This is a genomic window from Paracoccus sulfuroxidans (assembly GCF_007830335.1).
Lineage (GTDB): Bacteria > Pseudomonadota > Alphaproteobacteria > Rhodobacterales > Rhodobacteraceae > Paracoccus > Paracoccus sulfuroxidans.
The window spans coordinates 1-112,060 of sequence record NZ_VLKU01000002.1 but is presented as its reverse complement, the minus strand read 5'-3'; the positions used below and the strand labels follow the sequence as shown (position 1 = coordinate 112,060).

Annotated in this window: 105 protein-coding genes, 1 other RNA gene, 1 pseudogene and 1 other annotated feature (1 of these 108 cut by a window edge); of the genes and pseudogenes, 64 read left to right on the top strand and 43 right to left on the bottom strand. The window is 64.8% G+C overall.

Features of this window, described 5'->3' with window-relative positions:
* A protein-coding gene (gene rpmE / locus IQ24_RS03030) for a 50S ribosomal protein L31 (RefSeq protein ID WP_145396268.1) crosses the window boundary here: on the top strand, positions 1-102 show its final stretch. The gene continues 120 nt to the left of window position 1, outside the view; only the last 102 of its 222 coding nucleotides appear in the window; the start codon falls outside the window, past its left edge; the stop codon is at positions 100-102.
* A gap of 100 nt (positions 103-202) precedes the next feature.
* Here rpmE and IQ24_RS03025 read toward each other — a convergent pair whose 3' ends face one another.
* Both IQ24_RS03025 and IQ24_RS03020 read right to left on the bottom strand, forming a co-directional pair.
* The gene (locus tag IQ24_RS03025; protein ID WP_145396267.1) at positions 203-406 is read right to left on the bottom strand and encodes a hypothetical protein; all 204 of its coding nucleotides are present in this window, start codon (positions 404-406) and stop codon (positions 203-205) included.
* Positions 403-651, bottom strand: a complete 249-nt coding sequence (locus tag IQ24_RS03020; RefSeq protein WP_242007894.1) for a hypothetical protein — start codon at positions 649-651, stop codon at positions 403-405. Before IQ24_RS03020 ends, IQ24_RS03025 begins: the two co-directional genes overlap by 4 nt.
* 253 nt (positions 652-904) lie before the next feature.
* Here IQ24_RS03020 and IQ24_RS03015 point away from each other — a divergent pair, with 253 nt between their 5' ends.
* The 3 genes from IQ24_RS03015 to IQ24_RS03005 all read left to right on the top strand — a co-directional run bounded on the left by IQ24_RS03015 (position 905) and on the right by IQ24_RS03005 (position 6,058).
* Positions 905-1,684 carry a division plane positioning ATPase MipZ gene (locus IQ24_RS03015; protein WP_145396266.1) on the top strand — a complete coding sequence of 260 codons (780 nt, stop codon included), beginning with the start codon at positions 905-907 and terminating at the stop codon, positions 1,682-1,684.
* Positions 1,685-1,751: 67 nt separating this feature from the next.
* Entirely contained in the window at positions 1,752-3,014 is a 1,263-nt protein-coding gene (locus tag IQ24_RS03010; protein ID WP_145396265.1) for an efflux RND transporter periplasmic adaptor subunit, read from the top strand.
* The gene (locus IQ24_RS03005; protein WP_145396264.1) at positions 3,011-6,058 is read left to right on the top strand and encodes an efflux RND transporter permease subunit; all 3,048 of its coding nucleotides are present in this window, start codon (positions 3,011-3,013) and stop codon (positions 6,056-6,058) included. The genes IQ24_RS03010 and IQ24_RS03005 overlap by 4 nt, the downstream gene beginning before the upstream one ends.
* A gap of 135 nt (positions 6,059-6,193) precedes the next feature.
* On the opposite strand, the gene IQ24_RS03000 is transcribed toward IQ24_RS03005, so the two are convergent.
* From IQ24_RS03000 to IQ24_RS02975, 6 genes are all read right to left on the bottom strand, one after another.
* Complete coding sequence (locus tag IQ24_RS03000; RefSeq protein ID WP_145396263.1) at positions 6,194-7,510, bottom strand: pyruvate dehydrogenase complex dihydrolipoamide acetyltransferase; 1,317 nt, start codon at positions 7,508-7,510, stop codon at positions 6,194-6,196.
* A gap of 13 nt (positions 7,511-7,523) precedes the next feature.
* A complete protein-coding gene (locus IQ24_RS02995) occupies positions 7,524-8,897 on the bottom strand; it encodes a pyruvate dehydrogenase complex E1 component subunit beta (protein WP_145396262.1) in 1,374 nt (457 codons plus the stop codon).
* Between the two features lie 11 nt (positions 8,898-8,908).
* Positions 8,909-9,922, bottom strand: a complete 1,014-nt coding sequence (gene pdhA / locus IQ24_RS02990; RefSeq protein WP_145396261.1) for a pyruvate dehydrogenase (acetyl-transferring) E1 component subunit alpha — start codon at positions 9,920-9,922, stop codon at positions 8,909-8,911.
* 173 nt (positions 9,923-10,095) lie between these two features.
* Entirely contained in the window at positions 10,096-10,389 is a 294-nt protein-coding gene (locus IQ24_RS02985) for an FtsB family cell division protein (RefSeq protein ID WP_145396260.1), read from the bottom strand.
* An 85-nt stretch (positions 10,390-10,474) separates the two neighbouring features.
* A complete protein-coding gene (locus tag IQ24_RS02980) occupies positions 10,475-10,936 on the bottom strand; it encodes an SRPBCC family protein (RefSeq protein ID WP_145396259.1) in 462 nt (153 codons plus the stop codon).
* Positions 10,937-10,954: 18 nt separating this feature from the next.
* Positions 10,955-12,250, bottom strand: a complete 1,296-nt coding sequence (locus IQ24_RS02975; RefSeq protein ID WP_145396258.1) for an acetylornithine deacetylase/succinyl-diaminopimelate desuccinylase family protein — start codon at positions 12,248-12,250, stop codon at positions 10,955-10,957.
* A gap of 121 nt (positions 12,251-12,371) precedes the next feature.
* Here IQ24_RS02975 and IQ24_RS02970 point away from each other — a divergent pair, with 121 nt between their 5' ends.
* Genes IQ24_RS02970 through IQ24_RS02925 form a run of 10 tightly spaced genes read left to right on the top strand, consistent with a single transcriptional unit; the run spans position 12,372 to position 23,560 of the window.
* Positions 12,372-13,445, top strand: coding sequence for a hypothetical protein (locus IQ24_RS02970; protein ID WP_145396257.1), 1,074 nt, complete (start codon positions 12,372-12,374; stop codon positions 13,443-13,445).
* Positions 13,446-13,468: 23 nt separating this feature from the next.
* Entirely contained in the window at positions 13,469-14,608 is a 1,140-nt protein-coding gene (locus tag IQ24_RS02965; protein ID WP_145396256.1) for a hypothetical protein, read from the top strand.
* Complete coding sequence (locus IQ24_RS02960; RefSeq protein WP_145396255.1) at positions 14,608-15,165, top strand: putative glycolipid-binding domain-containing protein; 558 nt, start codon at positions 14,608-14,610, stop codon at positions 15,163-15,165. The genes IQ24_RS02965 and IQ24_RS02960 overlap by 1 nt, the downstream gene beginning before the upstream one ends.
* Complete coding sequence (locus tag IQ24_RS02955) at positions 15,165-17,087, top strand: AAA family ATPase (RefSeq protein ID WP_242007892.1); 1,923 nt, start codon at positions 15,165-15,167, stop codon at positions 17,085-17,087. Before IQ24_RS02960 ends, IQ24_RS02955 begins: the two co-directional genes overlap by 1 nt.
* Positions 17,084-17,878 carry a hypothetical protein gene (locus tag IQ24_RS02950; protein ID WP_145396254.1) on the top strand — a complete coding sequence of 265 codons (795 nt, stop codon included), beginning with the start codon at positions 17,084-17,086 and terminating at the stop codon, positions 17,876-17,878. Before IQ24_RS02955 ends, IQ24_RS02950 begins: the two co-directional genes overlap by 4 nt.
* Positions 17,875-19,260, top strand: a complete 1,386-nt coding sequence (locus IQ24_RS02945) for a DUF6638 family protein (protein WP_145396253.1) — start codon at positions 17,875-17,877, stop codon at positions 19,258-19,260. The genes IQ24_RS02950 and IQ24_RS02945 overlap by 4 nt, the downstream gene beginning before the upstream one ends.
* The gene (locus tag IQ24_RS02940) at positions 19,257-19,538 is read left to right on the top strand and encodes a hypothetical protein (RefSeq protein ID WP_145396252.1); all 282 of its coding nucleotides are present in this window, start codon (positions 19,257-19,259) and stop codon (positions 19,536-19,538) included. Before IQ24_RS02945 ends, IQ24_RS02940 begins: the two co-directional genes overlap by 4 nt.
* Positions 19,539-19,547: 9 nt before the next feature.
* Entirely contained in the window at positions 19,548-20,237 is a 690-nt protein-coding gene (locus IQ24_RS02935; RefSeq protein ID WP_145396251.1) for a DUF1523 family protein, read from the top strand.
* Positions 20,238-20,258: 21 nt separating this feature from the next.
* Positions 20,259-21,209, top strand: a complete 951-nt coding sequence (gene deoC, locus IQ24_RS02930; protein WP_145396668.1) for a deoxyribose-phosphate aldolase — start codon at positions 20,259-20,261, stop codon at positions 21,207-21,209.
* An 8-nt stretch (positions 21,210-21,217) separates the two neighbouring features.
* On the top strand, positions 21,218-23,560 hold the full coding sequence (locus IQ24_RS02925) for an aldehyde dehydrogenase family protein (protein ID WP_145396250.1): 2,343 nt from the start codon (positions 21,218-21,220) through the stop codon (positions 23,558-23,560).
* Positions 23,561-23,575: 15 nt separating this feature from the next.
* On the opposite strand, the gene IQ24_RS02920 is transcribed toward IQ24_RS02925, so the two are convergent.
* Positions 23,576-24,346 (bottom strand): hydroxypyruvate isomerase family protein, encoded by a 771-nt coding sequence (locus IQ24_RS02920; RefSeq protein WP_145396249.1) that lies wholly within the window; start codon positions 24,344-24,346, stop codon positions 23,576-23,578.
* Complete coding sequence (locus IQ24_RS02915) at positions 24,322-24,897, bottom strand: DUF1285 domain-containing protein (protein WP_145396248.1); 576 nt, start codon at positions 24,895-24,897, stop codon at positions 24,322-24,324. Before IQ24_RS02915 ends, IQ24_RS02920 begins: the two co-directional genes overlap by 25 nt.
* 62 nt (positions 24,898-24,959) lie before the next feature.
* Between IQ24_RS02915 and IQ24_RS02910 the strand changes: the two genes are divergently transcribed.
* The 9 genes from IQ24_RS02910 (at position 24,960) to lpxB (ending at position 35,074) form a co-directional block, all read left to right on the top strand.
* Positions 24,960-25,961, top strand: coding sequence for an AAA family ATPase (locus tag IQ24_RS02910; RefSeq protein WP_145396247.1), 1,002 nt, complete (start codon positions 24,960-24,962; stop codon positions 25,959-25,961).
* Complete coding sequence (locus IQ24_RS02905) at positions 25,958-26,827, top strand: DUF58 domain-containing protein (RefSeq protein WP_145396245.1); 870 nt, start codon at positions 25,958-25,960, stop codon at positions 26,825-26,827. Before IQ24_RS02910 ends, IQ24_RS02905 begins: the two co-directional genes overlap by 4 nt.
* Positions 26,827-28,755, top strand: coding sequence for a BatA domain-containing protein (locus IQ24_RS02900; RefSeq protein ID WP_338419451.1), 1,929 nt, complete (start codon positions 26,827-26,829; stop codon positions 28,753-28,755). The genes IQ24_RS02905 and IQ24_RS02900 overlap by 1 nt, the downstream gene beginning before the upstream one ends.
* Positions 28,752-29,603: a DUF4159 domain-containing protein gene (locus tag IQ24_RS20550; protein ID WP_338419450.1), complete on the top strand. Its 852-nt coding sequence runs from the start codon at positions 28,752-28,754 to the stop codon at positions 29,601-29,603. Before IQ24_RS02900 ends, IQ24_RS20550 begins: the two co-directional genes overlap by 4 nt.
* A complete protein-coding gene (locus IQ24_RS02895) occupies positions 29,600-31,726 on the top strand; it encodes a hypothetical protein (protein ID WP_145396243.1) in 2,127 nt (708 codons plus the stop codon). The genes IQ24_RS20550 and IQ24_RS02895 overlap by 4 nt, the downstream gene beginning before the upstream one ends.
* A 60-nt stretch (positions 31,727-31,786) precedes the next feature.
* Positions 31,787-32,266: a 3-hydroxyacyl-ACP dehydratase FabZ gene (gene fabZ, locus IQ24_RS02890; protein ID WP_145396241.1), complete on the top strand. Its 480-nt coding sequence runs from the start codon at positions 31,787-31,789 to the stop codon at positions 32,264-32,266.
* Positions 32,263-33,048 carry an acyl-ACP--UDP-N-acetylglucosamine O-acyltransferase gene (gene lpxA / locus IQ24_RS02885; protein ID WP_145396238.1) on the top strand — a complete coding sequence of 262 codons (786 nt, stop codon included), beginning with the start codon at positions 32,263-32,265 and terminating at the stop codon, positions 33,046-33,048. The genes fabZ and lpxA overlap by 4 nt, the downstream gene beginning before the upstream one ends.
* The gene (locus tag IQ24_RS02880) at positions 33,045-33,842 is read left to right on the top strand and encodes an LpxI family protein (RefSeq protein WP_145396236.1); all 798 of its coding nucleotides are present in this window, start codon (positions 33,045-33,047) and stop codon (positions 33,840-33,842) included. Before lpxA ends, IQ24_RS02880 begins: the two co-directional genes overlap by 4 nt.
* Before the next feature lie 77 nt (positions 33,843-33,919).
* A complete protein-coding gene (gene lpxB, locus IQ24_RS02875) occupies positions 33,920-35,074 on the top strand; it encodes a lipid-A-disaccharide synthase (protein WP_145396234.1) in 1,155 nt (384 codons plus the stop codon).
* Here the strand turns inward: lpxB and IQ24_RS02870 are convergent.
* On the bottom strand, positions 35,058-35,405 hold the full coding sequence (locus tag IQ24_RS02870) for a RidA family protein (protein ID WP_145396232.1): 348 nt from the start codon (positions 35,403-35,405) through the stop codon (positions 35,058-35,060). The two genes, lpxB and IQ24_RS02870, sit on opposite strands and share 17 nt — an antisense overlap.
* Positions 35,406-35,935: 530 nt before the next feature.
* On the opposite strand from IQ24_RS02870, the gene IQ24_RS02865 reads away from it, so the two are divergent.
* Entirely contained in the window at positions 35,936-37,495 is a 1,560-nt protein-coding gene (locus IQ24_RS02865) for a TerC family protein (protein WP_145396230.1), read from the top strand.
* A gap of 43 nt (positions 37,496-37,538) precedes the next feature.
* On the opposite strand, the gene IQ24_RS02860 is transcribed toward IQ24_RS02865, so the two are convergent.
* Positions 37,539-37,736 (bottom strand): hypothetical protein, encoded by a 198-nt coding sequence (locus tag IQ24_RS02860; RefSeq protein ID WP_145396228.1) that lies wholly within the window; start codon positions 37,734-37,736, stop codon positions 37,539-37,541.
* Between the two features lie 126 nt (positions 37,737-37,862).
* Between IQ24_RS02860 and IQ24_RS02855 the strand changes: the two genes are divergently transcribed.
* Both IQ24_RS02855 and IQ24_RS02850 read left to right on the top strand, forming a co-directional pair.
* A complete protein-coding gene (locus IQ24_RS02855; protein ID WP_145396226.1) occupies positions 37,863-38,471 on the top strand; it encodes a TetR/AcrR family transcriptional regulator in 609 nt (202 codons plus the stop codon).
* 107 nt (positions 38,472-38,578) lie between these two features.
* The gene (locus IQ24_RS02850; protein WP_145396224.1) at positions 38,579-39,577 is read left to right on the top strand and encodes a glycine betaine ABC transporter substrate-binding protein; all 999 of its coding nucleotides are present in this window, start codon (positions 38,579-38,581) and stop codon (positions 39,575-39,577) included.
* A 93-nt stretch (positions 39,578-39,670) separates the two neighbouring features.
* On the opposite strand, the gene ilvC is transcribed toward IQ24_RS02850, so the two are convergent.
* Positions 39,671-40,693 (bottom strand): ketol-acid reductoisomerase, encoded by a 1,023-nt coding sequence (gene ilvC, locus IQ24_RS02845; protein WP_145396222.1) that lies wholly within the window; start codon positions 40,691-40,693, stop codon positions 39,671-39,673.
* Between the two features lie 128 nt (positions 40,694-40,821).
* Between ilvC and IQ24_RS02840 the strand changes: the two genes are divergently transcribed.
* The 6 genes from IQ24_RS02840 to IQ24_RS02815 all read left to right on the top strand — a co-directional run bounded on the left by IQ24_RS02840 (position 40,822) and on the right by IQ24_RS02815 (position 44,912).
* Positions 40,822-41,277, top strand: a complete 456-nt coding sequence (locus IQ24_RS02840) for an Lrp/AsnC family transcriptional regulator (RefSeq protein ID WP_145396220.1) — start codon at positions 40,822-40,824, stop codon at positions 41,275-41,277.
* Positions 41,274-41,741: an Lrp/AsnC family transcriptional regulator gene (locus IQ24_RS02835; RefSeq protein WP_145396218.1), complete on the top strand. Its 468-nt coding sequence runs from the start codon at positions 41,274-41,276 to the stop codon at positions 41,739-41,741. Before IQ24_RS02840 ends, IQ24_RS02835 begins: the two co-directional genes overlap by 4 nt.
* 12 nt (positions 41,742-41,753) lie before the next feature.
* Positions 41,754-42,350, top strand: a complete 597-nt coding sequence (locus tag IQ24_RS02830) for a hypothetical protein (protein WP_145396217.1) — start codon at positions 41,754-41,756, stop codon at positions 42,348-42,350.
* An 82-nt stretch (positions 42,351-42,432) separates the two neighbouring features.
* The gene (locus IQ24_RS02825) at positions 42,433-43,734 is read left to right on the top strand and encodes a lipoprotein-releasing ABC transporter permease subunit (protein ID WP_145396215.1); all 1,302 of its coding nucleotides are present in this window, start codon (positions 42,433-42,435) and stop codon (positions 43,732-43,734) included.
* Positions 43,727-44,395, top strand: a complete 669-nt coding sequence (locus tag IQ24_RS02820; protein ID WP_145396214.1) for an ABC transporter ATP-binding protein — start codon at positions 43,727-43,729, stop codon at positions 44,393-44,395. Before IQ24_RS02825 ends, IQ24_RS02820 begins: the two co-directional genes overlap by 8 nt.
* A gap of 19 nt (positions 44,396-44,414) precedes the next feature.
* Complete coding sequence (locus IQ24_RS02815; RefSeq protein ID WP_145396212.1) at positions 44,415-44,912, top strand: phosphatase PAP2 family protein; 498 nt, start codon at positions 44,415-44,417, stop codon at positions 44,910-44,912.
* Here the strand turns inward: IQ24_RS02815 and IQ24_RS02810 are convergent.
* From IQ24_RS02810 to IQ24_RS02765, 10 genes are all read right to left on the bottom strand, one after another.
* Positions 44,909-45,724 carry a hypothetical protein gene (locus IQ24_RS02810; protein ID WP_145396211.1) on the bottom strand — a complete coding sequence of 272 codons (816 nt, stop codon included), beginning with the start codon at positions 45,722-45,724 and terminating at the stop codon, positions 44,909-44,911. The two genes, IQ24_RS02815 and IQ24_RS02810, sit on opposite strands and share 4 nt — an antisense overlap.
* 42 nt (positions 45,725-45,766) lie before the next feature.
* Positions 45,767-46,099, bottom strand: a complete 333-nt coding sequence (locus tag IQ24_RS02805; protein ID WP_145396209.1) for a YnfA family protein — start codon at positions 46,097-46,099, stop codon at positions 45,767-45,769.
* A gap of 4 nt (positions 46,100-46,103) precedes the next feature.
* Positions 46,104-46,808 (bottom strand): gamma-glutamylcyclotransferase, encoded by a 705-nt coding sequence (locus tag IQ24_RS02800; protein ID WP_158637472.1) that lies wholly within the window; start codon positions 46,806-46,808, stop codon positions 46,104-46,106.
* Complete coding sequence (gene parE, locus IQ24_RS02795; protein ID WP_145396205.1) at positions 46,801-48,771, bottom strand: DNA topoisomerase IV subunit B; 1,971 nt, start codon at positions 48,769-48,771, stop codon at positions 46,801-46,803. The genes IQ24_RS02800 and parE overlap by 8 nt, the downstream gene beginning before the upstream one ends.
* Before the next feature lie 105 nt (positions 48,772-48,876).
* A complete protein-coding gene (locus tag IQ24_RS02790) occupies positions 48,877-49,536 on the bottom strand; it encodes a glutathione S-transferase family protein (protein ID WP_145396204.1) in 660 nt (219 codons plus the stop codon).
* Positions 49,537-49,587: 51 nt separating this feature from the next.
* A complete protein-coding gene (locus IQ24_RS02785) occupies positions 49,588-50,760 on the bottom strand; it encodes a dipeptidase (RefSeq protein ID WP_422386255.1) in 1,173 nt (390 codons plus the stop codon).
* A gap of 59 nt (positions 50,761-50,819) precedes the next feature.
* Complete coding sequence (locus IQ24_RS02780) at positions 50,820-51,293, bottom strand: GNAT family N-acetyltransferase (RefSeq protein WP_145396203.1); 474 nt, start codon at positions 51,291-51,293, stop codon at positions 50,820-50,822.
* Positions 51,290-53,131, bottom strand: a complete 1,842-nt coding sequence (locus IQ24_RS02775) for a M3 family oligoendopeptidase (RefSeq protein WP_145396202.1) — start codon at positions 53,129-53,131, stop codon at positions 51,290-51,292. The genes IQ24_RS02780 and IQ24_RS02775 overlap by 4 nt, the downstream gene beginning before the upstream one ends.
* 48 nt (positions 53,132-53,179) lie before the next feature.
* On the bottom strand, positions 53,180-54,130 hold the full coding sequence (locus IQ24_RS02770) for an alpha/beta fold hydrolase (protein WP_145396201.1): 951 nt from the start codon (positions 54,128-54,130) through the stop codon (positions 53,180-53,182).
* A 7-nt stretch (positions 54,131-54,137) separates the two neighbouring features.
* Entirely contained in the window at positions 54,138-54,422 is a 285-nt protein-coding gene (locus tag IQ24_RS02765) for an SCP2 sterol-binding domain-containing protein (protein ID WP_145396199.1), read from the bottom strand.
* 106 nt (positions 54,423-54,528) lie between these two features.
* On the opposite strand from IQ24_RS02765, the gene IQ24_RS20355 reads away from it, so the two are divergent.
* From IQ24_RS20355 to IQ24_RS02740, 5 genes are all read left to right on the top strand, one after another.
* Entirely contained in the window at positions 54,529-55,230 is a 702-nt protein-coding gene (locus tag IQ24_RS20355; RefSeq protein WP_338419449.1) for a tetratricopeptide repeat protein, read from the top strand.
* On the top strand, positions 55,231-58,161 hold the full coding sequence (locus tag IQ24_RS02755) for a helicase-related protein (RefSeq protein ID WP_145396198.1): 2,931 nt from the start codon (positions 55,231-55,233) through the stop codon (positions 58,159-58,161). It begins immediately after the preceding gene.
* Positions 58,158-58,436, top strand: a complete 279-nt coding sequence (locus IQ24_RS02750) for an RNA-binding S4 domain-containing protein (RefSeq protein ID WP_145396197.1) — start codon at positions 58,158-58,160, stop codon at positions 58,434-58,436. The genes IQ24_RS02755 and IQ24_RS02750 overlap by 4 nt, the downstream gene beginning before the upstream one ends.
* Before the next feature lie 150 nt (positions 58,437-58,586).
* Entirely contained in the window at positions 58,587-58,925 is a 339-nt protein-coding gene (gene fdxA, locus IQ24_RS02745; RefSeq protein WP_145396196.1) for a ferredoxin FdxA, read from the top strand.
* A gap of 410 nt (positions 58,926-59,335) precedes the next feature.
* Entirely contained in the window at positions 59,336-59,845 is a 510-nt protein-coding gene (locus IQ24_RS02740; RefSeq protein ID WP_145396195.1) for a CarD family transcriptional regulator, read from the top strand.
* Positions 59,846-59,907: 62 nt separating this feature from the next.
* Here the strand turns inward: IQ24_RS02740 and IQ24_RS02735 are convergent, their stop codons facing one another.
* Positions 59,908-61,284: a dipeptidase gene (locus IQ24_RS02735; RefSeq protein ID WP_145396194.1), complete on the bottom strand. Its 1,377-nt coding sequence runs from the start codon at positions 61,282-61,284 to the stop codon at positions 59,908-59,910.
* 174 nt (positions 61,285-61,458) lie between these two features.
* On the opposite strand from IQ24_RS02735, the gene hemA reads away from it, so the two are divergent.
* The 3 genes from hemA (at position 61,459) to ispG (ending at position 65,348) form a co-directional block, all read left to right on the top strand.
* On the top strand, positions 61,459-62,688 hold the full coding sequence (gene hemA / locus IQ24_RS02730; RefSeq protein ID WP_145396193.1) for a 5-aminolevulinate synthase: 1,230 nt from the start codon (positions 61,459-61,461) through the stop codon (positions 62,686-62,688).
* Between the two features lie 105 nt (positions 62,689-62,793).
* Positions 62,794-64,104, top strand: coding sequence for a helix-turn-helix domain-containing protein (locus IQ24_RS02725; protein WP_145396192.1), 1,311 nt, complete (start codon positions 62,794-62,796; stop codon positions 64,102-64,104).
* Positions 64,105-64,220: 116 nt separating this feature from the next.
* Entirely contained in the window at positions 64,221-65,348 is a 1,128-nt protein-coding gene (gene ispG, locus IQ24_RS02720) for a flavodoxin-dependent (E)-4-hydroxy-3-methylbut-2-enyl-diphosphate synthase (RefSeq protein WP_145396191.1), read from the top strand.
* A gap of 69 nt (positions 65,349-65,417) precedes the next feature.
* Here the strand turns inward: ispG and IQ24_RS02715 are convergent, their stop codons facing one another.
* The gene (locus IQ24_RS02715; protein ID WP_145396190.1) at positions 65,418-66,170 is read right to left on the bottom strand and encodes a DsbA family protein; all 753 of its coding nucleotides are present in this window, start codon (positions 66,168-66,170) and stop codon (positions 65,418-65,420) included.
* A gap of 143 nt (positions 66,171-66,313) precedes the next feature.
* On the opposite strand from IQ24_RS02715, the gene IQ24_RS02710 reads away from it, so the two are divergent.
* The 5 genes from IQ24_RS02710 (at position 66,314) to IQ24_RS02690 (ending at position 73,712) form a co-directional block, all read left to right on the top strand.
* Entirely contained in the window at positions 66,314-67,450 is a 1,137-nt protein-coding gene (locus IQ24_RS02710; RefSeq protein WP_145396189.1) for a pyridoxal phosphate-dependent aminotransferase, read from the top strand.
* Positions 67,447-68,664 carry an N-acetylmuramoyl-L-alanine amidase gene (locus IQ24_RS02705; protein ID WP_145396188.1) on the top strand — a complete coding sequence of 406 codons (1,218 nt, stop codon included), beginning with the start codon at positions 67,447-67,449 and terminating at the stop codon, positions 68,662-68,664. The genes IQ24_RS02710 and IQ24_RS02705 overlap by 4 nt, the downstream gene beginning before the upstream one ends.
* 72 nt (positions 68,665-68,736) lie before the next feature.
* Complete coding sequence (locus IQ24_RS02700) at positions 68,737-71,280, top strand: penicillin-binding protein 1A (RefSeq protein ID WP_145396187.1); 2,544 nt, start codon at positions 68,737-68,739, stop codon at positions 71,278-71,280.
* A 75-nt stretch (positions 71,281-71,355) separates the two neighbouring features.
* Positions 71,356-72,483, top strand: coding sequence for a peptide chain release factor 2 (gene prfB / locus IQ24_RS02695; RefSeq protein ID WP_145396186.1), 1,128 nt, complete (start codon positions 71,356-71,358; stop codon positions 72,481-72,483).
* A gap of 176 nt (positions 72,484-72,659) precedes the next feature.
* The gene (locus tag IQ24_RS02690) at positions 72,660-73,712 is read left to right on the top strand and encodes a patatin-like phospholipase family protein (RefSeq protein WP_199756466.1); all 1,053 of its coding nucleotides are present in this window, start codon (positions 72,660-72,662) and stop codon (positions 73,710-73,712) included.
* Here the strand turns inward: IQ24_RS02690 and IQ24_RS02685 are convergent.
* The 4 genes from IQ24_RS02685 to IQ24_RS02670 form a co-directional block, all read right to left on the bottom strand.
* Positions 73,709-74,632: a pseudouridine-5'-phosphate glycosidase gene (locus IQ24_RS02685; RefSeq protein WP_145396184.1), complete on the bottom strand. Its 924-nt coding sequence runs from the start codon at positions 74,630-74,632 to the stop codon at positions 73,709-73,711. The genes IQ24_RS02690 and IQ24_RS02685 overlap by 4 nt on opposite strands.
* Complete coding sequence (locus IQ24_RS02680) at positions 74,629-75,525, bottom strand: PfkB family carbohydrate kinase (RefSeq protein WP_145396183.1); 897 nt, start codon at positions 75,523-75,525, stop codon at positions 74,629-74,631. The genes IQ24_RS02685 and IQ24_RS02680 overlap by 4 nt, the downstream gene beginning before the upstream one ends.
* 133 nt (positions 75,526-75,658) lie before the next feature.
* Positions 75,659-75,756: signal recognition particle sRNA small type (gene ffs, locus IQ24_RS02675), an RNA gene on the bottom strand.
* 41 nt (positions 75,757-75,797) lie between these two features.
* Positions 75,798-77,609, bottom strand: a complete 1,812-nt coding sequence (locus tag IQ24_RS02670) for a bifunctional 2',3'-cyclic-nucleotide 2'-phosphodiesterase/3'-nucleotidase (RefSeq protein ID WP_145396182.1) — start codon at positions 77,607-77,609, stop codon at positions 75,798-75,800.
* A 186-nt stretch (positions 77,610-77,795) separates the two neighbouring features.
* Here IQ24_RS02670 and IQ24_RS02665 point away from each other — a divergent pair, with 186 nt between their 5' ends.
* The gene (locus tag IQ24_RS02665) at positions 77,796-78,260 is read left to right on the top strand and encodes an SRPBCC family protein (RefSeq protein WP_145396181.1); all 465 of its coding nucleotides are present in this window, start codon (positions 77,796-77,798) and stop codon (positions 78,258-78,260) included.
* Between the two features lie 28 nt (positions 78,261-78,288).
* Here the strand turns inward: IQ24_RS02665 and IQ24_RS02660 are convergent, their stop codons facing one another.
* Positions 78,289-79,161 carry a prephenate dehydratase gene (locus IQ24_RS02660; protein WP_145396180.1) on the bottom strand — a complete coding sequence of 291 codons (873 nt, stop codon included), beginning with the start codon at positions 79,159-79,161 and terminating at the stop codon, positions 78,289-78,291.
* A 162-nt stretch (positions 79,162-79,323) separates the two neighbouring features.
* Between IQ24_RS02660 and IQ24_RS02655 the strand changes: the two genes are divergently transcribed.
* From IQ24_RS02655 to IQ24_RS02630, 6 genes are all read left to right on the top strand, one after another.
* Positions 79,324-79,857, top strand: coding sequence for a c-type cytochrome (locus IQ24_RS02655; RefSeq protein ID WP_145396179.1), 534 nt, complete (start codon positions 79,324-79,326; stop codon positions 79,855-79,857).
* 216 nt (positions 79,858-80,073) lie between these two features.
* Positions 80,074-81,933 carry an extracellular solute-binding protein gene (locus IQ24_RS02650; protein WP_145396178.1) on the top strand — a complete coding sequence of 620 codons (1,860 nt, stop codon included), beginning with the start codon at positions 80,074-80,076 and terminating at the stop codon, positions 81,931-81,933.
* Between the two features lie 37 nt (positions 81,934-81,970).
* Positions 81,971-83,116 carry a microcin C ABC transporter permease YejB gene (locus tag IQ24_RS02645; RefSeq protein WP_145396177.1) on the top strand — a complete coding sequence of 382 codons (1,146 nt, stop codon included), beginning with the start codon at positions 81,971-81,973 and terminating at the stop codon, positions 83,114-83,116.
* A complete protein-coding gene (locus IQ24_RS02640) occupies positions 83,116-84,222 on the top strand; it encodes an ABC transporter permease (RefSeq protein WP_145396176.1) in 1,107 nt (368 codons plus the stop codon). Before IQ24_RS02645 ends, IQ24_RS02640 begins: the two co-directional genes overlap by 1 nt.
* Positions 84,219-85,823 (top strand): ABC transporter ATP-binding protein, encoded by a 1,605-nt coding sequence (locus IQ24_RS02635; RefSeq protein ID WP_145396175.1) that lies wholly within the window; start codon positions 84,219-84,221, stop codon positions 85,821-85,823. Before IQ24_RS02640 ends, IQ24_RS02635 begins: the two co-directional genes overlap by 4 nt.
* The gene (locus IQ24_RS02630) at positions 85,820-87,049 is read left to right on the top strand and encodes a glycosyltransferase (RefSeq protein WP_145396174.1); all 1,230 of its coding nucleotides are present in this window, start codon (positions 85,820-85,822) and stop codon (positions 87,047-87,049) included. Before IQ24_RS02635 ends, IQ24_RS02630 begins: the two co-directional genes overlap by 4 nt.
* Here IQ24_RS02630 and IQ24_RS02625 read toward each other — a convergent pair.
* From IQ24_RS02625 to IQ24_RS02600, 6 genes are all read right to left on the bottom strand, one after another.
* A complete protein-coding gene (locus IQ24_RS02625; RefSeq protein ID WP_145396173.1) occupies positions 87,046-87,549 on the bottom strand; it encodes a hypothetical protein in 504 nt (167 codons plus the stop codon). The two genes, IQ24_RS02630 and IQ24_RS02625, sit on opposite strands and share 4 nt — an antisense overlap.
* Positions 87,550-87,607: 58 nt before the next feature.
* Positions 87,608-88,336, bottom strand: a complete 729-nt coding sequence (locus tag IQ24_RS02620) for a molecular chaperone DjiA (protein WP_145396172.1) — start codon at positions 88,334-88,336, stop codon at positions 87,608-87,610.
* A 75-nt stretch (positions 88,337-88,411) separates the two neighbouring features.
* Entirely contained in the window at positions 88,412-89,242 is an 831-nt protein-coding gene (gene cysW / locus IQ24_RS02615) for a sulfate ABC transporter permease subunit CysW (protein WP_145396171.1), read from the bottom strand.
* Positions 89,239-90,084: a sulfate ABC transporter permease subunit CysT gene (gene cysT / locus IQ24_RS02610; RefSeq protein WP_145396170.1), complete on the bottom strand. Its 846-nt coding sequence runs from the start codon at positions 90,082-90,084 to the stop codon at positions 89,239-89,241. Before cysT ends, cysW begins: the two co-directional genes overlap by 4 nt.
* The gene (locus IQ24_RS02605; RefSeq protein WP_145396169.1) at positions 90,081-91,079 is read right to left on the bottom strand and encodes a sulfate ABC transporter substrate-binding protein; all 999 of its coding nucleotides are present in this window, start codon (positions 91,077-91,079) and stop codon (positions 90,081-90,083) included. The genes cysT and IQ24_RS02605 overlap by 4 nt, the downstream gene beginning before the upstream one ends.
* A complete protein-coding gene (locus IQ24_RS02600; RefSeq protein WP_145396168.1) occupies positions 91,076-92,182 on the bottom strand; it encodes a sulfate/molybdate ABC transporter ATP-binding protein in 1,107 nt (368 codons plus the stop codon). The genes IQ24_RS02605 and IQ24_RS02600 overlap by 4 nt, the downstream gene beginning before the upstream one ends.
* A 310-nt stretch (positions 92,183-92,492) precedes the next feature.
* On the opposite strand from IQ24_RS02600, the gene IQ24_RS02595 reads away from it, so the two are divergent.
* Positions 92,493-93,437, top strand: a complete 945-nt coding sequence (locus IQ24_RS02595; protein WP_145396167.1) for a ring-cleaving dioxygenase — start codon at positions 92,493-92,495, stop codon at positions 93,435-93,437.
* A gap of 73 nt (positions 93,438-93,510) precedes the next feature.
* Here the strand turns inward: IQ24_RS02595 and IQ24_RS02590 are convergent, their stop codons facing one another.
* From IQ24_RS02590 to IQ24_RS02575, 4 genes are all read right to left on the bottom strand, one after another.
* A complete protein-coding gene (locus tag IQ24_RS02590) occupies positions 93,511-95,040 on the bottom strand; it encodes a VOC family protein (protein WP_145396166.1) in 1,530 nt (509 codons plus the stop codon).
* 9 nt (positions 95,041-95,049) lie between these two features.
* Positions 95,050-95,667, bottom strand: a complete 618-nt coding sequence (locus IQ24_RS02585) for a glutathione S-transferase family protein (protein WP_145396165.1) — start codon at positions 95,665-95,667, stop codon at positions 95,050-95,052.
* A gap of 177 nt (positions 95,668-95,844) precedes the next feature.
* The gene (trpA, locus tag IQ24_RS02580) at positions 95,845-96,651 is read right to left on the bottom strand and encodes a tryptophan synthase subunit alpha (RefSeq protein ID WP_145396164.1); all 807 of its coding nucleotides are present in this window, start codon (positions 96,649-96,651) and stop codon (positions 95,845-95,847) included.
* 90 nt (positions 96,652-96,741) lie between these two features.
* The gene (locus tag IQ24_RS02575; protein ID WP_145396163.1) at positions 96,742-97,152 is read right to left on the bottom strand and encodes a VOC family protein; all 411 of its coding nucleotides are present in this window, start codon (positions 97,150-97,152) and stop codon (positions 96,742-96,744) included.
* Positions 97,153-97,267: 115 nt separating this feature from the next.
* On the opposite strand from IQ24_RS02575, the gene ychF reads away from it, so the two are divergent.
* The 6 genes from ychF to IQ24_RS02545 all read left to right on the top strand — a co-directional run bounded on the left by ychF (position 97,268) and on the right by IQ24_RS02545 (position 103,964).
* Complete coding sequence (gene ychF, locus IQ24_RS02570; protein ID WP_145396162.1) at positions 97,268-98,365, top strand: redox-regulated ATPase YchF; 1,098 nt, start codon at positions 97,268-97,270, stop codon at positions 98,363-98,365.
* A 163-nt stretch (positions 98,366-98,528) separates the two neighbouring features.
* The gene (locus tag IQ24_RS02565) at positions 98,529-99,878 is read left to right on the top strand and encodes an esterase-like activity of phytase family protein (protein ID WP_145396161.1); all 1,350 of its coding nucleotides are present in this window, start codon (positions 98,529-98,531) and stop codon (positions 99,876-99,878) included.
* A 160-nt stretch (positions 99,879-100,038) separates the two neighbouring features.
* Positions 100,039-101,541, top strand: a complete 1,503-nt coding sequence (locus IQ24_RS02560; RefSeq protein WP_145396160.1) for an alkaline phosphatase — start codon at positions 100,039-100,041, stop codon at positions 101,539-101,541.
* 67 nt (positions 101,542-101,608) lie between these two features.
* Positions 101,609-102,031 carry a hypothetical protein gene (locus IQ24_RS02555; protein WP_199756465.1) on the top strand — a complete coding sequence of 141 codons (423 nt, stop codon included), beginning with the start codon at positions 101,609-101,611 and terminating at the stop codon, positions 102,029-102,031.
* Positions 102,031-102,705: an ABC transporter ATP-binding protein gene (locus tag IQ24_RS02550; protein WP_145396158.1), complete on the top strand. Its 675-nt coding sequence runs from the start codon at positions 102,031-102,033 to the stop codon at positions 102,703-102,705. The genes IQ24_RS02555 and IQ24_RS02550 overlap by 1 nt, the downstream gene beginning before the upstream one ends.
* Positions 102,702-103,964: an ABC transporter permease gene (locus IQ24_RS02545; protein ID WP_145396157.1), complete on the top strand. Its 1,263-nt coding sequence runs from the start codon at positions 102,702-102,704 to the stop codon at positions 103,962-103,964. The genes IQ24_RS02550 and IQ24_RS02545 overlap by 4 nt, the downstream gene beginning before the upstream one ends.
* 18 nt (positions 103,965-103,982) lie before the next feature.
* Here the strand turns inward: IQ24_RS02545 and IQ24_RS02540 are convergent, their stop codons facing one another.
* Positions 103,983-105,032 (bottom strand): dipeptidase, encoded by a 1,050-nt coding sequence (locus IQ24_RS02540; RefSeq protein ID WP_145396156.1) that lies wholly within the window; start codon positions 105,030-105,032, stop codon positions 103,983-103,985.
* A gap of 114 nt (positions 105,033-105,146) precedes the next feature.
* Between IQ24_RS02540 and IQ24_RS02535 the strand changes: the two genes are divergently transcribed.
* The 3 genes from IQ24_RS02535 (at position 105,147) to IQ24_RS02525 (ending at position 106,577) form a co-directional block, all read left to right on the top strand.
* On the top strand, positions 105,147-105,470 hold the full coding sequence (locus tag IQ24_RS02535) for an antibiotic biosynthesis monooxygenase family protein (RefSeq protein WP_145396155.1): 324 nt from the start codon (positions 105,147-105,149) through the stop codon (positions 105,468-105,470).
* A 77-nt stretch (positions 105,471-105,547) separates the two neighbouring features.
* Positions 105,548-106,180 carry a ParA family partition ATPase gene (gene parA / locus IQ24_RS02530; protein WP_145396154.1) on the top strand — a complete coding sequence of 211 codons (633 nt, stop codon included), beginning with the start codon at positions 105,548-105,550 and terminating at the stop codon, positions 106,178-106,180.
* Positions 106,181-106,283: 103 nt separating this feature from the next.
* Positions 106,284-106,577, top strand: a complete 294-nt coding sequence (locus tag IQ24_RS02525) for an I78 family peptidase inhibitor (protein ID WP_145396153.1) — start codon at positions 106,284-106,286, stop codon at positions 106,575-106,577.
* Positions 106,578-106,634: 57 nt separating this feature from the next.
* On the opposite strand, the gene uvrB is transcribed toward IQ24_RS02525, so the two are convergent.
* Positions 106,635-108,821: an excinuclease ABC subunit UvrB gene (gene uvrB / locus IQ24_RS02520; RefSeq protein WP_145396152.1), complete on the bottom strand. Its 2,187-nt coding sequence runs from the start codon at positions 108,819-108,821 to the stop codon at positions 106,635-106,637.
* A 231-nt stretch (positions 108,822-109,052) separates the two neighbouring features.
* On the opposite strand from uvrB, the gene IQ24_RS02515 reads away from it, so the two are divergent.
* Together IQ24_RS02515 and IQ24_RS02510 are read left to right on the top strand one after the other, a co-directional pair.
* Positions 109,053-109,364, top strand: a complete 312-nt coding sequence (locus tag IQ24_RS02515) for an ETC complex I subunit (RefSeq protein WP_145396151.1) — start codon at positions 109,053-109,055, stop codon at positions 109,362-109,364.
* Between the two features lie 160 nt (positions 109,365-109,524).
* Positions 109,525-110,454, top strand: a complete 930-nt coding sequence (locus IQ24_RS02510; protein ID WP_145396665.1) for an MYG1 family protein — start codon at positions 109,525-109,527, stop codon at positions 110,452-110,454.
* A gap of 212 nt (positions 110,455-110,666) precedes the next feature.
* Here IQ24_RS02510 and IQ24_RS02505 read toward each other — a convergent pair.
* Positions 110,667-112,007, bottom strand: a pseudogene (locus IQ24_RS02505) (IS3 family transposase).
* Positions 111,572-111,688 (bottom strand) — a sequence feature (AL1L pseudoknot). Its footprint overlaps the pseudogene before it by 117 nt.
* Positions 112,008-112,060: the final 53 nt, after the last annotated feature.

The following is a 112,060-nucleotide window of genomic DNA, read 5'->3' as shown; positions in this document are numbered from 1 at the left end:
CCGACCTCGCACCCGGCATGGACCGGCGGCTCGTCGCGTCTGATGGACACCGGCGGTCGCGTCTCGAAGTTCAAGAATAAATACGCCGGTCTGGGCTTCTGAGCCTGACGACCCGTCAAGATGCAAACGCCGCCCCGAAGGGCGGCGTTTTCATTTCCATGGTCGACTTCGTCCCGCGTGACCACGGAAAACCGGGGCAGGGTCAGAACCCCGCAAACAACGGCAGCCAGGCGCGCGGCGTGGGCGCGGGTTCGTTCAGCGGCAGGCCCGTCAGGCGGCCATTGCCGGTGTCGATCACCACGCGGCCGTCGCGCAGCTTGCGCAGAACCGGGCCCTGCGCGCTTTGATATTTGGACAGCGCGATGGTGGCATATCCGCTGGTGGCAATGCGTTCGATGAAGCTCATTGGATACGTCCTTTCCGATCACGTTTCTCGACAATGACCCCCCAGAGGGACGGGTCACGGTTGCGCAGCAGGTCTTCCGAAGCGGCCTCCGGATCAGAAGTCATCAGCGTCAAGGGAATTCCCGAAATGTGATGCGGCTTGCCCTTGCGGCGATCGATCAGCGTGACCGCAAACCGCGCGCCGGTGTCGGGCGTGACCTTCATCGCACAATCGGCAAAGGTCGACAGATGGTTAAACATGGTCATCTCTGGCTCCTTTCCCTGAAGTGACCCGTTCTGGATACACCTATATTACGACACTGTTTGTCGTGTATTGCAAGAAGAAAAATCGACTCGTAATGTCGTGATTAAATTTCTGAAAAAATACCGTGTATTGCACGCGCCGGGCAGGGGGTGCCCAAGCTGCCGCACCCAGAGCCTCTTGGGGGATTGGCGGCTTTTCTTTGCGACCTTCGCGGCATAAGGTCCGCCCGCCTTAGGCTGAGGATCAGGGGGATTCGTGGCGCATATCATCGTCGTCGGGAACGAAAAGGGTGGCTCGGGCAAATCGACCACCTCGATGCATGTGGCAACGGCGCTGGCGCGCATGGGCCATCGCGTCGGCGCGCTTGATCTTGACGTGCGCCAGCGCAGCTTTGCGCGCTATCTGGAAAACCGCATGGCCTTCATGAAGCGCGAGGGGTTGGACCTGCCAACACCGCAGCTGATGACGCTCGAGGCCGAGCAGGACGGTATCGACCCGCTTTCGGCGGCGGTCGCGCAGCTGGACCAAAACTGCGAGTTCATCCTGCTGGACTGCCCCGGCTCGCACACGCGGCTGTCGCAGATGGCGCATTCGCTGGCCGATACGCTGGTGACGCCGATGAACGACAGCTTCATCGACTTCGACCTGCTGGCGCGCATGTCGCCCGAAGGGAAGGTGCTGGGCCCCTCGATCTATGCCGAGATGGTCTGGTCCGCCCGTCAGATGCGGGGCGAGGCGGGCGCGGGCCCCATCGACTGGCTGGTGCTGCGCAACCGTCTGGGCACGCAGCAGATGCACAACAAGCGCAAGGTCGGCGGCGCGCTGGCGACGCTGTCGAAGCGCATCGGTTTCCGCGTCGCGCCGGGTTTCTCGGAACGCGTGATCTTCCGCGAGCTTTTCCCGCGCGGCCTGACGCTGCTGGATCTCAAGGACATCGGGACCGAGCAGCTGAGCATGTCGAACATCGCGGCCCGGCAAGAGCTGCGCGACCTGATCAATGAGCTGCACCTACCCAACGTAAGCGTGAACTTCTGACTTCGGATCGGCGTTGCCGCCGTGAGGTGCCGCGAATAGCCTGTGCCCGACCCGACCGGAGGAAATGATGACGTCTGCGCGCGCAATGGCCAAGCTAGTCCTGATGGGCGCGCTATCGATCTCGACTGTCGCAGGGATGGCACAGGCCGCCCCTGCCAATGCCACCGAGGAGGGCGCGGCGGCGGCCCAGAAGACTGGCGCCGAACTGCCCGCAATCACCATTGCCACCGCGCATCGCCAAAAGGTCGAGGCGCGGGTTTCGGTCACCGGCTCGATGGTGGCGCGCAAAGAGGTGATGGTGAACGCCAATGTCTCGGGCTACGAGATCACCGCCATTGAGGTCGAGGTCGGCGACAGCGTGAAGGCGGGCGATGTGCTGGCGCGGCTGTCCTCGGCGACGCTGACGGCGCTGTTGGCGCAGGCTGAGGCCGAATTCCAGCGGGCGGAAGCGGGCGTTAGCCAGTCCGAAAGCCAGCTTGCGAGTTCGCAGGCGAGCCTCACCCAGGCGGTCCAGACGCTGGAGCGCACACAAAGCCTGCGTCGTAGCGGGAACGCCCCGCAGGCCACGCTGGATCAGGCGATTGCGGCGGAGGCCTCGGCCCGGGCGGCGGTTGCTTCAGCCAATGACGGGATTGGCGTCGCGCGTGCCGCACTTGCGCAGGCTACCGCCGCGCGCGAGGTCGCCCGGCTGAACCTGGGCTATGCGACGATTGCCGCGCCGGTCGACGGCGTGGTCGTGCAGCGCAGCGCCGAGCTGGGCGCGATCTCGGGCGCAGGCACGCAGGCGCTGTTCACCCTGATCGCCAATAGCGAAGTGGAATTTGCGGGCGAGGTGGTCGAGACGGCATTGAGCCAGCTCGAACCCGGCCAGCCGGTCGAGCTGACCGTTGCGGGCATCGGGCAGATCGAGGGGGCGCTGCGGCTGGTGCCCGCCTCGGTCGATATGGCAACGCGGCTGGGCGCGGTGCGCGTCTCGCTGGAGGCGGACCCGCGGCTGCGCACGGGGCTTTTCGCCAGCGGCTGGATCGTCACCGCGAAGCGCGACAGCGTGACCGCGCCCGTGACCGCCGTGCTGGCCGATGACAGCGGTGAGCGGGTGCAGATCGTCAAGGGCGATGAAATCGAGGCCCGCCCGGTGAAGGCCGGGCTGATCTGGCAGGGCCAGCGCGAAATTCTGGAAGGCGTGGCCGAGGGTGAGGATGTCGTCGCCCGCGCAGGTGCCTTCTTCCGCACCGGCGACCGCATCCGGCCTGTCCGGGCGGAGGCGAAAGCGACCCCGGCGGCCGAGGCCAAGACGGAGACCGAGGCCAAGGCGGGGACCGGCGAATGAACCTGTCGGCCTGGTCCATCCGCCACCCGGTTCCGCCGATTGCCGTCTTCCTGGTCCTGCTGATCACCGGGCTTTACAGCTTCAACCGGCTGCCCGTCACGGCCATGCCGAATATCGACCTGCCGCTGGTCAGCGTCAGCGTGGCGCAGCCCGGCGCGGCGCCCTCGGAACTGACGCGGCAGGTCATCCAGCCCATCGAGGATTCCATCGCCAGCATCACCGGCGTGCGGCATATCACCTCGACCGCCTCGGACAGCGCGGCCAGCATCATGGTCGAGTTCGAGCTGGAGACGAACACCGACCGCGCCGTCAACGACGTCAAGGATGCGGTCGCCAATGTCCGCGCTGACTTGCCGGAATCGGTGGTCGAGCCGGTGGTCAAGCGCATCGACATCAGCGGCATGGCGATCCTGACCTATGCCGTCAGCGACCCGGGCATGAGCATCGAACAGCTGTCGAAATTCGTCGATGACGTGATCTCGCGCGAGCTCTCGAACGTGCCGGGCGTGGCCAGTACCTCACGCATCGGCGGCGCGGATCGGCAGATCAATGTCGAGCTGGATCTGGACCGGGTCGAGGCCTTCGGGCTGACCGCGGACGGGGTTTCGCAGCAGCTTCGGGCGCGCAACATCGACATGGGTGGCGGTCGGGGCAATCTGTCGGGGACCGAATTTTCCATCCGCGCGCTTGGGGCTGCGGGCACGGTCGAGCGGCTGGCGGCCACGCCAATCTCGATTTCCGGCGACCGTTCGGTGCGGCTCGATCAACTGGGCACGGTGACCGACGGCGCCAGTGATGAGCGCAAGTTCGCGCTGCTGGACGGCAATCCCGTGGTGGCTTTCGGGGTCTTCCGGGGAACGGGCGAGTCCGACCTGCTGGCGGGCGACGGCACCAAGGCGCGGCTGGCCCAGCTTTCGACGCAATACCCCGACATGAAGATCACGCTCATCGATGATGCCACGACCTATACGCTGAACAGCTATCACTCGGCGATGGACACGCTCTATGAGGGCGCGGCGCTGGCCGTCATCGTGGTCTTTCTGTTCCTGCGCAACTGGCGCGCGACGCTGATCGCTGCCGTCGCCTTGCCACTGTCGATCATCCCGACCTTCTTCGTCATGCACTGGCTGGGGTTCACGCTGAACGGCATCAGCCTGCTGGCGATCACTCTGGTCACCGGGATTTTGGTCGATGACGCCATCGTCGAGATCGAGAATATCGTGCGCCATATCAGCATGGGCACGCCCCCCTATGAGGCCAGCGTCGAGGCCGCGAACGAGATCGGCCTGACCGTCATTGCGATCAGCTTCTCAATTGTCGCGGTCTTTGCGCCGGTCAGCTTCATGGGCGGCATCGCGGGGCAGTATTTCAAGCAATTCGGCCTGACGGTCGCGGTCTCGGTGCTGTTTTCGCTGCTGGTCGCGCGGATCATCACGCCGATGATGGCGGCCTATCTGATCCGGGGTGCGCGGCATGAGGAGGTGCAGGATGGCAGGCTGATGCGCGGGCTGATGGCGGTGCTGCGCTGGACGCTGCGCCATCGCTGGCTGACGCTGCTTCTGGGGGCGCTGGTCTTTGCGGGCTCGATCTTTTCCTCGACCCTGCTGCCGACAGAGTTCGTTCCGGCCTCGGATGTCGGGCGCAGCCAGATCAAGCTGGAGCTGCCGCCCGGCTCGACCCTGACGGATACCGAAGATGCCTCGCGCCTCTTCACCGACAGGATCCGACAGATGCCCGAGGTGCAATCGGTCTTCGTGAACGGCGGCGACGGCGATGTGACCGATGCGCGCCTTCTGGTGAACTATGGCCCCAAGGAAGATCGCACGCGGACCAGTTTCGAGATCGAAGAGGCGCTGAAGCAGGATCTGGCCTCGATCCCAGATATCCGGGTGAATTTCCAGAACGAGGCCGGGCAGAACGATTTCAACATCTCGGTTCTGGCCAATTCCGAGGAGGCCGCCGCAGAGGCCGCCGAGCGGCTGATGGTGGCGATGAAGACGCTGCCGACGCTGGAGGGCGTGACCTCATCGGCGAGCCTCCAGCGCCCCGAGATCCAGATCACCCCCAAGCCCGAGGTGGCCGCACAACTGGGCGTCTCGGCCAGTTCGCTGGCCACCACGCTGCGCGTCGCCACGCTGGGCGACAGCGAGTCCAATCTGGCGAAGTTCAACACCGGCGAAGAGCAGATCCCGATCCTCGTGCGGCTGGACCGCACGGCGCGCGAGGATATGCAGCGGCTGCAGAACATGCGTGTGCCGGGCGTCACCTCGCAGGTGCCGCTGGCGGCGGTCGCGGATGTGACCCTGTCGGCGGGGGCCACCCAGATCAGCCGCTATGACCGGCGTTACAACACCTCGGTCTCGGCCAATCTGGCGGATGGGGCGCTGCTGGGGCCGGTGAATGCGCAGGTGCAGGCGCTGCAGACGACCGTCGCTCTGCCCGAGGGGGCCGAGATCAAGGCGGCGGGCGACGCCGAAATCATGGCCGAGGTTTTCGGGGCTTTTGGCATCGCCATGGGGTCAGGCGCGCTTCTGGTCTATGTCGTTCTGGTCCTGCTGTTTCACAACTTCGTCACGCCGATCTCGATCCTGCTGTCGCTGCCGCTGGCCATCGGCGGCGCGATCTTTGCGCTTTTCGTGACCGGGAATTCGATCTCGATGGCGGTGGTCATCGGCTTCCTGATGCTGATGGGAATTGTCACCAAGAACGCGATCATGCTGGTCGAATTCGCCCTGACAGGCATTGATGCGGGCATCCCGAAGCGCGAGGCGATCCTGGATGCCGTGCACAAGCGGGCGCGGCCGATCATCATGACGACCATTGCCATGACGGCGGGCATGGTGCCCTCGGCTATCTCGCGCGGGGAGGGCAGCGAGTTCAGCTCTCCGATGGCGGTGGCGGTGATTGGCGGGCTGCTGCTGTCGACGCTGCTGTCGCTGCTGTTCGTGCCCTCGCTGTTTTCGCTGATCCATGGCGGGCAGCAACGGGTCATGGGCTGGGTCGGGCGTCGGGTTGGCGTCAATCGGCCGCAGGAGGGGGGCTGAATTTCACCCAGGGTTTTGGTGGCGCGGGTGTGATTTGGGTATTTGGGCAACGGAGAAATTGCAGGCGGTGGCCTGATGTGGGAAGCGCCGCCCTTTTTGGGGCGGCGCTTTGGGTTTTCTGTCGTTTGGGATGACTCAGGCGAGCATGCCCATCGGGTTTTCGAGGTGCTTGACGATCGCATCCAGAAGCTGCGCGCCCAGGGCCCCGTCAATCACCCGGTGATCGACCGAGAGCGTCATCGACATGACGTTGCGGATGACCACCTCGCCATTTTCGACGACCGGGGTCTGGATGCCCGCGCCGACGGCAAGGATCGCGCCATGCGGTGGGTTGATGACCGCGTCGAAGTTCTCGATCCCGAACATGCCGAGGTTCGAGATGGCGAAGCTGCCGCCCTGATATTCATGGGGCGCGAGCTTCTTCGTCTTGGCGCGGCTGGCCAGGTCCTTCATCTCGATCGAGAGGGTCGACAGCGTTTTCTGCTGCGCGTCCTTCAGGACCGGGGTGAAGAGGCCGCCTTCGATGGCGACGGCAACCGCCACATCCGAGGGCTTGAGCTTCAGGATCCGGTCGCCTGCCCAGACGGCATTGGCATCCGGCACCTCTTGCAGGGCCAGCGCGCTGGCCTTGATGATGAAGTCATTGACCGACAGCTTCACGCCGCGTGCTTCCAGCTGCTTGTTCAGCATGGCGCGGAACTTCATCAGCTCATCGAGCTTGGCCGATTTGCGCAGATAGAAATGCGGGATCGTCTGCTTGGCCTCGGAGAGACGCGCGGCAATGGTGCGGCGCATGCCGTCGAGCGCGACCTCAGTGGTCTCGCGGTCGGCATACATCTTGAGGATGGTCTCGGTCGAGGGACCGGTGGCGACGGCGGGAGCCGCAGCCGGAGCGGCGGCCTTGGGCGCTTCCGCAGCCGCGGCGGCGCGCGGGGCGGCTGCGCCGGGTTTTGCACCCTCGACGTCGGCCTTGACGATGCGACCGTAAGGGCCGGAGCCCGTCACGGCGGCAAGATCGATGCCTTTTTCCGCAGCGATCCGGCGCGCGAGCGGCGAGGCGAAGACGCGGTTGCCCTTGTCGTCACGACCCGCCGACGGGGCGGCAGCGGGTGCTGCCGGAGCCGCAGGGGCGGGGGCTGCTGCTGCGGCCGGAGCCGGAGCGGCGGCCTCGGCCTTGGGGGCCGGAGCTTTCACGTCTGCCGCGCTTTCGCCCTCTTCGAGCAGGACCGCGATGGCCGTATTGACCTTCACGCCCGCCGTGCCTTCGGCGATCAGCAGTTTTGCGATCACGCCTTCGTCCACGGCCTCGAACTCCATCGTAGCCTTGTCGGTCTCGATCTCGGCGAGGATGTCGCCGGATTTGACGGTATCACCCTCTTTCACCAGCCATTTGGCCAGGGTGCCCTCTTCCATCGTCGGGGAAAGGGCGGGCATCAGGATTTCTGTCGACATGCTTCGTCCTTCCTCAGCGATAAGTGACTTTCTTGACCGCCGCGACAACCTCATCCGAGGTGATCAGCGCCAGCTTTTCGAGGTTGGCCGCATAAGGCATGGGCACGTCCTTGCCGGTGCAGTTGATCACCGGGGCATCGAGATAATCGAAGGCGTTTTCCATGATATAGGCCGACAGGTGGTTGCCGATCGACGCGACCGGGAAGCCTTCCTCGACGGTGACGCAGCGGTTCGTGCGCTTCACCGATTCCAGCACGGTGCCGTAATCGAGCGGGCGCAGGGTGCGCAGGTCGATGACCTCGGCCTCGATGCCTTCGGCGGCCAGCTTGTCGGCGGCCTCGAGTGCATGGACCATGCCGATGCCGAAGCTGACGATTGTCACGTCCTTGCCGGCGCGCGCAATGCGGGCCTTGCCGAAGGGGATGGTGAAGTCCGGCACATCCGGCACCTCGAACGAGCGACCATAGAGGATCTCGTTTTCAAGGAAAACAACGGGGTTGTTGTCGCGGATCGCGGTTTTCAGCAGGCCTTTGGCGTCAGCGGCCGTATAGGGCATGACGACTTTCAGGCCGGGGATCTGCGCATACCATGCCGCATAGTCCTGGCTGTGCTGGGCGCCCACGCGGGCGGCGGCACCGTTCGGACCACGGAACACGATGGGCGAGCCCATCTGACCGCCCGACATGTAAAGCGTCTTCGCGGCCGAGTTGATGATCTGGTCAATCGCCTGCATGGCGAAGTTGAAGGTCATGAACTCGACAATCGGACGCAGACCGCCCCAGGAGGCGCCGACGCCGATCCCGGCGAAGCCCATCTCGGTGATCGGGGTGTCGACCACGCGGCGCGGGCCGAACTTGTCCAAGAGGCCCTGGCTGATCTTGTAGGCACCCTGGTATTCGCCGACCTCTTCGCCCATCAGGAAGACCGTTTCGTCGCGCGTCATTTCCTCGGACATCGCCTCACGCAGCGCTTCGCGCACGGTGATGGTCTTCATCGGCGTGCCTTCGGGCCAGTCGGGCGAGGCATTGGCGGCCGGGGTCTGCGGCGCGCTTTCAGCGGCGCGTGCCGGAGCCGATGCTGCGGCTTCGGCCGGGGCGGCTTCGGCAGCGGCGGCTTTGGGGGCAGGGGCGGCATCCGCCGACTCGCCTTCCTCGACCAGCACGGCGATCGGGGTGTTCACCTTCACGCCTTGGGTGCCTTCGGCGACCAGAAGCTTGCCGACGATGCCTTCGTCGACCGCTTCGAATTCCATCGTCGCCTTGTCGGTTTCGATTTCGGCCAGAATGTCACCGGCCTTGACGGTGTCGCCTTCTTTCACCAGCCATTTGGCCAGCACGCCTTCCTCCATGGTCGGCGACAGGGCGGGCATCAGGATTTCAGTAGCCATGGTTCCCTCCCTCAGGCTTTCACGTCGTCTTCGGCATAGATGTCGGTCCACAGCTCGCTCAGCTGAGGCTCGGGGCTTTCCTTCGCGAACTCGGCGGAATCGTTGACGATTTCCTTGATTTCGCGGTCGATGGCCTTCAGGTCATCTTCGGTCGCGTGCTGGCCCTGCAGCAGCAGTTCGCGCACATGTTCGATGGCGTCGCGTTCGTCGCGCATTTTCTGCACTTCCTCGCGCGTGCGGTACTTGGCCGGGTCCGACATCGAGTGGCCGCGATAGCGGTAGGTCATCACTTCGAGGATGTAGGGGCCCTTGCCCGAGCGGCAATGCGCGATGGCCTTTTCGCCTGCGGCCTTGACCGCCAGCACGTCCATGCCGTCCACCTGCTCGCCGGGGATGCCGAAGGCCTCGCCACGACCGAAGAGCGTCGTCGACTTGGTCGAGCGCTTCATCGAGGTGCCCATGGCGTACTGGTTGTTCTCGATGACGAAAATCACCGGAAGTTCCCACAATTCGGCCATGTTGTAGGTCTCATAGACCTGACCCTGGTTCGAGGCGCCGTCACCGAAATAGGTGAAGGTCACGCGACCATTGCCTAGATATTTGTCGGCGAAGGCCAGACCGGCCCCCAGCGGCACCTGCGCGCCGACGATGCCGTGGCCGCCGTAGAAATGCTTCTCGCGCGAGAACATGTGCATCGAGCCGCCCTTGCCGCGCGAATAGCCGCCTTCGCGGCCGGTCAGTTCAGCCATGACGCCGCGGGCATCCATGCCGCAGGCCAGCATATGGCCGTGGTCGCGGTAGCTGGTGACGCGCTTGTCGCCTTCCTCGGCTGCGGCCTCAAGGCCGACAACCACGGCTTCCTGACCGATGTAGAGGTGGCAGAAACCGCCGATCAGGCCCATGCCATAAAGCTGGCCTGCCTTTTCTTCGAATCGCCGGATCAACAGCATGTCACGATAGTATTTTAGCAGCTCGTCCTTAGACACGTTTGCCGTGCTTTGCTTGGCTGCGGGCTTTCTGACCATACGGGGCCTCCTCCGGGCGCAGGAATAGTTCAGCGTTAAACTAATTCTATTGTAAGGTTGCGGGGGAAGTAAACCGGCCTTCGCGTCAAAGCCAGCGGAAACATTCCGATGCGCAAAAAAATGCACTCGGGCGGGTCTGGGGCAGCGCGCGGGGTGGCGCGAACGGGGGCAGGTCAGCGAATGATGATCTCGTCCGCGCGCACCAGACCCAGCACGTCGCGGGCGCGTTCGTCCAGCAGGTCAAGGTCCAGATAGTCGTCCGACAGCCGCCGTGTCAGGTTGCGGGTCTCATCGACCTCGGCCTGCAGCGCGTCGCGCTGTTCGCGCAATTCGGCGGTCTCGGCCTCGATCTGGACGCGGCGCAGGATGCCCGAGGGGCCCTGCACGGCAGCGTAGGCGAAATAGATCCCCAGCAGAAGCATCAGGACGAAAAAGACGACGGTGCTGATCGAAAAGCGTTGGGGCATGGGATGCTTCGTTGGTGTCGTTTGCTGGTTTCGCCCGCATTCTGGCATGAAATCCGGGGTTGAGAAAGCGGCAGTCTGGGCCCGATCAGGCTGTGGCAAGCCTTTGCCAGTTTTCATTGGCGTATTTATGGGCGTGGATGAACCCCAGCCGCATGATCTGGCGGCCCGGCCAGCGCAGCAGGCCCTTCGCGTCAAAGCTGGTGCGGCGGATGACGCGGGTGCGATCACTTGCCAATGGCCGCAACTCGATGTCATCGGCGACATGGCCGATGAAGGGCTGGCCCCAGTAATCGCTGTCGATCAGCCGATAGGCGAAATGCTGGTCGGGCTGAGAGAATTCGATGACCTGGTCCATATAGCCGCGCGTCGTGATGCAGCGCCGGATGCTGCCGACCCCGCCGTCGCCCTGGATGATCGAGCAGGAGACCGCCTTCGGCAGTCCGAAGCGGAAGGCCATGGGCAGGCGGTCATCCATCCTTGCATGCAGGAACAGCGGAAAGATGCGGTCAGGCGGGGCGTCGATGTCGATCTGCGAGGTCAGTTCCATGTGCGGCCCTTTCACGGTCTAGGCTGGCGGGCGCGTCAGGGAGGGGTCCTGACCCATCAGGATGTCGTCCAGCACCAGCGCCATGACGCGGGCCGAATCCAGCATGTCCTGCACGCCCACCCATTCATCGGGCTGATGCGCCAGATCAAGGATGCCCGGCCCATAGGCAATGCAGTTCTGCAGCTTGCCGATGCGGTCGATGTGCTTCTGGTCATAGGTGCCGGGCGAGACGACATAGGCGGCCTCGATCCCCAGGACGCGCTCGATGGCGGCGGCGGTCGAGCGGACGACGGGTGCCGATTTCTCGGTCATCGAGGGGATGACTTCGAAAAGATCCCGGATTTCATAGGAAAAGCCGGGGCGGGCGGCGCGCACGCGCTCCAACAGGGTGGTGATTTCGGCCTTCACCTCGGAGAGTTCCTCTTCCATCAGGAAGCGGCGGTCGATCACGATGCGGCAACGGTCGGCGACGCAGGGCGCGGGCAGGCCGGTGAAATCGGCAGGCTGTTCGGGCTGGCCGCCGTGGATCGAGTTGATATTGAGCGTCGAATTGCGCGCACCTTCCGGGATCACCGGGGCGGCGGTCCGGCGCGCCATCAGCGCGGGGTAGAGCCGGGTCTCGATCTCTTCCAGCACCGCGCCCATGTGGCGGATCGCGCTGTCGCCCAGAAAGGGCATCGAGCCATGGGCGATGCGGCCATGTGTCTCGATCTCGGCCCACCAGACGCCGCGATGGCCAAGGCAGATGCGGTCCTTGTGCAGGGGCTCGGGGATGATGACATGGCCCACATGCGCGAATGCGCCCTGCTGGGCCAGATAGGCGACGCCGCCATAGCCACCCGATTCCTCATCGGCGGTGGCGCTGATCTCGATGCTGCCGGCGTAATCGGGGCGGGTCGCGATGAAGGCTTCGGCCGCGATGATGCTGGCGGCCAGCCCGCCTTTCATGTCGCAGGTGCCGCGCCCATAGATGCGCCCCTCGTCCAGCTCACCGCCGAATGGGTCGCGGGTCCAGCCATGCCCGACCTCGACCACGTCATGGTGGCTGTTGAAATGCACGCATTCGCCCGGGCGTGGGCCCTTGTGCCGCGCGACAAGGTTCCAGCGCGGATAGGTGTCGCTGTCGCCGGGCGCGCCATGCGCACGCACGAATTCGCAGGCCCAGCCGCGCGGCGCCAGTCGCCCCTCAAGATAGTCGCAGATCTCGCGGTAATTCAGGCCCGGAGGGTTCAGGGTGGGGATGCGGACCAGCTCCTGCGTCAGTCGGATCAGGTCGTCACGGCGGGATTCAACGGCATGTCTGAGAGCGTCCATGAGGGGCAGGCTAGGGCCGCCGGTGACGCAATGCAACAAAGCGCAGATACGTTCTTGTATTGAATGATCCGAAGCGCGCCCTAATGTCTTTTCCAACAACAAGTTCTATGGGGAGTACGTGATGGCATCGCTGGATCAGCAGATCAAGGACAGCCAGAAACAGATCGTTCTGACGCAGGAAAAGATCGCCGACATGACGTCGCGGCTGGACCGGGTCGCGGCGAAGGCAGGGGTCGAACAGCCCACCATCGACATCGCCAATGCGACGCTGCAGGACGTGCATGCCCATACCGAGGCGATGAACGCCAATATCGCCGAACTGATCATGGGTCTGGACGATGTGACCGCCGGATTCTCGCGCGATTTCGAACAGATGCGCTCAAAAACCGGGTGGGAGAAATTCGTCGGCGTCTTCGCCTCGCACAAGTCTGAGTCGATGCGGCAGGAACGCCTGCGCACGGCCTCGATCGATGACAAGCTGCAGGATCTGATCGGCAAGTCGGACGTGATCACCCGGCTGCTGGAAGGCCAGCTGACGATGCTGAATGAGCAGAAGGATAAGGTCGAACAGAACCTGACCGACACGCTGGCCGACCGCGAAACCGTGGTCGACACGCTGGAAAACCTGCGCGCGCGGATTCAAGCGCTGGACCCGAAGCTGATCGAGCTGGAAAACAAGGTCGCGGCGACCACCGATGCCTCGGACCGCACCCGGATCGAGACGGAACTGGCCGTCGCCAGCAAGCAGCACAATGCCCTGGTGCAGGACGAACAGGTGGCGCTGGCCAAGTCGCAGACGCTTGAGCGCTATATCGAGGCTGGCAAGACCTGGGTTGACAGCCTGCAAAACCAGGCCGCGACGCAGATGGTGCTGATCAACAAGCTGCAGACTGACACCCGCCAGCGCGTGGTGCTGTATGATGCGCTGACCAAATCGCTGAAGACCGCGCAGCAGCAGGACGTTGCCCACCGCATCAACGAGATCGGCGTCAAGACCGATCAGGAGGCGCAGGCCGCCATGGCCGCCATCGGCACCGCCACCAATTCGCGGATGATGGACATGCTGGAAGCTCATGGCGATCACATGGTCTTTGCGCGCAAGGTGCTTGAGGAAAAGGCCAAGGCCGATGAACGCTTTGCCCGCCGTTTTTCCGAGATCGTCGAAAAGCACGACAAGAACCTCTATGGCGGCTGACGCCTCCGGGATGAGTGGCCAGAATGTCTGAGGACAAGACCAAGGGGCTGGCGGCCGATCACCGCAGCCTTGACGATGACCTGATCGCGCGCGCCTATTTCGGCCAAAGCCAGCGTATCATGGCCGTGCTGATCCCGGCGCTGGCCGAGATGGTGCGCGACCGCATCTTCACGGCCACCGAATCCGAGGTGATCGAAGGCTATCTGCGCGCGCTGCTGAACTCGTCAAAGGCGCTTTCGATGAAATACCTCGTCTCGGGGCGCATCGAGGGGCCGCTCAAGCGCTTCATGACCATCGACACGCATGAATCGGGCTTTCCGGTCTGGTCCGAGGTGGCGCAGATGGCCAGTGATGCGGCGCAGGCGGTCGAGGAACTGGCCCGCACGCCCTCGGCCGAGGCGATCAAGGATGACATGGTCCGCGAGATCACCGGCAGCCTGACCATCCCGACGCGGCTGCAATATGCGCTGTCGCAGCGCTATTATTATGAACAGCTGGCGCAGGGCGGGCTCTTCTGGCCGCAGATGCATCCGCAGGCCTATTGGCTGTCGGATTCGGGCGCAGGTCGGCGACGCTGGCTGATACATTGGGCGGTCTATGACAGCCAGCTGAACGTGCCGGTCCTTTACCTGATGGATTGCGACGACACCGGGCGTCGCCCGCTGGCCGATGACGTCAAGCGCTGGCCCGAGGTGCGGGCGCATCTTCTGGCGCAATCGGTCTCGACCCTGCAGCTGCTGACGATTGCGCAGGGCTTTGACCGCGACTTCGACCGGCTGCATCCGCATCGGCTGCGCCGCATCACCCTTGGCCCGGTCTATTCCCGCGAATTCACCGTGCAGGAGGGTCCCGTGCGGCAGGTGCTGGAGGACGCGCGGGCCGAGGCGGGCGAGGATTGGGCCATGGCCATGACGCTGGAGGATCTGCAGGCCGAACGGGCCGAGATGCAAAGCTCGGGCCTCTTCTCGGTCACCGAGCGGCAGATCTTCAAACTGGACCCGCTGAATGTCGCGGGGGCCGGGCAGGGGGTCACCTCGGCGCAGCGCTTCCTGATCCTGCCGCAGCGGCCGTTTCAGGCGCTGTCGGCGCTGGACCCGCCCGGCTTTCGCAACATCCGCAAATATGTGCCCGCGCCGAACGGGCAGGTCACGGGATATCGCTGATGGGGGTGGTGGCCGACATCCTGTGGCGGGCGCTGCATGTGCCGGGCCATGACGCCTGCAGCCTGTCGCGCAATTTCGGCGGGTGGGAGCTTCAGGGCACCGCCGTCTGGCGCCACCCTGAGGGGCCTGCCGCACTCAGCTATCTAGTCCAATGCGACACCGGCTGGATCACCCGCCAGGCCGAGGTGCGGGGCAGGGTGGGCGAACGCGCCCTTGACCTTCTGCTGACGCGTGATGAGGCGGGCGGCTGGACGGTGAACGACCAGCCCGTGCCCGAAGTCGCGGGCGCGCAGGACATCGATCTGGGCTTCACGCCCGCGACCAACACCTTGCCCCTGCGCCGCCTGATGGCCCTTGGGCAGGACCGGGCCGATGTGACCGCCGCCTGGCTGGATGCGCGCGACTGGCGGCTGAAACCCCTGAACCAAACCTATCTGCGCGAAGGGGAGGGCCACTGGCGCTATCTCTCGCCCGAGCATGATTTTACCGCCCTGCTGGCCGTCGATGGTCAGGGCTTTGTGACCGATTACGAAGGTGGTTGGAGGAAAGAGGACTGATGGAAGCCCGCAACGAAATGGAACTGCGCGAACAGGACATCCGCGCGCATTACCCGCAGGCGCTGGGCCTGCTCTCGGGCTTTGATCACGCGCCCCGGCTGGGCAAGGCGGTCGCGCCCGCGCCTGCCGAGGCCGAGCGTTCGCCGGGCATCCCCCGCACCACCCGCTTTCGCCCGACGACGCCGGGGTTGATGGGCCGCTCGACCGCGCGCCCCGATGGCGTCCGCCTGATCGATCAGGTCGAGGCCGTGGGCGGCGACGATTTGCCCTCACCGGCCGCCGCGACCGTCGTGCGGGCTCTGCGCCGCGCGCTGGCGATTGCGCTGACCGTCGCCGATGAGGTCGCGGCCCGCTCGGGCGCGGCGGAACTCAAGCGCGCGAACCTTGAGGGGCGGCTGCCCTCTGAACGCCGCTCGGAATTTGCCGAGCTGCTGGCGGTCGAGGCGCTGACCGCGCTTTCGGTGCTGGCCAATGCGCTGCCCTTCCTGCTGGCCGAGCATGCGGGGCCGGAACAGGCCGAGGGCGTCACCGTCGACGAAATCCTGACCGACAATGCGCATACCGCGCTGCAGGGCGCGCTGTGGGAGCTGGGCCAGAACCTGACCCGCGCGCAGGACGACAAAACCCTGATAGCGACCGTCATCGGCTGGGCCGAGGCTCTGGGCACCGCAGTCGCCGCGCGGGGCGAGACCGCGCCCCGCATCGCGGCCTTCACCGGCGCTAGCTGGCGCGTTGCGGCCGATGATCTGCCGATTGCAGGCTTCACCCCCGCCGCCAAGGCACGCGGCACCACGTTGAGCATGAGCTTCAAGCGCCCCGATGAGGTGATCGGCAACCACATCGCCAAGCATCAGGCCATGCGGCTGGCGCGGATGATGGTCGCCTATGATTTCGACCGGCGGATGAACCCCTTTGTCGAGCTGGGCGGCTTCATCTTCACCTTTCTGGGCGATGGCCGCCCCGGCACCGGCAAGACCACGCTGATCCAGATGATGGCGGGGATGCTGAACGATTATTGCACGGTCGGCGGCTATCCCTTCCGCTATCAGAACCTGTCGGTCGACAATATCGACAGCTATCAGGGCAAGTCGGGCCAGAACGCGCGCGCCTTCATCAACACCGTGATCGATCCCGCCGTGATCGGCTTTGGCACCATCGACGACATCGACCAGATCGCGGGCAAGCGCGGCGACCGGCAGTCAAGCTCGGGCCAGCAAGAGATCACCGCCGTGCTGATGGAGGCCTTCGCGGGCGCCTCGAACGTGGTGCGGGGCAACTGCACCTTCGGCATGTTCTCGAACCATGCCGAGGCGATTGACGATGCGCTGCGCCAGCGGGCGGGCGCGCGCTTCCTGATCGACGGGCCGCAAACGCGTGAGGATTACATCGACATCTTCTCGCTGCTTCTGGGCAAGCGCCATGACATTCCGGTGGGTGAGCATGACCTGATGAAGGCGCAGGCGATCCGCACCGCTGTCGCCGAAAGCTATGAGGCGCATCAGCGCCCGCAAGAGGCCGGGCTGGCCGGAGTCTTCGATCAGGTGAGCGCGCAATACGGGACGCTCGATACGCTGGCGGATCTGGGCAGCTACCTGCACGCGATCTCGGTCGCCGAGCCGCGCTTTACCGGCCGTGCGGTCAAGAACATTACCGATGCGATCAAGCTGCGGGCGATGGATTTCGACATGCCCGATGAATGGTTCGCCACGCCCGAGCCCTTCCTGCACCAGCCCTATGACCGCAAGCTTGAGATGATTTCGGCGCTGCGCAAGCCCATCACGCTGGATATGGTCGTGCAGGAAATCAACCGCTACGCCGACAGCGAATGGCGCTATGCCGAGGGCGCGGATGAGGCCGCCATCGCGGAAACCGTGCGCGGGATGGAGCGCATGGCCGAGGCACGCCGCAGGTTCGAGGGATGAAGAAGCCGGACCCCGTGCCCAGGCCCCGCGCTCCAAAACGCAGGAAGGTGTCGTCGGAGCCCCTTTGGGTCGGCGGAGGGCTAACGCTTGCGGTATTTCTGATCGCGGTCTGGGCTGGGTTCGGCGAGGTCTGTCAGGACGGGGTCTGCACGCCGAAATGGAAGGTCTTCCTGAACTCGACCCCCGCCGAGATCGGCGACGCGCTGTCAGGTGTGGGTAGCGTTCTGGCCTTCATCTGGGTGATCGTTACCGTCTGGATGCAATCGATCGAATTGCGCCTGCAGCGCGCGGAAATGCGCGAACAGCAGGCCGAGACCGCGAAGATGGCCGAGGCGATGGCGCAGCAGTCTCGCATCTTCGAGCAGGAGCAGATCGAGCGCGCAGAGGATCGGGCCGACAAGGAACTGGATGCGTTGATTGATCGGTTTTTGACGGCGGTGGGGTATATAAAACATTGGGTCGTTGAACGGGGAAGGCTCGTTAGGTTCGGTCCTCAGCAGAATGAAGCCGAGCGCTTCGACCACGCAATGACGTTAATCTCTTCGGCGCGAGAGGAGTTGGACGATCTACAAAACCCTACTCTTAAGCCTATGCAGCGAGCCGTCGATCCCGACGACGCCATTCTTGCGGCGAAGTATCTCCGACAGATCAACGAAATCCGTCCACGTCTTAGCCCAGCCAGTCAGATCTGGCTGACGAAATTCGAGATTGAAAAAACGTTGCAGTCCCTTGACTACCTGCTTGCACAAAAGCAGTTGTGGACCAAACCCGTAGAAGGAGGCACCCCATGAAGCTTCTGATCGAACGCGGGCTGATGTTCGGGAACCTGATCCGGGTGAACTCCCCGGCATGGATCGGCTTTTACAATCGCGCGCTGGAAAAGCTGACCGGGCGGCGCACCGAACTGACCGAGTTTCACATCGATCTGGCCGGATTCTCGCCCGAGATCGGGGATGAACTGGGCGATCTGGACTATCTGAACCCGAAAAGCGGCAACCGGCAGTTCATTCTGCTGACGACCGAGCAGAAGACGGCGCCGCTGCTCAACGCGAATTTCTCGGTCCTGCGCAACATCCTGCGCCGCTTCATCGTGCAGAACGAAAGCCAGCTTTTCAGCCTGACCGCCCGCGATGCGGTGGTGGGAGAGATTGACAGTCTGGTCTGGCGGATCACCTCGCCCGCCGATCTTCTCAGCATCAAGCAGATCCAGATCACCGCCGACACCACGGGCAATCATGTGGCCGAATCCGATCAGCTGACCGCGCTGATCGACCGCTTTCGGTCCGAGCCCGACGCCTGGTGGGATGACGTGCTGATCGCCCGGATGATCGAGCAGGCCCGCAAGACCGGCGACGTCGTCCGCAACCCCGTGCATCTTCAGCACACGCGGTTCGACGTGCCCGATTACCGCACCTCGGAATTCGGCGGCGTCTATGTGTTCCGCAGCCCGACCATCAAGGCGATGGTCTTCGTGGACCCGGCGCAGAAGGTCAGCATCCCCGGCGTGGTCACCATGTCGCTGGATCAGGTCAATGAGATCGCCGCCTGGATGGCGCGGGCGGTTCTGACCGAGGCGATCATCTCGGACCGCAGCGGCAATGCCGCCTCGATCCTGCGCCAGAAGATCGACTTCATCCTGATCGACGCGGCGGTGCGTCTGGGCATCGATACCGGCGGGGCGACCCGCGCGGAACTGCGCCGCGCCGCCGGACGCATGGGCGAGGCGCTGCCGCCCGAGATCCGGGGGCTCAGCGCGCTTCTGCGCTATGCCGAACAGGGCGGCGACTGGCCGGTCGTCGACAGCTCGGACCCCGCGTATTTCTATGCCCTGCGCGCACGTCCGGGGCCGGCGCGGGATCTGTTGAACATGCTGCTGACCGAGCTTGCGCCCCATGACGTGCGTGCGCTGTTCATCATGAACAAGGCGCTCTTCTATCGGCTCTATCAGGGCTGGGACCCGAAAAAGCAGGAATATGTCGCCGATCATCTGGCGCGGGAATATCAGGTCGACAAGCAGGGCACGCGCGATGCCCTGTTCGGACCAGAGCCCTCGATGGATGAGCCCGAGGCCGACGACCCGCCGCAGCGCCCGGGCCCATGGGGCGTTCCGCGCGTGCAGCTGGATGAGCGCCGGACACCCGTTCCTGCATCGCCATGGGGGCCCGCCCGATGATGGCATTGATCCGCCTTGTCGCCATCATCATCGCCATCGAGGCGCTGTTCTATGTGCTTCTGTCGATCTACATTCGCAGCCTTCGCCGCGAAGCCCTTGAAAAGGAATGGGATCACCGCCACCCCGAGAAATCGGGCGCCTCGCCGGAACGACGCGAGTTCGTGCGGCGTTCGATGGTGGGATTTGAAAAGACCCTGCGTGCCCGACTGATCGGCTGGGTCATGGTCTTGCCAGTCGTCGCGATCGTGACGATCATCTTTTTCGTCAATTACTATTAGGAGTCACCCATGCGCTATTTCTGGACCGTTCTGGGTGTGATCTTCGGAATATCGGTATTCCTGTTCATGGATTACACGCTGCCGTCCAAGCAGACGGTGCGCATCACCAACACCTACAACCGCATGACCGACATCGGCGCGAACCAGATCTTCTATTCCTCGCCCGACACTGGCACGGTGCAGAACGCTGCAGGCCAGCGCGACATCCGTTTCATCGACACGGTGCGCCCGAATGGCCGCGTCTATGTCTATCGCAACGAGGACACCGGCTGGATCTGGCCGCCCTATTTCAAATACGACAGCACCAACCTGCAATCCGAGGCGACGAACCTTGTCTCGAACGCGGCCAATCCGGAATGGGTCAGCGTGACCTCTTATGGCTGGCGGATCTCGTGGCTGTCGATCTATCCGAATGCGGTCTCGGTGCATCCGGTGGCGGGGCCTGACGCGCGGCCCTTCAACTGGGCGGCGCAGATCGTCCTGCTGGTGCTGGGCTTTTTGCTGTTCCTTCTGTGGCGCATGTGGAACCAGTTCCGCGAGCGCACCATCGACCCCGCCCGGCAATCGGTGGATGAGGCATGGGACCGGCTGGATGCCCGCGCCGATGCCGCCCGCGACGAGATCTCGGAGCGTGCCAGCAAGGCTCGCGGAGGCTTCACGCGCTGGCTGGACAGCTGGCGGGGCAAGCCCAGGCGCTGACGCAGGAGAGCGGGCATGGACATGGCGACCACCCAACGCAATCCGGGCACGGATCTGACGCCCGAGTGGTTCGACCGCATCGCGGTCAACACCCCCGCCGCCGAGCGGCGCGCGTCCAGCCTGACGGCGCGCCGCAGTCTCAAGAAGGAATGGCAGGCGGCATGGCTCTTGAATGCCGTGCGCTGCATCGACCTGACGACGCTGTCGGGCGATGACACGCCCGACCGGGTGGCGCGGCTTTGCGCCAAGGCCCTGCAGCCGATCGCGCCCGAGCAACTGGCGGCCATGGGTGTCAAATCGCTGACCACCGGCGCCGTCTGCGTCTATCCCACCATGGTCGAGGCCGCGCGCCGCGCACTGGCGGGCAGCGCCGTTCCCGTGGCCTCGGTCGCGACCGGCTTTCCGGCCGGGCTGATGCCCCTGGACCTGCGTCTGGCCGAAATCCGCTATGCCCGTGACGAGGGCGCAGATGAGATCGACATCGTCATCAGCCGCGCCCTTGTCCTGTGCGGCGACTGGAGCGCGCTTTATGACGAGCTTTGCGCCATGCGTGAGGCCTGCGGCCCGGCGCTGATGAAGGCGATCCTTGCGACCGGAGAGTTGAAGACCCTGACCAATGTGGCCCGCGCCAGCCATGTCGCGATGCAGGCGGGGGCCGATTTCATCAAGACCTCGACCGGGAAAGAGCCGGTGAACGCCACGCTGCCCGTCAGTCTGGTGATGCTGCGCGCGATCCGCGACTATCACGACCGCACCGGTTTCCGCGTGGGGTTCAAGCCCGCGGGCGGCCTCAAGACCGCCAAGGATGCGCTGAACTGGCAGGTGCTGATGGCCGAGGAACTGGGGCGTGACTGGCTGCGCCCCTCTCTGTTCCGGATCGGGGCCTCGTCGCTTCTGGGCGATATCGAACGGCAGATCAGCCATTACGTGACGGGCCGCTATGCGGCCAGCAGCCGCCTGACGATGGGCTGAGAGGACACATGACCAGCGTGAGCGAGATCATGGAAAGCATGGAATACGGCCCCTCGGTCGAGGATGCCTCGGCGGTGCGCGAATGGCTGAAGGCGCGCGGCCCCTTCGGGCATTTCATCGGCGGCAGTTTCACCAAACCGGCCGAGAGTTTCGACAGCATCGACCCGGCGCGGTCCGAGGTTCTGGCGCAGGTGTCGCAAGGCTCGGCCAAGGATGTGGCGCGGGCCGTGCGGGCGGCCCGCAAGGCGCAGCCCGGCTGGGCCGCGCTTGGCGGGCATGAGCGCGCGCGCTTTCTTTACGCCATCGCCCGCACCATCCAGAAGCGCGAACGCTTCCTTTCGGTGCTGGAGACGCTCGACAACGGCAAGCCTTTGCGCGAAAGCCGCGACATCGACGTGCCGCTGGTGGTGCGCCATTTCTATCATCACGCCGGTTGGGCGGAGCTGCGCGACAGCGAGTTTCCGGGCCATGCCCCCTTGGGCGTTTGCGGCCAGATCATCCCCTGGAACTTCCCGCTTCTGATGCTGGCATGGAAGGTTGCGCCCGCGCTGGCGGCGGGGAATACGGTGGTGCTGAAGCCTGCCGAATACACCTCGCTGACCGCGCTGGCCTTCGCCGAGATCTGCCAGCAGGTCGGGCTGCCTGCGGGCGTCGTCAATATCGTGACCGGGGACGGGGCGACCGGTGCTGCGCTGGTCGCGGCCGAGGTCGACAAGATCGCCTTCACCGGCTCGACCGAGGTCGGGCGGCAGATCGCCCGTACCCTCGCCGGAACCTCGCAGCGGCTGACGCTGGAGCTGGGCGGCAAATCCCCCTTCGTGGTCATGGACGACGCCGATCTGGACGCGGCCGTCGAAGGCGTGGTCGACTCCATCTGGTTCAATCAGGGGCAGGTCTGCTGCGCGGGTTCGCGCATTCTGGTCGCTGAGGCCGTGGCCGACCGGTTCGAGCATCTCTTGCAGATGCGCATGGCCAAGCTGCGGGTTGGCCCGCCGCTGGACAAATCGACCGATGTCGGCGCCATCGTCCATCCCGTCCAGAAACAGCGGATTGCGCAGATCTGCGCCGCCGCCGTTGCTGCCGGGGCTGAGCTTGTGGGCGGGGCCGAGGGGCAGGGCTGCTTCATCGCCCCCGGCTATCTGCGCAACATCGCCCCCGGCAACCCCGGCATGACCGAGGAAATCTTCGGTCCCATCGCCACGCTCTCGACCTTCCGCACGCCCGACGAGGCGGCGGATCTGGCCAATAGCACACATTACGGGCTGGCGGCCTCGGTCTGGTCGGAAAGTGCGACCGTTGCGACCGATATGGCGGCGCGGATCAAGGCGGGCGTCGTCTGGGTGAACTCGGCCAATCTGTTCGACGCGGCTGCGCCCTTTGGCGGCGTGCGCGACAGCGGCTATGGCCGCGAAGGCGGGCATGAGGGGATGCTGGACTATCTGCGCGCGCCCGCGATGAAACCCGGGCGCGACAGCACGCCCGCCGCCGTCTCGGCGGTGCCAGACAGCGGATCGTCGGGCGATCCTGCGCAGATTGACCGGACGGCCAAGCTTTACATCGGCGGCGCGCAGAAACGCCCCGATGCGGGGGCAAGCTACGCGGCGCAGGGCCAGCTTGTGCCGCTGGGCGGGCGCAAGGACATCCGCAACGCCGTTGAGGCCGCCCATGCCGGACGCGGGAAATGGGCCGGGCTTGGCGCGCATGGCCGCGCGCAGGTCCTGTATTTCCTGGCCGAGAACCTCAGCCAGAGGCGTGAGGAACTGGCCGCCTTCGCTCCTGCTTCCGAGATCGACTGTGCCATTCGCCGCTGTTTCTTCTATGCGGGCTTTGCCGACAAGTTCGACGGGCGCACGGTCGCGGCCAAGCCCGGCCATCTGGTCACCGTCCTGCATGAGCCGCATGGCGTGATGGGCGTCGTCTGCCCCAATGATGCGCCGCTGGCGGGCTTCGTCTCGCTGGTCCTGCCGGCGATTGCCATGGGCAACGCGGTCGTCGCGGTGCCGTCGCAGGATCGGCCCATGGCGGCGCTGACGCTGGCGCAGGTGCTGGATTGCTCGGACGTGTCTGCCGGGGTCGTGAACATGATCACCGGTCCGCGCGAGGAACTGGCGCTGGCTCTGGCACGCCATGACGATGTGCAGGCGCTTTGGGCCGTGGGCCCGGCCGAACTGCTGCGCCCGGTCGAAGAGGCCGCCGCGCAGGTGCTGACGCCGGTCTGTGCCCCCTCGGCGAAGGACTGGACCGCAGCCGAGGTTGAGGGGCGCGAATTCCTGCGCGCCGCCACGCGGACCAAGACGATCTGGCTTCCCTACGGGGCCTTGCCCGCAGGCACCGGCAGCGCCGCCTATTAGGGCGGCGCTGGTTGTTCAGTGGCCCAGCATGGGCCGCTGATGCATCCAGTTCAGCCCCTCGGAGGTGATCGCTGTCGAGGGTTTGTACTCGGCCCCGACCCAGCCCCGATAGCCCGAGGCCTCGACCGCGCGAATGAATTCGGCGGTGCAGATGCTGTCGTGGAAGGGCTCATCATCATGCGATCCGGCAATCTGGATATGGCGGACCAGATGGCCGTGCCGTTCCCAGACGGCCATGATGTCGCCATGTATCCGATGCGCCTGATAGGTGTCGAATTGCAGGCCCAGATTGGGGGCGGCCACTTCGGCAATGATCCCGGCGGCCTGATCAAAGCAGGTCAGGAACGCCTCGGGGTCGTCGGCGGCGCAAACCGGCTCGATCGTCAGGCTGGCATGCGGCGCGCGGGCGGTGGCCCAGCGCAGGTTCTCGACCAGCGTCTGATGCGCGCGGGCGCCTTGGGCCTTGCCCGCCATGACATGGATGTGCCGCGCATGCAGCCCCTGGGCAAACATCAGCGCGCGGTCGAAATCCTTGCGAAAGCGCGCCTCATTGCCCGGCTCGGCCGCGAAGCCGCGCGGACCGCCTGCCCAGTTCGGGGGCGGCGTGCTCATCAGGATGAACTCCAGCCCGGCGTCGCGCGCACAGGTCGACAGTTCCTTGACCGTCAGGTCATAGGGAAACAGGATCTCGATGCCCTCGAACCCCGCACGTCTGGCGGCGGCGAAGCGTTGGGGCATCGGCAATTCGGTGAAAAGATAGGTCAGATTGGCGGCGTATCGGGACATAGGGGTGGTTCCAGCAGAAAGCTGACACCACCGGAACAGAGAGACAGGCGCCCTTGGGCATCCGATGTCGCAGTTTCGGCCAGCCGGTAAAACGTCTTACGATCTACAAGTGCCCAGAGGCCCCTTCGGACGTGGACATACGGACGCGGCACATCGACTGTGCCACGAATCACGATACGATGTTCTGGGCCCGCCGTGAAGCTTTCGCCCACATTCGTCGTAAATGTGATCTCATCGGGGCCGATGTCGGCATCGACCGCGATGAAGGGGGCATCCTGCACACGGATGCCGACCTTTTCGACGGGGGTGACAAGGAAATAGTCGTCCCCCTCGCGCTTCAGGATCGAGGCGAACAAGCGCACCATCGCAGGCCGCCCGATGGGCGTGCCCTGATAGAACCAGCTGCCGTCGGTGCGGATCTCCATATCCAGATCGCCGCAGAAGGGTGGGTCCCACAAATGCACGGGTGGCGGGCCTTTTTTTGAGGCCCGGCTGGCAGCCGCCGCGATGCCTGTTGCATCACTCACGCTATTGTCAGCCCTTTCGTCCATTCCCTGTGGTGACCCGCTTGTGCTCTCTTTATGCTGTCCTAGAGCAGTATAAGGGCTTTGTCATGGCTGACGATCATAAACTGGTGAACGACGTGCAGAACCTGACGGCGCGGCTTGCCGAGGCAAGGACCAGCGTCGAGCGGCGCTTCGTCGGCCAGCATGCGGTCGTCGAGCAGGTGCTGGCCGCGATCCTGTCGGGCGGGCACGCGCTGCTGGTCGGACAGCCGGGCCTGGGCAAGACGATGCTGGTCGATACGCTCTCGACCGTGCTGGGGCTCGACAGCAACCGCATCCAGTTCACCCCCGACCTGATGCCAGCCGATATTCTGGGCTCCGAGGTGCTGGACGTGCGCCCCGACGGCACCCGCAGTTTCCGCTTCATCGAAGGCCCGGTCTTCACCCGCCTGTTGATGGCCGATGAGATCAACCGCGCCAGCCCCCGCACCCAATCCGCGCTGCTGCAGGCCATGCAGGAAGGCGAGGTCACGATCAGCGGCGAACACCGCCCGCTGGGCCGCCCCTTCCATGTTCTGGCGACCCAGAACCCGATCGAGCAAGAGGGCACCTATCCGCTGCCCGAGGCCCAGCTTGACCGTTTCCTTCTGCAGATCGATGTGGGTTACCCCGACCGCGACACCGAGCGCGAGATCCTGCTGGCCACGACCGGCGTTCTGCAGCAAGAGGCGCATGCGGTCTTCGACCCGGACTCGCTGCAGATGGCGCAGGACCTGATCCGCCGCATGCCGGTCGGGGAGTCGGTGCTGAACGCAATCCTGGATCTGGTCCGCTCGGCCCGTGCGGGCGAGGCCGAGGCCCCCGACTGGATCGAGGGCACGCTGGCCTGGGGCCCCGGTCCCCGCGCCGCGCAGGCCCTGATGCTGGTCACGCGGGCACGGGCGGCGCTGAACGGCCGCTTTGCCCCGACGCTCGACGATGTCGAGGCGATGGCCGCGCCCGTCCTGCGCCACCGCATGGCGCTGTCCTTCGCGGCCCGCGCGCGCGGCGAGACGGTCGATTCGGTGATCCAGCGCCTGCTCGGCGATCGGATGCGGGCCGCGGCGTGAGCTTGACGCCCGGACAGCTTCGCGCCGAGGCCGAGGCCGCTGCGGCGGGTCTTCCGACGCTGCTTCTTTCGGCCGAACGGCTGGCGGCGGCGCTGGTCATGGGCGCGCATGGCCAAAGGCGTGCGGGCACGGGCGAGGATTTCTGGCAATACCGCCCGGCCAGTTCCGGGGACGCGGTGCGCAGCATCGACTGGCGCCGCTCGGCCCGGACCGATGCGCAATATGTCCGCGACCGCGAGGCACAGCAGGCGCAATCGGCAGTGCTGTGGGTGTCGGCCGGACAGGGGATGGATTTCAGCGGCGGTCCCGACCGTCCAACCAAGCTCAATCGCGCGCGGCTTCTGGCGCTGGCTCTGGGGCTCGCGCTGCTGAATGCGGGCGATCGGGTGGCGCTGGCGGGCCAGCCGCCGCGACTGGGCCGCACGCAGGGCGACCGCATCGCTGAGGATCTGCTGCGCCACGCCGTGCAGCCGGGCGATGACGATCCGTTGCCCGTCGGCACGCTGCGCCCCGGTCAGCGGATGATCGTGCTTGATGATTTTCTGGGCGATCCCGCGCCCGTGGTCGCCATGCTGGAGCAGGCGGCCGCCATGGGTGTCCGGGGCGCGCTGTTGCAGGTCCTTGACCCCGATGAAGAGGCGTTCCCCTATCAGGGGGCGGTGCTTTTCCGCTCGGGCAGCGGTGCGGCCACCCATGACACGCGCGATGCGGGGGGGCTGCGCGCGGCCTATCTGGCGCGGCTGAAGGACCGCCGCGCGCATCTGACGCGGGCCGCCGATCAGGCGGGCTGGCATTTCGGAACCCATGACACCGCCGCCGCGCCCGGTCAGGCGCTGATGTGGCTTTGGTCGGTGTTGGAGGGCTGATGCTGCTTCTTGGACCGCTTGGCTTTGCGACGCCCTGGATCCTGTCGGCGCTGGTGACGCTGCCGGTGATCTGGTTGATCCTGCGGGCCATGCCGCCCTCACCCAAGCTCGTGCGTTTTCCGGGCACGCGGCTGCTGAAGGGCCTCACTGATCCGCATCCAGTCGCGCGGCACACGCCCTGGTGGCTGCTGCTGTTGCGCGTGCTGGCCATCGCGGCGCTGATCCTGGGCTTTGCCGGGCCGGTCTGGAAACCCGCCGCCGATCAGGGCCTTGGCGGGCCGGTGCTGATCGTGATGGACGCAGGCTGGGCCGCTGCCCCCGACTGGGCCGAGCGGCAGACCCGCGCCCTTCGCGCGCTTGACCGCGCGGGATCTGCCGGGCAACCGGCGGCACTTCTGCTGGCCGATGGACGTGCCGGGGGGCAGTTGCCCTTCCTGCCCGCGACCGAGCTGCCTGCAAGGCTGCGTGCGGCGACGCCCGTCTCCTGGCAGTCGCAATATCCCGAAGACCTTGACGAGGCGCTGGCCGCCGCCCCCGAAACCGGACTGCAGGTCCTGTGGCTCAGCGACGGGCTGGACCACCCGGGCCGGGCCGAACTGCTGGCCGCACTCGAGGCGCGCGGGCAGGTCTCGGTCATTCCGCCCCTGCGCGGGCGCGCCTCGCTGGAGCTGGTCAGCGGCGATCATCCCGCACTGCGCCTGCGCACGACCGATGCGGGCGAGCCGCCGGTCGTTCGCGCGGTCGGCCCCGACCCTCTGGGGATCGAGCGGGAGCTGGCGCGGCTGACCCCGGGTGAGCCCGCGACCGAGGCCGGGATTACCACCCGCACCATTCCGATCGACCTGCCCTCTGAGCTGCGTAACCGCATCACCCGTTTCGAGATCATGGGAGAGCCCTCGGCCGGTGCCGTCGTGCTGGCCGATGACCGCGTGCGCCGCCGCAAGGTCGCGCTGGTGGGTGACGACCGGGTCAGCGAAGGACAGCGGCTGCTGTCGCCGCTTTACTATCTGCGCCGGGCGCTGTCGCCGACGACCGATCTGGTCGAGGGCAGCCTTGCCGACGTGCTTCAGGCCGCGCCCGATGTGGTCATCATGACCGATCAACTGGTGCCCGGTGATGAGCATGGGCTGGACGCCTGGGTGCAGGAGGGCGGCCTGCTGGTCCGCTTTGCCGGGCCCCGCATGGGCGCGGATGAGAAGCTGGGGACCGAGCCTTTGCTGCCGGTCCGCCTGCGGGCAGGGGGCCGCGACGTGGGTGGCGCGCTCAGCTGGGGCGATCCGCGTGGGATTTCCGCTTTCGCGACCGACGGGCTGTTCGCAGGCCTGACGCCACCCGCCGATGCCACAGTGCGCGCCCAGCTTCTGGCCGAGCCATCGCCCGAACTGGCGAGCGCGACGATTGCCAAGCTCAGCGACGGGACGCCGCTGGTCACCCGCGCGGCGGAGGGCGAGGGGCAGATCGTTCTGTTCCACACCACCGCCAATGCCGAATGGTCGAACCTGCCGATCTCGGGCCTTTTCGTGCAGATGCTGGACCGGCTGGTGCAAAGCGCCCGCACGCAGGAACTGACCCTGGATGCCGAAAGCGCCGAGCAGCCCTTCTGGACGCCGCGACTGGTGCTGGACGGATTCGGTCGCGCGGGTGGGCCGGGCGATCTCTCGCCCGTCGCGGCCGTCGATTTCGCCAAGGGGCCGCATCCGGGCGCGCCTGCCGGGCTTTACGAAGCCTCGGAACGTCGCGCCGCGCTGAACGCGGGCGGCCCCATCGCGCTGGCCGATTGGCCGGGCGCGACGGTCGAAAGCGCCACCACCGCGCCGGGCCTCAGCCTGCGCGGCTGGCTCATCGCGCTGGCCGCACTTCTGCTTGCGGCGGATGCCCTTGGCAGCGCCTTTCTGGCGCGGGGCCGGGGCGGGAGGGTTGCGGCATGAACCTGCTTCGCAAACTGGCCGTCGCGCTTTTCGCCAGCCTTGCCCTGCCGGGCCCGTCTCTCGCGCAGGACGCCGAGCCTGACCCGCGGCTGGTGCGCGCGGCGGATGAGGTGGCGCTCGCCTATGTGGTGACCGGCGATGAAGAGGCCGACCGGGCCTCGGAGGCCGGGCTTCGGGGGCTATCCGAGGTGCTGACGCAGCGCACTTCCGTTGAGCCGGGCGAGCCCATCGGCATCAACCTTGATGAAGACGACCTGTCGCTGTTGACCTTCCTTTACTGGCCAATCACCGACAGCCAGACCGCGCCCTCGGCTGCGGCCTATGCGCGGCTGAACCATTATCTGCGCTCGGGCGGGCTGATCCTCTTCGACACGCGCGACGGAGATATCGCGGGTTTGGGCGGGCCGGACGGTTCGGCGGCGCTGCAGGCGCTGGCGGCCCCGTTGGATATCCCGCCGCTGGCACCGATCCCGGCCGATCACGTGCTGACCCGGACCTTCTATCTGCTGGAGGATTTCCCCGGCCGTTACCAGGGCAATCGCGTCTGGGCCGAGGCGCCGCCCGCAGATGCCGTCGCGACCGAGGGCGTGCCCTTCCGCAACCTCAACGACGGTGTCTCGCCCGTCATCATCGGCGGCAATGCCTGGGCCGAGGCCTGGGCCATCGACAAGCGCGGGCTTCCCAGCTTCACCGTCGGCGCCAGTTTCGAGGGCGAGCGGCAGCGCGAAATGGCCTACCGCTTCGGGGTGAACCTGATGATGTATGTGCTGACCGGGAACTATAAATCCGATCAGGTCCACGTGCCCGCCCTGCTGGAGCGGCTGAAAGAGGGAGAGACGGCAGAATGACCGGCCTTGCCTTCGATCCCGTCCTGCCCTGGCCCATTCTGGCGGCTTTGGCCGCGCTGGCGCTGCTGGTGGCACTTTGGGCGCTGTGGCGCGGCCTGCGCGGCTGGCTGTGGCGCGGCCTTGCGGGGCTGGCCGCCGCGTTGGCTTTGTCGGGGCCCGCGCTGCAATCGGGGACCAGCAACAAGCTGAGCGATATCGTCATCCTGCTGGACGACCGCTCGGCCAGTCAGGCGCTGCCGGGGCGCAGCGCCCAGACCGATGAGGCCGTCGATGAGCTGACCCGGCGGCTGGAGGCGATCCCCAATACCGAAATCCGCCGCGTGACCGTGGGCGATGACGATGACGACGGCACGCTGCTGGGCACGGCCCTGTCGCGCGCCCTTGCCGCCGAGCCGGAGGCCCGGCTGGCGGGCGTCATCAACGTGACCGACGGGCTTTTGCATGACATGCCCATGCTGCCCGCAACCGCGCCCGCGCCGGTGCACACCCTGCTGACCGGCCAGCCCGAGGATTGGGACCGGCGGCTGGTCATCGAAGAGGCCCCGACCTATGGGCTGATCGGCCAATCGGTGAACATCCGCCTGCGGATCGAGGATCAGGGCAATGTCCCGGCCTCGGTCGCAGGGCAGCCCGCGCGTCTGCGCATCTCGGTCGATGGCGACAATGAACGCCAGCTGGACCTGCCTCCGGGCGTTCCGCTGGATCTGCCGATCACGCCGGAACATGCGGGGCAGAACGTCGTCTCGATCAGCTTCGATGCGCCAGAGGCCACCCCGCCCGAGCTGACCGACCGCAACAATGCCGCCGCCGTGCAGATCCAGGGCGTGCGCGACCGTCTGCGCGTGCTGTTGGTCTCGGGTGAGCCGCATGCCGGTGAAAGAACATGGCGCAACCTGCTGAAATCGGACGCGAATGTCGATCTGATCCATTTCACCATCCTGCGTTCGCCCGACAAGCTGGACATGGTGCCGGTGCAGGAAATGTCGCTGATCGCCTTCCCGACGCAGGAGCTGTTCATGGAACGGATCCGCGATTTCGACCTGATCATCTTCGACCGCTACTCGGTGCAGGGGATCCTGCTGCCGGTCTATTACGAAAACGTGCGCCAGTTCGTCGAAGAGGGCGGCGCGATTCTGGTCTCGGCCGGGCCCGAGATGTCCAGCGTCGAAAGCCTGAACCTGTCGCCTCTGGGGGCGATCCTGCCCGCGCGGCCTACGGGGCGCATCATGTCGGGTCCGTTCCTGCCGCAGCTGACCGACGAGGGCATGCGCCATCCGGTGACCTCGGGCCTGCCGGGCGCACCTTCCGAGGATGAACAGGATGGCCATTGGGGCCGCTGGCTGCGCATGTCGCAAAGCATCCCCTCCCCGAATGCGCAGGTGGTGATGAAGGGCATGGAGGATGAGCCGCTCTTGATCCTGAACCGCGTGGGCAAGGGCCGCGTGGCGCAGCTGACCTCGGATCAGGTCTGGCTCTGGGGGCGCGGCTTTGAGGGCGGGGGACCGCAGCTCGAGCTGCTGCGGCGCATCGCGCATTGGTCGATGAAAGAGCCCGAGCTTGAGGAAGAAGCCCTGCTGGCCGATGTCTCGCATGATCTTTCGGTGACGGTCACGCGCCGCACGATGAAGGACAGCGCCGGACCCGTGCGCATCACCGGGCCCGACGATTTCGCGCATGAGCTGCCGCTGACCGAGGCAGGGCCCGGCCGTTTCACCGCCGAATGGGTGCCGCCCGGGCCGGGCCTTTACCGGCTGGTCGATGGTGACATCACGCGCGTCATCGCCGTTGGTCCCGCCGCTCCGCGCGAATTCGAAGAGACCGTGGCCACACCTGACCGGCTGGAGCCTCTGGCGGGACAGACCATGGGCGGCGTTTTGCGGCTGTCCGATGGCGTCCCCTCGATCCGCACGGTGCGCGAGGGCCGCCCCGCATTCGGCGAGGGCGTGGGCGGGGACTGGATCGCCATCACCCCGCGTGAGGCCGAGACGATCAGCGGCCAGACCCACAGGCCGATCCTGCCCGACTGGGCCTGGCTTCTGCTGATCGCGGGGCTGGCGCTGACCGGCTGGCTGCTGGAAGGGCGCGGCTGGGGTCGCCCCGCAACCCCTGATGAGCAAGCGTGAAACTTGCCATCCGCCCGGCGCGTTGCTAGGCAAATCAAAAATCGTGCAAGAGGACCGCTCATGGCCGCCGAAGACACCACCTATGTGCCACCGACCGAGGTCGACATCCTCCAGATCAAGCGGATCATACCGCATCGCTATCCGTTTCTGCTGATCGACCGGGTGCGTGACATCGTGCCGATGGAGACGGCGGTCGGCCTGAAGAACGTCACGGTCAACGAGCCCCATTTCGAGGGCCATTTCCCGCAAGAGCCGGTCATGCCGGGCGTGCTGATCATCGAGGCGATGGCGCAGACCGCCGCCGTGCTGGTCGGCGTGACGATGAACCTCGCCGACAAGGGCATGGGCACCTATTTCATGTCCATCGACAAATGTCGCTTCCGCTCGAAAGTGGTGCCGGGCGATGTGCTGGAACTGCATGTCAAAACCATGCGCGGCGGCGGCAAGGTGTGGAAATTCGCCTGCGAGGCGAAGGTGGGCGACCGCGTCGCCGCCGAAGCCGAAGTCATGGCCATGCTGACGCAAGGGCAGGCGGAATGAGCGAGGCGCGCATTCATCCCTCGGCGGTCGTCGATCCGGCCGCCGTCATCGGCCCCGATTGCGAGATCGGGCCTTTCTGCGTCGTCGGGCCCGAGGTCCGGCTGGGTCGCGGTGTGGTGCTGAAATCCCATGTGGTGGTGACCGGCAAGACCACGGTTGGCGATGAATGTGCGCTGTTTCCCTTCTCATCCATCGGAGAGATCCCGCAGGACCGCAAGTTCAGCGGCGAAAAGACCGAGCTGATCATCGGCGCGCGCAACCGCATCCGCGAATATGTGACGATGAACCCCGGCACCGAAGGCGGCGGCGGCATCACTCGCGTGGGCGATGACGGGCTGTTTCTGGCCGGAAGCCATGTCGCCCATGACTGCCAACTGGGCGATCGGGTGACGCTGGTGAACAACGCCTCGATCGCGGGGCATTGCATCATCGGCGACGACGTGACCGTGGGCGGGCTTGCGGGCGTGCATCAATTCGTGCGCATCGGACGCGGCGCAATGATCGGCGCGCTGACGATGGTGACCGCCGACGTCATCCCCTTCGGCATGGTCCATGGCCCGCGCGGCCATCTGGACGGGCTGAACATCGTCGGGCTGAAGCGGCGCGGAGCCACGCGCGACGACATCCACGCCCTGCGCGAGATGCTGGCCCGTCTCTCTGCCGGTTCCTTCCGCGAGACCGCGCGCGAACTGGCCGAGGGCGAGACCTCCGAGATGGAGCGGCAGGTGCTTGACTTCATCCTTGGCCCTTCCGACCGTTCATTCCTGGTGCCGCACTCATGACCGATATTGCCCTGATCGCGGGCGAGGGGCGTCTGGCCCCCGCCATTGCCGAGGCCCTTGGCACCCCGCTGGTCTATGCGCTGGACGGGTTGCAGACGCAGGTTGCGGCAACCCCCTTCCGGCTGGAACGGCTGGTGCCATTCCTGGATGAGCTGCATGACAAGGGCGTCCGCACGGTCGTCTTTGCCGGTGCGATCCGCCGTCCGCGGCTGGAGCCGGAGCTGTTCGACCCGCGCACGGCCTCGCTGGTGCCACGCATCGTGGGCGCGATGCAGTCGGGCGATGATGCGGCACTACGCGCGGTCCTCGACGTTTTCGAGGAAAGCGGGCTAAATATCGCCACAGTCGATCAAATCCTACCCGATCTGGTGCCGGGTGAGGGCGTGCTTGCGGGTGAACCCTCTGAACGCGACCGCAAGGATGCCGCCCGCGCGGCCGAGATCGTCGCAGGCCTTGGCGGCTTTGACATCGGTCAGGGCGCGGTCGTGGCGCAGGGCCTTTGCCTTGCCGTCGAAAGCCTGCCTGGGACCGAGGCGATGCTGGAATTCGTCGGGCAGCACATCGGGTTGCGGCCGGATGCCAAGGGCGCGAAGGGCGTGCTTTATAAAGCGCCGAAGCCCGGGCAGGATCGCCGGATCGACCTGCCGACCATTGGCCCCGACACCGTGGCGCAGGTCGCGCGCGCGGGTCTGGGCGGCATCGTCTGGCAGGCGGGCAGCGTGATCGTGCTTGAGCGCGACGTGACCATCGCTGCGGCGCAATCCGCCGGCCTTTTCCTTTGGGCCCGCGCCTGATCGCAGCCTGAGGGTCGACAAAGGGGGCGCGTCTTGCGGCCCCTTGCGCGGCAAACCATGAACAGGACCGGCCAGCCATGAAGTTCTTCATTATCGCGGGCGAGCCATCGGGCGACAATCTGGGTGCGGCGCTGATGGACGGGCTGGCTACGCTTGAGCCCGGCGTCACCTTCGAGGGCATCGGCGGTCCGGCGATGACGGCGCGCGGGCTGGAAAGCCTGTTCCCGATGGATGAGCTGTCGATCATGGGGATCTGGGAGGTGCTGCCCAAGTACCGCTCATTGAAGGCGCGGATCGCGCAGACGGCTGAGGCGGTGCTGGCCTCGGGCGCGGATGCGCTGATCACCATCGACAGCCCGGATTTCTGTCTGCGGGTGGCGGGGCTGGTCCGCGCCTCGCGTTCTGATTTCCGCACAATCCATTATGTTGCGCCCTCGGTCTGGGCCTGGCGCTCGGGCCGGGCGGCCAAGATGGCGCGGGTGATCGACCATGTGCTGGCGATCCTGCCTTTCGAGCCGCCGCTGATGCGCGCAGCCGGGATGAGCTGCGATTTCGTCGGCCACCCGGTCGTGACCGAACCTCGCGCCACGCCGGAGGAGGCCGAGGCTTTCCGGCAGGAGCACCAGATCGCCCCGAAAGCACCGCTGATCCTGTGCCTGCCGGGCTCTCGCCGGACCGAGGTGGCGCGGCTGGGCCCCCGCTTTGACGAGGCCTTGAAGCGCGTCCACGACCGTGTGCCCGAGATCCGTGTTGTCCTGCCGACCGTGCCGGGCGTCGCGGGGCTCGTGCGCGAAATGACTGCAAGCTGGCCAAGCGCGCCCATCGTGGTCGAAGGCGAGGCGCAAAAGCGCGTGGCCTTCGCCGCCGCCGATATGGCGCTGGCGGCCTCGGGCACGGTCAGCCTTGAGCTGGCGGCGAATTCCGTGCCCATGGTGATCGGCTATGACGTGGCGCCGCTCAGCCGCATGTTGATCGGGATGCTTTTGAAGGTCGATACGGTGACGCTGGTCAATCTGGTCAGCGAGACCCGCGCCGTGCCCGAGTTTCTGGGCAAGAACTGCCAGCCTGCACCGCTGGCGGGCGCGCTGATGCAGCTTCTGGAGGATCCGGCCGCGCGCGAGGCGCAGCTGGAGGCGATGAACCTGACGATGGACCGGCTGGGGCGCGGCGGCGAGGCTCCGGGCCTGCGCGCCGCGCGTTCGGTCATCGAGGCGATCAGATCGCGGCGGTGATGATGATCTCGACCAGATAGTCGGGCGTCGCCAGCGCGGATTCGCCTGCCGCACGGGTCGGGGCGTGACCCGGCGCGACCCAGGCGTCCCAGACGGCGTTCATCTCGGCGAACTGGGCCATGTCGGCCATCCAGATCTGCGCGGTCAGGATGCGGGTCTTGTCGGTGCCGCATTCGGCCAGAAGACGCTCGATCTGGGCGAGGATCGCGGTGGTCTGTTCGGCGACCGAGGCGCCCGGCGCGCCGACCTGACCGGCCAGATAGGCGATGCCATTGTGCACGACGGCCTGGCTCATGCGGGTGCCGGTTTCGATGCGCTTGATATCGGCCATGTGGGGAATCCTTTCGATGAAGATGAACCGCTCATGCGGGAACAGCGCAGTCATGCCAAAGGCTTGCCCTCGGATCAATGCCAGATGCGGGCAGGGTGCGACTTGCCCCGCACAGCTTCTGCGACAAATCGCCTGAGCCCTCCGTCAGGGCTTGCCAGCGGCCCCCTTGTGTTTAATTCTGGCCGTGACGCATCATTAAGGCAGGTCGATGAGTATTCCGGGTATGCCGGGACGCTGCGCAGAGATCGAAGGCGGCGACGACCGCGACGATCCTGACAGTACGGACGAGGGATCTACAGGCAGGCAGGCTTGGCCTGTCCGCTGCCGTGTCCGCCATGATGCGCTGTTTCTGAACATGTTTCGACCGTCCGCATGACGATCACCCTGCTGTCCGAAACCGGGGCCGGGCATTTTCCCATTGCCTCTGACGCCGACACCGCCGGGCCGTTCCGCCGATTCGGTCAAGCCTTCCCGCCCGCATGGGCGCGGGGGGATTGCGGCATGTTCCTTCCCCTTCGATGGAGTTGACCTTGTTATTCGAATGGATGTCCGATCCGGCTGCATGGGCGGGGCTTGCCACGCTGATCGTGCTTGAGATCGTGCTGGGCATCGACAACCTTGTCTTCATCGCGGTGCTTGCCGACAAGCTGCCGCCCGAGCAGCGCGACAACGCCCGCAGGCTGGGCCTGATGCTGGCGCTTCTGATGCGGCTGGCGCTGCTGGCCTCGGTCGCCTGGATCGTGACACTGACGCAACCGCTGTTCAGCATGTTTGGCCACGGGTTTTCAGGACGCGATCTGATCCTGATCTTCGGCGGCCTGTTCCTGCTCTTCAAGGGCACGATGGAGCTGCACGAGCGGCTGGAGGGCCACGCTGCCCGGGAAGAGGGACGCACGCATCACGCTGTCTTCTGGCAGGTGATCGCCCAGATCATCGTGCTGGACGCGGTCTTCTCGCTCGACAGCGTCATCACCGCCGTCGGCATGGTCAAGCACCTGTCGGTGATGATGATTGCGGTCATCATCGCGGTGGGCGTGATGATGCTCTCTGCCAAGCCGCTGATGGCCTTCGTCTCGCGCCACCCGACGGTGGTGATCCTTTGCCTTGGCTTCCTGATGATGATCGGCTTCTCGCTGATCGTCGAAGGCTTCGGGTTCCACATTCCGAAGGGCTATCTCTACGCGGCCATCGGCTTCTCGGTCCTGATCGAGGCGCTGAACCAGATCGGGCGGCGCAACCGCGAAAGGGTGCTGACCACCGGCGACTTGCGCGACCGCACCGCCGAGGCCGTGCTGCGCCTTCTGGGCGGCAAGCGCGGAGAGGTCGAGCTGGGCGGGACTGCCGATGTGATCGCCGACAAGGCGGCCGAACAGGCGATCTTTGCGCAGGAAGAGACCGAGATGATCAAGGGTGTCCTTGGTCTGGCCGACCGCCCCGCGACCTCGATTATGACCCCCCGGACCGAGATCGACTGGATCGACCTCGACATGGAGGACCAGCAGATCCGCGAACAGATCCTGGGGCTGAACCATTCGCGCATTCTGGTCGGGCGCGGGTCGCTGGACCAGTTCCACGGCGTGGCGCTGGTGCGCGACCTGCTGCGCGATCTTTTGACCGATGGAAAGATCAATCAGGAGCGCTCGGTCCGTCAGCCGCTGGTCGTGCATGAAAGCATCGACGTGCTGCGCCTGATGGAGCAGCTGCGCCTGTCGCCGATCCAGCTGGCGGTGATCGTCGATGAGTTCGGTTCGCTTGAGGGGATCGCAACGCCGACCGACGTGCTTGAGGCGATTGCCGGTGACTTCCCCGATGAGGACGAGGCCCCGCTGACCGTCGAGCGGCGCGAGGACGGCTCGCTGCTGGTCGATGGCTGGATCGACATTCGCCGCGTCTCGCAATTGCTGGACGTCGATCTGTCCGATGAGACCGAGCGCTACTCGACGCTCGCGGGCTTCATCCTGTGGCAGCTGGGCCATCTGCCGAATGAAGGCGACAGGGTCCGGGCAGGGGGGCTGAGTTTCGAGATCGTGGCCATGGATGGCCGCGCCATCGACAAGGTGTCAATCACTCAGGCACCGATGGACGAATAAGCAAAAAGGGGCGCTCTGGCGCCCCTTTTCGTTTGGTTTCAGGTCAGTGCACCATGGTCCAGGTGATCTGCGAGGGCGGCGTTTCCTCGGGCTGGACCTCTTCGTCGGGTGCTTCCTCGGTGCCGATCAGGCGGAAGGGCAGCAGCGCGGGTGCCATCCCCCGCGCCGGGTTGAAATGCGACTTCGCGGCGCGGCCAAACCTGCGCGGCGTGGAGGTTTCAACTTGCTTCAACTCTTTCATGTCAGTCGGGTCCTGTTCGTTATCCATGACAAAACACTAGTTAATGAACTGCGTTCAATAATTCATGCAGTTGACCGGGCTGCCTGTCAACACTATTTATGAACAGTGTTAAAAAAGGTGATTGTCATGAGCCGTCCACTTCGGCAGCCGCGGGAAGAACTGCGGCAATCCATTCTTGATGCGGCCCGCGGGATTCTTGACCGCGAGGGCATGGAGGGGCTTAGCGCCCGCGCCATTGCCCGCGAAATCGACTATACTGCCGCGACGATTTACAACGTGTTTTCCTCGATGTCCGACATCGTGATGGAGATCAATCGCGAGACCTTGGCCGAGGTTGCGCTGCTGTTTTCGGCGCTTCCCAAGGACCTCAGCGCGGCGGATCGGCTGCGGGCGCTGTCGAAAAGCTATGTCTGCTTCATGCAGGACAATCCTGCCCGCTGGAACGCGCTCTTCGGCGGCAACCGCGAACGGGAAAGCTTTCCGAACTGGTACACCGGCACGATCGAGGGGCTGAAGCTGCAGCTTGCGCATCTGCTGATCGAGCATGCGGGAGATCTGGACCGCGTCCGGGCCGAGAAGCTGGCCGAGCATCTTTTCGTCTCGGTCCATGGCGCGCTGACGCTGGGTGTCGGACGCCGTCTGGACCTGCTGACACAGCGCGACACGCTGGATGTCGCGATGAGCGGGGTCGAGCTGATCCTGAACTCTCTGACGGCGGAGGCAGGAAAGCTTTGACGGAATAATCTTCCCAAACGGGTCTCAGAGGCTAGACTGAAGGGGACTCGGCGCTCTGTGGCACGCGTCCTGTCGGTTTCACCAGAAAGCCGCGAACAGGGAAGAAAATGAAGAAATTACTGCTTTCAACGATCGTCGCTGCCCCGCTTGCCTGCCTTGGCGGTGCAGCATTTGCAGATTGTGGCGAGCTGACCATCGCCAGCATGAACTGGCAAAGCGCCGAGGTTCTGGCCAATCTGGACCAGTTCATCCTGAACAACGGCTATGATTGCAGCGCCGAGATCACCACCAGCGACACCGTTCCCGCGATCACCTCGCTGGTCGAGAAGGGCACGCCCGAGATCGTCCCCGAGGCCTGGGTGGGTCTGGTGCCCGAGGTCTTCGCCTCGGGCATGGCCGAGAACAAGATCGTCTCGGTCGGCAATTCGCTGTCCGAAGGCGGGCAGCAGGGCTGGTTCATCCCGAAATACATGGTCGATGCGAACCCGGAACTGGCGACGCTGAAAGGCGTGCTGGAGCATCCCGAGCTGTTCCCCGCACCCGAGGATTCCTCGAAAGGCGCGATCTACAACGGGCCCGAGGGCTGGGGTGGCACCATCGTGACCAACCAGTTGGCCAAGGCCTTCGATCTGGAAGGCAAGGGCTTCACCGTGGTCAGCGCGGGCTCGGCTGCCGCGCTGGATGCGGCCATCGCGAAGGCCTATGAGGCCAAAGAGGGCGTGCTGGCCTTCTATTGGGCGCCGACCTCGCTTCTGGGCAAATACGAGATGGTGCGCGTTGATCTGGGCGTTCCGGTCGACATGGATGAGTGGAAGCGCTGCACCTCGGTCGCGGATTGTCCCGATCCGAAGCCCAACGCGATCCCGCCCGATGAAGTGCTGACGCTGGTCGCGAAACCCTTCGCCGACAGCGCCGATCCTGCGGTGCTCGACTATCTGTCGAAGCGCAACTGGACCAATGACACCGTCAGCAAGCTGATGGCATGGATGACCGACAATCAGGCGACCGGCGAAGACGGGGCCAAGGAATTCCTGCGTAACAACGAAGAGATGTGGATGGGCTGGGTCAGCCCCGAGGCGGCCGAAAAGATCAAATCGGCCCTGTGATCTGCGGTGCGGGGGCGGCCTTGCCCCCGCAGCCCGTCCGCCAAGACGAAAAAGCCCCGCGAAAGCGGGGCTTTTCCATTCCCTGAACGGGGATCAGTTGCGGGTCTTGTCGACCATCTTGCCTTTCGAGATCCACGGCATCATCGCGCGCAGCTTCTCGCCGACTTTCTCGATCTGGTGTTCGTCGTTGATGCGACGGGTCGCCTTGAACGAGGGCTGGCCAACCGAGTTTTCCAGCATGAAGTCGCGGACGAACTTGCCCGACTGAATGTCGGTCAGCACGTCTTTCATGCGCTTCTTGGTTTCTTCGTAGGGCAGAATGCGCGGGCCCGAGACATATTCGCCATATTCGGCGGTGTTCGAGATCGAGTAGTTCATGTTCGCGATGCCGCCTTCATAGATCAGGTCGACGATCAGCTTCACTTCGTGCAGGCACTCGAAATAGGCCATTTCCGGCTCGTAGCCAGCTTCGACCAGCGTCTCAAAGCCCATGCGGATCAGTTCAACCAGACCGCCGCACAGAACGGCTTGTTCGCCGAACAGGTCCGTTTCGCATTCCTGACGGAAGTTGGTCTCGATGATGCCCGAGCGGCCGCCACCGATGGCCGAGCAGTACGACAGACCGATGTCCATCGCCTTGCCGGTTGCGTCGTGGTGAACTGCGACCAGGCAGGGCACGCCGCCGCCTTTGGTGTATTCGCCGCGAACCGTGTGGCCGGGGCCTTTCGGAGCCATCATGATGACGTCCACGCCGGGCTTCGGCTCGATCAGGCCGAAATGCACGTTCAAACCATGCGCGAAGGCAATCGCAGCGCCCTCTTTCAGGTTGTCATGGACGTATTTCTTGTAGGTTTCGGCCTGCAGCTCGTCGGGCATGGTGAACATGACCAGATCGGCCCATTTCGCGGCTTCGGCGATATCCATGACCTTCAGGCCTTCGGCTTCGACCTTCTTGGCCGAGGCCGAGCCCGGGCGCAGCGCGACGACGACGTTCTTCGCACCCGAATCGCGCAGGTTCAGCGCATGGGCGTGGCCCTGCGAGCCATAGCCGATCATGGCGATTTTCTTGTCTTTGATCAGGTTCACATCGCAATCGCGATCGTAGTAAACGCGCATCGGGGCGTCCTTTCATGTTTGCTGCAGCGTTTCTAGCAGTCGCGCCAGCGGAGTTCTGTGCAATCTTTGCGCTTTCTGTCGAAAGATTGAGAGTGTAATAACCAGATACGCATTGAAGTGAAAAAATCATGTCTGACGCCACCGATCGCCGCATACTTCGTCAACTTCTGGCCGATCCCGATGTCTCGAACGCCGATCTGGCCGAACGGGCAGGGGTGACCTCTGCCAGCCTCTGGCGCAGGCTGGACCGGATGCGCGAGGCGGGCGTCATTCAGGCCATCGAGACCCGCATCGACTGGCGCAAGCTGGGCTATGAGGTCGAGGTCAGCCTGCGCTTCACCCTCGACAAGACCGAGCCGCGCGCCTTCGACGATTTCATCGCCGCCGCCCGTCTGGTGCCCGAGGTGACCGAGATCCAGACCTTCCTCGGCTCGGTCGACCTGCGCCTGTCGGTCATCGCCCGCGACATGGCGCATTGGCAGCAGATCTATCGCGAAAGCATCCTGACCCTGCCGCATGTGGCCGACTCGGATGCGCTGATGCTGGTCAGCAACATCAAGAACGTGCAGGCCCTGCCGCTATGAGTGACCGGACCGCCACCCCCGATGCGACCGATCTGGCCATCCTGAAGCTGCTGGCCTCGGACGCCACCCGCAGCGCCGCCGATATCGGGCGCGAACTTCAGATGACCCAACCCGCGATCTGGCGGCGCATTAAGCGGCTGAGCGATGCGGGCGTGATCGCCGGACGGCGCATCAGCGTCGACCAGACCGCCCTTGGCTTTGGCGTGACCGTTTTCCTGGGCATCCGTCTGGCCGCCAAGGGCCGCACCAGCCTTGAGGAATTCGAGCGCGCCGTGACCGCCATTCCCGAGGTCCAGACCGTCCAGCACGTCCTTGGCCAGTTCGACTATCGCCTGCGCATCAACGCCCGCGACATTGCCGATTTCGAACGCATCCTGCGCCGCCGCATCATGACCCTGCCGGGCGTCGGGCAGGTCGAGGCGAACGTGATGCTGTCCGAAGAACGCAGGCCGGGGCCGCTGTAAGGGGAGCGCTGAATGGCAGTATGGCTTGAGACGGACGAAAGCATGGATGTTCTCGTCTCGCTGCGGGAACTCGCCTTTCAGATTCCGCGCGCCGAATTGGATCCCCATTGCTGGAAGTGGGCCCTGCTAGCGCTTTCATGTGCGGTGAATAGCGCGCTGATCTGTTTGCTGTCCGGGACGGCCGGGATTGGAGCCCTGAGGGAGGATATCGCTGAACAAAAGCTAGAGGCTCATGCGAACCCAGTTTCAACCAAGATGCCCAAACGCTTTGGTGTGGAGCCAATTCACGTGCTTCTCGATCTTGCTAGCGGAAAGCGCAATAGACGTGAGCGCGCTGGCGGGGTAATTGCGGTTAGCCCCGAACAGCGCGAAGCATTCGATATAGTAGTTGGTCTCCGAAATCAGTTTGTCCATTTTACGTCAACGTGGTGGTACGTTGAGCTAGACGGCCTGCCCGGTAGGATGACGAGCGTCGTCGAAATCATTCAAGCCGTATTGGCGGATCCCTGGTCCCTTCGACATCGAGATGATGCAGAGCGCGATGAGGCGACAGCACTTTGTGACTCGATCCTGTGCAAACTCACGGAAGTGAAAGCGCTGCCCCACTGATCCAACAAGTCATCACGTCGTTGTTCTCTTGCGTTTTTGGGCGCGTCACGCCAAGCAGACTGCGGTTCAGGAAAGGCTTGCCATGGCTGCGACACGCCCCTTCTCCCACTTCGAATTCATGATCGCCTGGCGCTATCTGCGCGCCCGCAAGGCCGAGGGCGGGGTCAGCACGATGACTTGGATCAGCCTGATCGGCATCACGCTGGGCGTCATGGCGCTGATCGCGACGCTGGCCGTGCGAGCAGGCTTCCGGGCCGAATTTGTCGACACCATCCTGGGCGCGAACGCCCATAGCACCGTCTATTATGCGCCGACGCACGTCTATAACGACCTGACTGAGGAAACCTACACCGTCCCCGGCCGTGTCGAGAATTATGAGGACGTCGCCGCGCGCATCGCCGCGATCCCGGGCGTGACGCATGCCTTCCCCGTGGTGCGCGGGCAGGTCATGGCGGCCATGGGCGACCGCTCGAACGTGGCCGAGGTCTATGGCGTGACCGCCGATGCGCTGGCGGCCATGCCCCGGATCACCGATCCCGAAACCTCGGCCGGGGATCTTTCGAATTTCGACCATGGCATCGCCATCGGCTCGGGCATCGCGCGGGAACTGGGCGTGGGCATTGGCGACAAGCTGCGGCTGATCGCGCCCGAGGGGGCCAAGACGCCTGCGGGGACGACGCCTCGCGTTTCGGTCTATGAGGTGGTCTATATCTTCACCGCCGGGCGCTATGACATCGACCGCACGCGCGTCTATATGCCGCTGGCCGAGGCGCAGTCCTATTTCAACCGCGAAGGCGTCGCTGATGAGGTGCAGGTCTTCGTCAAGGACCCCGAGAAGGTCGACGACTGGACGCTGGATCTGCTGCAGGCTGCAGGCGATCGGGCGCAGGTCTGGACTTGGCGCGATGCTTCCAGTTCCTTCCTGAATGCGCTGGATATGGAGGATGACGTCATGTTCATCATCCTGTCCATTCTGGTGCTGATCGCCTCGATGAACATCACCTCGGGGCTGATCATGCTGGTCAAGAACAAGGGGCGCGACATCGGCATCCTGCGCACGATGGGGCTGACTCAGGGCTCGATCCTGCGGGTCTTTTTTCTGTGTGGCGCCTTCACCGGCATCATCGGCACGATTGCCGGGGTCATTCTGGGCGTCGTGTTCGCGCTGAATGTCGACCATGTGATGTCGGCGGTGAACATGCTCTCGGGCGGCAATGCCTGGGATCCGGCGGTGCGCGGCATCTATGAGCTTCCGGCGAAACTGCGCGCGGTCGATCTGGCCAAGGCGATTGGCCTCTCGCTGTTTCTGTCCTTCATCGTCACCATTTTCCCGGCCCGCCGCGCGGCCCGCATGAACCCGGTAGAGGCGCTGCGCTATGAATGAGGTCCTGCATCTCGACGCGATTTCCAAGACCTATGGCAAGGACAGCGCGGCTCCGGTTCCGGTCCTGAAGGGCCTGAGCCTCGGCGTCGGCAAGGCCGAGGTGGTGGCGCTGGTCGCCCCCTCGGGCGCGGGCAAGTCGACGCTTCTGCATATCGCGGGGCTGCTGGACACCCCCGACGAGGGCCGCGTGATCCTGAACGGGCGCGACATGACTGGCCTTGGCGACGGCCCCCGGACCGAGGCGCGGCGGCAGGAGCTGGGCTTTGTCTATCAGTTCCACCATCTGCTGCCCGAATTCACCGCTGCCGAAAACATCATCCTGCCGCAGCTGGCAAATGGCGTGTCGCAATCGGCGGCGCAGGCGCGCGCGCAGGACCTGCTGGGCCGCGTGGGGCTGTCGCACCGCGACAGTCACCGCCCCGCCGAACTCTCGGGCGGAGAGCAGCAGCGCGTCGCCTTCTGCCGCGCACTCGCGAACCAGCCCGCCCTGCTGCTGGCCGATGAGCCGACCGGCAACCTCGACCCCGAGACCTCGGACAAGGTCTTTGACGTGCTGATGACGCTGGTGCGCGAGACCGGACTGTCGGCGCTGATCGCCACGCATAACCTCGATTTGGCCTCGCGGATGGACAGGGTGATCCGGTTGGGAGAGCATGGCTGAAACGCGAGGGGAGAGAGGGATGAGAGCCATTGCCATCTGCTGCGCGCTTGGTGCCGCGCTGCCCGCCGCCGCCGATCCGTTCGAAGAGTTCGGCACGGCGATGAAATACGGCCTGCCGCTGGCGGCCGCCGTCTGCGCCAACAAGCAGGACCGGCTCGAGGATTTCGCCGTGCGCGGCGTCCTGCAGGCGGCGCTGGTCTGGGGCATGAAAGAGTTCTTCGACGGTCAGCCGATCTCGCGCCGCCCCTCGGGTGAGGGGAAGGGCTTCCCCTCGGGGCACACGGCGGCGGCCTTCTTCGGTGCTTCGGATCTGGCGGGGAAGTGTTTCAAGGACCAACCCGAGGCGGGGCTTGCCGCCTATAGCGCCGCCGGCCTGACCGGCTGGAGCCGCATTCATGCAGGTGAACACACCTCCCAGCAGGTCTGGACCGGCGCGCTGATCGGCTTTTCCTTCGGTGCCGCGAGTTTCGGGATCGGCACCGATGGGGCGGAGTTTTCGGTGGGGATGCGGTTTTAGACGTATCGCTCTGGTGGAATGCCACTATTTTTAAAGCTTAATTTTATGGATTCGTAAAAATTATACTCTTGAAATGAGCCAGAATATGGTTTGCATATTGCAGCAAAATTCCCGGTTTCTTTTATGGTCACTTCCCCCATTCTTTCGGGTGGGATCGAGTCGAGATACATCTGCGCAACAAGCCCATCGAAGTATAATCGTACGTACGGTGGGGAAACGTGATCTGGGTTTAGTTCAACTTCCCTGGTCAAAACTAGTGGCGTAAAATTGTGATCATGCATGTCGCCATAGAATTGAATGAGTATAGTTGGGAACTGGGCGTAGCTGCTTCTTGAGTGGTTGAGAGTGCAGTCTTTCAGTTTCTCGACAACATCGTCAGAAAGCTGAACTTCGCTCATGTCTGGCAGATTGGAGACAGCCGCTCTCCATGCGACACTTACTAGGAATCTGTGTAAATCTGCAACGTCGGGAATATTGAAGAACCGAACTCTGGAGCCGAATTTTGCATTGCCATAGGGTAAAAATCTAGGAGGGTCGTTCTTCCAACCGGATCTAACAAGGCGTTCTCTTCGAAGAATGTTTATCGCAGAACCGTCGATGGAAGCGAGAATGTCTTCTCCCTTCCTTGTGACGATGGAGCGATCGTACCAGCTATTCCATTTTTTCGAGAAACCTCGACCGGTGGTAGTTTGGTAAATCTTTTCGCCGCTTCGATTAATGAATGTGAGCGCCTTTGGTATTATATGGCAGTCAACTAATTTATTGGTTTCGCCGGTTAATAAGCACTGCCCGAAAGATTTTTTCTTGGACATAGTTTTATCCGATGTGTGCGCTGCAAGGATGGTTCATGATAGCTATCTATTGCCACCTATCAAAATCACCACCGCCCCCGCCAAACACAGTCCCGCCCCCACCAAATCCCAACGGGACGGGCTTTGCCCTTCCGCCCACATCAGCCAGCCAATCGAGAAAATGATATAAATCCCGCCGTAAGCCGCATAAGCTCGGCCTGCGAATTCGGCATCCACCTTCGTCAGCAGCCAGGCAAACAGCGCCAGCGCGACCATTCCCGGCAAAAGCCACCAGGCCGAGCGATCCAGTCGCACCCAGGCCCAGAAGGCGAAGCAACCGGCGATCTCGGCCAAAGCGGCCAGTACATAGATCAGGATCGAGGTGGCGGCGGACATGGGGCTACTCCGGCAAGCGGTTGATTTCCTCGGCGACGAGGTCCTGCAATTCCCAGATATAGGCGTCGTGAATGCCCTCGGCCTCAAGCCCTTGGGCGGTGCGCAGCAGATATTCGGCGCAAGAGCCTGCGACGCCGTTCGCGCGTGCCAGACGCAGCGCCTGCTCCTGCGTCGAGAGATGCGCCAGCACCAGATCGACCGGGTCGGCGTAGAAGGTCAGGGCCTCGCTTGGGCCCTCGGCGGTCTCGACGGTGATCCAGCGGGCATTGGCGGCCAGTTCATGCGCGACCAGTTCACGCCGCAAGATGGCGCGCAGGGACTCGGTCTCGGTCCCCGGCGTGATCTCAAGGATCAGCCCTTCGCAACTGCCGCCCGAGGCCAGCGCCAGCATCAGGCCCGGCTGCTCGGGCGAGCCGCGGAAATGGTCCATGTCGATGCTGAACTGCCGATGCCAGCCGATGGCGCGGGCGCGGGTGCGCGCGGTGACCGAAAACCCCGGGTTCCAGATCAGCGAGCCATAGGCGAAGATCGGGATCGGGCGCGGCCGGTCCTGCGTCAGCTTCTCGGCCAACAGGTCAAGGTCTTCATCCTCCAGCAGGTGCCAGCCGTCCTTGTGACGCGGCCCCTCGACCATGCGGGTGGCGCGGCGGACATGGTCTTCGGTCAGGCGCAGCGAGGATCGGGGTCCGCGGGCCTCGCGATCAGACATCCAGCCCTTCCGCATCGGCAAATTGCGCGTTTTCCTGAATATACTGGAAGCGCAGCTCGGGCTTCTTGCCCATCAGCCGCTCGACCAGATCGCCGGTTTCGCCGCCCTCATCCTCATCGATCGAGACCCGGATCAGCTTGCGCGTCTTGGGGTTCATCGTCGTGTCTTTCAGGTCCTTGGCGTCCATCTCGCCCAGACCCTTGAAGCGCTGGACGTCGATCTTGCCCTTGCCGCCGATGCCCTTCGCCAGCCACATTTCCTTTTCCGCGTCATCGGCCACATAGATGCGATGCGCGCCCTGCGTCAGGCGGTAAAGGGGCGGGCAGGCGAGATAAAGGTGCCCCTTGTCGATCATCGGGCGCATCTGCGTGAAGAAGAAGGTCATCAGCAGCGAGGCGATATGCGCGCCATCGACGTCGGCGTCGGTCATGATGATGACCTTGTCATAGCGCAGATCGTCGACATTGAAACGAGAGCCCATGCCCACGCCAAGCGCCTGACAGAGGTCGTTGATTTCCTGGTTCTGACCCAGCTTCGAGGAGGCCGCGCCCAGCACGTTCAGGATCTTGCCGCGAAGGGGCAGTAGGGCCTGCGTCTGACGTTCGCGTGCCATCTTGGCGCTGCCACCGGCCGAGTCACCCTCGACGATGAACAGCTCCGTGCCTTCGCGGTTGGTGGCCGAGCAATCGACCAGCTTGCCGGGCAGGCGCAGCTTCTTGGTTGCGGTCTTGCGGGCGGTTTCCTTTTCCTGCTTGCGGCGCAGGCGTTCCTCGGCGCGCAGGATCAGGAAGTCGAGGATCGCGCCCGCCGATTTCGTATCCGCCGCCAGCCAGTTGTCGAAGTGGTCGCGGACCGCACCTTCGACAAGGCGCGTCGCCTCGACGGTCGCAAGGCGGTCCTTCGTTTGGCCCACGAATTCCGGCTCGCGGATGAAGCAGCTGACCAGCGCGCAGCCGCCCGTCAGCAGGTCCTCGCGCGTGATATTCGCGGCTTTCTTGTTGTTGATCAGCTCGCCATAGCCGCGCACGCCCTTCAGGATCGCGGACCAGAACCCGGCCTCATGCGTACCGCCCTCGGGGGTGGGGACGGTGTTACAATAGCTTTGGATGAAGCCGTCGCGCGACGGGGTCCAGTTGATCGCCCAATCGACCTTGCCGGGCGTGTTGAACTTTTCCTTGAAGTCAACGCTGCCCGCGAAGGGCCGCTCGGCATAGGTCGAGGATTTGCCCAGAACCTCGGTCAGGTAATCGGCCAGACCGCCGGGGAAATGGAAGCTGGCTTCCATCGGCGTTTCGCCGTCGTCGATCTCGGATTTCCAGCGGATTTCGACGCCCGAGAACAGATAGGCCTTGGATTTCACCATCTTCAGCAGCCGCGCGGGCTTGAAGCGATGGGCGTGGAAGATCTGTTCGTCGGCGTGGAAAATCACCGTGGTGCCGCGCCGGTTCGGGGCCGCGCCGATTTTTTCGACCGGGCCCTGCGGGATCCCGCGCGAGAAGCGCTGCTCGAACAATTCCTTGTTGCGCGCGACCTGCACGACCATCAGGTCGGAGAGCGCGTTCACGACCGAGGCCCCCACGCCATGCAGACCGCCCGAGGTCTGATAGGCGCCCTCGGTGAACTTGCCGCCCGCGTGCAGGGTGCAAAGGATCACCTCCAGCGCGGATTTGCCGGAGAATTTCGGGTGCGGGTCGATGGGGATGCCGCGACCGTTGTCGCGCACGACGACGCTGTAATCGGCCAGAAGCTCGACCTCGATGCGGTTGGCGTGACCGGCGACGGCCTCGTCCATCGAGTTGTCGAGGATTTCCGCGACCAGATGGTGCAGCGCGCGCTCATCCGTGCCGCCGATGTACATGCCGGGGCGTTTGCGAACGGGTTCCAGCCCCTCGAGCACTTCGATGGACGCGGCGGAATAGCTGTCGGATGCCGTATTGGAGGCGGGGAAAAGATCGTCGGCCATCGGTCCTGCTCTTGTTCTTCTGGCGCGGGACTATCTCATGCCCGCCGGGTTGGGGGCAAGGGGCAGGGGCCGCCTTGACCCGATTCCGCAAGGGATTGTGTCTTGCTATTCCGGCTCGGCCAGCCGTTCGGCCCACATGCGCTGGAAGGCGGGGCGCTGCTGGCAGTCGTTCAGCCAGGCCATGACCGAGGGGAACTGCTCCATCAGCTCGCCATAGCCCTGCGCGTAGCGCAGCACCTCGGCCAGGTTCAGGTCGGCCACGGTGAAGCGATCCGCGATCAGATAGTGGCGCTCGCTCAGATGCCCCTCAAGGACGCGCAGGGGGCGGATCAGACGCTCGGCGGCATTGGCGACGGCGGCCTGATCGGCGCCGCTTTGCTGCTGGCCCTTGCGATGCAGGAACAGGATGGTCAGCGCGTCGGGCTCGATCCAGCTGTTGGCGAAGAAGGACCATTCCATCATCCGCGCCTGCTCGGCGGCGTTGGTCGGGGCAAGGGGGCCGCCGTGCTTTTGCGCCAGATGCAGCGTGCAGGCCAGCGATTCGCTGAGGATCAGCCCGGCATCGTCGATGACCGGGATCGCACCGGCGGGCGAGACCGCCAGAAACTCGGGCGAGCGGGTGTTGAGCGGGGCGTCCGCTGCCTCGGGGTCGGGCAGGCGGTAGGCCTGGATCACCGGCACCTGATCGAAGGGCAGCCCCAGTTCGTGGCAAAGCCACACGATCCGCGATGCGCGTGAGCGCGTGACCCCATAGAGCTTCAGCATGCGTCCCTCCTGCCCGTTCAGGGGCAGGTTAGGGCCGCCCAACCGCAAGGGCTAGAGGGTTTCCGACAGATAACGCATCATGTTGCCGCCCATGACCTTGGCGATCTGCTGATCGCTGAGGCCCGCGTCGATCAGCGCCTGTGTCAGTACCACCAGATGCGCCGCGTCAAACGGCACGCCGACCGAGCCGTCATAATCCGAGCCCAGCGACACGCCATCTTCGCCCACCAGCGCGATGGCGGCCTTGATCGCGGCGGCGATGGCTGCCGGGCTGTCGCCGCAGACGACGTCCGACCAGTAGCCGATCCCGACGACGCCCCCCTTGGCGACGATGGCCTTGACCAGATCGTCGGGCAGGTTGCGATGGGTGTTGCATTGGCCCTGAATGCCGGTGTGCGACAGGATCGGCCGCGCGCCCTCGATCGCCAGCACGTCGCGCACGGTCTGCGGCCCGGCATGGGCAAGGTCGATGATCATGCGGCGCTGCATCATGCCGTCGATGACCTGCCGCCCGAATTCGGTCAGGCCCGAGCCTTCGCCGCCCTGACCGTGCAGGCTGCCGCCCAGCTCATTGTCGAAGAAATGCGTCAGGCCGATCAGCCGGAACCCCGCGTCGTAAAGCACGTCGAGGTTCGCGAGATCCCCCTCCAGCGGATGCCCGCCCTCGGTGCCAACGATCGCGCCCAGCCGTTTGGCCCCGGTGGCGCGCGCCTCCAGCAAGGCCCGAAGATCCTCGGCCGAGCGGATGATCTGCAGCGTCTCTGGCGCGTGGGCGGCCATGCGCTCAAGGTCGCGGGCCTGCACCAGCGCGCGTTCGCGCAGGCTGAACCAGCTTTTGATCGGGCGCAGCTGGCCCATGAACAGGGGCGTGATATTGTCGGGCGCGTCGGTGCTGTTCTGGTCGTAGTTCTGACCGCGCGGGCTTTTGGTCACCGTGGTGAATACCTGAACGGCGACATTACCCTCAATCAGGCGCGGGATGTCGGTCTGGCCGCGATCCGCGCGTTTCAAGAGGTTGCGATCCCAGAGCAGCGAATCCGCGTGCCAATCGCCGATGACCAGCGTTTTGTGCAACTCGCGCGCCCGGTCCGAGACAGGCCAGGCGTCCTGATCAGCGGTGATCGGGTTCAGCCCACGCTCGACATAGGCCGGGGCGAAGGTGAAAAAGGCGGCTGCGGCCAGAAGCACAAGCATCAGCAATCCCAGAATGATCCGCTTGAACATCATGCCTCCACGCGCGTTTCCGGCGCAAGGATAGGCCATGCGAGGGGGATCGCAAGGCTTCAGCCTTTCAAGGCCAGCCGCATGATGTGCTGGGCGCTGATGCGGCCGCCGTGGAACATCTCGCCCGTGTCGATGAAACCTGCGGCCAGATAGACCGCGCGGGCCAGCGGATTGACCTCATTCACCGTCAGCGCGACGCTGGAGGCCTGCGGATACTGCTGCGACAGATAGGGCAAAAGCGCGGCCATCGCGGCCTTGCCCGTGCCCTTGCCCTGTTCGCGCCGGTCAATCATCACGCCGCGCAGGCCCAGTTCATCGGGCAGGGCGAAGGGATATTCCGCGCGATAGTCCCGGTCGATCTTGAAGAAACCGACCGGCTGGTCGTCGCGCAGCACGACGTGAAAGTCGAAATTCGGCCGAGGATCATCGAAATGCTGGGCAATCGAGCCGCAGAACGGCTCTTGCTCGGGCAGGACCGCGATATGGTTCACGCGGTCCCGATCCTTGTGGCCGATGGGCTGAAGCCGGATCATTTCTCCATCGCTTCAAGTTCGTCGATGAAACCTTCGATCATCGACAGACCCTTGTCCCAGAAGGCCGGGTCCGAGGCGTCAAGGCCGAAGGGGGCCAGCAACTCCTTGTGGTGCTTCGAGCCGCCCGCCTTCAGCATGTCGAAATACTTCGCCTGGAAATCCGGCAGCCCGTCCTGATAGGCGGCGTAAAGCGCGTTCACCAGCCCGTCGCCGAAGGCATAGGCATAGACGTAGAAGGGCGAGTGCACGAAATGGGGTACATAGGTCCAGAAGGTCTCATAGCCGGGCATGAATTCGAAGGCATCGCCCAGCGACTCGCCCTGCACGGACATCCACAGGGCGTTGATGTCTTCGGGCGTCAGCTCGCCTTGCGCACGGGCGTCATGCAGCTTCACCTCGAAGTCATAGAAGGCGATCTGGCGCACGACCGTGTTGATCATATCCTCGACCTTGCCCGCGAGCAGGGCCTTGCGCTGCACGGGGTCGGTCGTCTTGTCCAGAAGCGCGCGGAAGGTCAGCATCTCGCCAAAGACCGAGGCGGTCTCGGCCAGCGTCAGCGGCGTTGCCGACAGCAACTCGCCCTGTCCGGCGGCCAGGCGCTGGTGGACGCCGTGGCCCAGCTCATGCGCCAGCGTCATCACGTCGCGCGGCTTGCCCAGATAGTTCAGCAGCACATAGGGATGCACGGTGCTGACGGTCGGATGGGCGAAGGCACCGGGCGCCTTGCCGGGCTTCACGCCCGCGTCGATCCAGCCCTTGTCGAAGAAGGGCTGCGCCAGATCGGCCATCTCGGGCGCGAAACCGGCATAGGCATCCAGCACGGTCGCCCGCGCCTCGTCCCAGTTGATCAGCCGGGGCGTCTCGGTTGGCAGGGGGGCGTTGCGGTCCCAGACCTGCAACTTGTCGAGGCCCAGCCATTTCGCCTTCAGGCGGTAATAGCGATGCGAGAGGCGCGGATAGGCGGCGGTGACGGCATTGCGCAGCGCCTCGACCACCTCGGGTTCGACATCGTTCGACAGGTGACGCGCATATTGCGGCGTGGGCATCTTGCGCCACTTGTCCTCGATCGCCTTTTCCTTGGCGAGCGTATTATGAACACGCGAGAAGATCTTGATGTTGCGTTGGAAAACCTCGGCCAGCGCCTTCGCGCCCGCCTCGCGCCGGGCGCGGTCATGGTCGGTCAGCAGGTTCAGCGTGGCCTCGATGCCCAGCGTCTCGCCATCGACCTCGAAGGTCAGGCCAGCGGTGGTTTCATCGAAAAGCCGGTTCCAGGCGGCGGCACCGACGACCGAGTTGTCGTGCAGGAAACGCTCAAGCTCGTCCGAAAGCTGGTGCGGGCGCATGGCGCGCATGCGGTCGAAGACCGGCTTGTAGCGCGCCGGGCCACCTTCGGCGGTGAAGACCTCGGTGTAGATGTCGTCGGGGATGCGGTTGAATTCCAGGCTGAAGAAGACCAGCGGCGTGGTGAAGCCGGTGATGCGGTCCTGCAGATCGCCCATGAATTTGGCGCGCGCGCCATCGGTGGTGTTCTGGTAATAGCGCAGGCCCGCATAGGACATGATGCGACCGGCCAGAATGTCGATTTCCTGATAGCGCTCGATGCAGGCCAGCATGTCGGCGGGCTTGAGCTTGATCAGATGGCCTTCGTAATCCTTGGCGAAGGCGGCGCAGGCTTCCTCAAGACGGGCCAGATCGCGGGTCAGCTCTTCGGCATCGGGCGCGGGGTAAAGATCGGTCAGGTCCCAATCCGGCAACTGCCCCAGATCGACGGCGATCTGGGCGGCGGCAGGGGCATTTTCGTCACGGGGAAACTGGCGGAGAATCGCTGGCAGCGTCATCGTCGGTCCTTTCATTTCAGACAGACATGTCGCCAGAAGCGTCCGGCTTCAAGTCGCCGCAGGAATTGCCTTGTCGAAATGTGCCACCGCGGCCTCAAGAAACGGGGTGCGCCAGAGGTTGCGCTCGATCATCGGCTCGTGCCGGCAACCTTCCAGCTCCATCACCTCGGCACCGGGCCATGAGGCCACGCGCGCCCGGATCGCGGCGGGAGAGATGATCGGGTCGGTCGGACTGAAGGCGACCAGAGTTGGCACCTCGGGCGCGGGCAGGTCGATCAGGCGCGCGCATTCCTCAAGCGCCTCGCCGACCCAGTGATAGGTCGCGCCGCCCAGGGCGATCTCGGGCCATTGCACGGTCTGGGCCAGCAGGCGGCACCAGCGCAACCCGTCCTGCGTCAGCGGATTGGCGGTATAGTTTTCCTTCAGGATGAAGCATTCATAGCCGCCCGAGAGGATCGCGGGATGGGCCCCGAAGCCCAGTCTGTCGGCCCCCTTCGCCAGCGCCTTGGCCGCCCAAAGGGGCAGTCCGTGCAGGTTGATCCCCCACATCGGCGCGGTGAAGACGGCGGTCGCGACCGGCAGCCCGTCGGCCAGCGCCGCCAGACCAAGCGCGCCGCCCATGGAATGGGCCAGCAGGTGCCAGGGCTTGGGCAGGTTCAGCTCTTGTGCGGCGATGATCAGTTCAACCACATCGCGCTGGTAATCCGCGAACCGCGCCACATGGCTGGGGCGCGGGTCCTTCAGCAGCCGGTCCGACAGGCCTTGCCCGCGCCAGTCCAGCGACAGCACGTCATAGCCCGCGCTGTTCAGATCGGTCGCGACCTCTTCGTATTTCTCAAGGAATTCGGTCCGGCCGTTGAACAGCAGGACCGTTCCGATTCGCGGCTCGGCCTGCCAATGGCCCGCCCGCAGCCTGACCCCATCCTCGGTCCGCAGCCAGAAGGCGCGCGCCGAGGGCAGCTTGTCTCCGGGCAGGCTGTTGTAGGGGGCTGGCGTCATCGAGGGATCAGGACAGGATCGCGCCCAGTTTCATCGCGGCCGCCATCGAGCCGTCGACCGAAAGCTTGCCGGTCATGAAGGCGGTGGTCGGGTTCACGTCGCCGCTGAGAATGCCTTCGAAGGTCTCGCGGCTGGCCGTCAGGGTCACATCTGCGTCATCGTCACCCGCGCGGGCACCGTTTTCGTCGATCATGATGGCGCCTTCGCCTTCGATGACGAATTTGGCAACCCCATCGAAGCCTTTGGCTTTTTCGTTCAATGCGGCGACGGCGCCCTCGACAACCTTGCTCATCTCAGTTCTCCTGTGGCTTTCGCTGGAATATGGTTTTGCGAGAAGTTACATAGCCGATATGCGTTTGCCAGCCCCTCATTTCCATTCTGCCGTGACGGCAAGCCTGGTGATCTGGCTTGCGGGGGCGGGTTTCGTGCAGGCGCAGTCGCCCGAGCCCATGGTTCCGGCCGTGCCCGCGATCCCGAAAAACCTGCCCGATCCGCCGTCTTCGGACCTGATGCCCGACCTGCCGTTCCCCGGCCCCGAGGGCGAAGGAGAGGGTGAGGCCGTGACGCCTGAGCCCGAGCCTGCAGCCCCGACCGAGCCCACCGCTGAGGCGCGCGTCCGCGACGCCGAGGATCTAGACATGCTCTTTGCTGAACTGGCGCAAGAGGGCGGCGAGGGCTGGGCACGGGCGGAATCCGATATCCTGCGGGTCTGGTCGCGGTCAGGCTCGGCGGCAATGGACCTGCTTTACAAGCGGGGCGAGGCGGCGCTTGACGCCGGGGACCTGCCGACAGCCATCGGCCATCTGACGGCGCTGACCGATCACGCCCCCGATTTCGCCAGCGGCTGGCATCTGCGCGCGGTGGCCTTCTATCTGGACGGCGATTTCGGCCCGGCCATGGCCGATCTGGCCCGCGCCCTTCAGCTGGAGCCGCGCTATTTCCCCGCGCTGACGCAACTGGCCGTCATGCTGGAAGAGGTCGGAGAAGATCAGCGCGCCCTCGAGGCCTATCGCGCCAGCCTGAAGATCCATCCGCATCAGCAGGACGCGCAGGACGGCGTGACGCGGCTGCAACAGAAGACCCAGGGCACGGACGCCTAAATGCAAGACAAATCTCGGGTTACGGCCGTGCTGGGGCCGACCAATACCGGCAAGACGCATTACGCGATCGAGCGGATGCTGGCCCATCGGACCGGCGTCATCGGCCTGCCGTTGCGGCTGCTGGCGCGCGAGGTCTATGACCGCATCGTGAAGGCGCGCGGCCCCTCGGTCGTGGCGCTGATCACCGGCGAAGAGCGCATCGTCCCGGACCGCACCCAATATTGGGTCGCCACCACCGAGGCCATGCCCGAGGTCGGGGCCGATTTTCTGGCCGTCGATGAGATCCAGCTTTGCGCCGACCCCGAGCGCGGCCATGTCTTTACCGACCGGCTTTTGCATGCGCGGGGTCTGCACGAAACCCTGTTTCTGGGCAGCGACACCATGCGCCCGGCAATCGCCGCGCTGGTCCCGAACGCGCAGTTCCTGCGGCGCGAGCGCTTTTCGACCCTCACATGGTCCGGGTCCAAGAAGATCAGCCGGATGCCGCCACGCTCGGCCATCGTCTGCTTTTCCGTCGATGAGGTCTATGCCACGGCCGAGCTGATCCGCCGCCAGAAGGGCGGCTGCGCGGTCGTCATGGGGGCGCTAAGCCCGCGCACCCGCAATGCGCAGGTCGCCATGTATCAGAATGGCGAGGTCGACTATCTGGTCGCCACCGACGCCATCGGCATGGGGCTGAACCTCGACATCCGGCATGTGGCCTTCTCGGCCACCGAGAAATTCGACGGCCGCCGCTTCCGCTCGCTGTTCCCGCATGAGCTGGGCCAGATCGCCGGACGCGCTGGCCGCCATACCGAACCCGGCACTTTCGGCGTGACCGGCGACGCGAGCCCTCTGGACGAAGGGCTGATCGAGGCCATCGAGAACCATCGTTTCGCCCCCATCTCGCGGCTGATGTGGCGCAATTCCTCGCTGGAGTTCGGCACCATCGACCGGTTGCAGCAAAGCCTCGAGGTCTCGCCCGACAGCGCCTGGCTGGGGCGCGGGCGCGAGGCCGATGACCTGCGCGCGCTGAAGACGCTGCGAGAAATGCCCGAGATCCGCGACCGCGTGACCCACCCCAAGGACATCCGGCTGCTGTGGGATGTCTGCCGCATCCCGGATTTCCGCTCGATTTCTCCGGCCGAGCATTCCAGCCTGCTGGCACGCATCCTGGGCTTTCTGCAGGACGGTGGCGTGCCTTCGGACTGGCTGGCAGGACAGATCCAACGTATTGACAAGACACAGGGCGACATCGACGCGCTGTCCAAACGCCTCGCCTATATCCGGACGTGGACCTATGTCGCGCAGCGTTCTGGTTGGGTCGGGGACGAATCCCATTGGCGCGCCGAGACTCGCGCTGTAGAAGATCGGTTGTCAGATGCCTTGCACGCGGCGCTGACTCAAAGATTCGTGGACCGGCGCACATCCGTGCTCTTGCGCCGGCTCAAACAGAAGGAGAGCCTTTTGGCCGAGGTGAACGACAAGGGTGAGGTGACGGTCGAAGGCGAATTCGCCGGCCGTCTTGAAGGTTTCCGCTTTCACACCGATCCGAATGCAACCGGGGACGAGGCGCGCATGCTGTCGCGCGCAGCCTATGAGGCGCTGCGTCCCGAATTCCATCTGCGGGCCGACCGGTTCTACAACGCTCCGGATACCGAACTGGACTTCACCGAGCAGGGGGGCCTCATGTGGGGCTCGTCCGCGGTGGGCAAGCTGGTCAAGGGCGGCGATGTCCTGAAGCCCGCTGTCGAGCCTTTCGTCGATGAAGAAGCCGGACCCGAGATCGTCGAGAAGGTGCGCCGCAGGCTGCAGCATTTCATCGACCGCAAGGTCGCGACCGCCTTCGAGCCGCTGCTGACCCTGAAGAACGATGAGACGCTGACCGGTCTGGCGCGGGGCTTTGCCTTCCGCCTGGTCGAGGCGCTTGGCGTCCTGCCGCGCGAGAATGTCGCGACTGAGGTCAAGGATCTGGATCAGGATTCGCGCGGCCTGTTGCGCAAGCATGGCGTCCGTTTCGGCCAGTTCACCATCTTCCAGCCCGCGCTCTTGAAGCCCGCGCCCACGCGGTTGCGGCTGGTGCTGTGGGGTCTGGATCAGGGGCAGAGCGAATTCCCCGAAAGCCCGCCTCCGGGTCTGGTCACCATTCCGAACCTGCCCGATGTGCCGAAGGGCTATTACACGCTCTCGGGCTATCACCCGGCGGGCGACCGCGCGATCCGCATCGACATGCTGGAGCGGCTGGCCGACATGCTGCGTCCGCAGGACAGCCGTGGCGGTTTCGAGGCGACGCCCGACATGCTGTCGATCACCGGCATGACGCTGGAGCAATTCTCGGGCCTGATGCAGGGGCTGGGCTACAAGGCCGAGCGCGGCGAGCGTCCGAAGGTCAAGGCCGTCGCCGCGACCGGGCTAGAGCCAGAGGCGCAGGAAAGCGAGAACCCGCTGACCGAAGAGGAAAGCGTGCTGGTCGCCGAAACCCGCGCCAAGTGGGAGGCCGAGCAGGCCGCCCGCAAGGCCGAGGAAGCCGAAGCCGGTGAGAATGCCGAAGCCGAAGGTGGCGACGGCACCCCCGAGGTCGAGGTGTTCTATACCTTCACCTGGGCACCGCGCCCGCGCGCCAACCGCCGTCCTCAGCGCAACGATCAGGGCCAAGGCCAGGGTCAGGGGCAGGGCGAACGTGGCCCGCGCCGCGACCGTCGCGAGGGCCAGGGTGGCCAGCGTTCCGACGGGTCTCGGGGTGAGGGGCAGAAGGCCGATGGCCAGAAGCGCAACGAAAACCGTGGTGAACGCGGCGATCGTCCCGAACGTGGCCCCAAGGGCGGCAACAAGCACAAGGGCAAGCCCCGCAACGAGGGCGGCAAGACCTTCGAGGCGCGTCCGCCCCGCAAGGAAGCCAAGATCGACCCGGACAGCCCCTTCGCTGTTCTGGCCGCGCTCAAGAACAAGTGAGCGATACCAGCACCGATGACAGCCTGCGGCTTGACCGCTGGCTGCATCATGCCCGCCTGTTCAAGACCCGCACCATCGCGGCCGAGGCGATCTCCTCGGGCGGGGTGCGGCTGAACGGCAACCCCTGCCGCAAACCTGCCCATGTCGTGCGCGAAGGCGACACCGTTACCGTCTCGGCGCATGGCCGGGTGCGGGTTCTGCGCGTCCGGGCAATGGGCGAGCGGCGCGGACCGGCCAGCGAAGCGGCGCTGCTTTATGATGAGCTGGACGGCTAGGCGAACAGAATTCCACCGGGCTGGCTGCGTGAGGGACCCCGTTCCCCGAACGCCCCTTGCCGCCATGCGGCGTTTTTTCATCCTTTAGCGGACTTGAAACCCGATGGCCGCCGGGCGTATCTAGCGCCACAGGAAACAGGAACGCGCGCCATGACTTATGTTGTCACCGAAAACTGCATCATGTGCAAATACACCGACTGCGTGGAGGTGTGTCCCGTCGACTGTTTCTATGAGGGTGAGAACACGTTGGTCATTCACCCCGATGAATGCATCGACTGCGGCGTCTGTGAACCCGAATGCCCCGCCGATGCCATCCGCCCGGATACCGAGCCGGATATGGACAAATGGGTCGAGTTCAACCGGAAATATTCGGAATCCTGGCCGGTGATCACCCGCAAGAAAGACCCGATGCCCGGCTATGAGGAAATGGACGGCCAGCCCGGCAAGCTTGAGAAATACTTCTCGGAAGCGCCCGGCGAAGGCGATTGATCGCTGGCTGGAAAGTGCTAAGGCGCGCCCTGTTCTCCGGCGCGCTTTTTGCTGTTTTGCGGCCTGGTGCAACCTTGCTGCGAAAGCACTGATTCGGTCTGTCATGCCGGGTGCGGGCAGGCATGATTTTCTCAAAGCCATGTTTTGAATGAATAAAACATGCTGTCCGGCGCTTGTGCTGCACCGCCGCGAGAAGCTTTCGCGAAGCCCTTTTTTGTGATACATTCCTGTCATGATTGTTCGCGCGCCTTGTCGGCGCGCTGTTCTCGCTGTGCGAGAGAGGAGCTGCTTCGTCCTTTGACCTTCTGCCGGGTCAAGGTGTCATGAACCAAAATTCAGGTCCAAGGAGGGGTGGTCTCTCCTTAGGGCCGTTTGCGCCGGTCAAATGGCGTTACTGAGAAGGAAGCCCGATGTCGAAAGCCAAGAAGTCCGAGTTCCGTCCTGATGATTTCGTCGTTTACCCCACGCATGGCGTGGGTCGCATCGTTTCGATCGAAGAGCAAGAGGTCGCCGGGCTGCGCCTCGAAATGTTCGTGATCTCGTTCGAGAAGGACAAGATGACCCTTCGCGTGCCCACCGCCCGCGCCAGCGAAATCGGCATGCGTGGCCTGTCCTCGCCCGATCTGGTCGACCGTGCGCTTGAGACGCTGAAGGGCAAGGCCCGCGTGAAGCGCGCGATGTGGTCGCGCCGTGCGCAGGAATATGAGCAGAAGATCCATTCCGGCGATCTGATGTCGATTGCCGAGGTTGTCCGCGACCTGCATCGCAGCGACGACCAGCGCGAGCAGTCCTATTCCGAGCGTCAGCTGTATGAAGCCGCGCTGGATCGCCTGACCCGCGAAGTGGCGGCGGTTGGCGGTCTGGATGAGGCCGGTGCGCAAAAGAAGGTGGAATCGGTTCTGATCGCCCGCGCGGCCTGATTGCCTGCCAGAGTTCAAAAAAGGGCGCCCTCGGGCGCCCTTTTTCATTGCCGTATCGGCTGTCAGCTCAGCGCGTCAAGGATGCGCGCCCAGCTGTGCATGCCTTTCGAGAAGCTTTCGACATTGTATTTCTCGTTCGGCGAATGGATGCGGTCGTCATCCTTGGCAAAGCCGATCAGCATCGAATCCATGCCGAGGATTTCCTTGAAATCCCCCGCAATCGGGATCGAGCCACCCGCGCCGATATAGGCCGCCTCACGCCCCCATTCCGCCCCGAGCGCGGCTTTCGCCGCCGCGAAGGCCGGGTCGCTGATGTCCATGCGGCTGGCCGGGCTTGCCCCATGCGAGGCGAAGCTGACCGAGCAATCGGCGGGCACATGGCTTTCGATATGGGCGCGGAAGGCGTCACGAATGCGCTCGGGGTTCTGGGTGCCGGTCAGGCGGAAGCTGACCTTGGCGCGCGCCTCTCCGGGCAGCACGGTCTTGAAGCCGTCGCCGGTATAGCCGCCGGTGATGCCGTTGATCTCGAAGGTCGGGCGGTTCCAGACCATCTCCAGCGCGGTGCGGCCGCGTTCGCCGATGGGCTGGCCAAGGCCCACGCGCGACAGGAACTCTGCCGCGTCAAAGCGCAGGTCCTCCCAATCGGCGCGCAGCTCATTCGTCAGGTCTTCGACGCCATCATAGAAGCCGGGCAGGGTGACGCGGCCATCGGCATCCTTGATCGATGAAAGCGCGTTCACCAGCACCTGGATGGGGTTCGCGGCCAGCCCGCCGAAGCTGCCAGAATGCAGGTCGCGGTCAGCGGCGCGCAGGGTGATTTCCTCGCCCACCAGGCCCCGCAGCTGCGTGGTGATGGCTGGGCGGCCATCCGCATACATGCTGGTGTCGCAGATCATCGCGATGCTGGCCTTCAGCTCTTCGGCGTTCTCATGCAGGAACGGCCGCAGGCTGGGAGAGCCGGATTCCTCCTCGCCCTCGAACAGTAGGACCAGACCGGGCGGCAGCGCGCCATGGACGTCGCGCCAGGCGCGGAAAGTTTCGACAAAGGTCATCAGCTGGCCTTTGTCATCGGACGCGCCGCGCGCGCGGATCACCTGGCCGTCGGGCGTGTCCTCGATCCGGGGCTCGAACGGGGGCGTGTTCCACAGCTCCAGCGGATCAACCGGCTGGACGTCGTAATGGCCATAGAACAGGATCGGGCGGCTGCCGCCGGGTGCGGAATGCGCCACGATCATCGGATGCCCCTCGGTGTCGCGGATCGAGGCGTCAAAGCCCAGTTCCTGCAACTGATCGCACAGCCAGACCGCCGCCTGCCGCACGTCCCCCTTATGCGCGGGATCGGTCGAGACCGAGGGAATACGCAAGAACTCCATGAGCCTGTCCAGCGCCTGCGGCAGGTTCGCGTCCAGCTGCGCAAGCACCTTGTCCAGTTCCGCCATCTTGTTCTCATCCTTTTCTGATTGAATTCGTCGGATAAAACGCATGCACCCTTGGTCGGGATGCGACATTTTAACACTGTCTTTTTTGTGCCACGACCCGTAATGAAGATAGACCCGCGGGATCTGACCATGATCCTCCAAGCGAGCGAATACAAGCAAGGCAAGGGATCAGCCATGGACTACTCAGCCGCCCTGGATCAGGCTATTGGCAAGCTCCATGAAGAAGGGCGTTACCGCACCTTCATCGATATCGAGCGTCGGAAAGGGGCTTACCCTCAGGCGATCTGGACTCGTCCCGATGGCTCCGAGACCGAGATCACCGTCTGGTGCGGCAACGACTACCTTGGCATGGGCCAGCATCCCGTCGTCCTGAAGGCGATGCATGAGGCGCTGGACGCGACCGGCGCGGGCTCGGGCGGGACGCGCAACATCTCGGGGACCACGGTCTATCACAAGCGGCTTGAGGTCGAGCTGGCGGATCTGCATGGGCAGGAGGCCGCGCTGGTCTTCTCCAGCGCCTATAACGCCAATGACGCAACGCTTTCAACGCTGCGCAAGCTGTTCCCCGGCCTCATCATCTATTCCGACCAGCTGAACCACGCCTCGATGATCGAGGGGATCAAGCGGTTCGACGGCCCGAAGCGGATCTTCCGCCACAATGACATCCAGCACCTGCGTGAGCTTCTGGCGGCGGACGACCCTGCCGCGCCGAAGCTGATCGCCTTCGAATCGATCTATTCGATGGACGGCGATTTCGGCCCCATCGAGGCGATCTGCGATCTGGCCGATGAATTCAACGCCCTGACCTATCTGGATGAGGTGCACGCGGTCGGCATGTACGGCCCGCGCGGCGGTGGCGTGGCCGAACGTGACGGCCTGACGGGGCGCATCGACATTTTCAACGGCACGCTGGGCAAGGCTTTCGGCGTGTTCGGCGGCTATATCGCCGGTACGGCCAAGATGATGGACGCGATCCGTTCCTATGCGCCGGGCTTCATCTTCACCACTTCGATCCCGCCTTCGGTGGCGGCGGGTGCGGCTGCGGCCATCGCCTTCCTGAAAACCTCGGACGGGCAGGAGCTGCGCGACAAGCAGCAACTGCACGCGCGCATCCTGAAGATGCGCCTGCGCGGTCTGGGCATGCCGATCATCGACCACGGCAGCCATATCGTGCCGGTCCATGTCGGCCATCCGGTTCACTGCAAGGCGCTGTCGGATATGCTGCTGGCAGAGTTCGGCATCTATGTGCAGCCGATCAACTTCCCGACTGTACCGCGCGGTACGGAACGCCTGCGGTTCACGCCCTCTCCGGTGCATGATCCGAAGCAGATCGATCAATTGGTTCACGCGATGGATGACCTGTGGTCACAATGCAAGTTGAACCGGCATACCTGCGTCGCATAACAAGTTTCTGGGTTTAACGCTCTCGCAGGCGTGATAACCTAAGATTAAAGAGCTTGTGCGAGTCTTCCGATTCGGGGACTCGCAGTTAGGTATGGGGCAGGCACTATGATCGGGCTGAGGGGAAATACCCCGGCGCAACCGCAGGATGAGCCTACGGGGCTTCCTCCGGGGTTTGACGATCCGGATTTCCGGTTGGGCGACCTCATGCGGGGCGAGCGCGCAACCATGGGCAAGTCGTTGCTGGACGTTCAGCGCGAATTGCGCATCCGTGCCTCTTATGTTGCCGCCATCGAGAATGCCGATATTTCGGCTTTCGACACGCCCAGTTTCATTGCCGGCTATGTGCGCTCCTATGCCCGTTATCTGGGGATGGATTCGGACTGGACCTTCCGCCGCTTCTGTCAGGAATCGGGCTTCCAGCCGACGCATGGCATGGCGCCTGCTGCCTCGGGGCCGAAGCCGCAGCGTCGCCCCTCCGACCCGGTCGAGGCGCTGGCCAACCCCCATGCCATCTTCCTTCCCAAGCAGGAAAGCTTCTGGTCTTCGATCGAGCCTCGGGCCATCGGCTCGGTGCTGGTCATGGTGATGCTGGCCTGCGGTCTGGGCTATGGCGGCTGGACCGTCCTGCAAGAGGTTCAGAAGGTCAGCCTGACCCCGGGCGAACAGACGCCGGGCGTCGTCGCCTCGCTGGATCCGGTGCAAGAGGCCGCCGAGCCTGAAACGGTCGAGACCGCGCAGATCAACCTGCCGCGCCCCGAAGGCATTGACCGCACCTATCGCCCGCAGGCACTTGAGGTGCCGGTGCTGATCGCGCGCGATGGCCCCATCGCCGCCATCGACCCCGGCCTGACGAATTCCGCCGCGCCGGGCGCTGCTGCGACCGCCGTGGTTCAGGCGCAAAACCCGGCCACGCCAGATGGCATGAATGTCGCGCAGAGCGTTGCTGCGGGTATGGTCCCCGCCGCGCCGAACCTTGAGGTTGCCATGGGCCCGGGCATCCCGGCCGAGCAGGCGGCTGTCCGCACTGTCGCCCCCGATGCCCCCGAGGTCGAGATTCTGGCCGTTCGCCCGGCCTGGGTCCGCGTCACCTCGGCCGATGGCACGGTGCTTCTGGAAAAGACCATGGACGCGGGAGAGCGTTTTGCCCTGCCGAAGCTGGAAGCCCCGCCAATCCTGCGCGCGGGCAACTCGGGCGGGGTCTATTTCGCCGTCAACGGCCAGACCTATGGTCCGGCGGCTCCGGGTGCGAAGGTCGTGAAGAATGTCGAGCTTTCGGCGAATTCGCTGACCACGGCCTATGCCTTCGCCGATCCAGCGAAGGACCCGGAACTGGCCGAGATGATCGCGCTGGCCTCGGCCCAGCATCTGCGCCAGCCGGGCGCGGTTCAGGATCCGCTGGCGACCCAGCAGGACTGAGGGCGTTCACGCCTGCGGCAGATCGCCCGTCAAAAGGGGCATATGGCTTGCCCCTTTCGGGGTGAGGTTCTATCTGTCAGGCAGATTTCGGACCCTCGCAGCAAAAGGCAGCGGCCATGTCGCATAACCCCATTCGACCCTGGCGCAACATCGACCGGCGCAAGTCGCGCCAGATCATGGTGGGCCGCATCCCGGTGGGCGGCGATGCCCCCATCAGCGTCCAGACGATGACCAATACCGACACCAGCGACGTGCGCGCGACGCTGGACCAGATCATCCGCGCGGCCGATGTGGGCGCGGATATCGTGCGGGTTTCGACCCCGGATGAGGCCTCGACCCGGGCGCTGCGCGAGATCTGCCGTGAAAGCCCGGTGCCGATCGTCGCTGACATCCATTTCCATTACAAACGCGCCATCGAGGCCGCCGAGGCGGGCGCCGCCTGCCTGCGCATCAACCCCGGCAATATCGGCGACGCCGCCCGCGTGCGCGAGGTCATCAAGGCCGCGCGCGACCACGGCTGTTCGATCCGCATCGGCGTGAACGCGGGCAGCCTGGAAAAGCACCTGCTGGAGAAATATGGCGAGCCTTGCCCCGATGCGATGGTGGAATCCGGGCTCGATCACATCAAGCTGCTGCAGGACAACGACTTCCACGAATTCAAGATCAGCGTGAAGGCCTCGGACGTGTTCCTGGCCGCCGCCGCCTATCAGCAACTGGCCGAGGCGACGGATGCGCCGATCCATCTGGGCATCACCGAGGCCGGTGGTCTGGTGTCGGGCACGGTCAAATCGGCCATCGGCCTTGGAAACCTGCTGTGGATGGGGATTGGCGACACGATTCGCGTCAGCCTGTCCGCCGATCCGGTCGAAGAGGTGAAGGTCGGATTCGAGATCCTGAAGTCGCTGGGCCTGCGCACGCGCGGCGTCCAGATCATTTCCTGCCCCAGCTGCGCGCGTCAGGGTTTCGACGTCATCAAGACGGTTGAGGCGCTGGAGCAGCGGCTTGAGCACATCAAGACACCGATGAGCCTCTCGATCATCGGCTGCGTGGTGAACGGCCCGGGCGAGGCGCTGATGACCGACATCGGCTTCACCGGTGGCGGCGCGGGCGCGGGCATGGTCTATCTGGCGGGCAAGCAGGATCACAAGATGACCAATGACCAGATGATCGACCATATCGTCGGTCTGGTCGAGGAGCGCGCGGCCCGGCTTGAGGCCGAGGCGGCGGCCGAGGCCGCCGAATAGCACGGTCCAGATCGCAAAGAAAAAGGGCGCCGGAGATTTCCGACGCCCTTTTCTATTCGGCGGGCTCGATCAGCCTTCGACCTTCTTGCGGATCTCGGCCACGGCGGCGGCCAGCCCGGTTTGCGGGACGCCGCGCAGCATCTCGGGGCCGATGATGAAGGTGGGCGTGCCCTGAATGCCCATCCGCTCGGCCAGCTGGCGGTTTTCGCGCAGGACGGCGCTGACCTCTTCGGTGTTCATGCGGTTGATGATCGCGGGCGCGTCCAGCTTGGCCGCCGTCGCCATCTCGGTCAGGCTTTCCAGATTGACCGGGCCGCGCATCGCCATCAGCTGGTCATGGATCTGCTTGTAGGTGTTGCCATCGGTCAGCTGCTGGACCGAGACGGCAAAGCGCGAGGCCAGATCGCTTTCCTCGCCCAGGATCGGGAATTCCTTCAGGATGAAGCGGATATTGCCGTCATCCTTGATCAGCGCCTCAAGCTCGGGGTTCACCTTGCGGCAGAAGCCGCAGCGATAATCGACGAATTCGACCAAGGTGATGTCGCCCTCGGGGTTGCCACCAACCCAGCTGTGGCCGTCGTTGAAGATCGCGTCCTTGTTGTTTTCCACCAGTACGAGGTCGTTTTGCACCGCCTCGGCCGCGCGGCGGGTTTCCAGCACGTTGATGGATTCGATCAACACCTCGGGATTGGCCATCAGATAGTCGCGTACGGCGGTCCCGAAGGCCTCTTTCTCGGCATCCGTCATCGCGGCAGGATCAAAGGCCAGCGAGGGCAGGGCGGTCGCAAGGCTCAGCGCGGCGGCGCTCAGAATGGCTTTCATGGGTGGTCCTCACTCAATTTTGGCGACCTTGGACCGCATGGGCCGCTGTTGCAAGCAGCCTTGGGCCCATGGCCCCGCGCCTCACGAGTGCTTGACCAATGCGACCCGTCTTGGGATAGGAACCTCAACGAAAAGAGGCAGGCATGAGACAATCAGAGCGCGGTCAGGTTGATCCTTTCATCGTCATGGACGTCATGGAGGCTGCACGAAAGGCCGAAAGCGCGGGGCGTAGCATCATCCATATGGAGGTGGGCCAGCCCTCGACGCCTGCGCCCGCCAAGGCGCGCGCGGCGCTGGCCGAGGCGCTGGATCAGCCCTTGGGCTATACGGTCGCGCTTGGCCTGCCCGCGTTGCGCGCGGGCATCGCGAGCCTTTATCGCCGCTGGTACGGGGTTGAGATCGACCCGGCGCGGATCGTCGTGACCCCCGGCTCCAGCGGCGCGTTCATTCTGGCGTTTTCGGCGCTGTTCGATGCGGGGGATCGCGTCGCCCTGGGCGAGCCGGGCTATCCCAGCTATCGCCAGATCCTGCGCGCGCTTTCGCTTGAGCCGGTGGGCATCCAGACGCAGGCCGAGGACCGCTATCAGCCGCGCCCCGAGCAGCTGCCCGCCGATGTGCAGGGCCTGATCCTTGCCTCGCCCGGCAACCCCTCGGGGACGATGCTGGGGCTTGAGGATCTGCGAGGGCTGACCGCCCGCGCGGCGGAGCTGGGCATGGCCGTCATCTCGGACGAGATCTATCACGGGCTCAGCTATGCCGGGCGCTGCCACAGCGCGCTGGAGGTGACGGATGATGTCTTCGTCATCAACTCATTCTCGAAATATTTCAGCATGACGGGCTGGCGGATCGGCTGGATGGTGGTTCCCGAAACCCATATCCGCACGGTCGAGCGTCTGGCGCAGAACATGTTCATCTGCCCGCCGCATGCCAGTCAGGTCGCGGCGCTTGCCGCGCTCGATGCTGTCGATGAGGCCGAGGCGAACCTGGCCGTCTATGCCGAAAACCGCCGCCTGATGCTGGCGCGTCTGCCCGCCATGGGCTTTGACCGCATCGCCCCGCCCGAGGGCGCGTTCTACATCTATGCCGATGTGTCGGAGCTGATGCAGGACAGTCTGGCCTTCGCCGCCGAGATCCTTGAACGCGCAGGCGTCGCCGTGACGCCGGGGCTGGATTTCGACGCCCGGCGCGGCGCGCAGACGCTGCGTTTCAGCTATGCCGGATCGACGGCGAACATCCTTGAGGGGCTGGACCGGCTGGAACGCTTCATGGCGGCGCGATGACCTGGCTGCTGCGGCTGATCCTTGTGCTGCTGGCTTTCCCGGTGATGGCCGAGACGGGTCCCGGTCCCGCCCAGCTTGATCTGACCCAGTCGACCCTGATCGCCGAGGGGCGGGACAGGGGCCGTCCGCGCCCGTTGGAGCTGACGCTGGCGCTGTCGCATCCGGTGCCCTATCGGGTCTATTTCCTGGACGAACCGGCGCGGCTGGTCGTCGATTTCCGACAAGTCGATTTCCGCGACACCCAGCCTTCGGCGCTGACGGGGAATACTCTCGTGCCCGCGATCCGCTGGGGCCGTTTCCGGCAGGGCTGGTCGCGGATGGTGATGGAATTGCCCGGCCCCTATGCGCTGACCTTTGCGGCCCAGCAGCAGACGCCCGTGGGCGCGCTGCTGCGCCTGCGGTTCGAACCGGTTAAGCCCGAGGCCTTTGTGACGCGCGGCAATTCGCTCTCGGCACTGTGGGATCTGCCGCAGCCCGCGGACACGCCCGCGCTGCCCGGCCCGCGTGGTGACCGTGCTTTGCGGGTGGCCATCGACCCCGGCCACGGCGGTCATGATCCGGGGGCGCAGGTCGGCGCGATCAGCGAGGCCGCCGTCATTCTGGGCTTTGCGCGCGAACTGACCGAGGCGCTGAACCGCGCCGGGATCGAGGTCGTGCCGACGCGCACCGACGACAGTTTCGTGCCGTTGGAGCGGCGGATGACGCTGGCGCGGGCAGGGGCGGCGGATGTCTTCATCTCGCTGCACGCGGATGCCTTGCCCGAAGGGCAGGCGGCGGGGCTGTCGATCTATACCTGGGACCCAAGCGCCGATGACCGCGCCCTGCGGCAACTGGCGCTACGTCACGACCGCGACGATCTTCTGGCGGGGGTCGATCTGCAGGGCACCGATGATGAGGTCGCGGGCGTGCTGATGGACCTAGCGCGGTCCGAAACCCAGCCCCGATCCGAGGCATTTGCGAAATTCGTCGCCTCGGAACTGAACGGCACAGCGATCTCGATGCATCCGCGCCCGGTGCGCGGCGCGGCGTTTTCGGTGTTGAAATCGCCCGATATTCCCTCGGTCCTGATCGAGCTTGGCTTTCTGACCGATCCCGGCGACCGCGCCAATCTGTTCGATCCGGACTGGCGCGCGCGGACGGCGGCGGCCATTTCCTCGGCGGTGGTGAAATGGGCCAAGGACGATGCGACGCGTCAGGAGCTTTCCTTCCAGTAAGAACGCAAGCTTGTTTTGACGCCCGCGCCCGCCCCGTCTATAGAGACCCACGCGTTTTCCTGAGGCAGGCCGTTGCTGCGTTTCCTTCTTTCCTTCTTCGGTGCGATCTTTTCATGGTTCGTGACCGCCGCCTTCTTCATCGCGCTGACCGTCGGCGCGGTGTTCTGGATGTATTCACGCGACCTGCCCAGCCATGAGCAGCTGGCGCAATACGCGCCGAAAACCATCAGCCGGATCTATTCGGATGAGGGCATGCTGATCGACGAATTCGCGCAGGAGCGCCGGATTTTCGTTCCCTCGGACGATATCCCCGACATCGTGAAGCAGGCCTTCATCAGCGCCGAGGACCGCAACTTCTACCACCACCACGGCTTCGATCCGCGCGGCATGGTCGCGGCAGCGGTGCAGGCGGTGCAGACGCGGGGCGAAAGCGTGCGCGGCGCCTCGACCATCACCCAGCAGGTGATGAAGAACTTCCTTCTGTCCTCGGACCGCAGCATCGAGCGGAAGGTCAAGGAAATCATTCTCGCGACCCGGCTCGAATCGACGCTCAGCAAGGACGATATCCTTGAGCTCTATCTGAACGAGATCTTTCTGGGGCAGAACAGCTTCGGCGTGGCCGCCGCCGCGCAGACCTATTTCAACAAGACGCTGGGCGATCTGTCGATTGAAGAAGCCGCCGCACTGGCCGCCATGCCGCAATCGCCCTCGCGCAGCTTCGTGCGCGACAAAGACCGCATCACCGAACGGCGCAACTATGTGCTGCGCGAGATGTGGCAGAACAATTTCATCACCGAGGCTGCCTTCCGCGAAGCCGCCGAGAAGCCGCTTCTGTCGGTGCAGGACGGCGATTACCCCTCGTGGCGTCGCAGCATGCCGCCGCGCGACTATTTCTCGGATGAGATCCGCCGCCAGCTGAGCGTGCAGTTCGGCGAGGATGAATTCTTCGGCGGCGGTCTGTCGATCCGCGCCACGATCGAGCCGGATCTGCAGAAGGTCGCGGCCCGCGCGCTGCAGCGTGCGCTGGAACAATATGACCGCGGTCGCGGCGTCTGGCGCGGCACCCGCGTCAAGATCGACCCGGCTGAGCTCGACAGCGAGGCGAAATGGCGCGAGGCGCTGTCGGATGCGCAGGTCCCGCGTGACATCGAGGGCTGGCATCCGGCCGTCGTCCTGTCGCTGGGCGACGCCGATGCCCGCATCGGCATCGAGGGCGTGCCCGAGGATGAGGACGGCCACTGGATCCCCGCCAAGGACGTGCAATGGGCGCGCAAGCGCCTTGATGACGGCAAGCTGGGGCGTCAGGCGCGCGTCGCATCCGATCTGGTCGATGTCGGAGATGTCGTGCTGGTGCGAGAGATGACCAGCGACAGCGACGGCAGCTTCATCCGCTGGACCCTGCGCCAAGTGCCCGAGATTCAGGGCGGCTTCATGGCCATGGACGTCAACACCGGCCGGGTGATGGCGATGCAGGGCGGGTTCTCGTACCAGTCCTCGGTCTTCAACCGGGCGACGCAGGCGCAGCGCCAGCCGGGCTCCAGCTTCAAGCCCTTCGTCTATGCGGCGGCGCTGGACAGCGGCTTCACGCCCGCGACCATCGTCGTCGATGAACCGATCACCGTGAACACGCCGCAGGGCCTCTGGACGCCCAAGAACTCCAGCGGCAAATTCTATGGCCCGACGCCGATGCGCACCGGGATCGAGCAGTCGCGCAACCTGATGACCATCCGCATTGCCGAGGATATCGGCATGGATACGGTCGCCAAATATGCCGAGAAATTCGGCGTCTATGACAAGCTGTCGCCCTTCCTTGCCAACAGCCTTGGCGCACAGGAAACCACGCTGTTCAAGATGGTCGCGGCCTATGCGATGTTCGCGAACGGCGGTGAGCGGGTCGAGCCCACGCTGGTCGACCGCGTGCAGGACCGGCGCGGCCGCACCATCTATCGCCACGACAAGCGCGAATGCGTGACCTGCGACATGCCGACCCTGCCTGCGGGTGCCTCGCCCGAGATCCGCTCGAACCGCGAGCGGGTGATGGATGCGATCACCGCCTATCAGCTGACCTCGATGATGGAGGGCGTGGTGCGCCGTGGCTCTGGTCGCGGGGTCAATCTGCCGGTGCCGGTCGCCGGCAAGACCGGTACGACGAATGACGCGAAAGACGTCTGGTTCATCGGCTTCACCTCGAACATCGTGGCGGGCTGCTATCTGGGGTATGACCAGCCGCGCTCGATGGGCGGTAACGCCTTCGGGGGCACGCTGTGTGTGCCGGTCTTCAACGAGTTCATGAAAGAGGCGGTCAAGGAATATGGCGGCACCCAGTTCCGCGTGCCGCCGGGTGGTCACTTCGTCAACATCGACCGCTTCAGCGGCGCGATCCTTGGCCCGAACGCCAAGGGTGACAACGTGATCGCCGAATATTTCCGCGACGGCACCGACATGAGCGCGCTTGGCATGATCGACGGCGGCTGGGATCGCATCGATCCGGGCACGCTGCCCTTGTTCACCGAAGGCTCGGATCAGGGGCAGGCGGTGACCACCTCGACCGGGCAGCGCAAGGTCATTCCGAAAAAGGCCGATTTCGGCACATTGTCTTCGGGCGGTCTTTACTGAATTGGCGCGGGGCCGGTGCTTGCCGTTCCCGCGATCCCGCGCTATTTCTCATCGCCTTATCTGAGAGGTCCCGACATGCGCGCCGAAACCCAGGCCACGATCGAAACGATCCGGAAATCGCTGAAGCTTCTGGCGCAGCGGCTGGATTGGGATACCGCGCCGCACCGGCTGGAAGAGATGAACGCGATGATCGAGGATGGCGACCTGTGGTCGGACCCGGCGCGCGCGCAAAAGCTGATGCGGGACCGGCAGAAGCTGTCGGATGCGGTCGGCACCTACAAGCTGATCGACACCGGGTTGAAGGACAATATCGACCTGATCGAGCTGGGCGAGGCCGAGGGCGACACCGAGATCGTGACCGAGGCCGAAGCCTCGCTGAAATCGCTGGCGGAGCTGGCGGCGCAGAAGGAGCTTGAGGCGCTGCTGAACGGCGAGGCCGATGGCAACGACACCTTCCTTGAGATCAACGCAGGGGCCGGGGGTACGGAAAGCGCCGACTGGGCCTCGATGCTGGCGCGGATGTATGTCCGCTGGGCCGAGAAGAAGGGCTATGACGTCGAGCTGCAGTCAGAGACGCCGGGGGAAGAGGCGGGCATCCGTTCGGCGGCCTACAAGATTTCCGGGCCGAATGCCTATGGCTGGCTGAAATCGGAATCGGGCGTGCACCGGCTGGTCCGCATTTCGCCCTACGATTCGGCGGCGCGGCGGCACACCTCGTTCAGCTCGGTCTGGGTCTATCCGGTGGTCGACGACAATATCGAGATCACCATTCCCGACAATGAGATCCGCATCGACACCTACCGGTCCTCGGGCGCGGGCGGGCAGCACGTCAACACCACCGACTCGGCCGTGCGGATCACGCACCTGCCGACCGGGATCGTCGTGACCAGTTCGGAAAAGTCGCAGCACCAGAACCGTGCCAACGCCATGGCGGCGCTGAAGGCGCGGCTTTATCAGATGGAGCTCGACAAGCGGAACGCCGAGATCAACGCCCAGCATGCCGCCAAAGGCGATGCGGGCTGGGGCAACCAGATCCGCTCTTACGTGCTGCATCCTTACCAGATGGTGAAGGATCTGCGCACCGCGCATGAGACCTCGGATACGCAGGGCGTTCTGGACGGCAACCTGGACGCCTTCATGGCGGCCACGCTGGCGCAGGACGTTGCGGGCAAGAGCAGGGCGGAAGCGAATTCCGACGACTGATTTGCAGCGCTGTCTTGGGTGGCGCGGTCGGATTTTTTGGGTATTTGGGCAACGAAGAAATTCACCGTCTAGGGCGGGTGACGGCGCGTTTTCGCCTTGGGCAAGGCGTCGGCGCTGTCATCGATGCTGCGGCTGCATTATGACGACGGGCGTGAACTGGTATCGGGGGCCGCATCATGGCGCGTCGGATCAATCTGGCTTTGCAGGGCGGAGGGGCGCATGGCGCGTTCTCCTGGGGCGTTCTTGAGCGGTTTCTGGATGAGCCGGAGATCGAGATTGCCGGGATCAGCGGGACCTCCGCCGGGGCGCTGAACGGAGCCGCGCTGGCGGCGGGGCTGGCCTGCGGCAAGGGCAAGGCGGGGCGCGATGCCGCGAGAGAGAACCTTGAGCATGTCTGGAGCCAGATCGCGCTGGTCAGCGACAATGTGATGCTGCGCTGGCTGTGGTCGATGTTGCCTGCGCCACGCGGCTTTCAGCGGCTGGCCGAGATGTTTTCGCCCGCCTCATGGCTGGAGGCGGCGGCGCGCATTGTCAGCCCCTATGATTATGGGCCCTTCTATCGCAATCCCTTGCGCGAGGTTCTGCTGGGCATGCCGCATCCGGCGCTGGACCGCGAAGGGGGCCCGCGCCTGTTTGTCACCGCGACCAACGTGCGGACCGGCCTCGTGCGGGTCTTTGGCGGCAAAGAGGTCAGCGTCGAGGCGGTGATGGCCTCGGCCTGTCTGCCCGAGGTGTTTCGCGCGGTCGAGATCGACGATCCGCAGACCGGGCGGCGCGAGGCCTATTGGGACGGCGGGTATTCAGGCAATCCGGCGCTGTTTCCCCTGTATCACCAAAGCCTGCCGCGCGACATTGTGGTCGTGAACATCAACCCGATGTTGCGTAAGGAGATCCCGAAAACGCCCTCGGCCATTCAGGATCGGGTCAATGAGATCAGCTTCAACGCCTCATTGCTGAGCGAGCTGCGCGCGATCAATTTCGTCAAGAAGCTGTTCGACGAAGGGCGGCTTGAGGGGCGCGACATGAAGAACGTCCTGATCCATATGGTGATGGACGACAAGCTGATGAACGGGCTGACCGCCAGCACCAAGCTGGTGCCGAGCCCCGGATTGCTGGAGCGGATGCGCGAGGCGGGCCGGGTCGCCGCCGACCGCTTCCTGAGCGAATGCGGCGACAATCTGGGGCGGCGCGACTCGTATGACCTGTCGCGCCTTTTTCCCAAAAGCTAGGCGCGGGGCATTTCTGCGGCGATGGCGGCGGCGAGCCGCGCATTGTTCAGGACCAGTGCGATATTGGCGTCAAGCGAGCGGCCCTCGGTCAGCTCGAAGATGCGCTGCAGCAGGAAGGGCGTGACGGCTTTCGCCGCGATGCCCTGCTGGGTGGCCTCGGCCAGCGCGCGGTCGACGACGGGGATCATCACGTCGCGGGCGATCTCGGATTCGGGCGGGATGGGGTTCACGACCAGCTGGCCGCCCTGCAGGCCCAGCTCGGCGCGCAGCCGGGCCGAGGTCGCGATCTGCGCCGGATCGTCCATGCGCAGCGGCGCGTTGAGGCCCGATTCGCGCGACCAGAAGGCCGGAAGCTGATCCTGACCGAAGGCGATGACCGGCACGCCCAGCGTCTCCAGCACCTCCAGCGTTTTCGGCAGATCGAGGATCGCCTTCGCGCCCGCGCAGACGACGGTGACCGGGGTGCGCTGAAACTCGTGCAGGTCGGCCGAGATGTCGAAGTTGGTTTCCGCCCCCCGATGCACGCCGCCGATGCCGCCGGTCGCGAAGACCGAGATCCCGGCCAGATGCGCGCAGATCATCGTGGCGGCGACGGTGGTGGCACCCGTCCGTCCAAGCGCGAGGCAGCTGGACAGATCGGCGCGCGAAAGCTTCATCACCTCGGCCTGCGGCGTGCGGGCCAGCGTTTCCAGGGTGGCATCGTCCAGCCCCACATGGATGCGCCCGGCCATGATGGCGATGGTGGCGGGCACGGCCCCGGCGGCGCGCACGGTGTTCTCGACCTCGCGCGCGACCTGCAGGTTCTGCGGATAGGGCATGCCATGGGTGATGATCGTCGATTCAAGCGCCACGATGGGGCGGCCTTCGCTGCGGGCGGCGGCCACCTCGGGCGAGAGGGTCAGCAGGCTGGAGAGCGTCATGTCGGATCCTTTCCGGAAACGTGGTCAGAGGCGGCCTTGCTGGCGCGGGCAAGTGCGCTGGCCCGCTCAGTGCCGATGAGTTCGGCCGCCAGATGCGCGGCCACGAAATTGTCGCCTGCGCCGGTGATGCGACGGATCGCGACCTTGGCGGCGGGGCAGGTCAGGGTGTCATGGCCCTGCAGGGCATCGGCCATGGGTGCGGCGCCATCGGTGACCAGAACGCGAAGCGCGCCAAGGGCCGTGATGGCCTCGGCTGCCGATGCGGCAGAGGGGCAGTCGCGACCGGCGATGGCGTTCGCTTCCGCGCGGTTGAGGTAAAGGGTCGCGCGGGGCATCGAGAGGAGCGGGCGCAGCCGCTCCGCCTTGCTGGGGCTGACGGCGACGATGCGCAGATCGGCCTTTGCGAGGGTCGGAGTGGTGGCGATCTCGGCCAGAGTGTCGGCGGTCAGGTTGCCGTCAATCACGACGGGGCCGGTCCATGGCTGCGTGGATGAGCCTAGGCGCCCGTCGATCAGGGGGGCCAGAATGCGCGCGCCCGCTGCCTGCAGCGCGCGGGTTGCGGCGACGGCGGCGACCAACCCGTCGCCATCCTCGATCGCAAGGTAAAGGTCGGTCGCCTCGACGCCGTCGCGCAGCAGAAAGGCGGTTTCCACCCCGCGCCGCGCGGCCTCGGCGGTCAGCGCCTGACCGGGGGCGTCGAGGCCTACGGCGGACAGCATGGCGGGGCGCAGCGACCGCCGCGCAAGCGCCAGCGCGATGTTGCAGGCGACGCCACCGGGGCTTTGCTGGATGCGCCCCTCGACATCGGCACCGGGGCGGTGACGGTCAGGACTGTGGCCGATCACGTCCCAGAGCATCGCGCCAATGCAGAGTACGTCGGGAGCGGTGTTCATGAGACTTCGGCAGCAGCGATGCTGCTGCCCTGAGATGCGGTGATTCTGGTGCTGCGGTGATGTGTCACGCGCCGAATATCCTTCGGCACCGCGCGCGGTGCAACTGCAACCGCAGCGTCATCATGTGGGGTAAGGTGAGAGGCTGGACAAACGACCCAAGCGGGACTCGTTACGGCTGCTTCCTTCCGGACCTGACCGGGTTGGCGAGGCGCCTGCCCGCGCCAACCTCTCGCCCCGACAGATAGTGTGATGTTTTCGCAGATGCAAGGGCTTCACAGGTGCAGACGCATCCGCAGAAAGCCGCTCGCCGTCGGGCCCACCGGCTCGACCCTGGGGACAAGATCGCCCAGATGCGCGACGGCGGTCGGGGCGGTGTCGAAGAGGACCGAGGTTCCGGGGCAGGGCTGGAAGCGCCAGCCCAGCTGGCCGGTCTGGTCCAGCACCGGGCGGCGGGCGATGTAGCGGCGCAGCACATCGCGCGTCCGCGCCGCGCCCTCGAAAAGGACCGGCTTGTTCGCGGCGACCGCGCCGAAGAAGCCGCTTTCCGACAGGCGGTAATTGTTGGTCACCAGCACGAATCGCTGATCGGGTGCGACCGGGCGGCCGCGATGGCACAGATCGGTGACCCGACCCGCAGACCCGGCAGGCACGGTCAGGTCGATCTTCCATTCCAGCCCGTCGATCACGTCGAAATTATAGCCGGGAAAATCCGGATCGATCAGCGGCTGATCGGCGATGCCGGGGGTGACGCGCTGGAACATCCCGGCCGAGCGCTCCAGCCAATGGCGCAGGTCGGTGCCGGTGACCAGAATGGCGCAGACCCGGTTCGGGAAAAGGTAAAGGTCCGAGACATTGCGCAGCGTCAGCGGCCCTGCCGGAACCGAAGTGTAATGATCCGGGCCGCCCCGTCCGCCCGCACGGAAGGGCGCGGCGGCTGACAGAATCGGCAGGTCGCGCCAGCGGCTGTCGCGCAGCATGCGCCGCACGTACCAGCTTTGCGCCGTGGTCACCAATTTCAGCGCCGGATCATGGCCCACATGGGTGAAATGGCTGGTCAGAGGCGTCGTTCCATAGCCGATGCGCCGCTGGAAATGCCGGATCGTGTCGCGATGCGACCCCTGCATCGCCGCCCTCAGCGACGAGGAGAGGTTTGCGCCCTTCGGCACGGGCTTTGCGTGGCTGGTGAAGCCCTCGATCCGCCAGCGACCCTCGACCGTCGGTGCCAGCGTCAGGTTGATAACCCCCAGATGCGAGCCCCAGAACCCCGCCATCACCGCAGGTTTTCCGGCCAGAGAGCCCAGTTCGGCATCGATGCCGGGGCTGTCGCCGTGATCGGGGGCGGGAAAGATGCGGTGGGTGTGACCGGCGATGACCACGTCGATGCCGGGCAGGGCGGCCAGCGCGGTCGCTGCATTCTCCATGCGCGGGGAGGCGGCAAGCGGGCCGATCCCGCTGTGCGAGAGCGCGATGATCAGGTCCGCGCCATCCTGTTTCAGCGCGGCAATGCCGCGTTCGGCGGCGATCAGGATATCGTCGATCTCCATCACGCCGCGCAGTTCCGGCTCCCACTCGGCGGTTTGCGGCGGCAGGAAGCCCAGAAGGCCGATGGCGATGGGGCGGCGGATGCCGTCCTGCCCCATGAGCTCGCGCCGCAGCACGATTCGGTCGACCAGAGGCAGACCCGCCCCGCGCGTGATATTGGTCGAGACATATGGGAACTGCGCGCCCGAGAGCGTACGCTCAAGAAATGGCAGGCCGAAGCTGAAGTCGTGATTGCCCAGCGTGGCTGCGTCATATTGTAGCAGGTTCATCGCCGCGATGGCGGGATGGGGGCGGTGCCGGGAGGTCCGGCTGGCTTCGGCCAGATAATCGCCCATCGGATTGCCCTGCAGAAAATCGCCATTGTCCAGAAGCAGGCTGTTCGTGGCGGTGGCCCGCTCGGCTGCGATCAGCGCGGCGGTCCGCTCCAGCCCGAAGCTGTCGCTAGGGCGTTCGGCGAAATAATCATAGCTCAGGACGTGCATATGCAGGTCAGTGGTCGCGAGAATCCGCAACTCGGTCATCGCGGCCGCGCCACGTCGCATTCCAACCTCACCCTTGGCATTTGATCCAGCAAGGCGCGAGATTCACAGTAGTTTCAACCCTGAATTGTATGAACGGACGATGATAAACGCGATTCTGTGGCAGGCTTGCAAGGCAAGCGCTTATGCGGGTAGAGCGACTGTATCGGGCGGGTATGACCCCTGCGTGATAGAAGCTTTGGAGCAGGCATGAAGTTTTCGACCCGGCAGGACACGGATCTTTCCAGCGAGGCGCTGTTTCAGTCCATCAGCGATTTCGGGCGCATCGAGCGGCTTCTGGTGCGGCGTGGTGCCTCGGTTCGGCGCACGGACAGCCTGACCCAGAACGGCGTTGGGATGGGCTGGATGGTCGGGTTCGACTGGCGCGGCAAGCGCCGTGATTTGTCGCTGGAGCTGACGCGCTATGAGCCGCCGGGCGTCATCCGCATCAATGGCCAGTCGGAGCTGTTCCTGATCGAGTTGCAGATGACCGTGGTCGCGCTGACGCCGACGAAATCGCGGCTGATCTTCGAGGCCGACATTCAGCCGCGCGGCATGAAGGCGCGGCTGCTGCTGCAGACGGCCAAGCTGGGCAAGGCGCAGCTGGACCGCAAGTTCGCGCTGCGGATTGCGGAGTTCGTCAACGATCTGGCGATGAACCCGCGTCTGGGCTGACACGTCCCGCGCATCAGCCCGGAAAGGGTTACTCTGCCGCCTCGGCCGCCTGAGCGGCGCGCAGCGGATCGGCGGGATAGACGCCGAGGATCTTCATGCTGGAGGTGAAGAAGCCCAGTTCCTCCAGCGCACGCGCGACATTCGCGTCTTCGGGGTGGCCTTCGATATCGGCATAGAACTGGGTCGCGGTGAAGACGCCGTTGACCATATAGCTTTCCAGCTTCGTCATGTTGACGCCGTTCGTCGCAAAGCCGCCAAGCGCCTTGTAAAGCGCGGCCGGGATGTTGCGGACGTGGAAGACAAAGCTGGTGATCATGGTCGGATCGCCCGAGGCATTCGTGCGCCGCGTCAGGTCGGGCTCGCGCGCCATGATCAGGAAGCGGGTGGTGTTGTTCGCGCGATCCTCGATCTGATGGGCAAGCTCGGTCAGGCCATAGATTTCGCCCGCGATGGGGGCGGCAAGGGCGGCAAGCTGCTTTTCACCGCGCCGCGCGACCTCCATGGCCGAGCCTGCGGTATCCGCGCCCACGATGCTGCGGATGTTGTGGTCGCGCAGAAAGCCGCGGCACTGGCCCAGAAGGACGGGGTGGCTCATCGCGTCGGTTATGTCTTCAACCTTGGCACCCGGCACGCCCAGAAGGCTGATGTGCACGCGCACGAACCCTTCGTTGATGATGTGCAGGCCGCTTTCTGGCAACAGGTGGTGGATATCCGCCACCCGGCCATAGGTCGAATTCTCGACCGGCAGCATCGCGAGGCGCGCCTTGCCGCTGCGGACCGTCTCGATCACATCCTCGAACGTGCGGCAGGGAATCGTCTCCATTTCCGGCACATAGGTGCGGCAGGCCTGGTGGCTGTAAGCGCCAGGTTCGCCCTGGAATGCGATCAGGTTATCAGACATCGGTATACCTTGACGGTTCGGGATCGTGTTGGCCGTGTCGGGGCGACATCAGTTCGCCCCTAATTGTCGCGGCAAAGCGACAACTATACCTTGAACCAAGGGAACGAAAGCGGATAGATAACGCCCAATTCCACGGACAGACCGTACAAGGGAGCCGCAGATATGTTCAACACCATGACCCTTACCAAGACGGCCGGTGCGCTGATTGGCTCGCTTCTGTTCCTGTTGCTGGTTCAGTGGGGCGCTTCCAGCCTCTATCACGTCGGTGCCGCAGGTCACGGCGACGAAGAACATGCGCAGGCTTACACCATCCCGGTCGAAGAATCCGCCGGTGGCGACACCGCAGCGGCCGATGCCGGCCCGAGCTTTGATGAAATCTATGCCACGGCCGATGCTGCCGCAGGCGAGAAAGTCTTCGGCAAGTGCAAGGCCTGCCACAAGCTGGACGGCTCGGACAGCACCGGCCCGCACCTGAACGGCGTTGTCGGCCGCGCGGTCGCCAGCGATGCGAACTTCAGCTATACCGATTCCATGCGCGCCCACGCTTCCGAGGATCCGGACTGGACCCCGGCCGCGCTGTCGCACTTCCTGGAAAACCCGAAGGCCGCCGTGAAAGGCACCAAGATGTCCTTCGCTGGCCTGCCGAAAGCCCAGGACCGCGCCAACCTGATCGCCTATCTGGAAACCCAGAAGTAAGATCGACAGAATTTCATGACGGATCAGGGGCGCTTTTGCGCCCCTTTTTCATGTCCTGCGACCGGCCTTGGCAGGGGCCCGACTTTCGGCTGCTCACGGATTTGCATGTTGAACCGGGGCGCGTGGCTGCTAGCTTGTCCGCAGGCAGGCGCCGTGAGGGGCCGCCCAAGCGAAGACCCGGACCACAAAGCCATAATAACAAAGAATGAGAGCGAGATGACAAAGCCCTTCCTGCGACAGGCATCGATCATTGCACTTCTGGCCGTGGCGCCTTTCGCCGCCGCCGCGCAGGATGGACAGGAAAAAACCATCACCTCGCACGGGATCGCGGTTTTCGGCGAACCCGAACTGCCCGCTGACTACAAGCACCTGCGCTATGTGAACCCCGACGCGCCCAAGGGCGGCGAGATTTCGGAATGGGGGCAGGGCGGCTTTGACAGTCACAACCCCTTCACCCATCGCGGCCGGGCGACGGCGCTGTCGATCATGCCGCTGGAGCGGCTGATGGAGGACGCGGTGGATGAGCGCGGCTCATCCTATTGCCTGCTCTGCGAGACCATCGAATATCCGGAAAGCCGGGACTGGGTCATCTTCCACCTGCGCCCCGAGGCGAAATTCTCGGACGGGACGCCGCTGACGGCGCATGACGTGCTGTTTTCCTTTGAGCTTCTGCGCGACAAGGGCCTGTCCTCTTATCGCACCGGCATCTCGCGCATGGTCAGCAAGGCCGAGGTGCTGGACGATCACAGCGTCAAATTCTATTTCGCGCCCGATTATCCGCGCCGCGACGTGATTCAGCAGGTCGGAAGCCAGGTCATTTTCTCGCGCGCCGATTTCGAAAAGAACAAGCGCGATATCGAGCAAAGCAGCAATCTGCCCTTCATCGGCTCGGGGCCCTATATTCTCGACAAGGTCGAGATGGGCCGCTCGATCAGCGTCCGCCGCAACCCCGACTATTGGGGCAAGGATCTGCCGATCAACGTCGGGCGGCACAATTTCGACCGCATCCGGGTCGAGTATTTCGCCGATTACGATGCCGCATTCGAGGCCTTCAAGGCAGGTATCTATACTTTCCGTAACGAGGTCTCGTCGATCCACTGGGCGACGCGCTATGATTTCCCGGCGTTCAAGAATGGCTCGGTGGTCAAGGAAACGCTGCCCAATGGCAATATCGCCTCGGGTCAGGCCTGGGTCTTCAACCTGCGCCGCGAGAAGTTTCAGGACATTCGCGTGCGCGAGGCCATCGGGTTGGTCTTCAACTTCGAATGGACGAATGAGACGCTGATGTACGGGCTGAACACCCGCGTGAATTCCTTCTGGGACAACAGCGATCTGAAGGCCGAAGGCCCGCCCACGCCGGGCGAACTTGCGCTGCTGGAGCCTCTGGCCAAGGACCTGCCCGAGGGTATCCTGACCGAGGATGCGGTCGTTCAGCCGGTCTCGTCGAACAGCCAGTTGGATCGGGGGAACCTGCGCAAGGCCGCGCGTCTGCTGGATGAGGCGGGCTGGAAGGTCGGCAGCGACGGCATTCGCCGCAATGACAAGAATGAGACCCTGAAGGTCGAATTCCTGAATGCGAACCAAAGTTTTGACCGCATTATCAACCCCTTCGTGCAGAACCTTCGCGCGGTCGGCATCGACGCCACCAACGCCCGCGTCGATGATGCTGAGATGGAGACCCGCACCCGCTCACATGATTTCGACATTGTGACGGATTCGCTGGGCCAGAGCTTCTACATGGGCGGCGGCACCGAGCAGTATTTCGGCTCGGAGAATGTGGGCGATGTCTTCAACAGCATGGGGCTTGCCAACCCGGCCATCGACCAGCTGATGAAGCTGGGCATCGCCGCGACCACGCAAGAGGAAATGGACAATATCATCAAGGCCTTCGACCGCAGCCTTCGCGCGCTGCGCTTCTGGGTTCCGCAATGGTACAAGGCCGATTACACGCTGGCCTATTACGACATGTACGCCCATCCCGACACCATGCCCCCCTATGCCTTGGGCGAGCTTGATTTCTGGTGGTATGACGCCGATAAGGCTGAAAAGCTGAAACAGGCGGGCGCGTTGCGCTGAACCGGCCTCAGGGCACAAGGGGCAAGAGACAGGGCGAATGGCAGCCTATATCCTGCGGCGCTTGCTGCTGATCATTCCGACGCTGATCGGCATCATGCTGGTCAACTTCACCTTGACGCAATTCGTCCCCGGCGGGCCGATCGATCAGGTCATTGCCCGCATTCAGGGCGAGGGTGACGCGTTTCGCAACATTGCGGGCGCGGGGGGCGATACGGCCCAGCAGGCCAGCTCGGAATATGCGGGCGCGCGGGGCATTCCGCCCGAACTGCTGGACCAGCTTGAGGTGCAGATGGGCTTTTCGCGCATTGTCTGCACCGAAGGCCATGAGGGTGCGCCCGATCTGAAATCGCCCGATTGCCACAAGGAAAAGATCGGCGCGTTCCAGCGCTTCATGGTGATGATGGGCAATTATGTCCGCTTCGATTTCGGCACCAGCTTCTTCCGCTCGGTCTCGGTGACGGATCTGGTGATCGAGAAGCTGCCGGTCTCGATCACGCTGGGCCTGTGGTCGACGCTGATCGCCTATTTGATCTCGATCCCGCTGGGCATCCGCAAGGCGGTGCGCGACGGCACGGCCTTCGACACCTGGACCTCCAGCGCCATCATCATCGGCTATGCGATCCCCGGGTTCCTGTTCGCGGTGCTCTTGATGATGCTGTTCGCGGGTGGCTCTTACTGGCAGATCTTCCCGCTGCGGGGGCTCACCTCGGACAATTTCGCCGACCTCAGCGTCTGGGGCAAGATCAAGGACTATCTGTGGCACATCACGCTGCCGGTGGCGGCCACGACCATCGCCAGCTTCGCCACCCTGACCCTGCTGACCAAGAACAGCTTCCTTGACGAGATCAACAAGCAATACGTCATCACCGCCCGCGCCAAGGGCCTGACCGAGCGGCGGGTGCTTTACGGCCACGTCTTCCGCAATGCCATGCTGATCGTCATTGCCGGTTTTCCGGCGCTGTTTCTGGGCGTCTTCTTCGGCTCCTCCATCCTGATCGAGACGATCTTCTCGCTCGACGGGCTGGGGCGGCTGGGGTTCGAGGCGGCGGTTCAGCGCGACTATCCGGTGATCTTCGGCACGCTCTGGGTCTTTGGCCTGCTGGGGCTGGTGGTGGGCATCCTCTCTGACCTCATGTATGTCTTCGTCGACCCGCGCATCGACTTCGAGCGGAGAGCGGGCTGATGGCGGTATCCGAGCTGAACCAGCGCCGCTGGCGCAATTTCCGCCGCAACAAGCGCGCCTTCTGGTCGCTGGTGATCTTTTCGATCATCTTCGTCGTGACGCTGTTTGCGGAACTGGTGGCGAACGACAAGCCGGTCGTGGTCAGCTACAAGGGCGATCTGTTCTTTCCCGCCTACCGCTTTTATCCCGAGACCGCCTTCGGCGGCGATTTCGGCACCGAGGCGATCTATACCGACCCCAGCGTTCAATGCCTGATCCGCACCGGCGGGCGTGAGGAATGCTGGGACGACCCCGAGGCCACCATGAGCGAGGCCGCCGAAACCGGACAGGTCGCGGGTGAGCCGATCGAGCGCGGCTGGATGGTCTGGCCCCCCATTCCCTATCATTACCGCACCATCAACAATGTCGGCACCGCGCCCAGTGCGCCCGACAGCAAGCACCTGCTGGGTACCGACGACACCTCGCGCGATGTGCTGGCGCGGGTGATCTATGGCTTCCGCATGTCGATCCTCTTCACGCTGATCGTGACCATCGTCAGCTCGGTCATCGGCATCACCGCAGGCGCCGTGCAGGGCTATTTCGGCGGCCGGACCGACCTTTTCCTGCAGCGCATGCTGGAGATCTGGGGCTCGACCCCTTCGCTTTACGTCATCATCATCCTGTTCGCGATCCTCGGGCGCAGCTTCTGGCTGCTGGTTCTGATCTCGATCCTCTTTGGCTGGCCCGCGCTGGTCGGCGTGGTGCGGGCCGAGTTCCTGCGGGCGCGCAACTTCGAATATGTGCGCGCCGCCCGCGCGCTTGGCGTCAGCGACCGGAAGATCATGTTCCGCCATATCCTGCCCAATGCCATGGTCGCCACGCTGACCATGCTGCCCTTCGTGGTAACCGGCACGATTTCCTCGCTCGCGGCGCTGGATTATCTGGGCTACGGCTTGCCTGCGTCGGCCCCGTCGCTGGGGGAGCTGGCGCTGCAGGCCAAGCAGAACCTGCAGGCGCCCTGGCTGGGCTTCACCGCCTTCTTCACCTTCGCCTTCATGCTGTCGCTGCTGGTCTTCATCTTTGAAGGCGTGCGCGATGCCTTCGACCCCAGAAAGACCTTCCGATGACCGCCGTTCTTGAGGTCAGGGACCTGCGCATCAGCTTTCGGCAGGATGGCCGCACCATGCCCGCCGTCAAGGGCGTCAGCTTCCGGGTCGAGCGCGGCCAGACCGTCGCGCTGGTGGGCGAGTCCGGTTCGGGCAAATCGGTCACCGCGCTTTCGACCGTGGGGCTGCTGGGTGCCGCAGCTGAGGTTCAGGGCAGCGTTGCCTATGAGGGCCGCGAGCTCGTTGGCGCGCCCGAGGCGACCTTGCGTGCTGTGCGCGGCAATGACATCAGCTTCATCTTTCAAGAGCCGATGACCTCGCTGAACCCGCTGCAGACGATCGAGCGGCAGCTGGAGGAAAGCCTTGCGCTGCATCAGGGCCTGCAAGGCGAGCCCGCCCGCGCGCGGGTGATCGAACTGCTGACCAAGGTCGGCATCCGCGACCCGGAAACGCGGCTGCAGGACTATCCACACCAGCTTTCGGGCGGTCAGCGCCAGCGCGTGATGATCGCCATGGCGCTGGCGAACGGCCCGGAACTGCTGATCGCCGACGAGCCGACGACGGCGCTGGATGTGACGATTCAGGCGCAGATCATGGAGCTTCTGGCGGATCTCAAGCGCGATGAGCAGTTGTCGATGCTTTTCATCAGCCATGACCTTGGCCTCGTGCGGCGCATCGCCGACCATGTCTGTGTGATGGAGGATGGCGAGATCGTCGAGCAGGGCCCCGCCGCCCAGATCTTCGCGAGCCCCCAGCATCCCTATACCCGCAAGCTGTTGGAGGCCGAGCCGAAGGGGCTGGCCGAACCTTTTACCGAGGATGCGCCCGAGATCGTGGCGACCCGCGACCTGAAGGTCTGGTTCCCGATCAAGCGCGGCTGGCTGCGCCGCACCGTCGGCCATGTGAAGGCCGTGAATGGCGCGACGCTGAGCGTGCGCGCCGGTGAGACGCTGGGGATCGTGGGCGAATCCGGCTCGGGCAAGACGACGCTGGCGCTGGCGATCATGCGGCTGATTGAAAGCGAAGGCCCGATCCTGTTCATGGGGCGCGATATCTCGGGCCTGCAGGGGCGCGGGCTGCGCCGGTTGCGGCGCGACATGCAGATCGTCTTTCAGGACCCTTATGGCAGCCTTTCGCCCCGGATGACGGTCGAACAGATCATCGCCGAAGGTCTGGGCGTCCATGGCATCGAAGCGGGGCAGGACCCGCGCGCGCTGGTCGCCGGCATGATGACCGAGGTGGGGCTGGACCCCACGATGATGCACCGTTACCCGCATGAATTCTCGGGCGGGCAGCGCCAGCGCATCGCGATTGCGCGGGCGATGATCCTGAAACCGCGGCTTGTGGTGCTGGATGAGCCGACCTCGGCGCTGGACATGACCGTGCAGGTCCAGATCGTCGAGCTGCTGCGCCGCTTCCAGCGCAAGCAGGGGCTGGCTTATCTGTTCATCAGCCACGACCTGCGGGTGGTCCGGGCCATGTCGCATCAGATCATGGTGATGCGCGCGGGCGAGGTGGTCGAGCAGGGGCCGACCGCGCAGGTCTTTGCCGCGCCGCAGGATGAGTACACCCGTCGCCTGATGGCGGCGGCCTTTGAAAACAGTGTCAGGCCGTCCACATGAAGATTTTGTTCGTTCACCAGAACTTCCCCGGCCAGTTCGTGCATCTGGCCCCTGCGCTTGCGGCGCGGGGCCATGAGGTGATGGGGCTGACGGATGAGCAGAACAAGCGCCCCTCTCCGGTCAGGGTGGTGCGCTACAAATCACCGGGCGAGATGCAGTTCCCGCCCTCGCTGGGCAAGACCTATGCCGAACATGCCGAGCGGGGCTGGCTGGCGGCGCGCGGCTGCCGGGCGCTGCGCGATCAGCATGGCTATACGCCCGATCTGATCTTCGGCCATTCCGGCTGGGGCGAGACACTGTTTCTGCGCGAGATCTGGCCCGAGGCGCGCCTTCTGGTCTATGCCGAGCTGCTTTATCGCACGCGTGGCCATGATGTCGGTTTTGACGCCGAAATCTCGCCCGGCACGGATGAGGGGCGGGTCTCGACCGTCGCGCGCTCGGCCCATCTGATTCAGGGCATCGTGCAGGCGGATGCGGGGCTGGCGCCGACGCATTATCAGGCCAATTCCTTTCCACCCGAATTGCGCCAGAAGCTGACGGTGATCCATGACGGCATCGACGTTGATGTGGTCCGCCCGAACCCCGAGGCGACGCTGACGCTGCCGAATGGCCGGGTTCTGCGGCAGGGCGACGAGGTGCTGAGCTATGTCTCACGCTCGCTGGAGCCGTATCGCGGCTTTCACAGTTTCATGCGCGCCTTGCCCGAGGTGATGCGCGCGCGACCCGATGCGCAGGTCGTGCTGGTCGGCGGCGAGGAGGACGTGAGCTACGGCGGCAAGCCCAAGAATGCCGACAGCTGGAAGGCGGCGATGCTGTCAGAGCTGGAGGGCAAGCTTGACCTCTCGCGCATCCATTTCCTGGGCCGCGTGCCCTATGCGCAATATCTGTCACTGCTGCAGGTCGCGCGGGTCCACTGCTATCTGACCTATCCGTTCGTGCTTAGCTGGTCCCTGACCGAGGCGATGGGGGCGGGCTGCTACATCGTGGCCTCGGACACCGCGCCCGTGCAAGAGCTGATCCAGGACGGCAAGAACGGTCGGCTGGTGCCCTTCTTCGACCAGCAGGCGCTGGAGGCCGCGCTGATCCGGGGGCTGGAAGGCGATCCCGAGGCCGCACGCCTGAAAGAGGCCGCGCGCAGCACGATCACCGAAGGCTATGACCTGCGGCGGCGTGCCCTGCCGCGACTGGTCGAATGGGTGGAAAGCTTCGGCCCAAGGCGGGTCTAAAGGTCCAGCTCATAGGCAGGGGGCTGCGCTTCTTCCAGCGGGATGTCGCGCGGCGGATCGTCGGCCGGGCGGCGCGGGTTCAGGCGCGGATCATCCTCGGCGCGCGGGCGCAGCATGTTCTGCAGCGCATCGCCCACCGGCGGGGGCGGCGGCGCGTCGGCACGGCGGCGGATCAGGATATCGCCATTCTCCAGCCGTTCGGGCGCCTGATAATTGCCGATGTCATCCATCAGCGAGCTGAGATCCTCGAACACCGGGCCAAACTCGGACATCGCCCCCTCAAGCTCGCGCCCGATGGCCTCCATATGCGGCTCGACGTCGCGCAGAAGATTCTGCAGCGCGCCTTCGAGCCCGTCCTTCAGCGGGTCGCCCCGGTCGCGGTCCTGATCCTGCGGCATATCCTCGGGTCCGGCCAAGGGCGGCTCATAGCCCTGCTGGGCATAAGCGGGGCCTAGGGTCAGCAGGACCGACAGCATCAGCGCAGAGAGGATTGGTTTCATCGCAGGGGCCTTTCGCAGTCATCGGACAGGAAACCCCTTGCGCGCGGTCAGGGTTCCGTCAGCCGGTGACGGGGTTCATCTGCTGGTGCATCTTGCGGAAGTGATCCCAGGCATCGTTGAGCGCGCGCGTCCGTGCCTCGGCCAGACGCACGGCCTCGGGCGGAAGGCCGCGTGAAATGGCGCGGTCGGGATGGGCCTCGCGCACCAGTTCGCGCCAGCGCTTGCGGGCCTCGGGCAAAGGCGTGTCGATGGCCACGCCCAGCACCTCGCAGGGCGGGCAGCCCTGATCGGGGTCATGGCGGGCGCGGATGGTCGCGACCTGCGCAGGCGAGAGGCTGAAGATGCGGGCCACCTCGTCGATGAAGATCGTCTCGGCCTCATGCAGCGCGCCATCGGCGACGGCGATGATGAACAGCCCCTCGATGACATCGACCAGCACCGGATCGCCCGGCGGAAAAAGCGCCGCAATCCGGCGCGCCCAGGCGTCGAAACCGGCCACATCCTCACGCGCCAAGTCGAAGACGCGGGCGGCGTTGCGTTCCTCGGAACGGGGGATGATGAAAACGCGGCGGAAGGCCGAAACCTCAGAGCGCTGGACCTGACCGTCGGCCTTGGCCAGCTTCGCGCCAAGCGCGATCACCGCGATGGTGAAGGCAACCGAGCGTTCGGGCGGGGTCGCCGCGCGTTTCGAGCCGACCAGCGCCGCCAGCCGGTCGGCAATGCGCTGCCAGAAGCTGCGAGGCTTCGGCAGTTCCGGGCAGGGCATGTTGAGGGCGGCGTCTTCCATGAGATGAAACCTAGGGGGCGCAAGAGGCCGAGTCTATCGCGAACCGCATCGCTGCGGCACGAGGTCACGGCTTGTTCAGCCCTTGCCCCGCACCTCCAGCAGCGATTTGACGACCAGCGCCACCAGTGCGATCAGCGTCAGCGTCGAGGCGGCGGCGAAAGCGCCAACCACGTTGAGGTCGTTGAACAGCAACTCGACCTGCAGGGGCAGGGTGTTCGTCTGCCCCCGGACGTTGCCCGAGACGACCGAGACGCCGCCGAATTCGCCCACCGCGCGGGCCGAACACAGGACCGCGCCGTAAAGCAGCGCCCATTTGATGTTGGGCAGGGTCACGCGGCGGAAGATCTGCCAGCCGCTGGCGCCCAGCGTCACGGCGGCCTCTTCCTGCTCGGTGCCCTGCGCCTGCATCAGCGGCAGCACCTCGCGCGCGACGAAGGGGGCGGTGACGAACATGGTGACCAGCACGATGCCGGGCAGCGCGAACATGATCTTCAGGTCATGCTCCAGCAGGAACGGGCCCAGCAGCCCCTGACGGCCATAAAGCAGCAGGTAGCAAATGCCCGCGATGATCGGAGAGATCGAGAAGGGGATCTCGATCAGCGTGACCAGCAGCCCGCGCCCCGGGAAGCGATGCTTGGCGACGGCCCATGCGGCGGCGATGCCGAAGGCCATGTTGACCGGCACGACGATCAGCGCGACCAGCGCGGTCAGCCAGATCGCATGCAGGGTCTGCGGATCGGTGATGTTCTTGGCATAGACCGCCCAGCCCTCGGAAAGCGCCCGGTAGAAGATATAGGTCAGCGGCGCGATGACCAGCAGTGCGGTCAGCACGACCGCAAGGCCGATCAGCAGCTTCGGCACCAGACTGGCACGGGGACGCGGGGGCGACAGGGCGAGCGTGTTCATCGGGGCTCTCGGTGGCGGGCGGACCAGATCTGGATGAGGTTCGAGATCAGAAGCAGCGTCAGCGCCATGATCAGCAGCACCAGCGCAATGGCGGCGGCACCGGCATAGTCGTATTCCTCAAGCCGGATGAAGGCCAGAAGCGAGGCGATCTCGGTTTCGTTGGGTTTGTTCCCGGCGATGAAGACGACCGCGCCGAATTCGCCCAGGCTGCGGGCGAAGGCGATGGTCGACCCGGCCAGAAAGGCGGGCAGGATCGCGGGAAAGACGATGCGGGTGAAGATCGTCCAGGGCCGCGCGCCCAGCGTCACGGCGGCCTGTTCCAGCGTCGGGTCCAGATCCTCCAGCACGGGCTGGACGGTGCGCACGACAAAGGGGATCGAGGTGAAGGTCATCGCGATGATGATGCCCCAGATCGTATAGACAACCGAGATCCCCGCGCTTTCCAGCACTGATCCGAACCAGCCGTTCGCCGAAAAAAGCGCGGTCAGCGCAAGGCCCGCGACGGCGGTCGGCAGGGCGAAGGGAATGTCCATCAGCGCATCCAGAAGGCGCTTTCCGGGGAATTCATAGCGCACCAGCACCCAGGCCATCAAAAGCCCGTAAAGCGCGTTGAAAAGCGTGGCGACCGCCGCCGCTGTGACGGTGATCTTCAGCGCCGCCAGCGTCCGCGGCGAGGTGATGATGCGCAGGAAACGCTCGGGCCCGATCTCGGCCCCTTTCAGCACCAGCGCCAGCACCGGGATCAGGATGATCAGCGTCAGATAAAGCAGCGTGGTGCCAAGGCTCAGTGTGAACCCCGGCAGCACGCGTTTCCTGCGGATGGGTGCCGCAACATCGGTCATTGGTTGACAAAGACCTGATCAAGGATGCCGCCTTCGGCAAAATGCTCTTCGGTGACCTTGTCCCAGCCGCCGAAGACGTCATCGACGGTCAGCAGCTTCACTTCCGGCTGCTGGTCGGCAAACTTCGCGGCAACGTCCTTGTCGGTGACGCGGTAGTGGTTTTCGGCCAGCGTGTCCTGCGCCTCGGGCGAATAGAGCCAGTTCAGGTACTCGGTCGAGACCTCGGTCGTGCCCTTGCGCTCGGCGTTCTGGGCGACCAGCGCGATGGGGAATGCCGCGAACAGGCTGGTCGAGGGCGTCACCGCGACAAAGCCGCGATCGGCATATTGCTTGGCGATGCCTGCGGTTTCGGCCTCGAAGGTGATCAGCACATCGCCGATCTCACGCTCGGCAAAGGTCTGGGTGGCGGCGCGACCGCCGGTGTCAAAGACCGGAACCTGCGACAGGATCTTGCGCACGAATTCCTGCGCTTTGGCCTGATCGCCGCCGTTCTGTTCCAGCGCATAGGCATAGGCGGCCAAGTAGGTATAGCGCCCGTTGCCGCTGGTCTTGGGGTTCGGGAAGACCGCCTGCACGTCATCGCGCGTCAGGTCCGACCAGTCCTTGATGTTCTTTGGGTTGCCCTCGCGCACCAGGAACGCCGGCAGCGAGTAATAGGGCGAGGCGCCGTTCGGGAAGGCGTTGCGCCAGTCCTCGGCGACCAGCCCAGCCTTGGCCAGCACGTCGACATCGGTTTCCTGGTTGAAAGTCACGACGTCGGCGTCCAGCCCCTCAAGAATGGCGCGCGCCTGCTTCGACGAGCCGCCGTGGCTTTGGTCGATGGTGACGGTGCGGCCGGTCTTTTCCTGCCAGTGCTTCTGGAACTCGGGGTTCAGCGCCTCGAACAGCTCGCGCGCGATGTCATAGCTGACGTTCAGGATCTTGTCCTGCGCCACGGCGGGAGTGGCCCCGATGGCGAGCGCCAGTGCGGCCGCGCGGAATTTTGACAGTATCATGCAGAATGCTCCTTGAGCGGTTGGGTGGTGTCGCCCCGCGCGGGGGACGACCGCTCGGCAACAGTGGAAAACAGAGCTCCGGCCTCGGGGGCCAGATTGACGCGGGTGCCGACGGTCAGCGCGCGGGCCTGCGGCGCGCGGCGCGGCAGATCGACGCTGAAGCCGGGCGTGCCGCCTTCATCAAGATCGACCCGCAGAAGCGAGCCGGTGCTGGTCAGGCGGCAGATGCGCCAGCGCCCGTTCGCGGTCGGCACGGGCGTCACGTCGGCAGGGCGCAGGAACAGTGTGGCGGGACCATCGGGCAGCGCACGGCGCGGCAGGTGCGAGAGGTCCAGCCCCTCACCCTCGGCCCGGCCAGCGGTCAGGGTGACCGGCAGTTCGATGGTCGCGCCCATGAAGCGGGCCACGAAGGGCGAGGCGGGGTGGTCGACGATCTGGTCGGCATGGCCGATCTGCTCGATCCGGCCTTCGCCCATGACGACGACGCGGTCGGCCAGTTCGAACGCCTCTTCCTGATCGTGGGTCACGAAGATCGTGGTCGAGCCGGTGGCGTCATGGACGCCCCGCAGCCATTGCCGCAGGTCGCGGCGCACAGCGGCATCCAGCGCGCCGAAGGGTTCATCCAGTAACAGCACCGTCGGCTGGATCGCCAAGGCCCGGCCAAGCGCCACGCGCTGGCGCTGCCCACCCGAGAGTTGCAGCGGATAGCGCTCGCCCAGCGGGGCGATCTGCAGGAACTCCAGCAGTTCATCGACCTTGGCGTCGATGACCGCCTTGCCCGGACGCTCGGCGCGCGGGCGCACGGTCAGGCCGAAGGCGATGTTGTCGCGCACCGTCATATGCGGGAACAGCGCGTAATGCTGGAAGACGAAGCCGATGCGGCGGTCCTGCGCGGCCAGTTGCAGCCAGTCCGCACCCTCAACCTGCAGCCGCCCGGCGTCGGGCCATTCCAGCCCCGCGATGATCTTCAGAAGCGTCGTCTTGCCCGAGCCCGAGGGGCCAAGCAGCGCTACTAGCTCGCCCGACTCGATGGTCAGGTCGATGCCGCGCAGGACCTCGGTCCGGCCAAAGCGTTTGGTCATGTTCTGGACGATAATCGACATGCGTGCCTCCGGTTCAGAACCAGAATTAGGGGCAGGGGCGAAGGCACTGCAAGCGGGCGGCGGTTGCGGGCAAGTGTTTGCAGGGGAATGGATTTCCGCCTTGGCCAAGGGCTGCGGGGCACTGTTCCAGAGCCGTGGGACCTGCGGGAAAATCTGCCTGCGGGGCGCGGGGTGAAAGCGTTTTCATTCTTATTTTCCCGAATGAAGCCCCCGCGCCGTTCCGAAAACGCGAACACGCCGTTCGAGGGTCCGCCAGTGGCTTGGCACGCCGTTCGGGCGCATATTCAGGACAACAGAAAGGAGGCTCAACATGGAGCTGACCGGAATTCACCACCTGACGGCCATCACCGCCGACGCGCCTGCCAACAAGCGGTTCTATACCGACACGCTGGGCCTGCGGATGGTCAAGAAGACCGTCAACCAGGACGACACCTCGGCATATCACCTGTTCTATGCGGATGGGCTGGCCAGTCCCGGCACCGACCTGACCTTCTTCGACTGGCCGACCCCGCGTGAGCGTCGGGGGACGCATTCGATCAGCCGCACCGGCCTGCGGGTTGCGGGCGACAGCCTGGACTTCTGGGCGGGACGGCTTCGCGACGGCGGGCTGTCTGCGGGCCAGATCGCGACGCTGGATGGCCGCGCGACGCTGGATTTCGAAGACCCCGAGGGTCAGCGCTTCCGCCTGACCGAGGACAATACGCAGGGCGAGGTCCACCCGTGGGAGCGTAGCCCCGTCCCCGCGCAGCATCAGATCCGCGGGCTGGGGCCGATCACCATCTCGGTCCCGGATCTTGCGCCGACCGAGCTGGTGCTGGTGCATGTGATGAACATGCGCAAGGCGCGCGAATATGCCAGCCCCGATGGCGAAGGCACCGTGCATGTCTTTGAGATGGGCGAGGGCGGGCCTGCGTCCGAACTGCATGTCGCCGTGCAGCCGGGCCTGAGGGTGGCGCAGCAGGGCGCGGGTGGCGTTCACCACGTCGCCTTCCGCACGCCGGACATCCCGCAGATCCACCAATGGGCCAAGCGGCTCAATGAGCTGCGGATCCCCTCGTCGGGCGAGGTCGAGCGCTACTATTTCCGCTCGCTCTACTTCCGCGAGCCGGGTGGCAACCTGTTCGAGATCGCCACGGACGGCCCCGGTTTCGCCGTCGATGAACCGCTGGAAACGCTGGGCGAACGGCTGTCGCTGCCGCCCTTCCTGGAAAACCGGCGCACGCAGATCGAGGCCGGGCTGAAGCCGCTGGGCTGAGCGAGGCACTGTAACAATGAAAAAGGCCGCCGGAGCGATCCGGCGGCCTTTCTTTCGTGAATTCAACGGGCAATCAGTCGGCCAAGGCCGCAAGCCAGTCCCGCGCGATCTCGGCATCCTCGGGGGCAAGCTCATGCCCGGCGGCGATCACCCGGGCGTCGAGCGCTGCCCCGTCGCCTTCAAGCGCGGCCTGAAGCTCGGGGGATTTGCGGCCGAACATGTCGGTCTTGCCGCTGACCAGCAGGACGTGCGTGCCTTGCAGATCGGCGGCCGGCGCATCCTCCAGAACCTGCGTTCCGCGCAACAGCATGGCCTTGCGGATCGCGCCCGGATGAAGCTGCATCAGGGCGCCCAGCAGGTTCGCGCCGTTCGAATAACCAAGGAAGCTGGTGCGCGCCGGATCAAGCCCGTAAGCGCGCGTGGCCTCGGTGACGAAGGCCGCGAAGGCCTCGGCCTCGGCGCGGATGTCCTGCTGGTCGAAGGTCACCGCGTCATAGCGGCGGAACCAGCGCAGGATCCCCTCTTCGGTCGCGCGACCCCGGACCCCCAGAAGTTGGGCGTTCGGGTTGATGCGATGGGCCAGCGGCATCAGATCCGCCTCATTCCCGCCGGTGCCGTGCAGCAGAACGATGGTGCTGCCGTCGGGCGCGTCGGGCTGATAGAAGCGGTGGGTGAAATGCAGATCGCGCATCGGCATCCGCTCTTCCCCCGGCATGGCGAATTGCGGCATCAAAACGCGCAGATCCTCGGCACGCTTGAGGTCCGAGGGCGGGATGAAGAGCTTTTCGCCCAGCGTTTCGGCAGGCTCATCGACGGTGAAGCCGGGGCCGTCGGTCGCATATTCCAGCAGGATGTCGGAGGGGTCGCGCACATAAAGCGACATGAAGTATTGCCGGTCGTGGACATTGGTCACGCCCGCCGCATCGCGCAGGTTCAATCGCATCCGGCGCACGCTGTCGACATCCTCGGCGCGCAGGGCCACATGGTCCAGCACGCCCGTTCCCTGAATGCCCGGGAAGAAGCCACGGGAATCGCGCACGTCCAGCACATCGGTATCCGAGGCGAGGCGCTGCACATTGCCCACCGTCCGGTCGGCGCGATAGCCGAAGCGCTGCAGGAACTCGGCCGTTTCCTGCGGCTTTTCGGTCAGCAGGGTCAGGCCGCGCAACCGGCGCGGTGCGATGGGATCGGGCAGGGGGGCTGCGGCGGGCATGTCGACGCCCACCAGCTTGACGATGATGCCGTCGGGGTCCTTCAGCCGCAGGACGGTTTCGTCCATCTCGCGCAGCGGTCCCTCGACCGGGATGCGCGCGGCCATGGCGCGAACCAGCCAGTCGCCGATGCTGTCGGGCGGCACGGCGAAGGCGATCTCGGAGACCTGACCAAGCCCCGTCCGGCCCTGCGCGCCATCCTCCCAGACAAGGAAGGTGACGATCGAGCCGGGCGAGCCAAGGGCGTCGCCATAGAACAGATGCAGCTGTTCCGCATCCTCATAGCCGCCCGTGCGCTTGACCAGCCTGAGGCCCAGAAAACCGACGTAGAAGTCAACATTCGCCTGAACATGGCGGGTGATCGCGGTGACGTGGTGGATGCCGGTGGTCATGATAGGGCCTTACTTCAGCCCTTCTGCGGCCATGACGCGCTTGACGCCCTCATCGGCCAGCATGCGGTTGAACCATGCCTGAACATTGGCATAGGGCGCGATGCCCTTGTCCAGCATGGCACTGGCCCAGCGGATCATCGGGAAGGCATAGGCGTCGATCACCGAACGCTCACCCAGAATATAGGATTTGCCAGCAAGTTCCTGATCCAGATATGAAAGGCGCTTTTCGACCAGCAGCTTACCCGCTGCGCGGGTGGCCTTGATCGCGGCGTCATCCTCGCTGGTGGTGTAGCGCTGCGGCATGAAGATCGGGAAGAACGAGGGGTGCAGGTCGCCCGTCAAGAAGCTGGACCAGCGGTCAACCTCGGCCTGGCCGCGCGGCGAGGGATCGCCACCCAGACCGGCCTCGGGGTGCTTGCGCGCGAGGTAATGGACGATGGCGCCCGCCTGGGTCAGGGTCCAGCCGTCATCATCGACCAGCACCGGAACGGCGCCCTGCGGGTTCACCGACAGAAGCTCGGGCGTGCCGAATTCGACCGATTTCGCCTCATAGGGGGCACCGATCCATTCAAGAACGATATGCGGGCCCAGCGAACAGGCACCGGTGTGAAAATAAAGCGTGGTCATCGGCAAACTCCTTACGAACGGTTGACGGCTAACATGACATAGCGGCGGACCAAAGCCCGCTGCGAGAAACCCCGCGTTTGCTTTCATCGAACGAGCGGCCGAGGGAATTGTTCCTCGGCACAGCCGGGCGTCCTCGCGGGCAGACGGGCGTCGCGTCTGCCCGGCCTTTGGCGACGATCAGGCCTTGCCAGCGGAATGTGCGCCTGCGGCAAGCCCCGCGACGAATTCCAGCACCTCGGCGACGGAACGGCCATCGCCGATCTGCTTGACGATGGCGCTGCCCACCACGCAACCATCGGCGACCGAGGCAACCTCGCGCGCGCTTTCGGGGGTCGATATGCCGAAGCCCACCACCACCGGCAGGTTGGCAGCGGCGCGGATGCGGGCGACCTCGGGGGCGACCTCGGCGGCGTTTGCGGCCTGACCGCCGGTCGTGCCGGTGACCGAGACGTAATAGACAAAGCCCGAGGTGTTGCGCGCCACGGCGGGCAGGCGCTTGTCATCGGTCGTGGGGGTCGCCAGGCGAATGAAGTTGATGCCCTTGGCCTGCGCGGGCAGGCACAGTTCCGCATCCTCTTCCGGCGGCAGGTCGACGACGATCAGCCCGTCGACACCGGCCTCGGCGGCCTCGTCAAGGAAGCGCGCGACGCCGCCCACACGGGCATAGATCGGGTTGTAATAGCCCATCAGCACGATGGGCGTCGTGTCGTCATTGGCGCGGAAGGCGCGGACCATTTCGAACACGCGGCTGACGCTGCCGCCTGCGGCAAGGGCGCGCTGGCCTGCGGCCTGAATGGTCGGGCCATCGGCCATGGGATCGGTGAAGGGCATGCCCAGCTCGATGATGTCGACGCCAGCGGCGGGCAGGCCGCGCATGATCTCAAGCGAGGTCTCATGGTCGGGGTCGCCGCCCATCATATAGGTGACGAACGCCTTGCGTCCCTGTTCATTCAGCCGTGCAAAGCACTTGTCGATTCTGCTCATGGTCGCCCTTCCTCGGTTCAGCAAGGGTTAGCGCGTGCCGAGGGGGAAGATCAACGGCTGACCTGCCGAAGGGCCGGGACGCAAGACCGATCAGGCGGTGATGACCATCCAGCTGGTGCCGAAACGGTCCTTGCACATGCCAAATCCGGCGGAAAAGAAGGTCGCACCGAAGGGCATGCGGACCGTCCCGCCCGAGGCCAGACGCTCGAACGTGGCCTCGGCGGTCTCGGCCGGCAGGGTCAGCGCGATCGAGACGCCGGACTGCGGCTCTCCTCCGAACTGGGGCGGCATGTCGGCACCCATCAGCGAGGCACCATTCGGCAGCCGCAGATCGGCATGCATGATCCAGTCCTGCATCTCGGCGGGCAGGGGCGGCATGTCCCCGCCCGGCGGGACCGAGGCAAAGGTCTGCATCTGCGGGGTCGCGCCAAAGATCTCGCCATAGAAGCGCATCGCCTCGGCGCATTGGCCTGCGAAGGACAGGTAAGGGGTGAATTGCATCGTGCTCTCCTTTGTGGCGCGTTTCGGGCGCGCGACAGGCAAACAACCGGCAGCGCGCTGGACTTGCACCCGCGCCGCGCCTAGATAACGGCAACGCTAAAGAAAAGGTTGCACCATGGGCTTTCGTATGGGGATCGTCGGCCTGCCGAATGTCGGCAAATCGACGCTGTTCAACGCGCTGACGAAGACCGCCGCCGCGCAGGCCGCGAACTTTCCCTTCTGTACGATCGAGCCCAATGTGGGCGAGGTTGCCGTGCCGGACGCCCGTCTGGACCGGCTGGCCACGATTGCGGGCTCCAAGCAGATCATCCCGACGCGGATCACCTTCGTCGATATCGCCGGTCTGGTGAAGGGCGCCTCCAAGGGTGAGGGTCTGGGCAACCAGTTTCTGGCCAACATCCGCGAGGTCGACGCCATCGCCCATGTGCTGCGCTGCTTTGAAGACGGTGATGTGACCCATGTCGAGGGGCGCGTGGACCCGGTCGCTGATGCCGAGACCATCGAGACCGAGCTGATGATCGCCGATCTGGAATCGATCGAGCGGCGGCTTGCGAACCTTGTGCGCAAGGTGAAGGGCGGCGACAAAGAGGCGCTGGCGCAGGAAAAGCTGCTGAAGACCGCGCAGGCCGTGCTGGCATCGGGCAAGCCCGCCCGCACCGTCGAGGTTGCCGAAGAGGACGAGAAGTCGTGGCGGATGCTGCAGCTTCTGACCTCGAAGCCCGTGCTTTATGTCTGCAACGTCGAAGAGGACAAGGCCGCCACCGGCAACAGCCAGTCCGACCGCGTGGCGGAAATGGCGAAGGCGCAGGGCGCGGGGCATGTGGTGATCTCGGCCCGGATCGAGGAAGAGATCAGCCAGCTTCCCGATGAGGAAGCGACCATGTTCCTTGAGGAGATGGGACTGCATGAGGCCGGTCTGGACCGGCTGATCCGCGCGGCCTATGCGCTGCTGGGCCTGCAGACCTATTTCACCGTCGGCCCCAAGGAAGCCCGCGCCTGGACGATCACCAGCGGCACGCTGGCCCCACAGGCGGCAGGCGTCATCCATGGCGATTTCGAACGCGGCTTCATCCGCGCCGAAACCATTGCCTATGACGACTATGTCTCGGGCAATGGCGAGGCGGGTGCGCGTGAGGCGGGCAAGTTCCGCGTCGAAGGCAAGACCTATGAGGTCAAGGACGGGGATGTCCTGCATTTCCTCTTCAACGCCTGATCGCCGGGCACAGCAGATTTCGGGGAAGGGGTGGCGTGGCCGCCCCTTTTTCGTTGATGGCGCAAGGGCTTGCCCCATCTTCATCGGAATGTAATCCGACTGCCGCATCACTGTGACCTCCCGGGTCTAGCTCCGCCTCATTCACTGACTGACGGAGCGACCGATGCGCCTTTTCACCCTGATGACCTCGTCCCTTGCGCTGCTGGCAGCGCCCGCGCTGGCCGAGGACGTCTTCCCCGCCAAGCTGGCTGGCCATGCCTTCCTTCCCGCCGCAAGCTTTGTCGATGCGCCCGCTGACGCCCCGAAGGATGCCGCGGTGTCGGGCAAGTTCACCGGCAAGACGCGCAACGAGACCCCCGAAAGCGTCGAGGGCGATGTCGGCGCGACCTATGGCGGGCACAAGACCGGTCTTTCGCTGCCGTTCCATGGCCAGCCGGTTCAAGGAATGTCTGGCTTTGCGATGAACCGGGCCGAGGATGGCAGCTGGTATGTGCTGACCGACAACGGCTTCGGCTCGAAGATCAACAGCCCCGATGCGCTGCTGACCTTCCACCGCATGCAGCCGGATTTTCAGACGGGCGAGGTCACCCGCGCCGAGACGATCTTCCTGCGCGACCCCGACCACAAGCTGCCCTTCCGCATCGCCTATGAGGGCACGGACAGCCGCTATCTGACCGGCGCCGATTTCGACCCCGAAAGCCTGCAGTTCCTGAATGGCGAGGTCTGGATCGGCGATGAGTTCGGCCCCTACATCATTCGCGCCACGGCGGACGGCAAGGTGATCTCGGTCCACCAGACCATGCTGGAGGGTGAGGCGCTGCAAGGCCCCGATACGCCCGGCGTCACCGTTCCGGCCCAGCCCGGCGTCGATTTCCGCGTCCAGCGCTCGGGCGGATATGAGGGCATGGCGCTGCAGCCGGGCTCGAACCTGCTCTGGGCGATGCTGGAAAAGCCGCTGCTGGCCGCGACTGGCGAGCCTGAGGGCGATTTCCTGCGGGTGATGACCTTCGACACCGGCAAGGCCGACTGGACCGGCGACAGCTATCGCTTCAAGCTGGCCGAGGGCGCGAAGGCGATCGGCGATTTCAACTTCATCGACGAAACCCGGGCTCTGGTGATCGAGCGTGACAATGGCGAAGGCGATGCCGCCAAGGCCTGCGCCGATGGCGCGACGGATCTTTCGGCCTGCTATCCGATGCCCGCGCGCGTCAAGAACATCGTTCTGGTCGACACCGCCAGCATCGACGCCGAGGGCTATATCCGCCGCATCGGCCATATCAACCTGCTGGACATCGCCGATCCTGACGGCAAGGCGCTGGAGGGTATGAAGCCCGAGGCCGGGAATTTCACCTTCCCCTTCTTCACCATCGAGGATGTGGCCCGCGTGGATGACACCCACATCATGGTCGCCAATGACAACAACCTGCCGTTCTCGGGCGGGCGAGAGATCGGCAAGGCGGCGAATAACGAATTCCTGCTGCTGGATGTGTCGGAACTGCTGGCGGCGAAATAGGCCGCTGCAACCGGTGGCGCCTTCAGGGGCGCCCCTTTTTCCCCGCTCTGCCCGCAATGACACCGGATTTTTACAGAAGTGAAAGCCGACTGTCATGCGGACTGGTTAACGCAACCCTGTCAGCCCCGCGCTGGCGAGAGATTTTCAATCCGAGGACCCGATGACAAGTTCATTCCGTTTGCTGGCGCTGGGTGCGTCGGTTCTGGCCCTGACGACCGCCGCCTCTGCACAGGACAATGTCCTGCAGCATGACGATTCCTATTACACCGCCGCGCAGGCCGAGCTGGCGAAGAAGATCGCCAGCCAGCAAAACGTCGGCCGCGCCAAGAATGTCGTGCTGTTCGTCGTCGACGGCCTCTCGGTCCCGACGATCACCGCCTCGCGCATCTATGAGGGCCAGAGCCGTGGCGTTGACGGGGAATCAAACGTGCTCTCGTTCGAGGAACTGCTGCCCTATACCGCGCTCTCGAAGACCTACACCCACGATTCCCAGGTGGCGGACTCGGCCCCGACCGCGACGGCCATCGTCTCGGGCGTGAAGTCGGTCAACGGCACCATTGGCGTGACGCAGGCCATTCAGGCCGATGTCTGCGCCAGCCAGAAGGGCGCGGAAGTCACCACGCTGTTTGAGCTGGCCGAAGAGGCCGGGCTTTCGACCGGCATCATCTCGACCGCGCGGATCACCCATGCGACGCCCGCCGCGACCTATGCCAAGGTGGCCGGTCGCGACTGGGAAGCCGACAAGGACCTGCCCGAAGAGGCCGTGCAGAACGGCTGCAAGGACATTGCCGCGCAGCTGGTCGACTGGCCCGCAGGCAACGGGTTCGAGGTCGTCATGGGCGGCGGTCGCGGCAACTTCATGCTGGAAAGCCAGGCCGACCCTGAGGATGAGACCGCCAAGGGTGCCCGCAAGGATGGCCGTGATCTGGTCGCCGAATGGCAGCAGAAGCACAATGACGGCGTCTATGTCTGGAACAAGGAAGGCTTCGACGCCATCGACCCTGCGGCGACTGACCGCATCTTCGGCCTCTTCAACCGCAGCCATATGCAATATGACGCCGACCGCGAGAAAGACGCAGGCGGCGAGCCCTCGCTGGCCGAGATGGCGGTGAAGGCGGTCGATGTGCTGTCGAAGAACGACGACGGCTTCGTGCTGATGGTCGAAGGCGGTCGCGTCGATCACGCCCATCACGCAGGCAACGCCGCCCGCGCGCTGATCGACACCGTGGCCGTCGCCGATGCGGTGAAGGCCGTCTATGACAAGGTAGACCCGAACGAGACCCTGATCATCCTGACCGCCGACCACAGCCACGTCTTCTCGATCGCGGGCTATCCCAAGCGCAACAACCCGATCCTGGGGATCGCGGGCATGGGCGACGACCAGAAGCCCTACACCACGCTGGGCTACCAGAACGGCCCCGGCGCCAAGCTGGACGAGCCGCGCGCCGATCTGACCAATGTCGACACTACCGATGTCGACTTCCTGCAGCAGGCGCTGGTGCCGCTGGGCGAAAGCGAAACCCATGCGGGCGATGATGTGGTCATCTTCGCGCAGGGCCCCTGGGCGCATCTGTTCCACGGCGTGGTCGAGCAGAACCTTGTCTATCACGTGATGGAGCACGCGACCGATATGGCGAACCGCGCCGCTTTGGCCGCGAAGTGATCCGACACTGACCGATGCGGGTCGCCAGAGGTCTCTGGCGGCCCGTTCCCATCCGAAAGGTCTGAAGATGAACCGCCGCTCGCTGATCGCTGCCGCTGTGCTTTTGCCCTTCGCGCGCCCGGCCCTTGCCGCGCCCGAGGTGCTGAAGTTCCGCGACCTCTATTCACGCGGCCGCACACTGACGCCTCGGGCCGAGGGGCTGGCCGGGCGAGAGGTCACCATGGTCGGCTATATGGCCCCGCCGCTGAAGCCCGAGATCGACTTCTTCGTGCTGACCAAGCTGCCGATGTCGACCTGCCCCTTCTGCGAGACCGAGGCGCAATGGCCCGATGACATCGTGCTGGCGCTGACCGATCATCCGGTGCGCCCGGTGCGCTATACCGACCTCATCCGCGCGACCGGCACCTTCGAGACCGGGTTCGAGACCGACCCCGACACCGGCTTTGTCAGCTTCGTCCGCCTGCGCGACACGCGCTATGAGAAGCTTTGATGTCGGGGCAGGGCGCCCGGCTGGAATTGCGCGATCTGTATTATGGATTTGCGCAGGATGAGCCGCTGGTCACGCTGGACAGTCTGGATCTGACGCCGGGGCAGGTGGTGGTGCTGACCGGGCCCTCGGGCTCGGGCAAGACGACGCTGCTTTATCTGCTCTCGGGGTTGCTGGTGCCGGTGGGCGGCAGGGTCAGCTGGGATGGCACCGACCTTGCTATCTTGCGCGAAGGCGCGCGCGACCAGTGGCGGCGGCAGAACGCGGGCTTCGTCTTTCAGGATTTCCACCTGATCCCGCAACTTTCGCCCTTGGAGAATGTGCTGATCCCGGCGGGCTTCTCGGCCTTTTCGACCCGAGCCTTGCGGACACGCGCCCAGATGCTGCTGACGCGCTTTGGCGTGCCTGCGCGCCGCCGCGCGGCGCTGCTGTCGCGGGGCGAGCAGCAGCGGGTCGCGCTGGCCCGCGCGTTGCTGGGCGATCCGCGCGTCATCTTCGCCGATGAGCCGACCGCCAGCCTTGATGCCGCATCGGGGCAGGTGGTGGCGCAGGCGCTGCGCGATCTGGCGCATCGCGAGGGTCGGACGGTCATCATCGCGAGCCACGACCCGACCGTCATCGAGATCGCCGATCTGGGTCTGCGCCTGTCGCGCGGCAGAAGGGTGGAACCGGCATGAACCCCTTGCCCATGGTGCGCGCCATGCTGCGGCGCAATCCCTTCACTGCCGCGCTGTTCGTGGCGGTCGTGGCCCTTGCCGTGGCGCTCGGCATCGCGATCAGCGCGCAGGAGCGCGCCTTGCGTCAGGGCTCGGCCCGCGCGGCGGATCGCTTCGACCTGCTGGTCGCGGCGCCGGGCAGCCAGACGGATCTGCTGTTCTCGGCGGTCTATCTGCGGCCCACGGCGGTCGAGCTGCTGCCGGGGCCGGTCGCGCATCGCGTGCTGACCGATCCGGATGCCGAATTCGCCGCCCCCATCGCCTTTGGCGACAGCTGGCGTGACTCGCCGGTGGTCGGCACCACGGCCGATTTCGTCACCCACCTCAGCGCCGGGCTGGCCGAGGGGGGCGCTTTCACCGGCATGGATCAGGCCGTGGTCGGCGCTTTGGTCGATGTGCCCCTTGGCGAGGTTCTGACCATCCGGCATGGCCACGCCGATGACGTCGCGGGCGGCCTCGACGCCGACAGTTTCGATGCACATGATGCGCATGAGGACCACGATCACGAACACGACGATCCGAATGCCCATGGCGATGTGACCGTGGTGGGGCGGATGAAACCCACCGGCACGCCCTGGGATCGCGCGGTCGTCGTGCCCGTTGAATACATCTGGTTCGCGCATGGCATGGGCACCGGCCATGCCTCCGAGGAGGCGCGCGTCGGCCCGCCATGGGACGCGGCCCTCATGCCCGGCCTTCCGGCCATCGTCGTCAAACCCGAGAGCGTGGCGGCAGCCTATGGCTTGCGCGCGCGCTATCGTAGCGCCGAGTCCACGGCCTTCTTTCCCGCCGAAACGCTGGTCGAGCTTTACGCGCTGATGGGCAATGCCGCGCGGGTGATGGCGGCGCTGACGCTAGCCGCGCAAGTGCTGGTGGTCGCGGCGATCCTTGCGGGCATCCTCGCGGTGCTGGATCTGCAGCGCAAAAGCTTTGCCGTGCTGCGCGCTTTGGGTGCGCCTGCCGCCTACGTCTTCCTGACGGTCTGGCTTTACGTGGCGGTGATGCTGCTGGGGGGTGCGGCTTTGGGTCTGCCGCTGGGCTGGGCCGGGTCGGCCCTCGCCTCGGGGCTGATCGCCCAGCAGACCGGCGTTGCCATGCACGCGACCCTTGGCTGGTCCGAGATCGCCATGGCGGCCATTCTTCTGGCCTGCGGCTTCGTTCTGGCGCTGGTTCCTGCGATCAGGGTCTATCGGCAATCGGTGGTGGACGGGCTGCAATAGCCCGTCCGGCCCGGGGTGTCAGGCGCCCCAGGTGCGTTCCAGCAGATTGACCCAGTTGCGGAAGGCGATCTTCTCGGTCAGTTCCTGCCCATAGCCATGATCCAGCATCGCCTGCACCAGGCGCGGCTCATCTAGCACGGTCTGCAGATCGTCCGGCATCTCGGCTCCGTCGAAGTCCGAGCCAAGCGCCACGCCATCCTCGCCGAGGAAGCTCAGCAGGTGGTCGAGGTGACGCAGGATCACCTCATACCCCGGCAGGCTGTCGCGGCGGCCTTCGGGATGCAGGAAGCCGATGGCATAGTTCAGCCCCACCAGACCCCGGCTTTCGGAGATCACCGACAGCTGCCGGTCGGTCAGGTTGCGCGTGCTGGCCGAGATGGCATGGACGCCCGAATGGCTGGCAACCAGCGGCGCATCCGAAAGCCGGGCGATGTCGTCAAAGCCCTTTTCGTTCAGATGCGACAGGTCCAGCATGATGCGCAGCTGGTTGCATTCGCGCACCAGCGACTTGCCCGCCTCGGTCAGGCCGTCGCCGGTATCGGGCGTGGCGGGGAAGGCGAAGGGCACGCCATGGCCATAGCGCGTTGGGCGCGACCAGACCGGCCCCAGCGAGCGCAGCCCCATCGCGTGCCAGACATGCAGCGCATCCAGATCGGCAATCGGCTCGGCGCCCTCAATATGCATGATCGCGGCGATCTGGCCGTCGGCCATGGCCTGCCGGATCTCGGCGGCGCTGTGGCAGACCTTCAGCGTGCCCGTCCGCTCCATCGCCAGAAGCTGCCCGGCCTGGGCGAAGGCATGGGGCAGGGCCGCGTCAATCGCGACCTCGGCGGGCAGGGGCAGGGCGAAGGGCGGGTTCTGCTTCATGATCTGCGCCATGGCATCCTCGGGCCCGGCGGGCGAGGGCGTCCAGATGGCAAAGAACCCGCCCGCGAACCCGGCCTGACGCGCGCGCGGCAGATCCAGATGCCCCGTTCCGTCGCCCTGAAGCCAAAGCGCGTCACGCTTGTCACCTGCCGCGACCATGCGCTGCAGAAAATCGTTATGGCCGTCGAAAACCGGGATCATGCTGAGGCTCCTGTTACAGAATCGCCGCGACCATGCGCCTATTGCGAAAGGGCTGCAACCAAGGACGAAATTCGCGTAAGCTGGCCGCATGACAGCCAGGGAGGGTAACCAGCCATGACCAGCATCGACAGCGGATTTTCCGGACAGACCGTCATCTGCACCTTCGACGTGACGCCCGGCACGGCCCATGATGTGCTTGACGCCTTGACCGACGCCTATCAGCAGGTCATCCGCCGCCGCGACGGTTTCATCTCGGCTGCGATCCACCTGAACGACGCCCAGACCCGCATCGCTACCTATTCCCAGTGGCGCGAGCGGGGCGACTATCAAGCGATGCTGCGCAGCCCCGAGATGCGCGACCGAAACCGCGCCATCCACGCGATGTGCCGCAGCTTCGAGCCGGTCATGTACGAAGTTGCGGGCGTTTATCAGGACTGATGCTGCATCTGCGAAAAAGCCGTGCATTGGCGCCCGCATCGCCCTAGTCTGGCCCAAATCGGGGTGATGGGGGCAAGATGGCGGGACGGATCATTACGGTTGCCCAGCAAAAGGGCGGATCGGGCAAGACGACGCTGGCGGTGAACCTTGCGGTGTCGCTGCGCGGGCGGGGCTATAGCGTGGCGCTGCTGGACACCGATCCGCAGGGCAGCATGGGGCGCTGGTTCCTGGAGCGGCTGGACCGCGTGGGCGAGGATGAGGCGCTGGAGTTCTCGACCTCATCGGCCTGGGGGGCCAGCTACGAATCCGACAAGCTGAAGAAGCGCTTCGATTTCGTCATCATCGACACGCCGCCCAAGATCGACAGCGACCTGCGCCCGGCGCTGCGGGTGGCCAATCTGGTGCTGGTGCCGGTGGCGACCAGCCATGTCGATCTTTGGGCGACCGAGGGCGTGCTGGATCTGGCCCGACGCGAGAAATGCGACACGCTGATCGTGCTGAACCGGACCCGGCCCAACACACGGCTGGCGCTGGAAGTGGCCGAAAAGGCGGGCGAGCTGGGGGCCGATGTCGCGAAGTCGCAGATCGCGAACCGCGTCGCCTATGCCGAGACGCTGGGGCAGGGCCTTGGCGCCGCCGAACCGGGGCGCAACAGCGTGGCGCGGGCCGAGTTCGACGCCCTGACCGATGAGGTGCTGGGCGCGATTTAGCCGGATCGTTACCCCTGACGAGCAAGACCGCAAAAACTTCGGAAACAAAATGCCTTGCGGCGCGTTGCTGTGACAGTTGAGGATTGTCAGAGAGGATCCGACCATGAAACTAGCCATGACTGCCGCCATCCTTGCCGCGCCTCTTTTGCTGGCGGCCTGTGAAAATGATGGCATTCCCGTTGTTGTCGACACCGAGGTGACGCCGGTCGCCGACGCTTGCGGCTCGGCGAATTACACCTCGCTGATCGGGCAGAAATCGCCGCAGATCAGCGTTCCGGCCGGTACGGTCCATCGCAGCTATCGCACCGGCGATCCGGTCACGATGGACCTGAACCCGATGCGGGTGAACTTTGAATATGACCGTTCGGGCAAGCTGATTGCGGTCAGCTGCGGCTGATCGAACGCGACAACAGGCAATCGGGGCGGGATCATTCCCGCCCTTTTTCGTTTCGGCCTATTTTTTCCGGCGAGAGCGCGTGTTGCCGCCCCGCTGACCCGCGCGGCCCGCGCTTGAGCGGCCCGAGCTGCGCACGGCTGCCTCGGCCGCTTCCTCGATTGCCGATTGCCGGGCCAGCGGGTCGTCGGCGACGGCCAGTTCGACGGCCTCGAGCCGCTTGACCTCATCGCGCAGGCGCGCGGCCTCTTCGAATTCCAGGTTCTCGGCCGCCTTGCGCATCTGCGTGCGCAGCGCGTCCAGATGCGCGGCCAGGTTCGCGCCCACCATCGCCTTGTCGACCTTGGTGGTGATCCGCGACTGATCCGTATCGCCCTGCCAAAGGCCCGCCAGCACGTCATCGACGTTCTTGCGCACGGTCTGAGGGGTGATGCCATGCTCTTCGTTATAGGCGACCTGCTTCTGTCGCCGACGCTCGGTCTCGGCCATGGCGCGTTCCATGCTGCCGGTGATCTTGTCGGCATACATGATGACGCGGCCATCGGCGTTGCGGGCCGCGCGCCCGATGGTCTGGATCAGCGAGGTCTCGGACCGCAGGAAGCCTTCCTTGTCAGCATCCAGAATGGCGACCAGGCCACATTCAGGAATATCAAGACCTTCGCGCAACAAGTTGATGCCTATCAGCACGTCGAACGCCCCCAGACGCAGGTCGCGCAGAATCTCGATCCGCTCCAGCGTGTCGATGTCGCTGTGCATATAGCGCACGCGGATACCCTGTTCGTGCAGGTATTCGGTCAGATCCTCGGCCATCCGCTTGGTCAGCGTGGTGACCAGCGTGCGATAGCCCGCGGCGCTGACCTTGCGCACCTCGTCCAGTAGGTCGTCGACCTGCATTTCAACCGGGCGGATCTCGATCTCGGGGTCGATCAGGCCGGTGGGGCGGATCACCTGCTCGGTGAAGACGCCGCCGGTCTGGTCCATTTCCCATTGCGCGGGAGTGGCGCTGACAAAGACCGATTGCGGGCGCATCGCGTCCCATTCCTCGAACTTCAGGGGGCGGTTGTCCATGCAGGACGGCAGGCGGAAGCCATGCTCGGCCAGAGTGAACTTGCGCCGGAAGTCGCCGCGATACATGCCGCCGATCTGCGGCACTGAGACATGGGATTCATCCGCAAAAACAATGGCGTTATCCGGGATAAACTCGAAAAGTGTGGGCGGAGGCTCACCCGGTGCGCGCCCCGTCAGATAGCGCGAGTAGTTTTCGATGCCGTTGCAAACTCCAGTCGCTTCAAGCATTTCCAGATCGAAATTCGTGCGCTGCTCCAGCCGCTGGGCTTCCAGAAGCTTGCCCTCATCGGTCAGCTGCTTGAGGCGCCCCAGAAGTTCGGCCCGGATGCCCTTTGTGGCCTGCTGCAGGGTCGGGCGCGGCGTGACGTAGTGGCTGTTGGCGTAGATGCGGATCTGCTTGAAATCATCCGTCTTCTGCCCGGTCAGCGGGTCGAATTCCGTAATCGTTTCAAGCTCATTCCCGAAGAAGCTGAAGCGCCAGGCGCGATCCTCAAGGTGGGCGGGCCAGACTTCGACCAGATCGCCCCGGACGCGGAACCCGCCGCGCTGGAAGGCGGCGTCGAGGCGCCGGTACTGCTGCGCCACAAGCTCGGCGAGAAACTCGCGCTGGTCGTACATCTGCCCCACGATCATGTCCTGGGTCATGGCCGAATAGGTCTCGACCGAGCCGATGCCGTAGATGCAGCTGACCGAGGCCACGATGATCACATCATCACGCTCCAGCAACGCCCGCGTGGCCGAGTGGCGCATGCGGTCGATGGCCTCGTTGATCTGCGATTCCTTCTCGATATAGGTGTCGCTGCGGGCGACATAGGCCTCGGGCTGGTAGTAGTCGTAATAGCTGACGAAATATTCCACCGCATTATCGGGGAAGAAGCCTTTGAATTCCCCGTATAATTGCGCGGCGAGGGTTTTGTTCGGCGCAAGGATGATGGCGGGCCGCTGGGTCTGCTCGATCACCTTGGCCATCGTATAGGTCTTACCGGTGCCGGTCGCGCCCAGCAGAACCTGATCCCGTTCCCCCTCGTTGACGCCCTGCGACAGTTCGGCAATCGCCGTGGGCTGGTCGCCTGCGGGCTGGAACTCGGACTGCATGACGAAGCGTCGCCCGCCCTCAAGCTTGGGGCGGGTGACTTCGTCAAAACGGGTGATCGGCGCGTTGGTGTTGTTGTGACCCATCGTTTCACCTTTGTTCTCGGACCCAATCTGGGCTTTTCTGGCGGTGATGCAAGGGTTCACTGGCGGGCGATCGGCTTTTCATCGCGCGAGGGGGCAGTTGCTGTTCTGTGCTGTGTGGTCTCGCGGCACGGATGCCAAGCCCTTCGGCCCGTCCACCATCTCCCCGATCCGGGCTTGATTCGCTGCCCCGCTTGGGGGATAAGTCGGCCAAGCAAGCTAGAGGTTTTCGCCATGCGCGTCCGCATCTTCCAACCTGCCCGCAATGCGATGCAGTCGGGCATCAGCCGCACCCGCGAGTGGGTGCTGGTCTATCCCGCCGCAGACGCGCGCGAGATTGACCCGCTGATGGGCTGGACCAGCAGCGACGACACGCAAAGCCAGGTGCGCCTGCGGTTCGAGACCCGCAAGCAGGCCGAGGATTACGCGCGCGAAAAGGGTCTGGACTATGAGGTGACCGAGCCTCAGCCCCGCGCCGCGAATGTGCGTCCCCGCGGCTACGGCGAAAACTTCGCCACCGACCGCCGCGCGCCCTGGACGCATTGAGCTTGTAAATCGGGCGAAAGTTAGTCCCTGATCGGGGTGGTTTTGTCCGAGTCCGGGGCATGGTTTTCGCAACTGTTTGAATTTGCTGGGATCGCGATGCGGTTCCGGCATTTTACTTTTCCGGGCCGTGCTGCGGCTTCATCATCAAGGATCTGTCGCCATGTTTCCCGCATATCTGGTCACGCACTCCGGTGGCTTCCATGCAGATGAGGTGTTCTCGAGCGTCATCCTGACCCGGCTGTTCCCGGATGCGAAGCTGATCCGCAGCCGCGCGCCAGAATGGATCACGCCGGGCGCGGATCGCATCATCTACGATGTCGGCGGCGCCTATGATGCCGAGGCCGGGGTCTTCGACCATCATCAACGCGGCGCGCCCCTGCGTGAGGACGGACAGCCGTACAGTTCCTTCGGCCTGATCTGGCGTCATTTCGGCCGCGATTATCTGGCGGCCTCGGGCGTTCCGGCGGATCATATCGACAGTGTCCACACCTCGTTCGATGCGAGCTTTGTGCTGTCGATCGATCTGGTCGACAACGGCGCCCTCAGCTCCGGCAGTGCCGGGCCGCTGCTGTCGGGCATGATCCTGCCCAGCCTGATCGAGACCCTGAAGCCCGTCTTCGACAACGCCGATCCCGAGGCAGAGGAAATCGCCTTCCACACCGCCGTCAGCATCGCCCGCGCCTTCGTCGAAGCCCGTGTCGCCCGCAGTGCGGCAAAGCTGCGCGCGGAGGGTATCGTCATGGAGGCCATCGAGAAGGCCGGTGACAGCCGCATCCTGGAGCTGCCCATGGGCATGCCCTTCCGACCGACGGTGGTGAAAGCAGGCACCGACCATCTCTGGTTCGTCATCACCCCGCGCGGCAAGGACTGGACCATCGGGGGTATTCGCAAATCCGAGGACGGATTCGAACAGCGCGCCGATTTGCCGGCCTCATGGGCAGGGCTGTCCGGGGAGGCGCTGGAAGAAGCGTCAGGCGTCCTGGGTGCTCTCTTCTGCCACAACGGTCGTTTTATTGCGGCGGCTGCGAGCCGTGAAGCTGCAGTCGCGATGGCAAAGATCGCGGTGAGCGAAGCTGAGAAGACTGTGTGACGCGCAGAGAACCCAAATGGCATGCCCATTGGGTGAATTGGCGTGGAAAGTAAAAAGGGCGGGGAACCGACTGACGGCAGCGCGGCGTGGCACCTGCAGCAAACCCGGGAAAGCGGTCATTCGAGCGCGATGCAACGATCCCTCTGCTTTACGACCCATGTAGGGCGGAAAACTGAACCGTGCCGGGTTTGCCGGAGGGTGATTAGGGTTAGTTACGCGGCCATGGCTTCAGTTTCCAGTGCAGCGTAGAAGTTGGCCTCTGCCTCGGCGGGCGGGATGTTTCCTACCGGCTCCAGCAGGCGGCGGTTGTTGAACCAGTCCACCCATTCGAGTGTGGCATATTCCACCGCCTCGAAACTGCGCCAAGGCCCGAGACGATGGATGACCTCGGCCTTGAATAGCCCGTTGATCGTCTCGGCCAGCGCATTGTCGTAGCTGTCGCCGACACTGCCGACCGATGGCTCTATTTCCGCTTCGACCAGCCGCTCGCTGTAGCGAATGCTCAAATATTGCGATCCGCGGTCCGAGTGGTGAACCAGCCCCATACCCTTGGCGGGCCGCCGGTCATGCACGGCCTGCTCGAGGGCATCGAGAACGAAGCCTGCATGCGCCGAGGCGCTGACGCGCCAGCCGACGATCTTGCGGGCATAGGCGTCGATGACAAAGGCCACATAAGCAAAGCCCTTCCAGGTAGCGACGTAAGTGAAGTCGTCGTCCATCGGGCTCGGACCGATGGCGCCACGCTGGACGACCCCAGAGCATGTTCGGCGCAGGCACGCGGAACTGGCGGTTCACCTTGTCCAGCGGACGTGCTGCCGATCTGTCCGGGATCGTTGTCCGGTGCGGCTTACCCCGGATAATGCCTTGGATCCCCAGCCCCTTCATCAACCTCCCGACCGAGCAACGCGCGACATCGAAGCCTTCGCGGCGGTGAGGGCCTACCCGCCATGGGGCCGAGGGCATGGCCCGAACGCCGCCAGACCTTGCGCACGCCATAGACCCGATAGTTCTCTTCAAAAACCCGCAGGATCTCGGGGCGTAGCGCATCATCACGGCGGGCCCAATCAGACTGCCGCGCCGGATCGGCCCGCTTCGCCAAGTGGCTGTAGTAGGTGGAAGGGGCGATCGGCAGCACGCTACAGATCGGCTCGACCCCATGCATTCCCCGGTGCGCGTCGATGAACGACACCATCACTTCGACCGGCGGTCGAGCTCCGCCAGCGCAAAATATGCGCTCGCCTTGCGCAGGATCTCCCTCGCCATGGTCTCTCGGACCAGTGGCGTTCCCATGGCTCGACTTGGCGCAGTTCCCGGTTCTCACATTCCAGGGCCTTCATGCGATCCGACATCTCACTCGAAACTCCCGGCCGCTTGCCGCTATCGACCTCGGCCTTCTTGACCCAATCGTTCAGGGTCTGGGGCGCATCGCCAATCTTCGCCGCGATCGACATGGCTGCCTGCCAGCGCGATCCATGCTGACCCTCATTGTCGAGGACCAAGCGCACCGCACGTTCGCGCACTTCGGGGGAAAGCTTGTTCGTTGTCTTGCTCATGATGCTCCATCCTACTCAGGAGTTGAAGCCTCCGGTAAACCCGGCGCGGTTCA

Bases quoted from the DNA above. Each gene is read 5' to 3' on its own strand.
- IQ24_RS03025 (WP_145396267.1), bottom strand. From the start codon at position 406: ATGAGCTTCATCGAACGCATTGCCACCAGCGGATATGCCACCATCGCG.
- IQ24_RS03020 (WP_242007894.1), bottom strand. From the start codon at position 651: ATGACCATGTTTAACCATCTGTCGACCTTTGCCGATTGTGCGATGAAG.
- IQ24_RS03010 (WP_145396265.1), top strand. From the start codon at position 1,752: ATGACGTCTGCGCGCGCAATGGCCAAGCTAGTCCTGATGGGCGCGCTA.
- IQ24_RS03005 (WP_145396264.1), top strand. From the start codon at position 3,011: ATGAACCTGTCGGCCTGGTCCATCCGCCACCCGGTTCCGCCGATTGCC.
- IQ24_RS03000 (WP_145396263.1), bottom strand. From the start codon at position 7,510: ATGTCGACAGAAATCCTGATGCCCGCCCTTTCCCCGACGATGGAAGAG.
- IQ24_RS02995 (WP_145396262.1), bottom strand. From the start codon at position 8,897: ATGGCTACTGAAATCCTGATGCCCGCCCTGTCGCCGACCATGGAGGAA.
- pdhA (WP_145396261.1), bottom strand. From the start codon at position 9,922: ATGGTCAGAAAGCCCGCAGCCAAGCAAAGCACGGCAAACGTGTCTAAG.
- IQ24_RS02985 (WP_145396260.1), bottom strand. From the start codon at position 10,389: ATGCCCCAACGCTTTTCGATCAGCACCGTCGTCTTTTTCGTCCTGATG.
- IQ24_RS02980 (WP_145396259.1), bottom strand. From the start codon at position 10,936: ATGGAACTGACCTCGCAGATCGACATCGACGCCCCGCCTGACCGCATC.
- IQ24_RS02975 (WP_145396258.1), bottom strand. From the start codon at position 12,250: ATGGACGCTCTCAGACATGCCGTTGAATCCCGCCGTGACGACCTGATC.
- IQ24_RS02970 (WP_145396257.1), top strand. From the start codon at position 12,372: ATGGCATCGCTGGATCAGCAGATCAAGGACAGCCAGAAACAGATCGTT.
- IQ24_RS02965 (WP_145396256.1), top strand. From the start codon at position 13,469: ATGTCTGAGGACAAGACCAAGGGGCTGGCGGCCGATCACCGCAGCCTT.
- IQ24_RS02960 (WP_145396255.1), top strand. From the start codon at position 14,608: ATGGGGGTGGTGGCCGACATCCTGTGGCGGGCGCTGCATGTGCCGGGC.
- IQ24_RS02955 (WP_242007892.1), top strand. From the start codon at position 15,165: ATGGAAGCCCGCAACGAAATGGAACTGCGCGAACAGGACATCCGCGCG.
- IQ24_RS02950 (WP_145396254.1), top strand. From the start codon at position 17,084: ATGAAGAAGCCGGACCCCGTGCCCAGGCCCCGCGCTCCAAAACGCAGG.
- IQ24_RS02945 (WP_145396253.1), top strand. From the start codon at position 17,875: ATGAAGCTTCTGATCGAACGCGGGCTGATGTTCGGGAACCTGATCCGG.
- IQ24_RS02940 (WP_145396252.1), top strand. From the start codon at position 19,257: ATGATGGCATTGATCCGCCTTGTCGCCATCATCATCGCCATCGAGGCG.
- IQ24_RS02935 (WP_145396251.1), top strand. From the start codon at position 19,548: ATGCGCTATTTCTGGACCGTTCTGGGTGTGATCTTCGGAATATCGGTA.
- deoC (WP_145396668.1), top strand. From the start codon at position 20,259: ATGGCGACCACCCAACGCAATCCGGGCACGGATCTGACGCCCGAGTGG.
- IQ24_RS02925 (WP_145396250.1), top strand. From the start codon at position 21,218: ATGACCAGCGTGAGCGAGATCATGGAAAGCATGGAATACGGCCCCTCG.
- IQ24_RS02920 (WP_145396249.1), bottom strand. From the start codon at position 24,346: ATGTCCCGATACGCCGCCAATCTGACCTATCTTTTCACCGAATTGCCG.
- IQ24_RS02915 (WP_145396248.1), bottom strand. From the start codon at position 24,897: ATGGACGAAAGGGCTGACAATAGCGTGAGTGATGCAACAGGCATCGCG.
- IQ24_RS02910 (WP_145396247.1), top strand. From the start codon at position 24,960: ATGGCTGACGATCATAAACTGGTGAACGACGTGCAGAACCTGACGGCG.
- IQ24_RS02900 (WP_338419451.1), top strand. From the start codon at position 26,827: ATGCTGCTTCTTGGACCGCTTGGCTTTGCGACGCCCTGGATCCTGTCG.
- IQ24_RS20550 (WP_338419450.1), top strand. From the start codon at position 28,752: ATGAACCTGCTTCGCAAACTGGCCGTCGCGCTTTTCGCCAGCCTTGCC.
- IQ24_RS02895 (WP_145396243.1), top strand. From the start codon at position 29,600: ATGACCGGCCTTGCCTTCGATCCCGTCCTGCCCTGGCCCATTCTGGCG.
- fabZ (WP_145396241.1), top strand. From the start codon at position 31,787: ATGGCCGCCGAAGACACCACCTATGTGCCACCGACCGAGGTCGACATC.
- lpxA (WP_145396238.1), top strand. From the start codon at position 32,263: ATGAGCGAGGCGCGCATTCATCCCTCGGCGGTCGTCGATCCGGCCGCC.
- IQ24_RS02880 (WP_145396236.1), top strand. From the start codon at position 33,045: ATGACCGATATTGCCCTGATCGCGGGCGAGGGGCGTCTGGCCCCCGCC.
- lpxB (WP_145396234.1), top strand. From the start codon at position 33,920: ATGAAGTTCTTCATTATCGCGGGCGAGCCATCGGGCGACAATCTGGGT.
- IQ24_RS02870 (WP_145396232.1), bottom strand. From the start codon at position 35,405: ATGGCCGATATCAAGCGCATCGAAACCGGCACCCGCATGAGCCAGGCC.
- IQ24_RS02860 (WP_145396228.1), bottom strand. From the start codon at position 37,736: ATGAAAGAGTTGAAGCAAGTTGAAACCTCCACGCCGCGCAGGTTTGGC.
- IQ24_RS02855 (WP_145396226.1), top strand. From the start codon at position 37,863: ATGAGCCGTCCACTTCGGCAGCCGCGGGAAGAACTGCGGCAATCCATT.
- IQ24_RS02850 (WP_145396224.1), top strand. From the start codon at position 38,579: ATGAAGAAATTACTGCTTTCAACGATCGTCGCTGCCCCGCTTGCCTGC.
- ilvC (WP_145396222.1), bottom strand. From the start codon at position 40,693: ATGCGCGTTTACTACGATCGCGATTGCGATGTGAACCTGATCAAAGAC.
- IQ24_RS02840 (WP_145396220.1), top strand. From the start codon at position 40,822: ATGTCTGACGCCACCGATCGCCGCATACTTCGTCAACTTCTGGCCGAT.
- IQ24_RS02835 (WP_145396218.1), top strand. From the start codon at position 41,274: ATGAGTGACCGGACCGCCACCCCCGATGCGACCGATCTGGCCATCCTG.
- IQ24_RS02830 (WP_145396217.1), top strand. From the start codon at position 41,754: ATGGCAGTATGGCTTGAGACGGACGAAAGCATGGATGTTCTCGTCTCG.
- IQ24_RS02825 (WP_145396215.1), top strand. From the start codon at position 42,433: ATGGCTGCGACACGCCCCTTCTCCCACTTCGAATTCATGATCGCCTGG.
- IQ24_RS02820 (WP_145396214.1), top strand. From the start codon at position 43,727: ATGAATGAGGTCCTGCATCTCGACGCGATTTCCAAGACCTATGGCAAG.
- IQ24_RS02815 (WP_145396212.1), top strand. From the start codon at position 44,415: ATGAGAGCCATTGCCATCTGCTGCGCGCTTGGTGCCGCGCTGCCCGCC.
- IQ24_RS02810 (WP_145396211.1), bottom strand. From the start codon at position 45,724: ATGTCCAAGAAAAAATCTTTCGGGCAGTGCTTATTAACCGGCGAAACC.
- IQ24_RS02805 (WP_145396209.1), bottom strand. From the start codon at position 46,099: ATGTCCGCCGCCACCTCGATCCTGATCTATGTACTGGCCGCTTTGGCC.
- IQ24_RS02800 (WP_158637472.1), bottom strand. From the start codon at position 46,808: ATGTCTGATCGCGAGGCCCGCGGACCCCGATCCTCGCTGCGCCTGACC.
- parE (WP_145396205.1), bottom strand. From the start codon at position 48,771: ATGGCCGACGATCTTTTCCCCGCCTCCAATACGGCATCCGACAGCTAT.
- IQ24_RS02790 (WP_145396204.1), bottom strand. From the start codon at position 49,536: ATGCTGAAGCTCTATGGGGTCACGCGCTCACGCGCATCGCGGATCGTG.
- IQ24_RS02785 (WP_422386255.1), bottom strand. From the start codon at position 50,760: ATGTTCAAGCGGATCATTCTGGGATTGCTGATGCTTGTGCTTCTGGCC.
- IQ24_RS02780 (WP_145396203.1), bottom strand. From the start codon at position 51,293: ATGATCCGGCTTCAGCCCATCGGCCACAAGGATCGGGACCGCGTGAAC.
- IQ24_RS02775 (WP_145396202.1), bottom strand. From the start codon at position 53,131: ATGACGCTGCCAGCGATTCTCCGCCAGTTTCCCCGTGACGAAAATGCC.
- IQ24_RS02770 (WP_145396201.1), bottom strand. From the start codon at position 54,130: ATGACGCCAGCCCCCTACAACAGCCTGCCCGGAGACAAGCTGCCCTCG.
- IQ24_RS02765 (WP_145396199.1), bottom strand. From the start codon at position 54,422: ATGAGCAAGGTTGTCGAGGGCGCCGTCGCCGCATTGAACGAAAAAGCC.
- IQ24_RS02755 (WP_145396198.1), top strand. From the start codon at position 55,231: ATGCAAGACAAATCTCGGGTTACGGCCGTGCTGGGGCCGACCAATACC.
- fdxA (WP_145396196.1), top strand. From the start codon at position 58,587: ATGACTTATGTTGTCACCGAAAACTGCATCATGTGCAAATACACCGAC.
- IQ24_RS02740 (WP_145396195.1), top strand. From the start codon at position 59,336: ATGTCGAAAGCCAAGAAGTCCGAGTTCCGTCCTGATGATTTCGTCGTT.
- IQ24_RS02735 (WP_145396194.1), bottom strand. From the start codon at position 61,284: ATGGCGGAACTGGACAAGGTGCTTGCGCAGCTGGACGCGAACCTGCCG.
- hemA (WP_145396193.1), top strand. From the start codon at position 61,459: ATGGACTACTCAGCCGCCCTGGATCAGGCTATTGGCAAGCTCCATGAA.
- IQ24_RS02725 (WP_145396192.1), top strand. From the start codon at position 62,794: ATGATCGGGCTGAGGGGAAATACCCCGGCGCAACCGCAGGATGAGCCT.
- ispG (WP_145396191.1), top strand. From the start codon at position 64,221: ATGTCGCATAACCCCATTCGACCCTGGCGCAACATCGACCGGCGCAAG.
- IQ24_RS02715 (WP_145396190.1), bottom strand. From the start codon at position 66,170: ATGAAAGCCATTCTGAGCGCCGCCGCGCTGAGCCTTGCGACCGCCCTG.
- IQ24_RS02710 (WP_145396189.1), top strand. From the start codon at position 66,314: ATGAGACAATCAGAGCGCGGTCAGGTTGATCCTTTCATCGTCATGGAC.
- IQ24_RS02705 (WP_145396188.1), top strand. From the start codon at position 67,447: ATGACCTGGCTGCTGCGGCTGATCCTTGTGCTGCTGGCTTTCCCGGTG.
- prfB (WP_145396186.1), top strand. From the start codon at position 71,356: ATGCGCGCCGAAACCCAGGCCACGATCGAAACGATCCGGAAATCGCTG.
- IQ24_RS02690 (WP_199756466.1), top strand. From the start codon at position 72,660: ATGGCGCGTCGGATCAATCTGGCTTTGCAGGGCGGAGGGGCGCATGGC.
- IQ24_RS02685 (WP_145396184.1), bottom strand. From the start codon at position 74,632: ATGACGCTCTCCAGCCTGCTGACCCTCTCGCCCGAGGTGGCCGCCGCC.
- IQ24_RS02680 (WP_145396183.1), bottom strand. From the start codon at position 75,525: ATGAACACCGCTCCCGACGTACTCTGCATTGGCGCGATGCTCTGGGAC.
- IQ24_RS02670 (WP_145396182.1), bottom strand. From the start codon at position 77,609: ATGCGACGTGGCGCGGCCGCGATGACCGAGTTGCGGATTCTCGCGACC.
- IQ24_RS02665 (WP_145396181.1), top strand. From the start codon at position 77,796: ATGAAGTTTTCGACCCGGCAGGACACGGATCTTTCCAGCGAGGCGCTG.
- IQ24_RS02660 (WP_145396180.1), bottom strand. From the start codon at position 79,161: ATGTCTGATAACCTGATCGCATTCCAGGGCGAACCTGGCGCTTACAGC.
- IQ24_RS02655 (WP_145396179.1), top strand. From the start codon at position 79,324: ATGTTCAACACCATGACCCTTACCAAGACGGCCGGTGCGCTGATTGGC.
- IQ24_RS02650 (WP_145396178.1), top strand. From the start codon at position 80,074: ATGACAAAGCCCTTCCTGCGACAGGCATCGATCATTGCACTTCTGGCC.
- IQ24_RS02645 (WP_145396177.1), top strand. From the start codon at position 81,971: ATGGCAGCCTATATCCTGCGGCGCTTGCTGCTGATCATTCCGACGCTG.
- IQ24_RS02640 (WP_145396176.1), top strand. From the start codon at position 83,116: ATGGCGGTATCCGAGCTGAACCAGCGCCGCTGGCGCAATTTCCGCCGC.
- IQ24_RS02635 (WP_145396175.1), top strand. From the start codon at position 84,219: ATGACCGCCGTTCTTGAGGTCAGGGACCTGCGCATCAGCTTTCGGCAG.
- IQ24_RS02630 (WP_145396174.1), top strand. From the start codon at position 85,820: ATGAAGATTTTGTTCGTTCACCAGAACTTCCCCGGCCAGTTCGTGCAT.
- IQ24_RS02625 (WP_145396173.1), bottom strand. From the start codon at position 87,549: ATGAAACCAATCCTCTCTGCGCTGATGCTGTCGGTCCTGCTGACCCTA.
- IQ24_RS02620 (WP_145396172.1), bottom strand. From the start codon at position 88,336: ATGGAAGACGCCGCCCTCAACATGCCCTGCCCGGAACTGCCGAAGCCT.
- cysW (WP_145396171.1), bottom strand. From the start codon at position 89,242: ATGAACACGCTCGCCCTGTCGCCCCCGCGTCCCCGTGCCAGTCTGGTG.
- cysT (WP_145396170.1), bottom strand. From the start codon at position 90,084: ATGACCGATGTTGCGGCACCCATCCGCAGGAAACGCGTGCTGCCGGGG.
- IQ24_RS02605 (WP_145396169.1), bottom strand. From the start codon at position 91,079: ATGATACTGTCAAAATTCCGCGCGGCCGCACTGGCGCTCGCCATCGGG.
- IQ24_RS02600 (WP_145396168.1), bottom strand. From the start codon at position 92,182: ATGTCGATTATCGTCCAGAACATGACCAAACGCTTTGGCCGGACCGAG.
- IQ24_RS02595 (WP_145396167.1), top strand. From the start codon at position 92,493: ATGGAGCTGACCGGAATTCACCACCTGACGGCCATCACCGCCGACGCG.
- IQ24_RS02590 (WP_145396166.1), bottom strand. From the start codon at position 95,040: ATGACCACCGGCATCCACCACGTCACCGCGATCACCCGCCATGTTCAG.
- IQ24_RS02585 (WP_145396165.1), bottom strand. From the start codon at position 95,667: ATGACCACGCTTTATTTTCACACCGGTGCCTGTTCGCTGGGCCCGCAT.
- trpA (WP_145396164.1), bottom strand. From the start codon at position 96,651: ATGAGCAGAATCGACAAGTGCTTTGCACGGCTGAATGAACAGGGACGC.
- IQ24_RS02575 (WP_145396163.1), bottom strand. From the start codon at position 97,152: ATGCAATTCACCCCTTACCTGTCCTTCGCAGGCCAATGCGCCGAGGCG.
- ychF (WP_145396162.1), top strand. From the start codon at position 97,268: ATGGGCTTTCGTATGGGGATCGTCGGCCTGCCGAATGTCGGCAAATCG.
- IQ24_RS02565 (WP_145396161.1), top strand. From the start codon at position 98,529: ATGCGCCTTTTCACCCTGATGACCTCGTCCCTTGCGCTGCTGGCAGCG.
- IQ24_RS02560 (WP_145396160.1), top strand. From the start codon at position 100,039: ATGACAAGTTCATTCCGTTTGCTGGCGCTGGGTGCGTCGGTTCTGGCC.
- IQ24_RS02555 (WP_199756465.1), top strand. From the start codon at position 101,609: ATGAACCGCCGCTCGCTGATCGCTGCCGCTGTGCTTTTGCCCTTCGCG.
- IQ24_RS02550 (WP_145396158.1), top strand. From the start codon at position 102,031: ATGTCGGGGCAGGGCGCCCGGCTGGAATTGCGCGATCTGTATTATGGA.
- IQ24_RS02545 (WP_145396157.1), top strand. From the start codon at position 102,702: ATGAACCCCTTGCCCATGGTGCGCGCCATGCTGCGGCGCAATCCCTTC.
- IQ24_RS02540 (WP_145396156.1), bottom strand. From the start codon at position 105,032: ATGATCCCGGTTTTCGACGGCCATAACGATTTTCTGCAGCGCATGGTC.
- IQ24_RS02535 (WP_145396155.1), top strand. From the start codon at position 105,147: ATGACCAGCATCGACAGCGGATTTTCCGGACAGACCGTCATCTGCACC.
- parA (WP_145396154.1), top strand. From the start codon at position 105,548: ATGGCGGGACGGATCATTACGGTTGCCCAGCAAAAGGGCGGATCGGGC.
- IQ24_RS02525 (WP_145396153.1), top strand. From the start codon at position 106,284: ATGAAACTAGCCATGACTGCCGCCATCCTTGCCGCGCCTCTTTTGCTG.
- uvrB (WP_145396152.1), bottom strand. From the start codon at position 108,821: ATGGGTCACAACAACACCAACGCGCCGATCACCCGTTTTGACGAAGTC.
- IQ24_RS02515 (WP_145396151.1), top strand. From the start codon at position 109,053: ATGCGCGTCCGCATCTTCCAACCTGCCCGCAATGCGATGCAGTCGGGC.
- IQ24_RS02510 (WP_145396665.1), top strand. From the start codon at position 109,525: ATGTTTCCCGCATATCTGGTCACGCACTCCGGTGGCTTCCATGCAGAT.